Origin of the sequence: Bacillus zhangzhouensis, assembly GCF_000715205.1 — a bacterium.
Taxonomy (GTDB): Bacteria; Bacillota; Bacilli; order Bacillales; family Bacillaceae; genus Bacillus; species Bacillus zhangzhouensis.
This window is the reverse complement of the sequence record NZ_JOTP01000001.1, coordinates 288,358-370,918: the sequence shown is the minus strand read 5'-3', so window position 1 is coordinate 370,918 and position 82,561 is coordinate 288,358. Positions and strand designations below refer to the sequence as shown.

Genomic DNA, 82,561 nt, shown 5'->3' with positions numbered 1-82,561 from the left:
TCTTGTTTAGTTTTCAAAGATCATGTTTGTTATCGCTCAGAGGCGACTTTATTAATATAACATTCTATCAAGATAAAGTCAACAACTTTTTTCTTCATGTTATTTATCAACCGCGCTGTTTTCAGCGGCGAATACAAATATAACACCTTTTGAAAGAAGAAACAAGTATTTTTCCTAAATAATTTATTTTTCCTTATCTCTTCCTATATATTGCTACAAAAAGTGCTTGTCGCAGTAATTCTCTATTGTTGATCCTGAAGGTCTCTAGTATATTTATAATAGATTGAAACTAAATAACCGCAGGGGGAGCTTTGTGCTGAGAGTGAACGATTCGTTGTTCTGACCCTTTGAACCTGTCAGTTAATACTGAAGTAGGAATGTGGAATCACTTGATTACATGTGGTGTATTCAAACCGATATGTTTTTCTATGAATAACATACTCATCCTTACACGGTCTCTCCTTGCTCAATTCATGAAAAAGGAGATTTTTTTATGCAGCAATCAAATCAATTAGTACGCCTTATGGAAATCGCGATTATGACTTCGCTTGCTCTTGTATTAGATTACTTATCAGGTCTCTTTTTAAGGATGCCGAACGGCGGGTCTATCGCGCTGATCATGATTCCCGTCATTCTCATGTCTATTAGATGGGGGTTGTCTACTGGGTTTATTATCGGTGTGTTGATTGCCGGCCTGCAGCTGATGAATAGCCCTATTATTGCTACACCTGTACAAGGATTTCTTGATTATTTCGTGGCATCTGTTGTCATTTGTCTAAGCGGGCTATTTTCAGGATTGATCAAAAAAGCAATTCAAGATAAAAAAAGAAAGAAACAATTCTTCTATATTATCCTATCCGTATTTATCGCCAGTTTCTTTAGACTGCTAACGTTCTTTATTTCTGGCGTTGTATTCTTTTCGCAATATGCACCGAAAGGAACACCAGGATGGGTCTACTCTTTAATTTATAACAGCACGTATATGGTTCCATCTTTTATTATTTGTAGTATCGTTCTTTGTTTATTAATACCGAGTGCATCTCGTTTGGTTTTTCCTCATCAAAAATAACCTGCTGATTTCAGCTGGTTATTTTTTTATGCATAATTTGCTGCTCTATGGAATCTATTAATAGTAGAAGATTTCAGGCTGGAGGTACGTTAATGAATCCTTACTCCATTATGCTGTGCTGCTATATTCTCAGTCTTACTTACTTTTTGGCAGGTTTCTATGAAGCATTAAAAATAGCAGGCGTGAAAGGGAAAGTAGAAGCTACTCCTTTTATTTCTTATATTTTGCTTGCGACACTCTTCACCTTTTTCTCTCATTATTATTGGAAGCTGGCAATTTAATTCGTTGTACATGTTCATTTAATACAGGCAGCTCCCATCCATATCCTATTTCATCATGGTTCTCGCCAGCCAGCTCGAACTGGCTGGTGACGACAAAACTAGGCTGAAGCTTTTGATAAAATTGCTTCGCCGAATTCTGTTCAAATACCCATAGCATCATATTCTTATAACCCTTCTCTATTAAATAGTCCACTCCTTTTGCAATCAAAGCGATACCCGCTCCTGACTTTTGCTTCTGCTGTAATAAATAAATGGCATAAAGCTCACCATCATATGTTGAATAGCGCTCGTCACGTTGTTTTCCGAAGGAAGCAAAACCAAATACCCCATCAGCATCTTCTACGACAAACGTGCCTTCAAGCGATCTGGTTCTCCAGCTCTGTTCCCGCTCCTCTACATTTAAACCATCCAGATACTCTTTTGAGATAATGCCGTGATAAGTCGTTTGCCAGCTCTTCACATGAATCTCGGCGATTTTAGGAATATCTTTATGTACAGCATGTCTTACCTTCATCTGTGCCACCCCTTTTAGCGATTTCTCACCCTATCTTCATTATGATAAATTTCTATTTCTTAAAATTCAATCGAAAAGGATATCCGTTGACATTTTGTCAACACACCTTTATATTGAGGACGACTTCTTCTATAGAAAAGTTGATACATATTGAAAAGGATGGGGTAGAAGATGGATCTTAAGACAAATGATCTTGGACAGCTCTTAAAAGAACAACTACAACTACGTTCTCTCTCATTAAGAGAACTCAGCACCCACATAGAAATTGATAAAGCGACACTGTCTAGAATAATGAACGGAAAAAGAAAACCGACTTTGAATCATTTACAGCGACTTTCAAATTATCTAAACATCTCTTTAGATCACCTATTATCCGCTGCTGGGTTTCCAGTCAAAAATGAAAGAGTTCACAGTAATACGTTCATTCAAGCGGTGGAAGAAATTGAAAAAACACTAAAAGTTCACGACATCTATGACGGTACATTTAATGAAGAGAAATTGAAACAGAAGTTAAGTGAATACGAGACCTACAGCCAAACAGACGAGGGAAAAGAAACAATCTCGGCAAAGTTTGATAAAAAGATGGACACGATACGCGGCGTCGGACCATTTCTTCATCATTTGAAGAACATGTACAACTTATTCATAGCAGGCCGGGGTACTCCTCGTGAGTTGGTGCTGATGGGGGGCGCACTACTTTATTTCATTGTGCCTGTTGATTTGATACCAGATTATATTTTTCCGATTGGCTATATTGATGACGCTACAGCGGTACAAGTCGTATTAAACCAGCTGATCAATAGGTCATAGCAGGGCACGAAGCTATGAGAAAACAGTACAGCATTGACTTCGCACTTTTACTCACTATCATTTGTTTATTTGTGATCAGCCTGCTAGCTGTATATAGCGGATCGGGACAGTATGAAACGCAAGATATGTTTTATTTCGTCAAAAGACAAATTTTCTGGTATATCGTCGGTTTTGGTCTCATGGCAGCAGTTGCTTACTTTGATTATGAGTTGCTTGAGCGTTTATCCTTTCGGTTATTTGCAGGTGGTATTTTCCTCATTATTCTCGTGCATTTTTTTGGAACGAATCAAAATGGCTCTCAAAGATGGATCAGCTTCGGTTCAATCAAAGTTCAGCCATCAGAGTTCATGAAAATTTTTGTGATTCTCCTGCTAGCGGCTATCTTGAACCAATACAAACATCAGCGATTTACGTTTAAAGAAAGCATCCTTCCTACAAGTAAAGTCATATGCTGGACCGTTGTCCCTTTTTTCCTCATCTTAATTCAGCCAGATTTAGGGACTGCGCTCGTGATATTGTCTATCGCCTTTACACTGATGCTTGTGTCGGGGATTTCAAGCAAGATGATCGCCGCATTACTGGCTTCTTGTCTCGCTCTTCTTGCCTTTTTAACCTACTTGCACAATGAACATTTTGAGCACTTTACAAAAATCATTAAGCCTCATCAGCTTGATCGTATTTATGGCTGGCTCTCTCCTGATGAATTTGATTCAACATATGGATATCAGCTGAAACAAGCAATGCTTGGCATTGGGTCAGGTCAATTGTCAGGAAGCGGTTATACACAGGGGAGTCAAGTACAAGGGGGAAATATCCCTGAAGCCCATACAGATTTTATATTTGCAGTCATTGGTGAGGAGTTTGGTTTTATCGGCGCCTCTCTATTGATATGTTTGTACTTAATGATGGTCTACCGAATTATTCATGTGGCCATGCATGCCAATACACTTTATGGATTGTACATATGTGCGGGAGTTGTTGGGCTGATCGTCTTTCAGGTCTTCCAAAACGTAGGGATGACAGTAGGTTTAATGCCTGTGACTGGCCTTGCACTTCCATTTATCAGCTATGGGGGAAGTGCGCTTTTGACCAACATGATCGCCATTGGACTTGTGTTTAGTGTCAACCTTAGATCCTCATCCTACATGTTTGGGCGCAACTGGAATTGAAGGTGATGCCATTGATTATTTCCCACCTCAAAAAAATCGACCACATTCTTGCTGGCACGTTTGTGTGCCTTTCTTTATTTGGTTTACTCATGGTTTACAGCGCGAGTTACCCTTTAGGAGAAATGAAGTATGAGCAAGGTCATTATTTCTTGATAAAACAATGGAAATGGCTCTTCATTGGATTAATCTTTTTCTTCGTTGCCGCTCTTTTTCCTTATCAGGCTTATCGTAAATGGATTCGGTGGCTTGTCATGCTGTCATTTTTATTACTGATCCTAGTCCTACTTCCGGGGATCGGTGCTGTTAAAAACAATTCACAGAGGTGGATTCATATTGGCTCTTTCATGATTCAACCCTCTGAAGCTGTGAAACTAGTGATGGTCATCTATTTTGCCTATGTCTATGCAAAAAAACAAGCTTACATCACATCCTTTAAAAAAGGAGTGCTACCTCCGCTCGTTCTTTTAGGTCTTGCTTTTTTATTGATCTTAAAGCAGCCTGATTTAGGCACGGCTGTCTCTATCTTATTGAGCTGCGGCATCATCTTATTATGCGCTGGACTTAAAACGCGTCATCTCATTTTGCTAGGGTCGACTGCCGCATCAGGTATCACTTTTTTTGCTGTGACAGCTCCTTATCGTTTGAAGCGGCTGACCTCATTTCGTGATCCTTTTCAGTATGAAGATGGAGATGGCTATCAGCTGATTCATTCATACCTCGCGATAGATTCAGGTGGACTGACTGGAAATGGCTTAGGCGGGAGCATTCAGAAGCTAGGTTTTCTTCCTGAAGCCCATACAGATTTTATCATGGCCGTCATTAGCGAAGAACTGGGACTATTGGGGATATCGTTTGTGATTGGTGCATATCTTCTCATCATGTATCGCGCCTTGCGAATCGTTCGGGCTTTACAGGATCCGTTTGGAAAGCTGTTAACGATCGGTCTCACTTTTCAAATCATGATTCAAGCGGTCTTTAATCTAGGGGCTGTCTTTGGACTTCTCCCGATTACAGGCATTCCCCTTCCTTTCATTAGCTACGGCGGGTCCTCCTTAGTGTTCATGATGATATCAGCAGGCATCCTTGTACATCTGTCTTCATATGTAAAGAGAAATCAATATCAGTTTCATGCCAAATAGACACCTTCTGCCGGAAGGTGTCTTAGCGTGAAGACAAACCCTCGCATTCGGTGTCAGTTCTGCGTGCTGGTGCTCACGAATGTTTGTCAACAATCTGAGACACCTTCTGCTGGAAGGTGTCTATTGATTTTATTCTTCTATTTGACGATCAGCTATTTCTTTTTTTCTAGGCTGTTTGATTTCATTCGTTAGTTCTTGAATGCTTTGCTTCACATTCCCTTTGCCCGAAAAGTTCTCAATAATTTCTTTGACATCAATTCCAGAGGATGCTTTCAGGCTTTCTTGAAGGCTGGACATCAGGTTTGTGGCATAGCCTGTGATTTTATTAGCACCGCTGCCTTCCCCGTTACCGCCTGTATCAACAACTGTAATTTTATCAATGTTTGAAAGTGGTGCAGATACTTGCTTCGCATATTCAGGAAGCATTTTCACGATCATATCAAGGATCGCTGCCTGACCATACTGTTCGAATGCTTCAGCAATTTTTTCTTTCGCTTCTGCTTCAGCAAGTCCTTTCAGTCTAATGACTTCTGCTTCTGTTTCCCCTTTCGCACGATCAGCTTCCGCTTTTGCCAGCCCGTCAATTCGGACTTTCTCAGCTTCTGCTTTCGCCATTGCTTCGATGCTGTATTTCTTCGCATCTGCTTCAGCGAGACGCTTCGCTTTTTCCGCCGCAGCCGATTGCTCAACAGCATAACGGTCCGCATCTGCTTTCTTTTTCACTTCAGAATCGTATTGACGTTCACGACGCTGAATCTCTTTTTCTTCTAATTCAATTTGTTTCTGGCGTTCGATGATTTTGACTTGCATTTCTTGTTCAGTCACGTGCTGACGGTTGCGAGCTGTCTCTAGATCATACGCTTGGTCAGCGCTTGCTTTCGCTGTATCCTGTTCACGTCTAAATTCTGCTCTTTTCAGCTCATTGATTTTTTCTGCTTCAGCGATTTCGGTGGCACGCTCAAGCTCAGATTTCTTCGCATCTTTATCTGCCTCGGCACGTTTGATACGTGTTTCTTTATCCGCTTCAGCTGTTGCAATATCTGCATCACGTTTCACTTGGGCAATTCTTGGCTTACCTAGAGATTCTAAATAGCCATTTTTATCACGTACATCTTTGATCGTAAACGATACAATGACTAGACCCATTTTCGCTAAATCTTGAGAAGCGACACGTTGAACTTCTTGAGAAAATTTCTCTCTGTTTTTATAAATCTCTTCAACTGTCATTGATCCTAAGATCGAACGAAGGTGACCTTCTAGTACTTCTCTTGCTTCGTTTTCGCGGTCTTCTTTTGTTTTACCTAAAAACTGTTCTGCCGCAGTGGCGATTTCTTCAATCGATCCGCCAATTTTAATGATGGCCGTTCCATCCGCCATGACAGGTACACCTTGCTCGGTATAAACCTCTGGCGTTGAGACATCTAGCTTGCTAGATAGTAAGCTGAGCGGTTCTGCTTGTTGAAAGACAGGGAGTACGAAGGTACCTCCGCCTCTGACAATCTTAATCTTGTTTCCACCTTCATCCACGTGGACATTTTTACTTCCTAGATAACTTCCTGTGACAATTAACGCTTCATCTGGACCTGCTGTCCGGTATTTTGAAACAAATACGCCAATAAGTGCAATAAGTATCACAAGGACAATTCCAATGATAATCAAAATCGTTGTTCCTGGCATAGCATTCCCTCCTAGATTTCTTCATTTGGTATGACAGATAAAACACCTTTGTTCACTTCGACAACAAGCACGCGGGTTCCATATGGAATCTCCTCTTGGTCGAAACTGACGGCTGGCTTTGAGATTTTCCCGCTATTACTAATTAACAGCACTTCTCCAAACCCGTCTTTTGGAACAGATACAATGATCTCCCCAGTTCTTCCTTTTAAATCGGCCTCCGTATATGAGAGAGATTCTTCAGCAGAGGAAAGCGGGACTAAGATAAATACATTCAAACAGGTCACAAGAACCACTGCGAGAATAGCAGATAATACTGCTCCAAGCCCACTTCCTACGATTGCAGTTTTTTCAGAGATAAACCCTCCAGCCGAGAAAAAGGTAAGAAATGCGAGGATCAATGTCGGTTGAAGAAATGGAACAGGAATCGCTTCAAACAATCCCTCAAATACATCGCCGAAAAAGACGAAAACAAGTGTTAGGATTCCTGATATCATCAATATGTATAAATACAGCGTCTGAAGAGGCAGCCCGAACACATCCATCTTCCTCACCCTTTCTTCATGAAATGAACAGCCTTTGTTTCATTTAGACCATACTCACCTCCAATGTATTCCTTCTAACAGGTAATACGAACCACTTTTGTAAAGGTTTCATATTTCATCACAATTCTTCAAAGGAATTCTCCGATAGCTCAAGAATGATTGTCATGTACTAGTATGATAAAATTTGATCTTGAGGTGATGAAAATGAGTTTATTACATGATGCAAGACAAGAATTGTGGCAGGAGCTGCAAGGGTTGAACGAAGAACAATTAAACAAAAAATTATCTGATGATACTTGGAGTATTCAAGAAGTTGCAGATCATTTAAAGAAAATGGATTTAGTTGCAGCAAAACATCTAGCTGCCGAGGGAAAAAAAGCACCGATCAAAGAATATGAGCCAAAACCAGTCGAAATGGCAGAGGATCGTTCAAAAAAAGCCACTGCGCCGAGTATTGTCGCACCTGAGCGTAAGCATGTGACGCCTACACATTTAAAAGATGAGCTTGATACAGCACGTGAGCAGCTCAATCAAATTTTATCAACGTTTACTGAGGATGATTTTAAACGTGTGATTGCACATCCTGTGTTTGAAGAGTTATCACTGAAGCAATATCTTGATTTTATCGGCGCGCACGAAAAACGCCATATTCATCAAATAAACGAGATTAAAGAACAATTATAAGACATAAAAAAGACTCCCTTTTGGGAGCCTTTTTTAATTGTTACACCGTTTTAGGTGTTAAATCAAAGCAACGAGCATAAATCCAGTTGTATGCTTTTTCGTTTAGATCTCTTGGATTTCCAACTGTTTGCGGATCTTTCATCGCTTCTTTAGATAAACGGTCAATCATATCTTTTGATACACCTTGTTCTTCTAATGAAGGAACTTCTAGGTCTTCTACTAAATCATACATCCAGTTCACAGCTGCTTTTGCTGCTTCCTCTGTTGACATTCTGCTTGTATCGATACCGAACGCTTGCGCAATTCGAGCGAATTTTTCTGGATATCCTTTCCAGTTATACTCCATCACTGGTCCCATCATCGCTGCTACACACTGACCATGAGCTACAGGGATAATGCCTCCGAGTGTTTGACTCATCGCATGTGCTGCACCAGCTGATTCGCTTCCATAGGAAAGTCCTGCAAGCATCGCGGATTGTGCCATGCCATATCTTGCTTCTAAGTCCTCGCCATCAGCAAAGGCACGGCGAATATAATGAGCAGCATATTCAATTGCCATGAGCGCCACCGCATCCGTAATGGGCTGAGCAAATTTCATCGTATAGCATTCGATGGCGTGCGCAAGTGCATCAATTCCTGTCATTGCCGTCACATGAGGCGGCATAGATACATGAAGCTCTGGGTCAATCACTGTTAGGTGAGCTGCAATAAGTGGTCCACCTGTGTTGAATTTGAACTCCCTTTTTTCATCTGTAATAACTGCCCACTGCGTGACCTCTGAACCTGTACCAGCCGTTGTCGGAATGGTCGTTAACGGAGGGATTCTATTTTCGAGCGGTTTTTTCCCCTCTGCCGCTTCGTAATCAAGAACTGAGCCTTCATGAGTGGCCTCTACTCCGATGGCCTTCGCTGTATCCATTGAGCTTCCGCCGCCTACTGCAACTAATCCATTACAGCCTTCTTTTTCATATAATGCTGACCCTTCATTCACTAGACGCACTGGCGGATTTGGCTCTACTTTTTTAAAGAGGACAACATCAATTTGCGCTTCTTTTAATGAAGCAATCACTGGATCTACAACGCCCGCTTGATAAATACCAGGGTCTGTTACGAGCAATACCTTCGAGACGCCGTATGCTTTCACTTCTTCCCCAACATGTTTCACTGCCCCAATGCCATGCTTGATGACAGTCGGAATTTCAAACGTATGGAATTTTTGCATGCTTTCAATTTTCATATTTAAAGTCATATAGAATCTCCTCCAGATAAGTGATATTTATTTAAACCAATGAACCGCTTCTGGTTTTGTATTTCGATATAAATGTTTTAGTTCCGTATATTCTTCAAGGCCCGTACGTCCTAATTCACGTCCAAGGCCTGATTGCTTATACCCGCCCCATGGTGCTTGAGCAAAATAAGGATGGAAGTCATTGATCCAAACAGTGCCTAATCTTAGCTGACGAGCGACTCTTTCAGCTTTTGCGATATCTGAAGACCATACCGCTCCTGCTAAACCATAAATCGTATCATTTGCCAGCTCGATAACTTCTTCCTCTGAACGGAAGGATTCGACAGTGAGTACTGGTCCAAAGACTTCCTCCTGCACAATTCGCATATCAGATGTACAGCCAGAGAAAATCGTTGGCAAGTAGAAGAACCCATGTTGAAGCTCCTCTGCTTCAGGACGTTTTCCGCCTGTTTCTAATTTTGCGCCTTCTTCTAGACCGATGCTGACGTATTTTTCTACTTTTTCTCGATGCTCAGCTGAGATAAGCGGACCGCTCTGCGTTCCTTCATCAAAGCCGTTGCCTAGCTTGATTTTTTTCGTACGCTTCACCAGTTCTTCTAAAAATTCATCATGAATGGACTCTTCCACTAACAAGCGTGAACCTGCGGAACACACTTGCCCTGCATGGAAAAATACAGCATTCATTGCCTGGTCAACCGCTACGTCTAAATCAGCATCTTGAAACACAATATTCGGATTTTTCCCGCCGAGCTCAAGGGCAATTTTCTTCACATTCCCACTGGCTCCCTGCATGATTTTCTTGCCTGTTTCAATACCGCCTGTAAACGAAATTAAATCGACTTGATCATTGACAGCAAGTTCATCTCCAACAGTTGCACCAGGTCCAAGCACTAGGTTTGCAACACCAGCTGGTACGCCAGCTTCTTCCATGACCTTGAATACTTTAATCGTGGTTAATGGTGTAATTTCACTTGGCTTTAAGACGATCGTATTCCCCGCCGCAAGCGCAGGAGCGATTTTCCAGCTTGCTTGAAGCAATGGATAGTTCCAAGGCGTGATTTGTCCGCATACACCGACAGGCTCTCTGACTAGTTCACTTTTTGAGTTCGGAATTGGCGATGCGATGATTTCCCCGCCATCTTTATCAGCCAGTCCTGCGTAATATTGGAACACATTCGCAATATCATCCATATCCGCCTTGCTTTCTTCTAATGTTTTACCAGTATCAAGTGATTCTAATTTGGCTAATTCATCAAGGTCTCGTCTAATCAATTCAGCAATCTTAAATACAATATTTCCTCTTTCAAGTCCAGGCAGGTTTGCCCAATCCCCTTGATCGAAGGCTTTTCTCGCTGCTTTGATGGCTAGCTGCGTGTCATTTCTTGATCCTTCACTGACTGTCGCGATCACTTCTTGATTAAATGGATTGATGATATCTCTTGTGTCGCCACTCTTAGCGCCAACCCATTGTCCATCTATAAATAGTGTTTGACTCATAGAAGGAACCTCCTCTAATTCTCTTTGGTAAGTTTGTTAAATAAAAATTTAACGTTTTGAACATAATTAACTTAACATGTTCAAATTTTTCTGTCAAAGGGAGATAGGCTCTATTTATTTTGACATTTTGCATTCTTTCGTTAACATATAGTCCATAAAGATTTTTTTGAACGTATTGAATTCTCTTAATAGAAAGCAGGGACAAGATGAAAAAGCAGGAACAGACACAAGCAGAAGAGCGCATTTTAGCTGCTAAAGATCTAGTCATTGATTCCATCGCTGAAACAATGGATCTCTATGGCATTACAAGAAGTGCGGGTATCCTATATGGGACCATGTATCTAAATGAGGAAATGACGCTTGATGAAATGCGTGAAGAGCTGCAAATGAGCAAGCCGAGTATGAGTACAGGTGTGAAAAAACTTCAAGACATGAATATTGTTAAAAAGACCTTTCACCGCGGCCGAAGAAAACACAGCTTTGTTGCTGAGAAAGATTTTTTAAAGTTTTTCATGAACTTTTTCCCACAAAAATGGGAACGAGAGGTCGAGGTCAATTTAGCGGCGATTGAAGAAGCGCAAGAGCGTCTTCAAGATGTGGCTCGTGATGATCAGGTGGATGAACATGTGAGAGGTGAGGCGCAGCAGCTGCTTGAACAGCTTGAAAGCTCAAAAGCCTATTATGACTGGCTCAGACGATTAGCCCACTCTGTTCATTCCGGGGAAATCTTTGACTATATACCGATTGATCAGAAAGAAAAATAGACGACGTGTTTTCGTTTTACAGCTTGAATTTCACAGGAGGATTGATTATAATAAGTTATGTCGTCATACTTCGGGGCATTAGCTCAGCTGGGAGAGCGCTACGCTGGCAGCGTAGAGGTCAGCGGTTCGATCCCGCTATGCTCCATACATGATAAGCATTGATACAGAGCCATTCTTGAGATTATCGAGAGTGGTTTTTGTATTTGTATTTCCAAAAACAAAAAAGTAACATTCCCTCATAAAAAATAGACAGGGCAACATCTCCCTGTCTGATTTAAGCTTTGTCACCATTAATATATTTCACTAACATAGCTGCTGCGTACATAAAAAAAGCAGCGATTAAACCATTCACGATACTCCCAAAAACAATAAGCAACATCTGTCTCAAATAATCTGCCCATGTCTTATCTGGAAATACAGAAATGTTCCAGATACTAACGAGCATATAAAACCCAGTCACAATGATAAACGTCCAAACAACTAACTTTGATTTAAGCATATATTGACAATCCCCCGACATTCAATGACCCAAAAATGAAATACTCTTTGCTGTCGTTATAGAAAGTTTCCCTACTCTCAGCACTCTTTTCATGGCGTCTTAACAGATGTCCAAACCAGCGTCATGCATTGCGAGAAAATCACTCAAAGCCAATTGAATATTCTAATCTAGCGCTCTAGCGGATATTAAAAGATACTAAACTATATATCGGCCCTCGCAGCGTAAAAGTCAGCATTCAATCCGGCTATGCTCCATACTAATAACCATTCTTGAAAGGTCAAGGATGTTTTTTATGTATATAATTGTTAAGATTCCGTTCGTTCTTTATTGTTTCTTAGTCTCAATATCTTCATGATGCGGTATGTGATCACAGATAGATAAGCAACAATAAGAATGATCGTATATGACACTGGAAAATCACTCGTCATTCCGTGATAAATGAAATAAGTTAAGAGTATTGACAAAAATATCACTTGAAATAGTTCTTTTTTCATTTTTCCTCTCCTCATCATGGTTTCTATAATTTTTTACATTCTATCATAAATGTTGTCATTTTTTGTTAGCTATCAACAAGTAAAAAATTTCTCCACTTGTCGATAGCTTATTATTGATTATCATTTTTTCTGCAATAGTTCCATTTTGTTCTTCGTCTTTGGTCCATAAACCCCATCTGCAACTAAGCCATTCATGAGTTGGAATCGCTTGACCGAATCTGCTGTTTTTGGTCCATAATAACCGTCAATTCCGTTGTTTTTTGCTCCTTTGTCTGGATAAAAATACAGGGATGATAATACTTTTTGCACCGCTGTCACTTGAGGTCCTTTTGTTAAGGGGGTGGTTACTTTTAAAATACCAGATGGTAAGTTGTATGACTTTTTAGATGTACTTGTTTTGGATTTTATCGTACCCTTTGCTAATAATTTATGAACTGGCTTTGTCTTAATTGGCTTTGCAGAAACTTTATTTGATAAAAATGACACCAAGACAGGACGCTTACCCGCTTGAAGCTGCAATAAAGTCAAACTGCCCATCATTTCAAGGTGTGGGTAATCTTTAAAGCTCTTCCAGTCTCCCCCCCATGAAAACCCTAGTGCTTTCCCTATCTGGGCTACCCTACGCCATTTTTCGTTAACTGTCCAAAGCGCTTTTTTCCCATCCGCACTTAATAGAACGTAATCAATCGCTAAACCATAGTTGTGATTTGATTGACCGCCCTTGGCGTTTGTAACAATATTCCCCGAAGAAGTACGCCCTTTAGCATAAAGCTTGTTTTGTTCTGCAAACGAACGATAACCAGATGTGATCTGAACAAAGATGCCTTCTTTGTATGCCTGTTTGATCATCTCAATTGCACTTTCTTTAACAACACTGTTAATGTCAGAACCCATATTTCTAATGGAACGGTCTATAAGAGTTTGCAATTCAATTTGTTCTGCCATCTCCATCCTCCTTTTAAGTTTATTGAGCATAAAAAAGTCCCTGTTAAGGGACCTAGAAATTTGCACTTTTTTCTTCCGATTTTGGTGTAAATAATGATGTTAGTTTTTTAATAGTATTGAACGGAGATGTGATGAACCAACTGACTGCCGCAAAAAAATTTGAGCCTAAAATGCTAACAATTACAAATGTAAATGCGAAATACAAAATAAGTTGAGTATCTCCGCTCCATTCATTCATAAATTCAGTTCTCCTTATTAAGAACACAAAAACAGGATGAAACAAGAAAATTCCTAGTGAATAATCACCCCACTTTGTCAGAATGCTCTTCTTGCTATTTACTGAGATAAGGATCAGTAAACATATCCAAGCTGACAAGAGGTAATGAAGAAGTATTTTAAGCATATAGCTTTCATCATTTGCTAAAAATCTCTTTATTCCGAAGCTACCACGGAAAAGCCATTCTAAGTTTGGTGTGTATTCAATAAAAAGTATCGTTAGCGTCCCAGTGACAATTAATAAAACCTTTGCTAGTGAAGGTTTTATTAATTTATAAACAGCATGCAAGTTTTCTTTTGTCATAAAAAACCCAGCAAAGAAGAATGGTGCAAATGAAATTGTTCTTTGATAACTAAGAGTGTAAGAAGTGAAATTTGGATAAAAATCTTTAACTATATCTGCAACCACACCCGTGTACTGTCGTGAAATAAAACTGACAATGAATATAATAAAAAAGATACTTAATTTCCCTATTAAACTTAATCTTAGTTTCGATAAACCCCAAGCTAGTAAATACCAAAAAATCATACTCACGATGTACCACAAGTGAAATTGTGGCTTGCCGTAATGGAATGATAAGGTTTTATACTCTCCTATAAAATAGAGAAACCAATCAAAAAACGTCTGAAATATAATGTACAAAAGAAAAAGGTTTATTATTTTACTTAATTTAAATCTTTTAGCTAGGTAGCCACTGATGAAAATAAAAAGCGGCATATGAAAAGCGTAAATAAACACAAAAAGCTGATAATAATTCTGTTTATTGAGTTCTATTAAGTGTCCAAAAACTACTAAAAAAATCAACAAACCCTTTATATTACTTAACTTTAAATCCTTTTCTAACAACTGACTTCCCTCCAACTCCAATTTTAGGATATATGAAGAAGGAAGCCAGCGCAACTATACTTTTATTTTGTTAATCCTCTTTGTTTCAAGGCATCTTTTTGAAGGTGCCCTTTGTAAGTCACATAATTATTTTTAAACCAAGCCATTACGGCAGTGACCATAGTGAAAATCGTGGAGCCTGCCACATACAGTGCCTCTCCTACGCTTTGCACTTGTTCCTCACTAATCGGCAGCACTGTTTGTCCAAACATGACGAGCGTTTGATTGATGAGTGCAATAAAAAGAAGCACTGTGCGAATCACAGTGCCTTTGTCGAATGATTTCATGTGTTTTCCCCCTATTTTAAATTCCGTTCAATTTTATCGAGTTTGTCGATGACGACGTCATACTTCTCACTAAACTTTGCTAACACTTCATTTTGCGCCTCGATTTGCTCATTGAGCTTATTTTCTCGTTCCTTTGTTGTATTGAGAACATAAAACAAAATCCAGCAAAAGAGAACGGCAAATGGACCTTGTGTCATTAAGTTTTGAACGACATCCACTTCCATTGGAATCACCTTCTTTCCCAGATAGATAGCCACATTTCTCAGTTGATCTATTTAATGTCTGTATTTTAACTTATTTATTACCATCTCAATTGAGATAAGGTAACATAAGCTGTTCCAATAGTAATTGTTCTGCCAGTACTTTTGGGTGTAATATAAAATGTTAACTTATCTCCTGCTTTAAATTTTTGTTGAAGGAACATCACATAGACACTTGATGAAATAACTGGATTCCAATTTCCAAAGCGTTGATATTCTGATCCATTCACGTAGCATGAGATAATACTATCTGATCCAACCGGAATATTCGTACTAGTTAAATAAAGTCTTATTAAATACAACCCGCTATTTTTCAAAGTGATTTCAGACCGAGCACGATCATATTCTCCTAAATCATCTGACCTTGTATCACCAAAAAGCAGTTTTGTTGGAATATTTTCCAAGGCTACAACTGAAGAATTATTCTGATCATATGAATCAACAAAAGAAGTATTTGACATATCCTCCACAGTTAATATACGTTTCCATCCCCTGAAAACCCCATCTGTATGAGTAGTTCCGTACCAATGGCTATTATCGTAGCTTCGACTCACATGAAATGTTTTTCGGTTATTTCCTGTTTCTATAATATCCACATTAAACCACGAAGCATCGGTCGTTGATGGCATATTAACTGCATTCGTTCCAGAGACATAATAAAAACCAGAGGGCAAAGTGAGTACATCTGTACCAGTAGGAATAAGCATTCTATTTCCATTCGCTTTCAATAATGGGTGCTCGTTTAACCTCTTCCATCCGCTCCATTCTTGCTGAGTACCGGTAACATCTGTCGTTGATCGATTGATGTACACATCGCCTGTATTATTTACCCCCATTATCCATCCATATGTGTTTTCACTAAACACTGATAAGGCCCTCATAGAACTTCTTGTCGGCAGGTCAGGGTGTGCTTCATGAATATACCAAGAGTGCACGCCCGGTAATTTAATGAGTTTATCTAAAATACTAGGATCGTTTGCATTAATTCTTTCGTAAGCTTTTCCATCATCAGCAGTAATTTTAGATAGTTGTCCTGCGTCCCATTTGTTTTTTTCGTTTTGAGTAGGCATTTGCAGCCAATTGATCGCAATGTCATTCACATGATAGTAAAAACAAAATGCATTACCTGATGTGTCAATTGCGATTCCTACGCCGATATTATTTTGACCTACTAGCTGAAAGCCCCTTAATGCTGCATTGCCTATAGCAGGAGAATCGACTACTCCAGAACCTCCCGGGGCATAGAACGAGCAGGCACCTAAAGATTTAATCACTTGATAAATACTGCCGCCAACTGGGATATTGACCAACTGGGACCCGTTATCATTTGTCATTTTATATAACTGAGATTGATTCCATTTCTGCTTTTCTTTTTCAGATGCATGAGATGTTGTATCATTTTTGTGTTGATTGATTTGATCTAATAGTCCAACATCATTCTCAAGAATAACCTTAATCATGTCATTAAACAGATCTGCGTGGGCTTTGTCACTGACTTTAAAAGAACGAGGTGTCTTTATCTCCATGATCATTCTCCTTTTATATTTCAGTTCTAAATATTAGTTTTATTAGCTTCACCTTGCGCTGAACTTAAAACCGAATGTAATAAACTCAGTGGGATTGGCGTTATTTGAAGATGATTGTACACATACATTTCCCTCTTTATCTATTAACGTACGGTGGAATTGAGGAACACCTGAAGTTCCTATACTTGAAGCGACTCCTACAAAATAGATCGCCTGCTTCGGACAATATTCTTTAGGCAAAATAAACACGGGCTTATTTCCTAAAATCCCACCTTTTACAGCACCTACTATCTCGACTTCCCCTAAGAGATTCTTGCGATATTTTACTGGCATATTAATAGGGTCATATTCCATCCAATCGTTTTTAATCTCTTTAGGTATTTCCCAAGAGCCATCTAATAGATCTGATAGCGTGATTTGCTTCTCCCATGGTGTCCATGATTCTGCATTGTGTTTAAGAACTCTAAAGTATGTGTTCTTCCCATAAACAGATTCGTAGGCTATTTGTATTAATGTACTGCCATAACTCATGACCAATAAAAACACTCGATTAAAGGATGATGGACCATTTATCCCAGAGTTATATATGAGATACATTCCTGTCTGAGTAAGGGTATTATAGTCTGTCTCGCTAGCAAATCCATGATAAAAGGGCTTTCCATTATCTTGTGTGATTTTTGCTAATTGACCGTTATCCCACCTGTTCCTATCGCTTTCTGTAGGCAGCATTGTCCATGTAATCGATGTGTGTCCGGCATGATAGTAGAAAAAATATGCACTACCTGAACTATCAATCGCAAAACCGGACCCACTATTCTCCTCCCCTACCGTCTGCATACCTCTTATTGAGACTTTCGGTGGGGCAGGAGCATCCTCCACACCCGCAGCTGCATAAAATGTACACGTTCCTTTATCTTTTATCGCATCAAATATTCTTCCGCCGGCTGGCACATTGATGAGCTGGCTTCCACTATCAGCTGTGATCTTATAACTCTGGGAATCATTCCATTTCTTCTTTTCTGTTTCAGATGCATGTGCTCTCGCATCATTTGTATGTTTTAAGAGCTGTTCTAATAATCCAGTATCATTTTCAAGTAGTACTTTGACCATGTCATTGAACAAATCGGCATGCGCTTTATCATTCACCTCAAAAGGTATTGGTTCTTTTATTTCCATTATTGTTTTCACTCCCTTGCTTTGATGCTTGGTTCAATTTCTTGCAGCTGCTCTAAAGTGAGCATCCTTTGCTCATATCCTTCATTTAGATCTTCCATTGAACAATCACCTAGTTCAACTGCTTGTTTGACCAATCCAGGTGTCACCCATTGAAAATATAATGCTATTACCCAATAATTCATGTTTCACTCTCTCCTTTAAATAAAAGGATCTCATTTTTTAGCGCCTCTAGTTCGTTTGTTAAAAGGTCACATTGCTGTTCAAGCTGTTTTCTCATCAGCTTTTCTTTGGCTACTTCTTGTGCTAGATAATCTAGTGGAAGGGGTGGTTGATACCTTGGGTTGATTTGAGATTTTTCCCACCATTGTTTCAATTCTTCTGCCGTTGGCTTTGGCACATCTAGATGCCACTCGTCTATATACGAACCAGCACCGTCATTTCTTAATTCAAAATCCTTTTGCGGGTCCGCATCGGGGTATTTATATTTAATGGCTTCATATAAAATCATTAGAATCCTCCTACACTCTCGGAAAGTTTCGTCCGCCTAATTCCGTAATATCGAAATAGTTGTACCAGCCTGAATTATCAGATATATAACGATCGGAATTTCCCGCATAGCCTATATACATGTAAATTTCAACGTAATCTCCTTTATTCGCTGGCACATTCGCAGCCCCATATAAACCTATATCAAGTTTTGCAGTTTCAGAGGGTGTGGCAGGGAGATGTCTATAATGAGATATATTTTTATAATTTTTACCATTTAAAAAGATAGACAGCTCAAAATTTGCATACATTTGAACCGTCTCAATATAGACTCCAGCGTTTACTAGGTACATTCCGTTTTCCGGACAAATAAAACGACTATTTTTTATATCAAAATTATTGTGACTATCTTTTATTTTTCGATTAAAAAGGATTTTTTGTCGCTCAGCATTATTAAGCAACTGCTTACCAGTTGTACCAATGTTCGTATGAAGAAAGCCAGAGATTTTTTGCCATTCGGTCCAGCCAGACCCGGTCCACCAATGCCGGCACCAAGTGCCTGTGCTATCAAAATAACTGCCGGCTTCGTTTCCAGTCCCATAGTAGTATTGAACAAATCGAAAGTTACTATATTTTTCATTTTTCACAAATCCGTATCTCGTCGGATATCCCGTGTCATTGGCTTGGCCAATATCCATAAACGTAATGCCTATTGGATATTCCTCGCCGCTGACTGATGCATCTTGAATGGCTTGATCTCCTGTTAACTTGAATAAGCTTTCATTCGTAATTCCTGCTATTTGTCTACTAAGCGCATTGTCATTCTCAACAAGTGTGTCGACCATCCGATTAAACAAATTAGCATGAGCTTTATCAGATGTGACAAATGGTGAAGGTGCTTTGATGTCCACTTCTTTTCCCTCCATTAATAAATATCATCAATCTCAAAAACGAATTCGATGTCGCCGTCTTTTTGTTTGTCTGTCATGGTGCGGATGGCGGTGAATTTGCCGGCTTCGTCGACAAGAGCTAATTCATTGATGACTTCTCCTGCAAGTTCTCCTTCGGCGATCGTGCAGGTGTAGCGGATTTTTGCTGGTTCCATGAAGGCAAACGAATCAATATTTTTTTGGACTAGTTCTTTTTTGAGTTTTTGTTCAGTGCCGTCAAGAGAGATCGGTTTTCCATCCTTAGTTCCCCCATTTCCAAATGCCATTTTAACGACTTTTGTGAGTTTTGTTCCTTCTGCTCTTGCCTTTGCCATTTGTTGACGTGCATATAATGTGGTTACGGTTAATTGATCAGCCATTGTGATCCTCCTTATAGCTCTATTTTTTTAGAAGTTGCTGCTAGCATTTTTGATCCATCAAGCGGAACGGATCCATCGAGAATCCAGTAATGATCCTTGATCAGTAAGCTTGCGCCCTGTTCATTTTGAACATGAACTGGCAGGCGGAACGTCATTTTCTTCTTGGAGTGATGCGGCAGCTGGTTCTTTGTGCGTAAAATTAGTGCCGCTGCTTGCTTCGTTTCATGTGCTGCTCCAGTCATGACATAATTCAAACGATATGTTGTTTCTGACTTATGTTGAAGCGGCAATCTCATCTGCAACGAATGCCGAAAACGAGCAGGCACATCCGTTGCACCTCGTGTTCCGCTGAGATAGAACGTACCATTTAATACAAATTCACCATTGAGTAAAATCGGAATATGATCGAAAAAACCCACTCTGCTTCGCAGTGTGAGCCGCTGGTAATGATCATTTTTTTCATGTACATCAGTATGATGAAAAGCCGTGAACGTATAAGCCAAGTGAGCAGGCTTTAACGTTTCAAGAATTTCTACAATATATCTCGTGTTTTGCAGGTCATCTAGGTTCACACGTAAGGCGAAATGATAACGATTGGCTGTGAGACGGATGATAGCACTTGGGTTCTTGAGAAATCGATTCACTGATTTCTCTAATGAAAGATACGTGATCGGCGGAATATTTGACATCATATTGAGTAAGCGTGCCCTGCGCAGTTCAATTGAATCATCTGATTCCCGCTGCACCTTCAGCATTCTTTCCCATCTATTCAATCCCCATGTCGCTGTTAAAGGAAAGAACTGATCCGTTAAGTCGAAAATGGATTCGTCCAATTGCTCAAATTCAGGTGCTTCTGTCTTGAGTAAATGATCCACTTCATAAATGTCTGTAAAATATGGCGGCAAGTAATTTTTCATTTCATCCTGTTTGCTCAATAACCTTCACCTGCCTAAGACGCGGAATCTCAATGTCCTGTAATACTAAGTTTTTCGATTCACCGTTCAGTAAGACGTTTGCATAATCTGACACGCTTTCTGAATGGTACAAAATATCGTTTAATGCAGACATTCGAATCGTACTCTTTTCAAATGCGATGGATTTTAATAGCGCTTTGACCTTTTCTTCTATTTCTTTTTGCGCTCCTTCAAGAGTCCAGTCCATTTGAAGTTCAACAGCCACTTCTATGTCAATATCCAGCCACTTAGCGCTTTCAACGGTTGCTTTGGAACCTATAGGCGCCTGTCCTTCCCCTTCGCCTGGCACAGGATCGATATATTCCTGTACCCTTTTGACAAGAAGGTCTGATGCTACATCTAGATTGCCGTCTGTGATAACAATTTTGACCGTTCCTTCTCCGTTCCAAAGCGGGAACACTTTCGCTCTGCCAACACCGGTCACTTCCTCAGCCCACTTTTTATAATGCGCTCTGTTGGCACTGACAGCCTCTCGTCTTGCGCGTATTAAGTATCGCTCATATAAAGAAGCGTCATCTTCTTCCTCTTGCCCTGGTATCACCAGTTCTTTCATGGTCATCGATTCAAGTCCTGGGATCGTATCAAGGGATAGCAGCGGCTGACCTGTTAATTGGCCATTTCCGTCTGTACCAGGTGTCTCACATTCCAGCGTGCCATCCTTTGAATATTGGAAATAAACGTCTTCAATAAAAAAACGTGAGCCATCTGGGATGTTGATGTTCTCCGGCTGAATGGATGCTGACCAAACCGCTCTGGTGGCTGGCTTTCTTTCAATACCGACTTCAGCAGCCCGTCGATCTAAAAATTCCCCCTGTGCTGTATCTGCAAAAACAAGCTCGAATACTTGATCAAGCCAAATATAGGACTGTGCCAGTTCAGCGGCAGCAGGTGCCAAGGCATTCCAAATGACGCTGTTTTCTCTTTTATCTATGTCATCTGGCAGCCTGTCCAGCATTCTTTCCATCAATGCTTCATACGTTTGCTCCTCAAACATCACCCTCCATCACCTCCTCTATTTCTAATGTGCCTTCATCTGTGACAATGGCTAGATTGACTTGAAACGAGTCATTTTGCTTCGTGACCTCTATCTCTTCAATATGATCAATCCGCTCATCAACGATCAGTGCTTCTTCTAGCAACCTTGGAATCTCCATTTCTTTGTATTCATCCGTTGCTTCTGTGTCCGTTAAAAGCTCCTGGATTTCAGTGCCAATGTCGTGACTGTAGATAGGATGTGCATAACGCTCTGTCCGCAATGTCATATAAATGAATTGCCGGATCGCGTCTATGCCTGAAATGGTTTCGTTTGTCAGCCTGCCATGTTCAAAATCTATGCGATACGTCGTTGAGGGTTCCACCTCTTCGTCTTCTTCTGTTTCCTCGATTTCTTCCTCTGGTGAAAGTGCCACGTTCATCACCTCCCTTATAATTTGTCGATGATGTAGAAGGACTGTCCCCCTGCCATTGCGAGCACCATAATACTGTCTCCCGCCTTTAGTTCATCATCCTCACCCTTATTTAAGCGTTTCGGCCAAATAAGTAGTTCTTGGGGAATGATCAGCTTACTATTTTCATTTAATCGGATATTGAGTGGGGAAACCGCCGTGACTTCTCCAATGACAAGATCAATTGGAGAGGCTGCGTCTACTGCATTAACAGCCAATTGTTTAATCGCTTCACTTAATCTCACGCTTGATCACCCTTTGGCATGGAATTTTTCTCGACGACGTCAATGGTCATGGTGTGTTTCACTCCATTGAATTCATGTTTGTCTTGATCGATCCAGTAGGTTTTTTTTACGTTGATTTCAGGGATTTTCAAATAGATTGGGAGACCGCTTTGCAGTTCGGGAATTCCTAGCGCTTGTATGCTTTTCACTTCTTGTTTGACACCTTTTTTCTCTGCTAGCCGTACTTTGGCTCTTTTTTGAAGCTGCGGCTGGTTGATTTGACCTGTTACCGTCTCAACATGCTGTAAAATGCCGTATTTACTCTGACCTGCTTTATCCTGTTCGATCACCACAAGATCTGATTTGCTGCCTTTTTTCTTATTCTTCCCCTGTTCATCTACAGACGTGCGCATCTTCACACGTGTTGCTGTCTCTTCAATGGAGGTGCTGTACTGATAACCGATGAGATTGACGCCTGATTCAATGACCCATACGTCCTCTGGATCTGGCCAAGCTCTCAGCCCCATCTTGCCTTTAGCAGAATAAATTTGATAGTTTCTGCCGGTTTGCCGCTTTGTTTCTTTTAATGCTTTCAGAATGATGTCATACAAACTCGTATCATTTTTAAAAACAAGAGACTTCACGACATGTCCTGTATTTGCGATGGAGGTCATTGGAATTTGAAAGTCAGTCCCAATCCGCCTCAAGATTTGATCTGCTCTTTGATTAGAAAAAACATAAACATCTTGGTTTTTCACCAAATATTGAAGCATATCGTATGCGGTAAGGGTCAACTTCCCTTCAACCGGCGTCCGGGAAAAAACGATGCCTCTGAACAGCTCTTTTCCTTTCCATTTAAAAAGAACCGTGTCTCCTTCTGAGACACGGTAATACGTTTGACTGCCTTGCTTTGTGATAATATTTGCCTGAATAGAGCGAGGGGCTTGATACCTTTGCCCCTGAAGTGTCACACTCTCTGTGACAAGCTCATACATGGTGCCGCTTCTGATGGCAAAAAGCTCAATCAATGCCAGCCCCCCTATTGTGGTATTTTTAATTTTTGCCCAGGGAAAATCCAATACCCCGGCTGCTTAATATTGCGTTTACTTCGTTTAATCATCGCTGCTTTATTGGCATTCCAAATACGCCGCCATTTCGTACTGTCACCATAAAATCGGCCTGAAATGGCCCACAAAGTATCACCTTTTTTGACGGTGTACAATTTTGGTGGTGTTTTTGATGGCCTTTTCTTTTTGGTTTGTTTTGCTTTTTTCTTTCGTTTGATTTTCCTAGGCGACGCAGTTTTATATTCCTTTAACTCGATCGTAAATTCACGATCTCCAATATCATATGACCCTTCCTTGTGGGTGAAGCTTTCAATGCTGCACGTCATATTGATCTTTGTTCCTGTAACAATCAATCGCACAGACTTTTTCGAACGCATCATTCGTTCAATTTTCGCTATCGCATTCTCTGGTGATGGAATGCTTTTATATTCAGCAATCGGCGAATATTTCTTAGGAAATAATGATGTGAATGATACTTGTTTAGCCGATGGTACATCAATAAAGGTCAGTTCTCCAAAAGAGGTGACCTTCACCGTTTCATTTTGTACGTTATTAGTGATTTCAAGTTCAGATGGAAGGACAGGGAATCGCAACTTGTCCTTCCCTTGGGAAACCCATAATTGATACACTGATTTACCCATCGATCACGACTCCCTTCGTTCCTGTATGAAGCTCTACTTCCAGTTCGTCTACGAGCATTTGTCTCATTTTTTCGACAAGCGATTGTTGGTCTTGTCCATTATGGAAATGCTGATCTCCATTGAATTGAATCATGATTTGTTTAGTACCTGACGATGTTGGATGACCAGCTGACTGAGCTGAGGTCACTTGCTGCATCTGTGATTCTGGTAAAGGAGCAGATGCATTTGATGGATCATATACTTGCATCCCAAGTGCCTTGGCTGCCTGCGTCAATAAATACCTGCCGCGAATGCCTCTTTCTTCAGGAATAATCCATTCGCGTTTGTTTCCTTCACCGACTCTAGCTACCTGCTCCTGAGTAATCAGTCCGCCATTTGCGTAGCCTTTATAAGGACCGCCTCTTCTCATACTCCGTAATCCCGGCGTGTTGAAGACTGTTCCATATCTGCCCTTAATGTAGTTAATGGCGGCTACGGCATTATGAATCGGGTTCCAAATATCATTCATGCCCTTGCCTTTATTGGAGTTAAACGTCGGTCCAATGGTTTGCATTAAGCCTTTAGAAGGCGTTCCCTTTTTAGCGTTGGAATCCCATAAGTTGATTGCTCTCGGATTTCCATTCGATTCATGCTGTGCGATGGTCATAAGACCTGGAAGCCAGTTCATAGATGTGCCAGTTGCCATTAGAGCTGCCATGAGCCATTGCTGAACACTAAGACCTGAAGCCCCCATACCGCTGAAGGCTCCGATTAATGAACCAGCCTGATTTTCAGCAAATTTTTTGACATCAACTGAGTCGAGTCCTTTGACGACACCGATCGATGCAAATTTCCCCAAGCTCATCATGACGCGTGAAGGAGAATGAATGTCTAATTCTTCTCTAAACGCCTGCTCTACTTTCTTCGCCATTTCTTTGGCGGCTTGTGTGACTTCACTTGCTTTTGAACGCATGCCGCTGTTAAAGGCGTCGATCATTCCTGAGCCCCAGCCTGCTGATTCTTGTTTGGCTTGCAGGAAAGGTTGTTTGATATGTTGATCTACGTATTGGTTTGTGCCAGTTGATGTAGCATTTTGACCTGTTGCAAAACCACTAACCGTTCCAGTACCCCAAGTTGGTGATGCTATCATCACTTGTTGGTATGGTGCTGTTACACGACTTTGCAAAAAGCTGTCTGTTCCTGTTGGTGTCATTTGCTGGCCAGTCGCAAATGCAGAAACCGTTTGTTGTCCGTACTTTCCTGAATCTGATGTCAATTGATTAAATGGCTGCTGAATATTTTTTTGCTTCCATTGATCAAGAGAGACCACTTTTTGATTTAACCCTTGTTCAAAATCGTTATTAAATTGCTCGCCTATGCCGGAGGCTTGAATGTTCCCATCCATTGAGACCGATCCGCCTATTGAACCGACAGAAGATGATGAAGCTACAGCTGTAGGAGCTGGAGAGCTTGACACTTGATTTCCTGCCACTCCGCTTGGCACAACAGACATTCCAAGTTGAGAAGCAGCTTGTGCAAGCAGCATCTTTCCTCGTCCTCGGTTATTTTGAGTTGGAATGACAAATTCTTTCCCCGCTTCTCCTATCCATGAAAGTGTTGGCTTTGTGATATAACCACCGGTGGCGTTATTTGCTGCTTTTTCTTTCTTCTTAAGTCCTGTTTTTTCTTCGCCTTTTTTAATAAAGATATTAAGAAAATTCCCACCAATTTTTTTAGCTGTATCAAATACATTTCCTACAACGCCAAAGATACCTTCCCATGTTTCTCTTAAAGTTTTAGCATGATCTTTCAAAGGATTAAATACTTTCTCTTCGAACCATGCACTCACTTTTTTCCAGATACCCTTGATCGTTTCCCATGCTTCTTTAAATTTTTCCCACACGAATTCAATTGCTGGCTTGGCATATTTTTGATAGGGTTGCCATACATTTTCATCAAACCAAGTTGAAACTTTCTCCCAGGTAGTTTTAATCCAGTTCCATGTATTTTGAAACAAATTCCACACAAATGTAATGGCTGGCAGGGCATATGTCTTAAACGGCGTCCAAACGTATTCATTAAACCACTCAGAGAATGCCCCCCATTTTTCTTGAATCCAGTTCCATGTATTTTGAAACAGATTCCATATAAACATAATTGCAGGTATTGCATATGTTTTAAAAGGCGTCCAAACGTATTCATTAAACCATTCAGAGAATACACTCCATGTCTCCTGAATCCAGTTCCACGTTTCAACAAGTTTATTCCATACCCACCCAATTGCTTCTATCGCATATTGACCGAATGGGTCCCAAACATTTGTTAAAAACCATTCAGAGAATACACCCCATGTTTCCTGAATCCAATTCCATGTGTCAACAAGTTTATTCCATACCCAACCAATTGCTTCTACCGCATATTGGCCAAATGGTTCCCAAACATAATCCATGAACCATTTAGATGCTACTGCCCAAATATTTTTGATAATTGTCCAAGCAACATCAAATACACCAACTACAAAATTGATAATCGGGACTGAAAAATTATAAATAGGCAGCCAAACTTTTTCCATGAACCAAGAAGAAAGCTGTCCCCATTTTTCAGTGATCCAATTCCATGTCTCACCGAAGAACGATGTAATAGGAATTAAAACATTATTATTGATCCAGCTCGAAACTTTGTTCCAGATATCTTTAATCCACTTAACTGCATTTTCAGCACCTTTGACAATGTCATCCCATTTTTTCTTCATGGTTCCATCATCAAACATTTTACCGATCCATTTTCCTAAGCTTTCACCTAAAATACTACCTAAGATTCCGCCGATTGCTGTTCCAATACCTGGTGCAATCATTGTTCCTATCGCGGCACCACCCATACCACCAGCAACGCCCCCGCCGAATCCTCCTACTTTTTCGCCTACATTTTCTTTTGTTGTTCCAATTAATTCTGTAGCACTAAGCAAGGGCCCAAGTATGGGTACTTTTTTTAATAATTTACCTGCTCCTTTACCTAAATTTTCAAATGTATCTCCTAAGCCTTTTAGCTTATCGGTATCTTTGAATATCCCAGCGAGTCCGGCGATAGCCATAACACCTGGAATTTTTTTGGTTAGACCACCTAATTTAGTTGGAGGCTTTCTATTCTTTTCCACCCTCGAAGTTCCTGTTGGATTATTCGGTTGGTTTTTGGGTCCATTTCTATTTTCTGTTCGGGCAGTTCCCGTTGGATTTAAACCTTTTGCACAGCAAGAACAGCAGCTTACTCTAAATAAACCTTTTTCATTTTGCGTTTGGTCTAAGTTTTGGTTACCCGGCTGCCCTGATGAAGCATTATTATTAGATCCCCCCGAGTCATTTGTTTGATTTTTCGGACCAAGGATCCAATCTAATCCTTTGTTCACCCATTTATCTAGATACTCCTCAGGGTTGATTTTAATCTTCTCACTAATTCGTCCGATTACTTCTTGCTTGTATTCGTCGATTTTTGTTTCAATCCAAGGTAGCGCCTTATTGTCCCAAAAGTTTCTAGGACTTAATTTTTCCTTCAATTTATCTGAAACATCACCTGCATATTTTTCAATCTCTTTTAATGCCTTGTTTCCCAAATTCCCCAGCCAGCTCTGCTTGTTTTCATTCTTTTTCGTAGCAGCTGTTGCATTAGGTTTCTTTTTTATTTTCTTTTCTTTCACAACCGACTCTGCTTGATCTCGTTTTTTCAACTTACTTTTTGCATTGTCTTGAACAGATACTCTGATTTCGTGTTTAGACATCGTCAAGCTTTTGAGTGTCTTTTTGATTCGTTGAATTGCAGCGGTGGCTTGGTCAACCATGTTTAATCTCATATAGTAGGTTCTGTTCATGAGCTGAAGGATTGTTTTTTTGATTGATGACATTTTCCCTGACAATTGATCGTTTAGTTTAAACGTCAGCATAATGGGACTTGTCCCCACTTGTTTCAAACGATCTATGCTGGATTTAATGACATCCAGCCCCTTGGCTTGAATGGATATGACCAGATGATTTGGGAGCATATTTAACTGATTGTTTAATGCTTTTAGATCACGATAGATTCCTTGATCCAGTCTCATGGAAATCACTGACATTTTCCGAAGCGATAAACTGAAGTTTCTTAATTTCTTGTCATCTATATCCAGGTTTATTTTCACAGGTTTTCTAAATGGTTTGAGCTGCTTCTCAAACGTTTGAAATCGTTTTTGAATGCGCATAAGTTTCTTCGATACTTTGTCTTCTAATTCAAACCGTGCTGTGAGTTTCGCCAATTATTTCCCTCCTTTCTTTGCTTCTTTTTCTAGCATGTCTAGCTTGTAGCTGATGAGTCCGAATAGGAACGCTTTGAATTGTCTTGGTGCTTCGTATAAATCAAGAAGTTCAGATGGGGAATAGTGAAGCTCGTGCATGGCGTAATATAAAAATACGGCTTCTTTATCCCCATCTTTTATTAGTTTTTTGCTGCGTCTTCTAAATCTTCAATTTCGTCTTCAAACCCGTTGATTTCAATGGCTTTGTTTAACCAGTTTGCGTATTCACCGCCGACAGATAAAACACGTTTTGCGACTTCAACTGGATCTTGTGTGCTGTAGGCTTCTCTTAATTCCTTTGAGCGGAAATCTGGGTAAATCGTCGATTCAATCGCAATACGTGCGTAGAAGCGCTGACTGTCTAAGTCCTTCACACGTCCTCTGCCTTTGACATTTTTGAAGGTTGTGTTTTCTTTTTCAAGTTCATCAATCCGTTCAGTTGTAATGGCTTTAAAGACAAAAGGAATGACATTCCCTTTTTTATCAACAAAACGCTTGGAAATCGGTACTTTGACTTCTTCTGCTTCTACTGTTTGTCCTGGCATAAAAAATGAAAGATCAAATGTTTGTTTTTCGCTCATGTTTAAAAACTCCCTTTGGTTTGTTTTTTTGAATGCAAAAAAGCACATCCATTTTTTGAATGTACTTTCCAATTTTTTCATGTATAATCTAAATTGTACAATTGAACGGCTTGCTCAAGGGCGTCTGGCTCATCCCCGATAGGAAGGGGGTGATGCTCATGTCAACATTTCAAGCACTGATGTTAAAGCTTGCATTCGGGTCATTTATCATTGCCCTGTTGACGTATATAGACAAAAAATAGACTCCCCCCTTGAGCTTTGGTAGGTAAAAGGGAAAGTCTATCCTGAACATCCTATTCGATTAGTCAGCCCCTTGAAGGGCCTCATTGTACATTGCCGGGATGCGCCAACATCCTGGCTTCTTTTTATTATATGCAAATCACTCTGCATGTAAACATCATCTTCTGTTTTTGGAATGCTTTGAGCATTCTAACTGCATTATAACACATTCCTTTTTCAATCTGCCAATGTTACTTAGCGAATTCACATAACCTATTAGAAAGAATTCTTTAGCTTTTCAGGCAGGTCAAAGTCCTCGAATGTGAAAGGAACTTCTTCTTCAAGTGCCTCTGAATCGACATCCAGTCCAGCAATTTTAGCTGAGTCAAAGTTGACATCAAATAATGTCACACGCTCTGTGCCTCGGCCAGATGATTTATCTTCAAGCACAGCTTGAAGAGTGAAATAAGGATCTTCCCCTTTTTTCACATAGTTGAGCATTAGTTGAACGAAACGTGAAGTGACTTTATAGAACGTCGCAGTTCCTGTTCCGTTTGCACCGGTTGTTTTATGACCAGTCATTCGGCGGCCCATGACGTTGACTTCCGATTTGTTTTTCTCCACGTTTGCTTCGAAGGTTTTGATAAATGCTAGCTCTTCACCTTCTAAGAAAAGACGACCTTCTTTACCTGAAATTGTATTTTGCGCTTTAAAAGCCATCTTACTTCACCTCCACATTGAAATAGAATTTTTCTGCTGCATCTACTGGTTGAACCGCTAAATCAATCATAAATCCATCACGATCTTCATTGAGACCAATCACGATATCTGTTTCTGAGTTAAAGCCTGTAATGCCGCTGCCATCTTGAAGCTGTGTGAGATACTGCGTAATGAGTGTTTTCACAAGCTGCACACCATCATCTGATGCTGGAATGTCGTTGCCATTGGCTTTACGTAATTTAATCAAATTTTTCAATTCAAACGTTAAATCATTGTTGATCGCATCAAGCACACGAATGATTTTGTTTTTCGCCATTTGCTGGTTCTTTTCAACTGTAAAACTTGTCAAAGAGTTAATATCTTTTTCAACACTCACAGTACGATCTCTCGCATCAAAGGTGAAAAGGAACTCCCCTTGTGATAATCGGTATTCGACTTGATCATTGTCAAGACGTTCTAATGTATCGACTGCTCCTTCGTATTCAACAAAGGTCAGTGACTGATTAAAGTTCGCTCCTGCACTTGCACCTGCGACCCATGCTGTTGTTTGAGCAGGCGTCAGTTCTGTTCCGTCTTCTAGAACAACACCGCTTGTGACATTGATGATCCCCTCTTGGTCAGCTGCATAATTGGCGACAACCCCTTGCACTTTACGTCCTTGCTTATCACGTAACCGCTCAATAAATGAGGAGAAGGTTGCTTTTAATTGCTCGCTATTATCGACAGGAAGAGCAATGACATCAAAGTATTCTGTTTCGGCTGCTTCTAGGAAAGCTGTGTAATCTGCGACACTTGCCACACCATTTTTCCCACCGCTTAGTGCCACACCAGCTGTGATGACCGCTTCACCTTCACCAGAAAATTGAACATATTTGTTTTTCACAAGATCTTTGACATCAGTGACAATCTGCTTATCGACAATATCTGTTCCAAGATAGGTGATAACGTCGCGCTTTGTGCTATCAAGTACATTTTCTGCGACTTGTACAGTGATCTCGTTTCCTTTTTGGCCACCATAGTTCGCTGTGACGACAAAGTTTTCTGCGATTTCGGCTTTGGCTGGTTCTCCTTCATTTAAGCGGTAAAGCAAGACCGTTTGTGCTTTTTTCTTTGCTTCACGGAAAAGAAGGAGTGACTTATCATCAATGTTAAGTCCAACCTTTTTATTTAAATCTTCCATATTGGAAATGGAAATAAAGGTTTTTGGTTCTCCCCAGCTCATCACAAGAGGAAGTGCCACCGTACCTCGATCGCCTAAAGTAATTCGCTGCTCTGCTGTTGTTTTAAAATTAAAGTAAATACCAGGACGCTTTTTCTCTGTACCTGGTGTAAAAGTGCCTCCGTTCATCCTTTAAACCTCCTTGGACAAAAAAGCATCAATATGCTTCTTTGCTTCTGTTTTTGTAATTGGTTGATGTTTGATATAAAAAAGAGCACCTTCAAGGATTTCTGGTTTTACCCCAAAAAGATCCTTACTGTGCTCTTTTAAGGCTTCAAATGAAAAGCCAAATTCTTTTTCTTCGCCAGCTGTTTGATCGAGCTGTGCTTTTTTAGTCTTGCTCACGTTTGATCACCCCATCTGAAAAGTTGATATTTTCAAGGCTTGGCTGTTTGTCTCGGTTGTACCAATAGCTGCTATCCCACGTCAGGACAATCGCTGCTACGCCTTGATCTATGATTCTTGTTTCCACTCTTTTTATGCGGACATAATCATCAAGCACCTCTCCATCTTCGCTCATCATCTGAATGATTTGACGATCAGCAAGCAATGCATCGACGACTGTTTCTGCCGCATCATGCGCTTTTTCTGTATCGATATGAAACACTTTCACTTGCAGCGAATAAGATTTCATAAAGGTAGAGACCGTATCTGGACCGCTGATGACTGTCACTGGCGGCACGTACACAGACGGAACTTGAAAGCGCTCTGGCAGAAGGCGATCATACATTGTGACAGGAAAGTGTGTGTAGATATAATGCATGATTGCCCCGACTTCTTGATTCATTCAATCACCTCCCAAAATGTCGATCGATCCAGCTTTGAAGCTTCCGATCTAGCGAATGTTCAAACATTTGCTCATAGAGCATGACAGCATGGTCCCAGTAGCCATTTCCGTCAATCCATTGAGATGCAAGCATCATCCCTGTACTTGCATTCGGATCATATTCAAAGCGGCCACCAGCCCATCTGCCAGGCACCCATCTTCGCTCTCCATTTGAAGAAGTGGCATGTCCGTCATTGACGTATGAGGCATAATCAAGCTGCGTCCCCACTTCAAGCGTGAGACCGCCTCGTGAGATGAGAAAATGATTCTCCTTATCACCTTGCCTAAAGGAGCTTAGAAGCCGGCCTGTATCGACCGCATTCTCCTTGATTAATTCATCCTGAATGATGTCTAAAAGCTGCAAGCCCATCTCCTGCAACCAATCTTGATATTCTGCCTTTAAGCCGCCATCACATGCCGTATGTAGCTGTGAAAGCAGCCGATCAAGTCCATCAATTTTCATAGATTTTCCTTCCTGACTGCCATCACTTCAATGTGATGATTTTTCACTATTTTGGGCTGCTGTAATTTAAGCGAGACCCCATTCCACACCATCTTGTCATGCAAGCGAATATCACTTGCTAAAGGAAAATGGACAAGATAGGATTGATAAATCACTGTCTTCGGTTCTTCTTGCACGAGTGACTGACTTTTTTCTATGACATAGCAAGAGACATCTCTCAAACTCGGAGTATCAGAATAGGAAAGTGTTATTTGCAAATCCCCAGCTGGAATCCCAAATTTACCCCGGGCCGCCTCCTCGCGTTCAAGGTGATAAAGATCACAGCGATCCGTTAATAGAGATTGATAACTCATAATGATCTCACCTTTAATTTTGCACTGCCGCCAGTGAGCGATGGTTCAATGTAATCGACAAGCAAGGCATATACATGAGGTCTGCCTTTGACTTGATCAGCTGCCTTCGCATATGAATAATCGCCCATTTTTTCTGACGTAAAGCCTTTCACCATAGATTCATCATCATTCAGCATGGCAAAATACTGGGCCATTTTTAATAATGCGATTCTTGCTTTTTCAGGGAGGGGCTGATATTTTTCACTTGTGAAATCGTGACCTACGATCTGAAATACTGCAGCTTCTGCTTCGATGATATCTGCTGTCAGTCTCTCTACAGATCGATTTTTCACACGATCAAATACAGAATAGGCTTGTACTTCTTCAGCAGAAATAATCATGGCCTGCCGTCACCTACTCTTTCACTTTCATCACTTTTGCTACAGCATCCTCTTCCTCAAATTTACTGTCTAGCTTCGCTGTCAGGACAATAATAAACTTACGGCTGCGAATATCTTTTTCTACTTCAATACGAATATTGCGAGAAAAACCTACGATAATGTTTTTAGGGTGTGTCAGTAAAATATCTGATACGTCTGTTCCCTCTTCGTCATATGGCTGCATATTGGCAAGACCTTTGACAGGAACACCAAATGCGGAGGAAAGTCCGCCTTGAATTGCTGCATCTCCCAAGCCTGTCTGACGGTTTGCTACTTGATCCTTCCACTCGACCTCTAAACTTGGAGATGTATAGAAACGAAAATCCTGAGGAACACGTAAATATTTTGATGGCATCGCTTTATAGGCTTGTTTGAACATTTGACGGCTAATTTCTACTCCATTTGCATCCACAATATGAGATACTGCCTGTTTTCTTACGCCATCCATTTGAGCTAAAAACGGATCTGATGATGTTGTATCACCATTGACGATGAGCTCTTCAATATCTACCGCCGCTCGTTCCGCCAGCATTTGCATAATCGTCTGCTGAATCCCGTCTTTTTCAATATTGTTTTCAATGCTGTCGTAGGTCATGTGAATCTCTGCAATGACCTCTTTTGCATTGAGCTGGACAGTGCTTGTCGCTGGGACAACACGGTCTTTTGCATCAAGCGCTTTTCCTTCTTCTGCTGGACGCAAAATACGCTGGCCAAAGCCGATTTTTTCGATTTTTTGTGAATCACTTTCCATCGGAATGATGCGTGCATCATTTAAAACGGTTGGTGTGTTTTGCATCATTCTAATGAATGTATTGGATTGGGTTGCGTTCATGAGACCGCCGGTTTTTAAGCTAGCAAGTGTCATTTCGGCCTTTCGAATCAACTCTTGATTTCTCACACTGTTTCCTCCTTATTTTGGCTTATAGTAAGCCATCCCAAATGGGCTTTGTACTGTCGTTTTGTGTATCGTGGATTGTTTGTTTTGAAATGCCCCGCGCTTTTTCAAGCATGTGAATCCGCTCTGAAATAGGCAAAAGCTGCTGCTGAAGCACTTGCTGCATCGCTAACTTTTCTCTGCTGGCTGATTTCTCTAATGAAGAAAGCTGATGACGAATCGGTGCAACCACTTGCTCGAGCACTTTTTGGACAGGTTCTTCCCCTGCTTGATCTGTATCCTGATGTTCAGCCTGCTGTAAGACGTTCTCAATTGCCATTTTTGCTTTTTCGAGCTCTCGTACTTGGTCCGTCGTCAAAGCGGCATCTTGCTTTTGAACGGATGCTGGTCTTTCGCCAACCGTTTGAAGCACATCATCTGTCTTCAAAACGTCCTGCACAATTGGAATCAATTGTTCAAGCGCAGCTCTTACGCTAGACTCATCACCATCACTCGACTGTAAGGTTTCCAGCAGATGGTCTAAAGCGCTCCAAAATTGTTGTGACATGTTTGCACCTTCCTCTTTCAAAAAGAAATTTTTCAGCAAAGAAAAAAGCCCCCTCTCATTCGTGCCCTGGGACAGGAGCTGATCTTGTTCTTCTATTGCCACGATGTCCGCCGTCCCAGCCATTGAGTAGCCTGTAATGTGGCCTTGCTGAATTTGATCCCAAATATCTTGTGAAGCTTTTGTCACAAGCACCCAAGACCCTTTTCGAATCAATTCCCCGCCTACTTCAAAATCCGCCGGGGCAATGTATGATTCAACGACTTCGCCAACACCATCTTGAAAATCATGCTGTTTGTCAATGTGACGGGCATCCTTCATAAATCCATGAGCCGCTCGTTCAATTTCCTTTGCTGACATAAAGTCTTGGTGTGCATCTGGTGTATTCGGTTCATACACGACCCCATACACTAGGCGATGAGCATCTTCTGCCTTCGTGAGCACACTGACTTCCTTTTGAAAGTCAGGCTGCCTCTTCTTTGCTTTCATTAAAAAGAATTTCTTTTGGTTTGCTGCCCTGTCCACATAGGAAACATGCGTAATTTTTGCGTTTTTTAATTCTCTTGGCATATGTTCACCCCCTTTCAAAAAAGCTCACGTCCTTCTGTTTATTTCTCCAGCTGGTTCGGCTCTGATTGAGGCTGTTCTTCAGTTGTTTTTATGCGGCTTTCTAAGGGCCGGTGATAGAGCTCCTCTGGCCATTCCTCTAACGTTTTCCCAAGAATGCGTCCCGCCAGATCTCGCAAATCATTTGGTGACACTGCCCCAGCCTGAATAAATGGCGTCAGAACCTTGGCGATCTCTAATGGATCTCTAAAATCAGGTCCATTTAATAGAAAGCGGACATGCCATATATCAAGGTCCGGCAGGAAAAGGGTATTGAGTTTCCCTGTAATGAGATGCCGCTCAGGCTGAAATACCTGCTCCTCTGTTGTTTTACGCGCAGTATCTGCTGTGGCTTTGTTATAGTCTTGAGACTCACCTGTGTAAATAGGCGGCAGGCGAAAAGCGGAGCGGATTTTATTCCTAGTTTTTTCATCGTATTCTAAAAAGAGCGCATCTTCTTGCAATATCTCTGCCAGGGATTTAAAGTTCACTTTGACATTTGATACATCTTCTTCACCTGTTAACCCTTTTTCCGTTGGAAGACCTTCTACTTCAAGCAATAAAAATTTATGCGCATGATCAGATCCTTCAATATCGTCCATATAATCTTGAAGCTGCTGATAGGACGACTCTGACAGCATTCCATTTTCAACAATAATGGCACCAGGTACATGCCGTCCTTGCTTAAAATAAAGATAGTTCAGTTCTTCTGCTTTGCGCGCTCCGTACATATTCACGATATTGCCAATCCATCGGGGAATCCCATACGTTCCACTGCCGATTTTAAAATGGATCACTTCTGTTGCTTGAAGCGGCTCTGGCGTGGTGTCATCGTATTTGCCTGTTTCATAATTTAATATGCGCGGATCACCATACTCCTTGAAAAAGACTTTCTTTTCATTGATCACCTGTACATATTTACGAAATCGTTTCTTTCGATTCATCGTCTTCAATTCGCCGTTTTCTGTGTATCGGAATTCGACATCGACTGGCTCACTCAGCTTGCAAATGCGGATATGGAGTGTATCTAAATACTCGATTCCTGCCGGCTTCCCTTGTCCATCTCGAAGCACCTCTAAAAAACCATTGCCCGTTTTCTCTCGGTCTTCGAGGACATAGCCAAGAATCACATCGGCCGACTCATCATAGTTCAAGTATTTCGTAAACTCTTCAAGTCTTGTCCATTCCTTCTCTGCGGTCTTCTTTTTTGCCGGTTTCACACCTTCTGCATTAAAGTCAAAGGCATATTCCACCCCAAAACCAAAGCCTAAAATGTTTGTTTTATAAGCATCAATACATTGCTGAAGAATGGTCGAGTATTCTGCCATGCTTTTTAATTCATTGATATTGTAGGGCGGGGGTACAATGTCATCTTTTTCGTAGGAAAATTCATCTGCATACATTTGTTTTGTGTGATCAGACATGTTTGCCTTCATAATCGTGGCTTTCAATTGTTTCATTGTATGGACCTCCTCTCTCTGTTTGGACGGACACGCTCCAAAGCGGTCTGTTTCAAATCCGTCACTTCATAATCATCCAGCGCATACCAGATGGCTGATAATGTGTGCGGGTCGATTTGAAATTCATCTTCTTCTAGGCGTCCGTCCTTATCTGCCTTGTAGGTCAGTGATTGAAGTTCATAGATTGTATACGGGCAAGCATCGGAACAAATGATTTTCTTAAACCGTTTGATCTTTTTTGTATATTGCAAGCGTGAGCCTTGAAACTTATGTGCAGCCACCATTTGAAATCCACGCTGCCGAAAATAGTGAATGGTTTTAGGCTCTGCTGCGTCTGCTTTAATAAGTTCCTTTGATTCTACAAACTCTCTCAGATCAACGGCTGTTTCATCATCTGTTTTTCCGCGGTCGTAATATTCCCAATAAATATATAAGTACTTTTTTTCATGATCGACGGCTAATCGAATGAGCGCATTGTACGATTCAACAAAACCAAAATCCATGCCTGCTCGTTTCAGCGGTCTTTCAATCTGCTGAATCGCTTCTACTACGTCAGAATGGCTTCTGACCTCAAATTGAGGAAAAACCTTTGTACCATTGATCCCAAAAAACCCCTTCCTCGCAATTCGATAAAGGTCCGGGTCGTATTCTTTCAGCTCATCCAGCTGCTTCACATAGCTTTTAGGCAAAAATAGGTTATCTTCTGCCGTCGAGTGATGATAGTACGTATCCTTGATGACAACGGTTCGCTTTTTGTATAATGTCTCGTCATCAAGAACAAATCGCTTCAGCTGTTCATCTCGAAAGAAATGTCTGTACGTCCAATTATCCTGACCAACAGGATTGGTCGATAACATCATATAAAGAGGTAATACTGGATGCCTCAGCCTTCCCAGCAGCTCTTTGAAGCCTTCATAAGAGACCTCTGAACACTCCTCAATCCAAATGATCGAGATATTGTTGATCGACTTCAATTTCTCAGGCTTGTCGAGCCCTTTAAATAAGATGCTGCTGCCGTTTCGAAATGTCAGTGCAAGTGGCGAACTGCGGCACTTCACCACATGATCAATGCCAAGGTCGCTGACGATCTCTTGTAATAGAGAAAATGTCGACTCCCTGTGCGTATCATACACCTCTCGGATGACAAGGGCTGTCCGCTTTTCCTCAAGTAGCTTTAAGATCAGTTTTAAAGCAATGTGGTAGCTTTTGGAGGAGCCATAGCCGCCTACTAAAAATTGAAACTTTTGATTCCAATCGAATAGAAAATGTTCAAAGTGAGGATTGACTTCTTTTTCAATCAATGACGTCATGAGTTATCCTCTTTTCGCTTGATCATGATGTGAAGATCTTCCTCTTTTTCTTCACGCACGGCTTTTTTTGTTTTTTCGATCGTCAGTTCAATTTGCTTCAGCCTCAATCTTCTTTCATCCTTCGCGTGAGCGAGCTCTTCGAACTGTTTAATGAGACGTCTGAGTTCACCCATTGCACGAGATTGGGCATTTAAAAACGTGGCCTGTCGATCCCATGAAAATTGAAATGAGAATTCTTCAGCCGTGATATCTCGTTCTGGCTGAATACCTTCTATCGTTTCTTCCTCTAATGAAGAAGGCATGTATGCCGCCTTTTTCAGCTCTTTGATCATGTCAGCTTGATCTTCAACATACATGATTCGCTGCGCGCGAATAATGGCTGCGTATTGAATTTGAATTTGGTCCCAGATGATATCAAGTGATGTGCGCCCACCCATTTTCTCCATGATTTCAATCGTTTCATCCGAAAGAAATTGATTGAAGATCGAGTGCGCCTGCTTTGACGAACCTTTTTGCCTTTGCCATCCGTATCGTCTTTTCCATGATTTCACGGTATGGATCGAGACATTGTAATGATCAGCAATTTGCTGGTACGTCATCCCTTTCATATAATCTTGCTTGGCTTCTATCCGTTTATCTTTCATTTACATTCACCTGCCGCCTCCTTTTAATTCGAACGATTTCCTGCGAAGGAATCATTTGTGTAGGGCTAGCAAACATCCGTTTGGTCTTTCTAACTATAGGTGGCAACTGTAAGACAAGTGTTGCTCCATTTATTTTGTAAAAGAAAAAACGCCTATTCAGCTGCTTCGAATAGGCGTTCTTGTACTTTCTTGGACATCTTTGTCCGAGCTCTCTCCATATGTTTTTGGACAGTTCCTTTTTTCACATCTAGCATGATCGCAATCTCGCTAAATGATAATCCTTGTGTGGTGTGCATAAAGAAGACGTCCTTCTCTCGATCTGTTAAAACGGCTAAAGCTTCATCAATTCGTTTCTTATCCCTCTCACTGACTTCTCTTTCTTTTTCTTGAATGAGGGTATATTCATGTGATAAAGCCTCTAGTACTTCTGGATTGGCAAGAATGGTGCGCTGATAAACAGAACGTCTGTCTAATCCTCTGCGCGCGCCTGGCTCTCTTCCGATTTGAAGCCATTCCACCACGTATTCTAGATCGCTGACCATACTGGCAATCATTTTTTTATCATGCTTGTCTTGAACTGACAGCTGTTTGTCTTCTTTTTCTCTATATGGTTCATATCTTTTTCTAGCATCCTTTAACGCTCGTTTGTATTCGATCAGTAAATCTTGCATATTTGCTCTCTCCCTTTTTTTTATGAAAATAAAAAACGGACACCAATCAGTCCCCTTTTAGCAGGGTCGTGATCAGTGTCCGCAGGCTTTCCGTCTTGGACGTATTATGTTTTTTGATTTGTTTAATAAGCTAGCTGATTTTAAAACCAATTTCGTGATCTACTCTTGCAAAATGCCCTTTTGCCGTTTGAATAATGGTTTTTCCATGCTCAGGTACATCCATCATATAGGCCGTTCCTACATTTCCATCTAACACAATGACTTGAATCTTTCCTTTCTCCATTTCACCAACAAATGTCTGATTTTCTTGAATCAATAGTTGTTTTGGTTCGTTCATATGCTTGTCTCCTTTTTAGTGATGACCTCATGCCGTCATCTACAGTATTTAAAATGATTTCAACTCTTGGGCGCATACTATAAAACTGAGAAACTCTTAAATCCACAATCTGTAGAGGGACTTCGTCGGCAATGGAGCGAAGTGCTTCTTGAATATGTTGTAGACTTGGCTGAAAGATGCTGACGTGCACCGGGCGTATTAAACCTTTTTCTGCGTATGAACGATTGGTTTGGCAATCAGCTATGTCAAGCGGCATGTGGTGAAATAAACGTATCTCCAGTGAAAGTGCGCCTTTTATTTTTTGCGGGCATTGTGCTTTTGCCGCAGCTCGGATTCTTTTCATGAACGTCTCTTTTGTTAACAAGTGCTCTGTCTCAATGATAAAATGAATGACCATGTTACGCTCTTCCGTCATCCTTCGCCCACTGGCGGATGTCTTGTTCATTTTTACTCGCTTTGAGCAAGCATTTCATGAATGTCATGATTTGCTTCAATCGATTCATGTCGCTCTGACCCCCTCCTTATTTGCATCAGTGGCTTTGTCTGCCATAAGGGTCATGTATGTCTGCTTCTCTTCTGCCGTGGAGAAAACAAAGATTGGTTCCTTATGATGAAAGGTGATCCAGCCGCCAGCTTGTACTAAACAAAGCTGCGCTTCTTTGCGGGCATCAAACGTCAACTGATGTCTGATCATCGTCATGTCCCTCCTGACTTTCTTCTCCCTCTGCTTGATAGCCACATCGTTTCATCTCATATGACCAGTAACTTTTTGGGTATCCAAAGTCATTCATCTGAGTCACCATCGGATGCTCAATATTCATTCTGTTCGTCTCCCCTTTTCTAAACACGATCTCTCTAGAAAGTTACTCTTTTTGTGTAACTTTTGAGCAAAAAAAAGCTCTTGGACACCGATATTTAACAGATCTGCAATATGCTTTGCCATTTCTAAGCTAGGCTTCGTTCGGCCCATTTCTATATTCGCATAGCCACTCGTGTACTTATATCCAAGTTTTTTCGCCATATAAGTTTGTGTTTTTCCTTGTAATATTCGTTCTTCTCGTAATTTTTCAAGTTTCATCTTTCCACCTCTTACTCATTATGTGTAAGTTATATTCATTATGATAATATACACGAAACGAGTAAGTCAATCATATTTTTATTCTTTTTGTGTATTTTTTTATCTTTTCCGTGTAATTCATGATAAAATTTACACATAATATGAAAAAAGGTGTTTCCAATGGATAATTTGACTGGAAAGATTTTAACTGAATTAAGAGAGAAGCATGGATGGAGTAAGTCAACCGTTGCTAAAAAGCTCGGATTGAAGGCGATGTCTACCTATGCAAACTGGGAATATGGATTGAGAAAACCCGACGGTGAAATGATTGTGAAAATCGCCGAGCTATACGGAGTCTCAACGGATTATCTCCTCACAGGTAAAGACAAAAGCGGAACTGATGACGACCTTGCAGACGATCCTGATTTGCAAATTGCGTTTAAAGCTGCCTCCGATTTTTCCGAAGAAGCACGAAGACAAACCATCGATTTTATTAACTACATTAGAGAAAAAGAGAAGCTAAAAGGCCGTCAGCCAAAACAGCGAGACGACGATTGATGATCTCTTTTCATAAAGCTTTACGTTGCTGGGTATGCGCCCAGCTTTTTTTATGCCTCTTTTTCCCCTAAAAAAGAAAATGACATATGAATAAAACATCATGCATTTTTTTGTTTCCTTGTCTTTCTTCACATAATATGTGACAATTTTCACCATAAATACTCTTTTTTCCACATATTTTAATTGACATATATTTCTATTATTATTAATATATGTATATACCAAAAAAAGGAGTGTTACCGATGAAAAAATTAATGAAAGCTTGTACATTATCTTTAGCTACTTTAGGTGCTCTTACGTTCTTCCAAACTGAAGGTGCTCATGCAGCTGCACAGCCAAAAGAACCAGTCATAGCAAAAGCTCCTATTATGAATAAAGTGATTACTGTGAACCGTACGCTTACTGTAGGTTCTTCGATTGCTGTCTCTCTTCCAGCAAGCCAAATTTCTGTGTCAGGCGCAACGTATGCGATTCAATTAGATCAAACTGCTCCGAATTTCACTTGGATTCGTGCCGTACAACGCGGTTCTGTGACAGTTTCCTACTATAATTCCCAAGGTGAGCTTGTGATTAACTATATTACTGTTCGATAAGCAATTTATCTTTACATACCAAAAGGCGATGACTTCCTGTACATCGCCTTTTGGTGTTTTTGAATGTAGATTCTCTTATGTCATTTATCCACAGCTTGCCAATGCCTATTCAATATGTTAACTTTTAATAAAAATAAGTTTACATATTGAGAGGGGCTTATGATGGGAAAACAAACGTCTTTGTCTTGGGAAGCAATAGCGGAGCAGGCGATGAAAAATGAACCGATCACCATGCAAGAGGGTCTAAACATACTTGAAGCAGATGATGGAGAATTGTTATCTATTATGCATGCAGCCTATCAAGTGCGATTTCATTTTTTTCAAAAAAAGGTGAAGTTGAATATGATTTTTAATGCAAAAAGCGGATATTGTCCTGAAAACTGTGGTTATTGTTCACAGTCGATCATTTCAACAGCACCGGTTGAAAGATATACAATGCTTGATCAGAAAACGATTGTGGCTGGCGCGCGTGAGGCGCTCAAGAGAAAAGCGGGGACTTATTGTATTGTGGCAAGCGGGAGAGCACCTTCTCACCGGGAATTAGATGAGGTGACTGCAGCAGTAAAGGAGATCACTGAGACCATGCCTTTGAAGGTGTGTGCCTGTCTTGGATTATTAAATGAAGACAAAGCGAAGCGGCTGAAGGAAGCGGGTGTTCATCGGTATAATCACAATATCAATACACATCATGATCATCACACTCGAATTACGACGACTCATACATATGATGACCGCGTGTCGACCATTGAGCAGGTCAAACAGTCAGGTATGTCACCTTGTTCAGGTGTCATTATTGGAATGGGCGAAACCAATCAGCAAATTGTTGAAATGGCTTTTGCGCTCAGAGCACTTGATGCAGATTCAATCCCCGTCAACTTTCTTCATGCCATCAAGGGAACGCCACTTGAACATCAAGAACGGACACACCCGATCAAAGCGTTGAAGGTTTTGGCACTGATGAGATTCATCAATCCAACAAAGGAAATTCGAGTATCTGGAGGCAGGGAGTTTAATTTGCGGACGCTCCAGCCGCTCGCACTTTATGCGGCGAATTCCATTTTTGTAGGCGATTATTTAACAACAAAAGGCCAGCAAGTCCAAACCGATCATCACATCATTGAGGATTTAGGTTTTGAGATAGAAGAATGTGCATTATAAAAAAAGTCTGCCGATGGATCGGCAGACTTTTGACGATGAGATTAGAATCTTTTATGGAAATTGACAGTACCGCTCCCTTCTTCACGGTCAAAGCTGCCAACAAAGGTCCAGTTAATATAGCCGCCGTCACCATTGTTGACGAACGTGCCATCTTCAAATACCCAAATACCAAACGTAATACCGTCATATTCAACACTATCATAGTAGACAACATTATTCAGTCCGCTAAAGTCATGGTCTTGGCTTAAGTTTTGAACAACCACATTATAGTTTTGACCTGCTTCATAGAATGCACTGTAAGCTGCATTTTTTACAAACCCATCACGATTTTGCGATGATTTTACTGCTTGTTCAATTTTATCAGCAATGGCTACTGGATCAATAGAGACACTTCCATCAACACCTGTTGTCGCAGCTGCTTCAGCTTTTTGACCAAAAGTCGTAAGAGATAGAGGGACAGCAACCATTGAAGTGGCAATCACAGAACTGACAAAAAATTTGCTTGTTTTTTTCATTATTTCTAACTCCTCCTTTAATTGGTATGTTTATGTACTACCCCTTCATTTGTCTATTAAACACTAATTTAAGAAAAAACTTCATTTTCTACCAATTAAGAGGGGGTTTTTACTGTTTAAAAGGGGTGGAATAACAAAAAACTACTCTTTTAAAAGAGTAGTTTACATCATTACATAAACAGGATAAATAAAATCAGACCTAGGATAATTCGGTATATCGCAAAAGGCACCAGTTTGATTTTATTGATCAGTTTTAGGAAGAATCGAACAACAAAGAGAGCCACAATAAACGCACTCACAAAGCCGACGATAAAGAATGGAAGCATATCTGTTGTTAAATATTCCGCGTTCTTCACAAGTGTTAATAAACTTGCCCCCGCCATAATCGGCATCGCCATGATAAACGTAAAGTCAGCCGCAGCTCGGTGATTCAAGCCAAGAATAACACCACCTGCGATGGTAGAACCTGAACGCGAGAAGCCAGGCCATAATGCTAAACATTGAAACAGCCCGATATAAAGTGCCTGTCTGTACGTCATGTTATCCACAGAGCTTGTTTCTGTTTTACGTTTATTGATCCAGTCAGCGACAAGCATCAGCACTGCCCCTAAAATCAAACCGACAGCGACCGTTCTGACGTCAAACAAGTATTTATCAATATAATCTTCAAATAAGAATCCTAAAATGACGGCTGGGACGAGTCCAACAGCAATTTGAGCAATGGTCAGCTTATGTCCGCTGCGCTTTTGTTCTTCTGTGATATTTTTCTTTAAGCCTAACAAGTTCAAAATACGATCTTTGAACACGATCATTACAGCTAAAATAGAGCCTAACTGAATCACGACTTTAAATGTGTTTGCCGCCTCTGGCGTAATGATGTCCTTTGACTTTAACCAAAGATCATCGACAATGATCATGTGTCCTGTCGAAGAGACAGGTGCATACTCTGTTAATCCTTCGACAATTCCTAAAACCAGTGCCACGAATAAATCCCATACATTCATGATTTTCTTTCCTTTCAATTCTGATCTTTTGAACAGGCCAAACATCTATGTCCACATAAAGACAAGCTTTCTATTTCGAAAGCTCGTCTTTATGATACTATATTTTTTTCAAAAAAGATTATGACATCAAACCTTTTCTTCTTTATACAGATTGGATCGCATTTTGAACCAATCAAATAAGTGGGTCGTGATAACTTTCAGAACGGCGTACGTCGGAATAGCGACAATGATGCCGATCACGCTGAACAGTTTACCGGCTGTTAAAAGAACAAAAATGATGGTAACCGGATGGATATGAAGGTTTTTCCCCATAACCTGCGGAGAAATGAATTTCCCTTCAATCAGCTGGACAACCGTCCAAACAATGATCAATTTCAACAGCATAATTGGTGACGTGACAAGGGCAATCACAATCGCTGGTGTAATGGCAATCGTTGGGCCCAAATAAGGAACGACACTTGTACATGAGGCAATGAGGGCCAGCAGTAAGGCATAGTCTAACCCGATGATCATGTATCCAATTAAGAGAAGAATACCGATACAGAAGCTGACAATGATCTGTCCGAGAATATATGAGCTAAGGCGATGATTCATTTCATGCAGCACGATATGTGTATGCTCTCTTAGATTATTCGGAATAAATTTAAGGAAATAATCAGGCAATTTTTTGCCGTCTTTTAATAGGTAAAATAGAATGAATGGGACTGTGACAATCGAGATGATGATTTCAGTCAGCGCACCTAAAAATGTCCCTACACCAGTGAAGGTGCTTTCCAAAAGACTTGTCGCTTGGCTTGACGCTTTACTGGCTAATTCAGACACATTAAAGTTCATCGTCTTTTGCACTTGATTAATGAAGTTACTGCCTGTTAATTGTCTAATTTGATCTTCTACCGTATCGACGTATTTCGGAAGGTTATGAAACAGACTCATGGTTTGTGCTTGTAAAAAAGGAATAATGGACACAATGGTCACTGTAATCACGCCAATAATGACAAGATATAAAAGCAAAATCGAATAGATCCGCTTGACTTTAAACCTTTCTAACAAGTTGACAACCGGATTTAATAAATAATACACAACCCCCGTTAAAATAATCGGTAAGGCAATGGTTTTGACGAGTACAATGAGCGGTGTGAAAATAAAAGATGTTTTCATGAAAACAAGGATATTTAATCCTATTAATAGCAGGATGAGTAAAAAGAGAACAAACTTGTTATCAAGAAAAAATTTTCTAAATCGACTGCTCCACATTTGCATAGAATTCATATTGTTCCTCCAAACACGGGCTATTTATTAGTAAATTGTACACTACTTGATCATGATATGGTCATCATTATTTTAGCTTTTTTTCCAATTTCGCAATGGACATAGCCCATAAAATCAGAATCGGTTGTCCAATGAGCCTCATCCATAGCACGGCTCGTTCTGTGCTCTCTTGACCTGGAAATGGAATCCCCTCTCGCGCCGCAAAGAGGTTTGCTGGGAAAATAAGCACCAGATAGACAGCGATCCCTTTTGCTGCTGCGATCCTGACACTTGGCAGAAGCAGTAGAACTGCCAGCAGCCATTCCAAGCATGCAGTAGCATAGACCATCACATAAGGAAATGGCCAGCCAGTCATCATGCGAGCAAAGCCGCCCGGCTCTATCACATGAAAAACACCAGCTGCTATGAATAAAAGCGCAAAGACGTATGTACTTCCTATATGCAGGATGCGCTTCATGTTCGTTTCCTCCTCTCCCTTCTTTCTGAGTATTACCCGAATGAAGGAAGAAACTACCCACTTTTCGTACATTTATATCCTTTATGTAAGACGCATTAGCCTAGATAAAGGTTTCATCCGCTTTTCAATAAAAAGAATATTCTTTCATACAAACGCTTTCAAAGCATGTATAATCAGAGAAAAGCAGGAGGAGGGAATGACATGATTCGATTTGCTGTCATCGGAACGAACTGGATTACAGATCGGTTCTTACAGGCCGGTGAAGGAATTGCGGATTTTACATGCACGGCCGTCTATTCACGGTCCGCTGAAAAAGGACAGGCATTTGCCGAAAAATACGGTATTGATACGGTCTTTACCAACTTACAGCAGATGGCGGCAAGTGATACATTTGATGCTGTATATATTGCAAGCCCAAACGCCCTTCACAAAGAGCAAGCCATGTTGATGATGGAGCATCAAAAGCATGTTTTATGCGAAAAGCCATTAGCCTCCCATCGAAAAGAAGCTGAACAGATGATTGCCATAGCGAAAAAACATCAAGTTTGTTTAATGGAAGCAATGAAAACAACATTTCTACCAAACTTTCTTCAAATCAAACAACACCTTAATCAACTAGGTCCTATTCGGCAAGTGATCGCCCATTACTGCAAATATTCCTCAAGATACGACGCCTACCGAGACGGTGAGATTCCAAACGCCTTTAAGCCGGAATTATCTAATGGCTCTTTAATGGATATCGGTGTGTATCTCGTCTTTCCAGCCATTTATTTATTTGGCCTGCCCAATCAAATCACAGCGAGAGGTTATAAGCTTTCTTCTGGCGTGGATGGGAGCGGCTCATTACTTTTACAGTATGACGGGCATCAAGCACTTCTTTTTCATTCGAAAATCTCAACGTCCCATTTATCTGCTGAAATTCAAGGAGAAGATGCCACGATGGTCATTGATCAATTCCACCGTCCTTCTCGTATCACGATCCATGATCGTCATGGACATCAAACCGACATCTCTCTCAAAGATGGTCAGCCAGCCATGTATTATGAAATTAATCATTTTATTGAGTGTATTCAGCAAGAAAAGGGACAGTCTCCGGTCAATACATTTGCCTTATCTGTTCAAACCATGTCAGTCATGGACGAGGCGAGAAGGCAAATGGGCATTACGTATCCTGCCGACAGGCACACTTAATGGGGCATGAGATGATGAACAAAGGGCGAAAATGAAAATCATTTTCGCCCTTTGTCTTCTTTTCAGTGTGAATCAAATGATTTTGCTGCTAATACATCCGCAAATGCTTTCACATATGGCGGAAGGTCCGGTGGACGTCTGCTTGAAACGAGATGACCATCTGTGACAACTGCTTCATCAAACCAATTCGCTCCAGCATTCGTCATATCATCTTTAATACCAGGTGTGCTCGTTACTTTTTTGCCTTGCAGGATGCCTGCTGAAATGAGCACCCAGCCGGCATGACAAATTTGTCCGATTGGTTTACCTTTTGCATCAAACGTACGGACGATGTCTAATACTTCTGGATATCGGCGCAGTTTATCAGGCGCCCATCCACCTGGGACGAGCACAGCATCATAATCGTCAGCTTGAATGGAATAAAAATCTGCATCGGATACGGCAGGCACACCATACTTGCCGATGTACTCATGATCTGCTTTTTCTCCTACGAGATGGACAGTTGCGCCCTCCTCTCTTAAACGTAGAACCGGATACCATAGCTCTAAATCTTCAAAATCATCACTGACAAACGCAATGACCTTCTTATCTGATAAACGCATAACATCTCTCCTTTTCTTTCGACTTCCTCTATTGTACGAGATCGTCTCTTAAAAAGAAAAGCGGTTCCCCTTGAGGAGAACCACTTTCAATTATTCATTGATCTTGAATTTTTTAATTAAATCACGCAGTTCTTCCGCCATTTGGGAAAGAGTCGTAGAAGAAGAACTAATCTCTTCCATAGAAGCAAGCTGCTCTTCAGCAGATGCCGCGATATCTTGGATGCTTGCTGAACTCTCTCTCGATACATCTGCAATGTCATTGACTGCTCGAGAAATTTGCTCAGATCCTTTTGAAAGTTCGCGTACCGTTGTATTCATTTCATTAATTCTTGTTGCGATTTCCGCTGTTTGCTGGTTAATTTGTGAGAAGCTTTCTTTTGTTTGATCTGTAATAGAAAGACCATTTTTCACTTCTTCATTCACCGATTTGAACATATTTTGAGATGTTTGAATTTCAGATACAATTTCTTTCACGAGCTTTTCAATCTCTTTTGCTGAATCTGATGATTGAACCGCTAGTTTACGTACTTCTTCTGCCACAACAGAGAAGCCTCTGCCTGACTCGCCTGCACGTGCTGCTTCAATAGCTGCATTAAGTGCGAGTAAATTCGTTTGATCTGCAATGCCGTTAATCACACCTAGGATATTTGTGATATCTTTTGATTTATGCTCTAGGCCGTTGATCACACCTTCAGCCTCTTTCACTGAATGATCGATTGTTTTCATTTGACCAACTGTTTGCTCAACTAGCTGTCCGCCTGTTTCTGCTACTGTCTTTGATTGGACAGATGAGGCTGTGATCACATCAGAGGTTTGAGCAACCTCATTTAGACCTTCGTTCATTTGTTTCAAATGGTTTGCACTTTGCTCGACCATTTCACTTTGATTTTCGTTACCGTTCGAGAATGTTTCAATCGAAGATGTAATATGCTCTGTTGCTTTGGTTGTTTGACCTGCACTTGCCGTCAGTTCCTCAGAAGATGATGCCACGTTTTCAACAGATGTTTGTACGGCTTGAATGACATCTCTTAGTGACTCACTCATTTCATTAAAGCTTGTGCCAAGCTGTCCAATTTCATCTTGTGACCTGACTTCAATTTTTTCTGTCAAATCTCCCTCGCTGATCTTCTTCGAAGATGAGACTAGCGTGGAAAGTGGTTTTGTAATTGAACGGATGATAAAGAAGATGAGAATACCGCCAATGATGAGGGCTCCCGCTAAAATAATAGTGGCCATGTTAAAGACTGGCTGCGCAGCTTCTTTTACTTCACTTACAAACATTGTACCGACAATCTTCCAGCCTGTCGCTTTGTTTGTGGTAAACTCCATTTGCTTTTCTTTTCCTTCAAACATATAACTCATAGATCCTTTATCTTGTGAATAGAGTTTTTCTAACCACTCACCAGATAATTTTGACCCAGCTTTTTTCGTTGGATGGGCAACAAAGGTACGATCAGGGCTTCCGATAAAGGCATAGCCTTGTTTACCAATGTTAATACTATTGGACTCTTTCACTAGATTCGCAATGTCTAGGTTCATCGCGATGACACCTGATCCGTCATCTAGTTTTTTAGAAATAGTCACAACAAAAGTACCGGTTGATGCGGTTGGGTACGGAGCTGAAACAGACAACTCACCATTTTTCGCCCAGCCATCTTTATACCAATCTCGCTCAGTTGCGACATAGTCAGCAGGCATTTTTTTATTAGGATATCTTGAAAACACTTTGCCATCACTTGAAGCGACAAGAATACCTTCTGTGTCATCATTCATGCTCATGAACTGCTCAAAGCGTTCTTGAATATCAATTGTTCCTTTTTGCTTGAGTTTTTTCTCTGTGATCCATTGACTAAAGAAATCGGCTGCGTCTGTTTTCACTTTCACAACCTTCGTAATATTTTTATCTAGCTGCTCTACATTTTCCTTTGAGCTTTGCAAGATTTGATCATTTAAGGAGGTGCTTGCAGTATGATATGAAGAGTATGCCAATACAATGATTGGGCATAAGAGAATAAATAAGAAAGAGAATACGAGCTTTTTTGATATAGATGGCTTTCTGAAATACTGTATGAATTTCATAAAAAAGAAAACTCCTTTTAGTAAGATAGTATATATATCGGAAGTACTACTAGGTTATTTACTTTTTTAACTTATTAAAGTCTAAATAAGTCCAAAATAACCAAATTATGTGCAAGGAATAGAAAAACACCTGACGCCAAAACGTCAGGTGTTTCACTATATCTCTTACATTTTAAATTGTTTAATGAGCTCTCTTAGTTCTTCTGCCATCTGTGATAAAGTGGCGGAGGATGAGCTGATTTCTTCCATTGATGCTAGCTGTTCTTCTGCAGAAGCCGCAATATCTTGGAAGCCTGCGGAGCTTTCTCTTGAAAGCTCTTTGATTTGATTGACCGCATGTGAAATATCGTTCGAGCCATGCGAAAGCTCTTTGGCTGATCCGTTCATTTGTTTCATTTGTTCGGTCATTTCAGATGTTTTATGGGTAATTTTCTCAAAACTCACTTTCGTTTCATCTGTAATGTTTAATCCAGATTGAACTTCTCCCGCTACTTGTTTAAACATTTTCTGTGATTTTTCAATTTCCTCTACAATCTCGTTCGTCAGGCTTTCAATTTCTTTTGAAGAGCTTCCTGATTGCTCTGCCAGCTTGCGAACTTCTTCTGCGACAACAGAGAAGCCTCTTCCTGCCTCACCTGCTCGTGCAGCTTCTATCGCTGCATTTAAGGCAAGAAGGTTCGTCTGGTCTGCGATGCCGTTGATGACACCTAGAATGTTTGTAATGTCCTTTGATTTCTGCTCTAAGCCTGCAATGACAAGCTCTGCTTCTTTCACTGCCTGCTCAATCGTCTGCATTTGACTTGCTGTTTTTTGAACAAGTGCTCCACCAGCCTGAGCGGTTTTGCTCGATTCAATCGACGAATCCATCATATGAGAGGTGGTGTCGACCATATGCGATAAGCTGCGATCCATTTCGTTGAGCTGGACTGAACTTTTTTCGATCATATCATTTTGATGTTCAGTGCTGTTTGAGAATTGTTCAATAGATGATGTAATATGCTCAGTCGCTTGAGCTGTCTGTCCCGCACTGGCCGTCAATTCTTCAGATGAGGCAGCCACATTTTCAATTGAATTCTGGACGGCTTGAATGACTTGTTTCAGCTTTGCTGACATATCATTAAAGCTCTGCGCAAGCTTGCCGATTTCATCGTGAGTACGCACCTCAATATGCTGGGTAAGATCTCCTTGACTGATTTTCTCAGCCGATTCAGAGAGCTCTATTAGTGGTTTTCGAATCGATTTAATAATAAAATAAATCGCGATTCCGCCTACGACAATTGCAGCTGCAAGTATGATCATTGTTAAGTCGAGCACTGGCTGTGCGGCTTCCTTCACTTCGTTGACATACATCGTCCCGGCAACCTTCCAGCCTGTCGCTTCATTTGTGTCAAAAAACATTTGCTTCGGCTGTCCGTTGTATTCATATTCAAAACTGCCTTCTTTTTTGTCATACAACTTTACGGTGAAATCACCTGTCAATTTTGTCCCAGCCTTGTCCGTTTTATGGGCAATATAACGCTTATCTGACGTGGAGACAAAGGCATAGCCTTCTTGGCCAATTTTGATGCTGTTTGTATCTTTCACGATAGTGTTCAATCGCATATTGACCCCGATCACACCAGAACCATCTGCCAATTGCTCTGATATTGTGATGAGCAGGTCATCTGATGACTTATCGACAAAAGGATCTGAAATGATGAGTTTCTCATCTTCCATCGATTGTTGAAACCATGGTTCATTTTTTGCGCTCTTTGCACTGCCTCTATGGATCTCGGAATACTCCGTTAGTTTACCATTTTGATCTGCAATAAATACTTCCACCACATCTTCATCGGTTTCCGATAGTTGCTCTAATTTCACCTTGAGTAAATCTTTGTTTTTAGAGGCCAATTCATTCTTTTTCACCGATTTGGATAAGTATGACACAATGTCCATTTTAGGCTGTACATCTTTATTAATGAGTTCGTTTAATTGTTTGACACCATTTGCAGCACTAGACATAATCTCATCATTGAGAGAATCGGATGCCACTTCATAAGAAAATGCCGCCAATACGAGAATTGGCACTAGGAGAATCGCTAAGAATGCAGTAATTAATTTCTTCGACATCGTCAAGTGCTTAAAAAAGTTGATTTTTTTCATTACTCTACTCCTTTTGGTTTATGATTTGTGGTCTTTCTCCTCTATTCTTAGGTAATATGAATTATTTTTCAAGGTTTAATGTTCAATTTTCAACCAAAATAAGCATAATTACCTATTTCTTTTGATTTATTCGATTAAAAAAAGAGCCTCCTAGCTGGAGGCTCTCAGATTGTTGACAAAGGACTGAAATGATCTTAATTTTAGCCCTTTGTCTTCTTTTCAGCGTGTCTATTCAACCTTAAATTTGCTAATCAAATCACGCAATTCTTCTGCCATAGAAGAGAGTGTAGCAGAGGACGAGCTGATTTCTTCCATTGATGCCAGTTGCTCTTCTGCTGAGGCGGCAATGTCTTGAATATTTGCGGAGCTTTCACGTGATACGTCTGCGATCTCACGGACAGCCTCTGAAACATGTGATGAGCCTTTTGAAAGCTGAACAACGGTCTGATTCATCGTTTGGAGCTTGTCTGAAATTTCTTTTGTCATTTCGAAAATATTGTGGAAGCTTACTTTCGTTTGTTCAGTGAAGCTTAAGCCCGATTGAACTTCTCGATTCACCGCAGTGAATACTTCCTGTGATACATCGATGTCTTGAACGATTTCATTGATCAAATACTCTATTTCTTTCGCTGAATTGGCAGATTGAACAGCAAGTTTCCTTACTTCTTCTGCTACTACGGAGAAGCCCCTGCCGGATTCCCCAGCTCTTGCTGCCTCGATCGCTGCATTTAGTGCAAGTAAATTTGTTTGATCGGCGATACCATTGATGACACCGAGAATTTGTGTAATGTCTTTTGATTTACTTTCAAGTGCGCCAATCACATTCTCTGCTTTTTTCACTGACTGATCAATGACATTCATTTGAGAAGCGGTTTTTTCAACAAGCTGTCCGCCTTCCCCTGCGATATCTGTTGATTTGATCGATGACGCGGTAATCGATTCAGCAGATTCATTCATGTGCTGGAGGCCTCGGTTCATTTCCTCTAACTCGCCTGAGCTCAATTCCACTTTATCATTTTGACTTTCATTTCCGCTGGAGAATTGTTCAATGGCTAATGTAATATGCTCTGTTGCTTTACTTGTTTGTCCTGCGCTGGCGGTCAGTTCTTCTGATGAAGAAGCGACATTTTCGACTGAGGTTTGAACGGCACCAATGAGGGATCTTAATGAGTCAATCATCGTATTAAAGCCTTTACCAACTTGCCCAATTTCATCATCTGATTGGATCTGAAGCTTATCACGCAAATCTCCATTGCTGACTTTTTTCGAGAAGCGGACAAGGTTGGATAATCTCTTTGATATAGAGCGGACGATAAAGAAGATGAGGGTTCCTGCTACGATAAGTGTCACACTGAACACGATAATGGCTGTTTGGAAAACTGGCTTTGCCGCATCTTCTACTTCTGATACAAGCATTGTTCCACCGATTTTCCAGCCGGTTAATTCATTGGTCACATACGCCACCTTTTTATCTGTTCCTTTGAGTGTGTAGCTGCCGCTTCCTTCTTTGTTTTTAAAAATAATATTCGCTAGGTTTTCATTGACTTGGCTTCCTGGCTTTTGGGTTGGATCTGCTAGGACAGTTTTATCCTTTTCCATGATGAAGGCATAGCCTTTTTGCCCAATTTTGATTTCTTTTAATTTTTGAAGCAGGCTATCAATTTCCATGTCAACCCCGATGACACCTGAACCATCTTTCGTTTTTTGAGCAATGGTGATGACCATTTTGCCTGTGGATGCTGCAACGTATGGTTTTGTAATGACTTGTTTGCCGCTTTCTGCATTGAGCGCCTCTTGATACCATGGACGCTCTCTTGGATCGTAGCCATCAGGCATCTTTTGAACTGGGTATTGCATGAACAACCCTTTTTCAGAGCCTACATAAATAGCAGCAACATCTTTTTCATTAATTTTTCCATATTGCTGCAATTCTTTAATGGTCGCATTTCTATTTTTTTCTTGAAGATTAGAAGCTTTGAGAGAGTCTGTAAACAGTGTCACAGCATCTGCTTTGTTTCCAATATTCTCATTGATTAAGGTATCAAATGCGTTGACCTGACTCATGGCACTGCCCATAATCTGTTTGTCTAACTCTGTCTTTGATGTGAAAAACGCACTAATTGTCAGTGCCACGGTTGGTAAGATCAGGACTACCAAAAAGGCAATGATTAATTTTTTTGAAATGGATGGTTTTTTGAACCATTGGATCATTTTTCCCATTTTATCTTTCCCCCTTTACTTCTCTAAAGTTATTATCGGATAAAAGGTATATTTTTAGAGACTGGAAATGACGTTTAAAAATAAAAAAAATACCCAGATAATTCTGGATATTTTTTCTTCGTTCTTTAATTAATTTTAAATTGGCTTGTTAGCTCTTTTAGTTCCTCTGCCATATTGGCAAGTGTCACAGAAGAAGATGTGATTTCTTCCATAGATGCCAGTTGTTCTTCAGCTGAAGCAGCAATGTCTTGAATGTTCGCTGCGCTTTCTCTTGAGACTTGACGCATTTCCTGCATGGCTTGTGAAACAAGCTTTGAACCACTTGATAGGTCAATTGCCGTATCGTTTAATTGGGTAAGCTTTCTCGACATTCCTTCTGCCGCCTCATAAATGTTCTGGAAGCTTTCTTTTGCCTCTTCTGTCATGCCGAGTCCTGCATTTACTTCTCGATTGACCGCTTTGAACATATCTTGAGATTTAGCAATTTCTAACACAATTTCTTGGATCAGCTTCTCAATTTCTTTCGCTGAATCTGCGGATTGGACAGCTAGTTTTCTCACTTCCTCTGCAACGACGGAGAAGCCGCGCCCTGATTCACCTGCTCTTGCTGCTTCGATTGCTGCATTAAGGGCAAGTAAATTCGTTTGATCCGCAATGCCGTTAATCACATTTAATATACTCGTAATATCTTTAGACTTGTATTCTAATTCTTTCATGACTTGTTCTGCTTCTTGCACAGACGTATCAATATGTTTCATTTGTTTGGCTGTGCTTTCAACAATGCGGCCGCCTTGACCAGCAGCCTCCGTCGATTGAAGTGAGACAGTCGCCACTTCTGATGAAGTATGTGACATGCCTTGTAATCCTTCATTCATCGCCACAAGCTGATTCGTACTAGATTCGACTTTCTCGTTTTGTGCTTCATTTCCATTTGAAAATTGTTCAATCGACATCGTAATATGCTCTGTTGCTTGACTCGTTTGGCTGGCACTTGCGGTCAGCTCCTCTGAAGCCGAAGCCACATTGTCGACAGATTGTTGTACAGCTCGAATGACTTCACGAAGGGATTCACTCATCTTGCTAAAGCTTCTTGTCAGATCCCCTATTTCATCCTTCGATTTGGTTTCAAGGGTTTCGGTTAAATCGCCTTCACTCACTTTGTTTGAGAAATCAACAAGCTTTCTAAGCCCCATTGTGATGGAGCGAACGATGAAGAAGATTGCGATGCCGCCAAGGATAAATGAAGATATTAAAAGAATAATGGCAGAATTCCAAACTGGCTGAGCTGCTTCTTCTGTTTCTGATACAAACATCGTTCCAGCAATTTTCCAACCTGTTAAATCATTCGTGACAAAAACGAGACGCTTTTGCTCTCCTTTATTCTCATAAGTTGCATTTCCTTCTTTGCCGCTGTAAAGGATAGATGAAATATTTTCTGTGACATTAGAGCCTGATTTTTCTTCTGGATGCGCCACAATTTGTTTATTTTTATTTGCAATAATTGGATAACCTTCTCGTCCAATTTTAATTCCCTTTATTTTATCAACAATGTCCTGAACATCGATATCGATCCCAATGGCTCCCGATCCGTCCTTCAGGCGCTGGGCGATCGTGACAACCATGCGATTTGTTGTAGCAGAGATGTATGGATTGGTGACAACAGGGTCACCTTTTTCATCCTGCATTGCTTGTTGGTACCAATCGCGTTTCGTTGGATCATAGCCTTTTGGCATGTCTACTTTAGGAAACTGAATGAAATCACTCTTTTTACTTGCTGCATAAAAACCAACTACATCATCTTCATTGATTTTGCTGTATATCTCAAAATGCTCATAAAGTTCATGCTGGTTTTTCTTTTTAAAATCGTCTGCATTGGACGTTTCGGTAAAGAGTTTCACCGCGTTTTCTTTGTTCAAAAGCTTTTGCTCGATCATGTCATTCAACTCATTGACTCTTGCATTCGCTCCGTACATGATTTCATGATCTAATTCTTGTTTGGCAATCTGATATGAAATCGCACTTAGTGTAATGATTGGTAAGACGAGAACAAGTGTGAATGAAATGATCAGTCTCTTTGAAATCGATGGTTTTTTCAACCATTTTATTGCACTTTTCATGTTTTTCCTCCTTTTAAAGGTTATGTTTTATATCGGACATCTTTATATTATTTTCATGTTTTTCAAATAAAAAGGATGCATTTTTGTTTATTTTCACAAATTGATTCCTTGCCCAAGCATCGCGCATACGCTAATACAAAAGGGGGCGCTTTTCATATGATTATCCTTTCAGGACAGCCAGTGACAAATGAGCAGCTGGCATCATTCCAGCTAGAGGGACAAAAACGAATCATTTTGATGCAGTTACAAGCATCAAATGATACGTTCCGCTATAGGCAAGCATCTGATTTGTTATTTGAGGTGACCTTAAGATCGAACATTATGAATGCCGCAAGAGATTTGAATAAAAGTGGTGCCTCATTTGCCATCTTTCAAAGGTCTCGTGCAAATGACGCATTTTGGCGTGTATCAGAGGCAGGAGCACTAGAATTACGCTATCAAGTTGAACCATCTAAAGGGATCAAAGACATTTTTGAAAATGGCTCAAAATATGCATTCGAATGTGCAACGGCAATTGTCATTGTGTTTTATATGGGGGTCCTGCAAACGGTAGGAGACGAGAAGTTCAATCGAAGGCTTCGAAGTTTAACGCTGTATGACTGGCATTATGATACATTGTCGATTTATACAGAGCGCGGAAATGATTTTATTTACGGAGATTGTTTATATTTCGAGAATCCGGAGTTTAGCTATCAGCAGTCACAATGGCGTGGAGAAAATGTCATTTACTTAGGAGAAGATCAATATTACGGTCATGGGCTTGGGATTTTAACAGCAGCAGAAATTATTGACAAATTAAATAACAGAAGGCGGCCAGGTGCTGTTCAATCCGCTTATTTATTGCCGCAGACCACCCGGATGGATGTCATTTATCTCAGGCAAATGTTCGGCAGCTAAAAAAGGCCTCTTGTCTATTGGTTATGACAAGGGGCCTTTGTATGCCTTGCGTTTGCGATAATCTTGGAGCGTGCCAAGCATTTTGTTCGCAAGGATCTCCATTTCTTCTAGATCGTTTCTAGTGACCGGGGGATCGTGCCGGCTCCATTTCACGTAACGAACAAAATAGTAATGACGAATGGGGGTAAGGACGGCAGAAGAGTGCGGAAAAGCATCAAACACGAATTCGATTTGTCCTTTTTTTCGGTATGAATGGGTTAAGATGTCCATCCTGTCATACCCCCTCATGAATTGATGTCTGCGTGAGTTCGTTCATGATGTCTTCGACGGTTAAAATGGATTGAATGCGGCCAACGCCCTGTCCTGCCCAAAGAGCCATTTGTTCAGAATTTCCCTCAGCAGCTGCCGTTTTTCGCATAGGTGTTGTCCATACATGCTGTACTGGATAGGGAAGAACCTTATCTTCATGCGGCTTTTCTTCCTCCATCCACTGATTCACAATGCCTCTTGCTCTTTTCCCAGAAAAAAGCCTTGTGACCTTTGTGTCACTGCCTTCTGCCTGTAAAATGGCGTTTTTGTACACTTCCGCTGCAGCGCTTTCTTGACTGGCTAAAAATCGTGTACCGATTTGGACAGCATCCGCTCCAAGCTCCATGGCTGCTTTCACACCTGCTCGATCCATGATGCCCCCTGCGGCGATCAAAGGCACATGACATGTCTGTTTGACGTCAGACATTAAACTGATCAATCCCTGCAAGGCATCTCCTTTTGAAGGTAAAAAGGTGCCGCGGTGTCCCCCTGCTTCACTTCCCTGTAGGACAATGGCATCCATTCCTTTTTCCTCTAAAAGCAATGCTTCCTCTTTTGTTGTGGCTGTTCCTATTAAAAAGATCCTCTTTTGTTTTAAGCGATGAATCGTTTGCTCATTCGGACAGGCGAATGTAAATGAAACGATAGGCACATCTTCTTCTTGAAGAATGTTGATTTTCTGTTCAAAATCATCCCATAATTCCTCTTCGCTAGGCATCATATGTGCTTTTGGTAATACAGGCAGCCGTTTTTCCCAAAATGCCACATCCTCTTTTTTTACATCTGGAATTGGCTCTGGTACAAAGACATTGACCTGAAATGGACGAGATGTGAGCTCTTTGACCTGCCTGATCTGCTTTCTCATGTTTTCAGGCTGCACATAACCACTTGCTAAGCTACCAAGTCCCCCATACTGCGAAACAGCTGCTGCGAGCTGCGGCGTCACGGCTCCCCCTGCCATTGGGGCTTGGATGATCCCATGTTTGATTTGTAGTAGCGTTGTGAATTCACCCATCTTTCTCTCACACCTCACTTGTTTGATGACACCTGAACATAAAAATGACGATGTCTTGGCCCGTCAAACTCACAGAAATATATTCCCTGCCATGTTCCAAGCACAAGATCACCGTGATCGATGGGAACATGCTGAGATGCGCCCGTATAACTAGCCTTCATGTGTGCTGCTGTATTTCCTTCCATGTGCCGGTCCTTTGGATGTTCCCACGGAAAGACTTCGTCAAGCCGGCGCAGCATATCTCGTTTGACATCTGGGTCCGCATTTTCATTAATGGTGATCCCTGCTGTCGTATGTGGACAATAGACAATGACGGTTCCGTTTTGGATACCTGTTTCCCTGACATATTGATGGACTTCGTGCGTGACGTCTATCATCTCATCGCGTCTGTCTGTTTGTACATTGATTTTTTTCATATGAGCTGCTCCTTTTTGTTATTTCTATAAAACCATACCCTTTTTATGTGAAACAAATCACTGACAATTGGCAGAAATCAATCTTCCCACCTAAAGTTTACCAAGCAAAAAAACCTCGTCAAGAGCTCCGAGGTTTTTTAAGAAAAGTGAATCTTTTTTATTTCAATGGTACGAATATGATGGTCTTCTGCATCTAAGATTTTAAATTCACAGCCTTCTGCTTCAATCGTATCTCCAATATCAATATCGAATTTATGCGTCATCATCCAGCCAGCAATTGTATCGACATCATCATTCTCAATAGCTAAATCCAATAAATCGTTTACTTCATCAATCAAGGCTTTCCCGTCCATCACATAGTGGAAGTCCCCTTTTTTCACAATATGTGGGGTCTCATCCTGATCATATTCGTCCCGAATCTCTCCCACAATTTCCTCTAGTATGTCTTCTACTGTAACAAGCCCGGCTGTTCCGCCGTATTCGTCTACAAGCACCGACATATGAATCCGTTCCTTTTGCATCAAAATAAGCAATTCCTGAACAGGGGTGCTTTCAATCACCCGAATCACCGGACGCATTAAGTCTTCAATGGAAACCTCTTGGTTCAGGAAGCTTGCTTTAAAGACATCTTTGCTATTGATGACACCAATCACGTGATCTTTGTCTTCTTTGATGACAGGATAGCGTGTGTACCTTTCATTCAGCATATAATGCGTGACGTCCTCAAGCGTCTGTTCAATCTCAATGGCTGATATTTCTGTACGAGGGATCATGATCTCTCTCGCCACTCGGTTATCAAATTCAAATATTTTATTCACATATTTGTATTCAGATTGGTTGATTTCTCCCTTCTGGTAGCTTTCAGACAAAATGAGACGCAATTCTTCTTCACTGATCGCCACCTCATGTTCTTTGACAGAATGAAAACCAAATAATTTCACAATGCCTCGCGCAGCACCATTTAACGCCTTAATAAACGGGTACATGACTTTATAGAAAAAAATCAGTGGTTTTGCCGTCACAAGACTGACAGCCTCTGCCTTCTGAATGGCAATTGTTTTCGGCGCCAGTTCTCCAACGACGACATGTAAAAACGTAATGATCACAAATGCAATGATAAACGATAAGATGTCTGTCAATGCTGAATGAAGCCCCATTTTATCAAAAAGCGGATGCAGAAAATGCTCCACCGTCGGCTCACCTAACCACCCTAAACCTAAAGCAGTGATGGTGATACCAAGTTGACAGGCGGATAAATATTCATCGAGATTGGATGTCAGCTTTTGAACATGGATGGCTCTTTTATCACCACTTTCAATCAGCTGGTTGATTTTGGAGTCTCTAATTTTCACAATCGCAAATTCAGTGACAACAAAGAATGCTGTCGCAGCAATGAGTAATATGACTAAAAATACGTTTAAAATATACAAAAAAACCCTTACCTAACATTGGTAAGGGCTCACCTCCTCTGGCGTCAATTAATCATTACGGCCATTTAGGAAGATCATTACAAAACGAAGCAATTCAAACAGGGAGACAAGTGCCGCTGCTACATACGTAAGTGCTGCAGCATTTAACACCTTGTTCACGCCTCTTTCTTCACTGCTTCTAATGATTCCTTCTGAAACAATGATATCTTTTGCACGAGAACTTGCATTAAACTCGACAGGCAATGTCACAAGCTGAAAAAATACAGCAGCTGAGAACAAAATGATCCCAAGCCCGATTAAGTTAAGGCTGCCAAGCAATAATCCTCCAAGGAAAAGAAGCGGGGCAACACCAGATGCAAAGTTCACGACAGGGAAGATCTTATGTCTCAAAACAAGCGCACCATAGGATTCCTGATGCTGCAAGGCATGTCCAACCTCGTGCGATGCGACTGAAATGGCCGAAATAGAATGGCCATAATACACTGGTTCAGATAAACGAACCACACGCTGCGTCGGGTCGTAATGATCAGTCAAAGTTCCTCTTACCGGTTCAACAGGTACGTCGTATAACCCGTTGCGATCTAAAATATATCGAGCGGTTTCAGCACCTGTTTTCATACTAGCTGCTTCGACCTTTGAATACTTTTCAAAATTATTCTTCACTTTAAATTGTGCCCAAAATGACAATCCCAATGCGGCAAATGTTAAAAAATAAAAAAACAGCATGCTCATCAGCTTCCTTTTATTTTATATATTTATTTGCAATTTTAAATACTTTTATGTAATGTGTACAGCAAAAAGCACTAGGTCTTTTTAAGGGGGATGACTGCTCCAATGAAAAAGAAAAACATTCCTAAGCATGCTGTATAAAAGGTCACTGTCCCATATAGGTCTTGAAAAAAGAGCAGCCACGAGAAATCACTCGTGAAATGATTCATAGCGTTTAAATCAAACACTAATAAGATCACAGCAGATGACAAAAAGTGTGCGCCAATAAAAAGAAGTACGGTCTTTTGAACGAACGACATTCGAATTCCCTCCTTCTCCTCTCTTATTTTACGATATGGGATCTGTTTCAATACATGCCGAAGATGAAAAAATGTTTCCTCAATCGGGCATACTGACATTAGCAGTCTCCTGAAAGGAAGAGTCCAATGAAATCAAACCGTTTATTTATCGCTTGGCTAAGGTGGCCTCTTTATTTTCGCATTGCCATCATTATTTGTTTCATACTTCTTTTTTTTGGTCAATTAATTGTCTTCCTTGAACCAAAGCAGTACCATACGATCTTTGATGGGATCTGGTGGGCACTCATTACAATCTCTACTGTTGGATACGGTGATTTTGTGCCACAAACCATGCCTGGACAAGTGGCTGGTATGGCTCTGATTTTTATCGGCGCAAGCTTTATCACTGCTTACTTCGCCACGCTCGCCGCAGCTGTGTTTAGCAAGCAGCACCATTATGTAGAGGGGAAAGTTGCTTTTAAAGGGAAAGGACACCTGATTATCGTCGGCTGGAATGAGAAAACGAGCAAACTGCTTCAATCCTTCCAAACGATTGATCCGGCCATGCCCATTGTGCTCATTGATGACTCCTTGAAGGAAGGACCTCTTTTAGAAAATGTTCATTTTATTAAAGGGCATGGAACGGAAGATGTCACACTTCGCAAAGCCAATATTACAGGCGCTGATACACTCATGATTACCGCGGATCAGCATGAAAATGAAGTGACAGCCGATATGCAGAGTGTCTTAACCTTGCTCGCCGCAAAAGGATTAAATCCTTCGTTATACTGCTTAATTGAGATCTTAACAGATCGTTACGTAAAAAATGCCGAGCGTGCTGGAGCCAATCAAGTCATCCATACATCTGATGCTGTCAATCATTTAATGGTCGAACATTTTCTTTTAAAGGAACAGCTCATGACATTAAAGAAAAAACGACATATGACACTGCATAAACATGTCACCATCATTCCCGTACCAGCTTCATTAGCGGGAGAAACGTTCTTAACGGCGCTCCATCACTTTCTAGAGCATCATGTGATCATTGTAGGTGTACAAAAAAAAGAAGGACCCATGATGAATCCTCCTTTTGGATATGAGCTTCATCCAGAGGATGAGCTAATCAGCCTTTAAAGCAGTGCATCTTCTAATTCCTTGACGAGTGAAAAGCCAACTTCGGTATAAGCTTTAGACACATCTCCATCTTTCTCTTTTGGTTCTTGGAATTGGTTAAAGGATGCTCCCGCATTTCCAACCATCGCATGATCATCTAATTTGTCTTGATACACATGCTTTAAGAGAAATGGATGTCCCATTTTCACTACAACGCCTGGCTGATCCAGTTGACCTTTCTCGGCTGTAAAAGGAACTCTGAGAAAGGTATAGCCATCACGGTTATCAATTTTATAATCAAAATACCCGTGATCATAATCCCAATTGCCATTAATGACATAGCCTAGCGGCTTCATGGTTTCTTCCAAATGATAAAGAGAAAAGCTTTCATCTGTCAGCCTGGATGGTACATGAATCATACGAAACCCTCCTTTTTGTTTAGGGTTCGTTAAAGAGAGGAATTCATGCATCCTCCTCTCGTCATTTGCACATTATTTGTAAAAGTGGCATCAAACAAGCTTTGGCTGGATGATGTACTAGTCTCATTCGCACTGCCAGCACCTGATGTGTCCTTCACAGCACTCATCGAACAGATTCGTCCGACATTGCCAAAGTTGACAATCGCCTGCCCGGAAATGTCGTGAATATAAATATGATTGGTTCTCATCGCTTCTTCACCCTCCTCTATTGATTATTCTATGTACGAAGCATAGGGAGGCTTGCACTGAAACCATGAGAAAACAAAAAAAGGCACACCTTATCCAAAGGTGTGCTCAGCGTGTAGACAAACCCTCGCATTCGGTGTCAGTCCTGCGCGCCGGTGCTCACGAATGTCAAATTCGCTCCGCTCCAGTGCTCGTCCTTCCTAGACTTCAAAGGTTTTCAATCACGCTGAAAAGAAGACAAAGGGCACACCTTATCCAAAGGTGTGCTTTTTTGCTCTTATGATTGTTTTAAACGGCTTTCAAGCTCTGCCTTTTTCTCTTCGAAGCCCGGTTTTCCTAATAAAGCAAACATATTCACTTTATACGCTTCTACTCCAGGCTGATCAAATGGATTGACGCCTAGTAAATAACCAGACATCGCACATGCTTTCTCGAAGAAGTAAACAAGATATCCGAATGTATAAGCATCCATCTCAGGAATGGTGACGATTAGATTCGGTACTTTTCCATCTGTATGGGCAAGCATCGTCCCTTCAAATGCTTTTTTATTCACGAAATCAACCGTTTTTCCTGCTAGATAATTCAAGCCATCAAGGTCTTGTTCTTCAGCTTCAATGACAAGCTCATGTCGCGGCTTGTCTACATTCACGATCGTTTCAAACAAGTCTCTTCTTCCCTCTTGAACATATTGACCAAGTGAATGAAGATCCGTTGAGAAGTTAGCTGATGAAGGATAGATTCCTTTTTCATCTTTCCCTTCACTTTCACCGAATAATTGTTTCCACCATTCTGCGAAATATTGAAGGCCTGGCTCATAGTTAATCAGCATTTCAATCGTTCTGCCTTTATTGTAAAGGACATTACGGACTACAGCATATTGATAAGCCGCATTCTCTGAAAGCTCAGATGAAGCGAAGTCTTCGCTTGCTTTTGCAGCACCTTCCATCATCTGATCAATGTCTGCACCGCTCACAGCGATTGGCAATAGACCGACTGCCGTTAAAACGGAATAACGTCCACCTACATCATCAGGGATGATAAATGATTCATAGCCTTCTTCGTTTGCTAATGTTTTGAGTGCACCGCGCGCCTTGTCAGTTGTCGCATAAATACGTTTTTTTGCTTCTTCAGCACCATATTTCTCAATGAGGAGCTTTTTAAAGATGCGGAACGCAATGGCTGGCTCTGTTGTTGTTCCAGATTTTGAAATCACGTTAATAGAGAAATCTGCATCTTCCAGCAGGTCCATCACATCTGTTAAATAAGAAGAACTGATATTGTTTCCAATGAAAATGATTTGCGGTGTCTTACGTTTGCCTTTTGGCAAAGTGTTATAGAAAGAGTGGTTCAAAAATTCAATCGCTGCACGTGCGCCAAGATAAGAGCCGCCGATTCCTACAACGAGTAAAACATCAGAATCAGACTTAATCTTTTCTGCACTTTTTTTAATGCGGGCAAATTCTTCGCGATCGTACTGCTTAGGCAAGTCAACCCAGCCTAAATAATCACTGCCTGCACCCGTTTGCTCATGAATATTATGATGGGCCACCTTCACAAAATCTTTTAAATATGTAAGCTCATGTTCTTGAAAGAAAGGTAACGCTTTCGAGTAGTCAAATTGAATATGTGTCATCGCTTGTAAGCCCTCCATTACGTTAGTTCTATCCCTTCCACTTTAGCGGAACTAGCTATTGAAATCAAGTGATCGTCACTGGCGCAGCAAAAAGCCGCTTCTCTTCATGAGAAGCGGCATTCCGATTTATAAAGAGGCTTTCAAAATAGATAGAATGTCATCACGGTTTAGTTTCATAAAGTTTCCAAAACCACCGTATTCCATTTCTTTCGCCGCAATGTCGGCAATTTTGTCTAGTTGATCTTCACCAATATCATAATCTGCTAAACGGCTTGGTGCACCGAGGCTTGTCCAGAAGGCTGACAGCTTATCGATTCCTTCTAATGCGATGTCACGATCTGTTTTTCCTTCTGTTTCGATGTCAAACATGCTCAGCATGAGATGTTTGAAACGTTCCACATTATGATCAAGTGTATGGCGCATCCAATTCGGGAAGAGGATTGCAAGTCCACCTGCATGCGGAATGTCATAGACAGCCGATACAGCATGCTCAATCGTATGAGACGCCCAGTCTCCAAAGTAGCCCATTTGCAGCGTCCCATTTAACGCAATGGTTCCTGCATAAAGAATCGTTTCACGATGCTCATAGCTTTGTAAGTCTTCAAGCAGTTTTGGTGCTGTTTCGATCACCGTTTGAAGAACAGCAAAACACATCCGATCCTGTAAAGGCGTGTTTTTTACATTATGGAAGTATTGCTCGAAGACATGGCTCATCATATCGACCATTCCATAAACAGTCTGGTTTTCTGGCACAGAATACGTATGCTCAGGGTCTAGAATAGAAAAGGCAGGGTGAGTTACTGAACTGCCCCACACATATTTTTCATTCGTTTCCCAGTTTGTAATCACAGAGTCTGGGTTCATTTCTGAACCTGTCGCCGCAAGCGTCAGCACGGTGCCAAACGGCAATGCTTTTTGAGCGGTTGTTTTCTTTGAGATAATATCCCAAACATCACCTTCATACTCTGCTCCAGCTGCAATCGCTTTTGTACAGTCGATGACACTTCCGCCGCCAACTGCTAATAAGAAATCGATTTTTTCCTTTTGGCAGATGTCTACTCCCTTTTTCACCGTTGTGAGGCGAGGGTTCGGTTCAACGCCAGACAGCTCAAATATTTCAGCTTCTGCTTCATTTAACGCGCTAATGACATTGTCATAAAGACCATTTTTCTTAATACTTCCTCCACCATATACAAGTAACACTCGTTTCCCATAACGAGCGAGTTCGCTTTTGAGTCCTTCTAGTTGTCCTTTTCCAAACATTAATTTCGTTGGATTATAGTAAATAAAGTTCTCCATCTGTTGAAACATCTCCTTACAACGAATATATCCAAAAACATGAAAGACTACTGTAACATAAGTACGCGTTGAACTCAAAAAAAAAAGATAACTGCTCGAAAGCAGCTATCTTTTGTTGTTCGATTATAAAGAAGCGTTCAAAATGGCTAGGACATCTTCTTTGTTTAGCTTTTTAAATTGACCAAATTCACCGCGTGCCATTGCACGGTCTGCAATTAAATCCATTTTCTCATCGTTGATATCATAATCAGCTAAACGACTTGGTGCACCTAGGCTTGTCCAGAAAGCAGACAGTTTTTCGATCCCTTCTAAGCCTACTTCTTCGTCTGTTTTGCCCGCAGGGTCTACATCGAATACACGCACCGCTAATTGTTTAAAGCGGGCTGGGTTTTCTTGAATGACATGCTTCATCCAGTTCGGGAACAAGATCGCAAGTCCGCCTGCATGAGGAATATCATAGACAGCAGATACCGCATGCTCAATATTATGAGATGCCCAGTCACCACGTGCGCCCATTGAAAGCATTCCATTGAGTGCAATTGTACCAGTGAATAAGATGGTTTCACGCAGCTCATAGTTCTCTAGATCGTTGATCAGCTTCGGTGCCGTTTCAATGACGGTACGTAGAAGTCCTTCACACATACGATCTTGATAAGGTGTATTTTCCGTGTGATGGAAATATTGTTCAAACACGTGTGACATCATGTCGACCATTCCATAAATCGTATGATTTTTCGGTACAGTGAATGTGTTTACTGGATCAAGAATAGAGAATTTAGGGAAGACTGCTGGACTCCCCCAGCCATACTTCTCATTTGTTTCCCAGTTTGTGATGACGGATCCAGAGTTCATTTCAGAGCCTGTTGCGGCAAGTGTTAATACAGTACCGAACGGGATCGCTTCCATTGGGACATGCTTACGTGTAACGATATCCCAAGCATCTCCATCATATTTTGCACCAGCTGCGATTGCTTTCGTTGCATCAATGACACTACCGCCACCGACTGCCAAAATAAAATCAACTTGGTTCTCTTTGCAAAGCTCAACCCCTTTTCTTACCGTTGTTAAGCGCGGGTTCGGCTCAACACCAGCAAGTTCAGTGATTGCAGCTCCTGATTCTTTTAAGATGCTGACAACTTGATCATAAAGGCCGTTTCGTTTAATACTGCCTCCACCATATACGAGCAATACGTTTTTTCCGTAGTGTTTGAGTTCATCTGAAAGGGCTGATACTTCTCCCTTTCCAAAAATTAATTTCGTTGGGTTCCAATAAGTAAATCGATCCATGTGATCTCCTCCTCGCGCTACATTATGCGCCTCATTCATTCCAAAAGTAAAGTAATTTGCTTTAATCCATTTTCTTACGCATAGTTTGGCTGAAAATCTGCAAAATATAAATGTATTGATGCTGTAGCGAAAGGAGGAATCACGATGAGTGCTATTCAACGTATTGCCCTCGTGCTCACGATTATTGGTGCTATTAACTGGGGACTAATCGGCTTTTTTCAATTTGACTTAGTAGCAGCGATCTTTGGCGGACAAGGCTCTGCATTATCACGTATTATTTATGGTCTTGTTGGAATTGCAGGTCTTGTTAATCTTGGTCTATTGTTCAAGCCAAGCGAAGAAGCTGTTCGCCGCGACGAGCCGAATCCAGAGGTTCGCTAAAAAGACATAAAAAAGGCCGCCTACACGAGGCAGCCTAAGGCACCGTTTGAAGCGGTGCTTTTTTTATTTCTTGATTAAGTCTTTACGATTAGACTGCTCAATCCACTCTTCAAGTTTATCTTTAAGCGTATTGAAACCTTGTGGTGTAGCAGCTTCTTCTTTCACTTGCTGTGGTCTTTGTTTCTTTGGTTTGCTTTCTTTTCTTTCAGGTGCTTCTTGTGTAGCACGGATAGAAAGGCTGATTTTACCAGCTTTTTCATCAACAGAAAGAACTTTCACTTGAACTTCGTCACCAATTGAAAGATGCTCGTTGATGTCTTTTACGAAACCATGTGTTACTTCAGAAATATGCACAAGTCCTTGAGTTTCTTCATCTAATGCAACAAACGCACCATACGCTTGTAATCCTGTTACTTTACCAGTGTAAACACTGCCTACTTCAAACTTTGTCGCCATGATAACAACTCCTAAATAAATGTTTTAATATTCGTTTATACGCAATTAAAAACTATATCATAGAACGGTCAGTTACGCAAAATTTTTTTTAAAAGGGTTTAGATCATATCAAAAGGGGGAATACCTGAAAACAAGAATGCTTTCTAGTATTCCCCCCTAATTTGTGAGGCATGAGTCCATATGGATTGATGCCTTTTTTTATTTTAAGATGGCCGGTGCTTCTTTTTTCACTTGTCTATCCTGCAAGAAGCGCTGGATTCTTGACAGTGATTCCTGAAGATGATCGAGTGACGAAGCATATGAACAGCGAATATGACCTTCACCGCTTGGACCGAATACACTTCCCGGAACAACGGCTACTTTCTCGCTTAGCAGCAGCTCCTCAGCAAATTGTTCTGAAGACATGCCGGTGCCTTTGATGGATGGGAAGGCGTAAAAGGCTCCATTTGGCTGGTGACATGTCAGTCCAAGTTCATTGAGAGAGCCGACAAACAAATTGCGGCGTCTTCTGTAGCTTTTCTTCATTTTCTCTACATCTTCAAGTCCATTTTTCAGTGCTTCTTCTGCCGCATATTGTGCCATAGACGGAGCACACATCATAGAATATTGGTGTATTTTCAGCATGGCCTCGCGCAGTATAGGTGGTGCTGCCACATATCCTAAGCGCCAGCCTGTCATGGCAAACCCTTTTGAAAAGCCTGAAATCAAGATCGTTCTTTCCTTCATATCTTGAATCGCCGCAACGCTTGTAAAAGCTTCATCGTACGTCAGCTCTGCATAAATTTCATCGGTGATGATTAAAAGGTCATGCTCTTTTGCAAATTGGGCAATATCTTCGAGCTCTTCCTTTGAGTAAACAGATCCTGTTGGATTTGATGGAGAGCACAGTAAGATGGCTTTTGTCTTAGGCGTCAGCTTCGTGCGAAGATCCGCAGAATCAGCTTTGAAATCTTTTTCAGCCGATGTACTTAAATAGACAGGTACTCCGCCTGCAAGTGTCGTCAGTGCCCCATACGCTACAAAACAAGGCTCTGGAATGATCACTTCATCGCCACCGTTTAAAATTGCGCGAAAGGCTAAATCAAGGGCCTGACTTCCGCCTACCGTAATAATGAGTTCTTCTTCAGGACTGTAATCGATGTGAAATCGCTTATATAAATAGTGGCTCAGTTCTTTTCGCAAAGACAACAGACCTGCATTCGCCGTATAAGAGGTAAGTCCTTGTTCTAATGACATAATGCTTGCTTCTCTGACATTCCAAGCTGTCACGAAATCTGGTTCGCCGACACCAAGGGAAATGACCCCTTCCATTGTGGCTGCGAGATCAAAAAATTTCCGAATACCTGACGGCTGAATGCTTTGTACCGTTTCAGATAAATAAGACTTTTTCATTTAAGGAGACACCACGATTCTTTTGTCATCGTCTCCTGTTTCAAACACTTTCCCATCATGTTTATATCTTTTCAAAATGAAGTGGGTAGTTGTTGAAACAACGGAATCAAGTGTCGATAATTTTTCAGATACAAAGCGGGCAATATCAGACATGGATCTTCCGCGGATCACAACAGAAAGATCGTATACACCTGACATTAAATATACGGACTCAACTTCTTGAAACCTGTAAATGCGTTCAGCAATTTCATCAAATCCGACGCCTCTTTTCGGTGTCACTTTCACATCAATCATGGCTGTGACGCCTTCGTGACCATCCACTTTACGCCAGTCAATCATGGTCGAATAATCAATAATGACTTTTTGATCTTCAAGTTTTTGAATAATGGCTTCGGCTTCTTCTGTTGTCACACCTGCCATTTTCGCAATTGTATTTAAATCGGCGCGGCTGTTTTCATCTAAAATCTCTAATATTTCAGTTTCTTTTTCTGTTAGTTTCATTTGAATTCACACCTCTGCATGTAAAAGCTAGTTTTAAAAAATCTTCTGAACATTATAGCACGTTTTTCCCATTATGCTAAGCAGGGAAAAGATTCTAATCGTAGCTTAAAACCCACTTTTTAGGGTACAATACAGTCACCTAACAGAGAGTGAGTATCGGAGTGATGAGTGTGGACATTGTTCAGCCAGCTTATATGAAAAGTAAATTCGGTTTAGATATCTATTACGAGCACTATCCAAATGTGGGAAAGAAGACATTGATCTTGATTCACGGTCTCTTCTCTTCTACTTTCAGCTATCGTAAGCTCATCCCGCTTCTGAAACAAGACTTCAATTTAATTGCGATCGATCTGCCTCCATTTGGGCAGTCTGAGAAGTCGAATACCTTTATTTACAGCTATCGCAATATGGGCAAGATCATTATTGAACTAGCCGGTTACTTGCAGATTCAGCATGCAATTCTAGTGGGTCATTCAATGGGCGGACAAATTGCCTTATACGCTGCTTCCGAACGCCCAGACCTATTTGAAAAGGCGGTTCTTTTATGCAGCTCAGGGTATTTGAATAAGTCCAGAAGATCGCTTGTTTATAGCACGTATATTCCTTATTTTTATCTATTTCTAAAAAGAAAACTTTTAAAGCAAGGCATTATGAATAATTTAACCGCTGTTGTGCATGATCATTCGATTATTGATCAAGAGATGGTGGACGGATATTTAAAGCCTTTTTCTGATGATAAAATCTTTAGAGGTCTTTTACGTTTGGTGCGGCACCGAGAAGGTGATTTGACGTCAGATGTCCTAAAGAAAATGGAGACACCCGTGCTGCTCATTTGGGGCAAGGAAGATCGGATCGTTCCCATTCAAGTAGGCGAAAGACTGCACAAAGATCTGCCGCATTCGACCTTACATGCATTAAAAAAAACCGGGCACCTCATTCCTGAGGAAAATCCGGTCTTTGTGTCTGATCAAATCGGCAATTTCAGCCTGTCTTAGCGTGAGCAGGAGCTGCTGTCTCTTATGACAAAAAGCTGATTCGCTATATCTTGACAGTTCTCTATCGGAAGAAGCTGCTCAAATGAGTGATGGTAAATGGCTTGAATCTCTTTTGCTAAAGATAACGGGTCCTCTGCGTCGTATAACGCACTGATGACGTCAGCAGGCTCCGTTTCATAAAAGTCCTCTCCATAATGAAAAGGGTCCCATGCCTTAATGAATTGAATCATCTCTTCTACAGCTTGACTATCTTTCATGGGTATCACCGCTTATAATAAATTTTGTGATGTTTATTTTAGCACAACCAACAATGGTTGAAAAACGGCTAGAGGTGGGTTTCATGAATTTCGACGAACAGATCATACGTAAAGGTTCAAAATCAGTGAAATGGGATCAAGCAGAGTCTTTGTTCCTCACAACAGATGCACTGCCGATGTGGGTGGCAGATATGGATTTTAAAGCGCCCCAAGTCGTCCTTGATGCATTAAAAGAACGATTAGATCACGGCGTATTTGGCTATGCATTTCAGGATCAGGATACGCAGCAGGCAGTGGCTGACTGGCTCAAAAGAAGACATGGATGGACGATTCAGACAGATGCTGTCACCTTCACACCAGGTATCGTGACGGCACTTAGTTTTGCTGTCCAAGCCTTTACAGCACCGAATGATGAAGTGATCATTCAGTCACCAGTGTATACGCCTTTTTATCAAATGATTGAAAGGAATGGGCGTACGGTCTCAACCAATCCTTTAAAAATAGAAAACAACCGGTACATGATGGATTTTGATGATTTAGAGGAAAAACTGAGCAGACCACAAGCGAAGCTGATGTTCCTTTGTCATCCGCATAATCCTTCTGGGAGAGCGTGGTCAAAAGACGAATTAAAACGAGTAGGAGACTTATGTGTGCAGCATGGTGTAACAGTCGTTTCAGATGAGATTCATTCTGATCTGATGCTTTCCGGGAAGCGGCATGTGCCTTTTGCTAGTCTTTCTGACGACATAGAACATATCACAGTGACCTGTATTGCGCCGAGTAAAACATTTAATTTAGCTGGGCTCCAGGCATCTGCCATTATCATTTCCGATGAAGAAAAAAGAACCCTTTTCACTCATGAATTGCAAAGAAACGGGCTGTCCAAACTGAATGCATTTGCCATTCCTGCGATGGAAGCGGCCTATCGCCTGGGGGATGAGTGGCTCGATTCACTTGTTCTTTATCTCGAAAACAATATGAAGATTGCCATGGACTATATTGACGAACATCTTCCGAATATGCGTTATATGAAACCAGATGCTTCTTATTTATTGTGGCTGGACATTCGTGATTATCGATTGACTCAAGCGGAATTGAAACGGAATTTGCTCAAAAAGGGGAAAGTCATTCTAGAGCTTGGACACGTGTATGGGCTTGAAGGAGACGGCTTTATTCGGATGAATCTCGGCTGTCCTCTTTCAACGGTGAAAGAAGGTCTGAAACGCCTTCATCAAGCGTTCACTCTATGAACGAAATAAGACCAATTATACAAAAGAACATCCTAGCGGGTGTTCTTTTTAAAGAAAAAAACCCTCCTTTTATCATATCTACTTTGTACATGAAATGATATAATGAGAGGAATTACTATTATTTACGAGGAGAGCATTTAAATGGAAATGTTCAAGGATTTTCTGCTCCATGTATCTTTTATTCTATTTCCAATCTTTTTATATCATGCGCTATGGCTAAGCCGGACCCCTGCTCATTTCCCAAAAAGGAATAAACTGCTCATCACAATATTTGCATCCATCTCTTCAGCTCTATGTATTATATATCCAGTTGGTTCGATTTTAGATTTGCAGACGGGGCTTCAATCCATTCCCCTTGTACTTGCCATTTTATACGGAGGGTACACTGCTGGAATCGTCGCTATCTTGTTTAGCTCCATTGTCAAATTCGTGATGTATGGCTCTTTTTTATGGGTTGGACTCATCGTTGTACCGATTTACTTTTTCATCCCTTTCCTGTTCTACCGGAAATGGCGTCAATATCCGAAGCTGAAAAAGCTGATTTCCGGAGTACTCATTGGTTTATCCAAAGGAATGTTTATTTACATTGGATTGTTTGCGGTCAGCTTAATGGAATATAGCCCAGCCTTTATTATGCAGCAAAAGTTCCTTGAGTTATTTTTCTCAACCCTTTACTACATATTCTTTCTTGTACTAAGTATCTATTCCATTGAATTCGTCAAAGAAAATGCGCAAATGAGAACACAGCTCGTCCAGTCAGAAAAGCTGACCATTGTGAGTGAGCTCGCTGCAAGTGTCGCCCATGAAGTACGCAATCCGCTTACAGTTGTGAGAGGGTTTATTCAATTACTCTTTTCTAGTGACAATGCAAAGGAGCCGTCGACCAATAAGGATTATAAAAATCTCGTCCTGTCCGAGTTAGACCGCGCGCAGGACATTATCACAAGTTATCTTGATATTGCAAAACAAAACTATTATCAAATTGAATCTCTCAATCTGTCTAAATTACTTGAGGAATGTGCATCGCTGATGACATCCTATGCGAATTTCAAATCGGTCACGATTCATCAATCCATTGAACCAGACTTATACATTCAAGGTGATGAAACGAAGATCAAGCAAGTCATGATTAATCTAATCAAAAATGCGATTGAAGCCGCCCCCGATCACGAAGGGAAAGTTGAACTTTTTGCTTCAAAAGAAAATCATAAAATATGCCTTTATTTCATTGATAACGGTGTAGGCATGACAGAAAGCCAAATGAAAAAGCTTGGCGAACCATATTACACCTTGAAAAATAAAGGGACTGGACTTGGGCTGACAGTGACTTTTTCTATCATAGAAAATCACCATGGAACCATTCGTTTCAAAAGCTCGCTACAGTCTGGTACAACAGTCACCGTGAAGTTTCCTGAAGACACAAGAAGAAAATGATCAATCCATTTTTTTTGTCCTTTTTTCATCTATCTGCTCCTGCTTCTTAGACGCACGAACGATTAGACGAAAGCAAATAAATGCAGCAATAAAGAAAAGCACGGTGGTGATTGCCGCTGGGATGTACTCCCTTTTATCTTCAGGAAAATACAGTAGAAAAAGTGCGATGAACGACATCATTCGCCATTCCCCCTTTTGCTCGTTTACTTCACTATATTGGCTAAAAGAAATGAAATACCTTCCCGCGAGAAGGAAATGGAGGAATTTCACATGACAGACATTCAAATTGGACAAGTTGTGAAAGGTTTTTACAAAACAGGTGTTTACGTTGGGGAAGTGACCGCAGTTAAGCCATCGACCTATCTCGTTCAAGTAAAAGCGGTTCTGACACATCCCACTCAAGGCGACCTGCATCATCCTAAAGAAGCAGACGTGCCCTTTTTTCAGGAGAGGCGAGCTTTGGCCTATAGAGAACAGACGAATATCCCTCATCATATGGTGAAGCCTTACGATGGCGACATACCTGATTATCAATTGTCACTGAAAGAAGCCGTAGACAAATTGAAAAAAACGCTTAGTGCGGATGATTCCAAATGGGCTGAAAAATCAAGAGCATGCCTATCTTCTCTTGAAAAAGATTATTTTCCAGAAGACGCCCGCTAATCAGTCGAATCAAAAAAGTGAGAGAAGTCGATGAGTTCACCAATTTTGGTTGTTTGCGGATTTTCCACATAGGCTCTGTCTTTTTCAAAAAGGGTTAACAGCTGATAAGTGGTCATGGCATCATCGAGTGCTTTATGATGCTTACCAGCTCCTTCACTGCCGTACTCCTTTGCCGCTTTTCGCAGCCCTGTAAGTGTTCTATCACCAAAAAACGTTTTATATTCAAAAGCCAGGTCCCGCATCTTTCCTTTAAAAGGAAAGGTAATGTGATTGAGCATACAGTTTTGCTTCAGTACCTTCATGTCCATATTTCCCCATGTGATAATTTCACAGTCTTCGCCCCCATCAAGTGACACGAGCTTCTCAATAAACACCTCAAATGAAATCCCGCTCTCTACATCCTGCTGCGTAATTCCGAGAAAGGTTTTACAGCGCTTTGTCAGCTTCGGAAACTTTTTCGGTTTGACGTAGCTTGAGAACGTGTCTATGATCGTTTCATTTGTTGCTTTCACTACCCCAGCCTCAATAATTTCAGGGTAAAAATTTTGTGGATGATATTTTCCATCAGGCATCGTAAATTCAAAATCGACCACAAGCAGCGTCTTCTGTTCCACCAGTCTCACCCCACTTTCTCGTCTGTTTTTCATCCTGATATCATTATATTAAGACGGACCTTGAAATCACTTCATTTTCTTGAAAATAATGCAGATTCACTATGCCCAACCTATTCATCAGATGAAAGATCGCTTATTTTCCTTTATAATTATTAAGGAACACGAAATAAATAAAGAAGGTGGTCTCTATCACAAACAGGAAAAAAAACTTGTACATCATGTGGTTTGTGAACTTTTTTGTCTCTGCCAGCATTACAATGATCGTCCCTTTTTTATCACTTTACATAGAATCTCTTGATAGCAGCTATTCGAATGAATTTGTCCAAAGATGGAGCGGCTATGTCTTTGGGGTCACGTTTTTAACGGCCTTTCTGATTTCTCCAATTTGGGGACGAATTGGTGACAGGCACGGTTATAAAAAGATTTTGCTGATTAACGGCATTGGGATTGCAACAAGTATTCTGTTAATGGGGCTTGTTCAAACCGTTTATCAGCTATTCGCACTACGGCTCTTCATGGGGCTTGTAACAGGATTTATCTCTACTTCAATGGCGCTGATCTCTGCTCAGACTGAAAAGGCAACGGCCGGTAAAACACTAGGAACCATGCAAATGAGTAATGTCGCCGGAGGATTGTTCGGTCCTTTAATGGGCGGCTTCATGGCAGACAGCGTTGGCTTCATTTATACGTTTTTCTTAACAGCCGCTGTCATTTATGTGTCGGCTATTGTCATTATCTTCGGTGTGAAGGAACATCCGATCCGCTCAAAAGAAGCAAAGCGCGTCACTTACTCACGAAAAGATGTCCTCGTTCATATTTTCAAACAGCCTTTGCTTGTCGTCACGATGCTTTTAACGTTCATTACACAAGTAGGGAACTTTAGCATTCAGCCACTTTTAGCTTTATACATTCATGATTTGCATGGCCCGGTCAATCTCGCCTTTTATGCGGGACTGGCGTTTTCTGCAACAGGACTTGGAAATTTGCTATTTACGAGAAAATGGGGAGATCTTGGAGATCGAATCGGACATGATAAGGTGCTGCTTGCCCTGCTCATCCTCTCTTCTATTTTATTCATCCCGCAAGCAATGGCAGATTCCTACGTGATGTTAGTCATTTTCCGTTTTCTGTACGGAATGGCACTAGGCGGGATTATTCCGTGTACGACGGCATATATTCGAATTAAAGCACCTGCCTCCATGCAAGGGGAAGTGCTCGGATACAATGTCAGCTTCCGTTTTCTCGGGAATGTCGTCGGTCCAGTCATTGGCGGCATTGTAGCAAGTCATTACGGGATTCCAGCTGTCTTTTATGTGACCGCCGGCATTTTTCTTTTTGGCGCGTTATTTTTATGGGCGGTTCGCTCACAATCAAAGACAAAAGAAAGGAGTGTCTGATCCAGCATCAGATACTCTTTTTTCCTGTCTAGATGCCTTCTCCACTAGACTTCACGCCCATTCTTTTCTAAAAATAACCTTCTCGTATTCGCAAAAGAATGGTACGATATGGCTAGAAATCTGAAGAAAGTGAGTGACCTCATGTTTCGTGCAATCATTGGTTGGTTATTACTTGCTGCCCTCATCCCATTATTTGTTCTGACTTTTTATCTATCAAAGGAAGAAGCTGCAAGTGTAAAGCCTGTTAACGAAGTGCTTGATCAAAAAATCAAGCTGGAAAAGATAGATTTTTCCCAAAACAGTTATATGTATGATCGGGATGGTTCTCTTATCTCCGAGATCGTATCGAACGATGAGAACAGAGTTTTCGTGAAATACGATAAAATTCCTGATCCTGTGAAGGAGCTGTTCCTTCGCTCAGAGGACCGCAACTTCTATGACCATAAAGGCATTGACTTTATGGGTGTTGTCCGTGCCCTTGCTGCAAATGTCAAAAACCATGGCATTAGCCAAGGAGCCAGTACCATCACACAGCAGTTATCCCGTAACTTATATTTAAGCCATGAACGTTCGTTCAGCCGAAAGTTTACAGAGCTGCTCTATTCCTATGAACTAGAGCGGAAATTCACGAAAGATGAAATTCTCGAAAGCTATTTAAATACGATTTATTTCAGTAACGGTGTTTATGGTGTTGGTTCTGCGGCTAATTACTATTTTGATAAGCCGCTTAGTTCTTTGACGCTTGCACAGATGGCCTTTATCTCTGCTATTCCAAACAACCCGACGCTGTATGACCCATTGAAACAATTCAAACACACCAAGAAACGCCAAGAACGGCTGCTTGGTATTTTGAAGAAAGACGGCGTCATCACCAAGAAACAATACAAAAAAGCCGTCAAAGAAAAAATCATCCTGTCTTTAAGCGAAAAGAAAAATCTTTACCCTGACTATGTGACATATGCCAATGAGGAATTTACCGATCTTGTGTCTGATCAGGAAGGCTTTACAAAACGATTGAAGAAAGCAAAAACTGCAGGAGCGAAAACAGCCATTCAAAAGGAATTATCTGAAAAGGTCAGTGCCCTGCTCCAAGATGGCGTGAAGATTTATACAGCACTTGATCCTTCCTTACAGCAAAGAGCGGTTTATCAACTCAATGCTCAATTGCCCTATCAAGGTGTGGAAGGCGGATCAGCAGTCATTAACCATGAAACCCATCAAATTGTCGCACTTGCTGGCGGGAAAAACTATAAAAAGTTTGATTTCAACTACGCCTATCAAGCGCAAAGACAGCCTGGTTCCGCGATTAAGCCGCTTTTAGACTATGGTCCTTATATTGATCAAACCGGTGCAACGGCTTCAAGCACCATCAGTGCCGGCAAGTTTTGCAGCAGCGGTTACTGTCCGCAGAACTATAATGATAAAACGTATGGAACAGTCACACTTGAAACAGCCTTTAAGAATTCTTATAACACCCCTGCGATCCGAATGCTGGATACAGTCGGTGTCAAAAAAGGCTTCAGCTATTTAGAGAAGTTCTCATTCGAACATATTGTAGCGGATGATTATCGCCTTCCTTCTGCACTTGGAGGATTTACGAAAGGCTTCTCACCGCTAGAAATAACAGATGCGTATACCGTCTTTGGTAATCAAGGTTCCTACACGCAAAGTCATTCAATCACAAAGGTGACAGACTTAAACGGCAAAACCCTTTACAAATGGAAAGAATCGCCGAAGCAAGTGTACTCTCAGCGTACAAATGAAACGATGCGCAAGCTGCTTGCCTCCGTTGTGAAAAGTGGAACAGGGAAAAAAGCGAATTTCAATTCCCCTTACATTGGTGGTAAAACGGGGACATCCAATGACTACAAAGACATTTGGTTTGTTGGACTGACAGATCAATACACAATGGGTGTATGGGTCGGAAGAGATAGAGGGACGGTTGAATCTATTTATAACTCAAGCCCGCACTTACGTATTTGGAAAAATACGATGCAATACGCCAGATAAACAGGAGGTTTGATTGCGATGCATTCAACACATCCACCCCATTTAATTTTATTTGACGGTGTCTGCAACGTGTGCAGCGGTGCTGTTCAGTTTGTGATTAAGCGCGATCCGAATGAGCGGATGATGTTTGCTTCTTTACAATCAGATACAGGGCAGCGAATTTTACAAGAACATGGTTTGCCTTTAGATGAGTTCAATTCATTTATTTATATTGAAGAAGGCACCCTTTATATGAAGTCGACAGGCATTTTAAAAGCTGCACGGCATTTAAAAGGCATATACAGATGGAGCTATTTGCTCCTCGCCATACCGCGTCCAATCCGTGATTGGTTTTATCAGCTGATCGCGAAAAATCGCTACAAATGGTTTGGTCAAAAAACATCCTGTATGATGCCTACACCCAATATCAAAAAACGGTTTCTACCATAAAAAAAAAGCATCCTCCATCATCGGAGGATGCTTTCTTTCGTCTGTTTAAGCAGGCAGACTCGCCATCACACTGTTATAAAGCTTAATAAATAAGTACAAAATGCCGATCAAAAACGTGGCCCAAAATAGCAAAATAAACATCATAAATCCAATTAAATTCAGCATAGAAAGCGATTGATAAATGCGGACGACAACCCAGATAAAATAGACAAGACTTGCTAAAACAAAAAGTCCCACAAGCAAAATAAGCTGCTGTGTCAACAGAAATGCAAGTAAGCTGGCAAACAAATAAACAACGGATGCAATCCGAATTTTCTTTAAGTTCTCCCCTTCAGGGTCCTTTGCGAAAAAGAGTAAAGCCAACTCTAAAACCGTATCTGCAATCAGTTTTAAAGCAGATAAGATCATAAAATAAACAAGTGCACATGCGGCAAAGAGAGCAAGACGAATGCCCTGTTCTGAAAAGAACTCAAGCATTCCTTTTAAAATACCTGCCTGAGTCAAGAAATCAGTGATGATGCCTACTGTGAAAATCGAAAAAGCAGAGCTGAATAGTAAAATAGAAATCAGCGGAAAATATCCAGTCAAATATGTATTTTTCATAAATAGTTCCTTTCTCATAAGCTCACATTTATTATGGCTCACTTAAAACGGATTGACAAGATGCTTTCAACGTAAACTGGGAACAAAATCAAATTTGTGATTTTGCACGTACATTCCTTCACAAACTTACATTTTCCCGTTAAAGTATTACTATTACGAAAAAATCGTGCGTTAGGGGTATACTCGTGAAAAAAACTTTAAGACTGCAAACACGGCTGACGATCTTTGTCTGTATCGTTGTCCTGATCTCCCTTTGTATCACATTCTTTACGATATGGTCGGAAACAGCCAAGAACATTCATCAGCAGGAACGTGACATTGCCCTCTCCACTGCCAAAATGGTCGCAGAGGCACCGATCACGGCGAAATCATTAGAAAAGCATTCATACTCAGCACTGCGTAAATATACAACAAGTGTTCAGCAAATCACCAAAACTGAATTTGTTGTCGTCATGGATATGAACGGCATCCGCAAAACACATCCGAATCCGCAGAAGATCGGAAAGCCGTTTGCTGGCGGTGATGAAAAAGCAGCATTACAGGGAAAAGAACATATTAGTACAGCTTCTGGAACACTAGGCAGGTCCATGCGTGCTTTTGTTCCTGTTTATGATCAAGATGGAAAGCAGCTCGGGGCTGTGGCAGTAGGGATTACGTTAAAGGAAATTGACTTGATTATTCACCAAAGCCTACTCCCACTCTACTTCGTCACATCGCTTAGCCTTCTATCTGGCATTATCGGTGCACTCATTGTTGCACGAAAAGTGAAGAAGATTATGTTTGGACTGGAGCCAGATGAAATCGCCACATTATTAAAAGAACGAAGCGCCATGCTAGACTCAACAAAAGAAGGCATTCTTGCCGTTGATCAGCACGGTAAGATTAAGCTCGCCAATCTAGAAGCCAAACGTCTTTTTCATAATATGGGCATTCAAGTTGATCCTAGAGAACAAGATGTTCAGACTCTCCTCCCTTCAAGCGGCTTAAAGCAAGTGATTGAAACACGCAAGCCTCTGCTTGATCGTGACGTGAGAATGAATGGACTGGAACTTGTCTTTAACGAGGTGCCGATTACGGTAAAAGGTGAGATTGTTGGAGCGATTGCTACCTTCCGTGACAAAACAGAAGTCAAACACCTCGCTGAGCAGCTAAGCGGCGTCAAGATGTATGCCAATGCCCTTCGTGCCCAGTCACACGAATTCATGAACAAGCTTCATGTGATTTTAGGATTGGTCCAGCTCAAAAATTACGATGACCTTGGCACCTATATCAAAGACATTGCGATTTATCAGCAAACAGAAACAAATGAAATCATCAACCATGTGAAAAACTCTGTCTTAGCAGGATTTTTACTTGGAAAACAAAGCTACATCAGGGAACAAGGCGCTACCTTAGAAGTTATTTGCAGCACACAAGTCCCAAACGCAGAGGACCCAGCAGTGACGCATGATCTCATTACCGTTATTGGCAACTTGTTAAATAACGCACTCGATGCTGTTTCTCATACAGATATCAAAAACATCTCGATCTCATTCCGATACGTCCAGGAGCAGCTTCATATTGAAATTACGGACACAGGTGTCGGTCTGACAAAAGAAGAACAGAACATCATGTTTGATCAAGGCTTTTCAACAAAAGGAGAAGACAGAGGGTTCGGGCTCTACTTCGTTGACCAAAGCATCAAAAAATTGAACGGACATATGATTGTTACGAGTGAAAAAGGAGAAGGAACGACCTTTAGTCTCCGCATTCCGTATAAACAAAAGGAGGATTCACATGATTAATGTGTTAATAGTAGAAGATGACCCAATGGTTGGGGAGCTAAACAAACGCTACCTGACCCAGATAAATGGCTTTGAGTTAAAGGGGATCGCCACCTCCTTTCAGAAGGCACTAGACTTATTAAAAACAGAAGTCATTCATCTTGTACTGCTCGATATTTATATGCCTGGACAAAATGGACTGGCACTATTATCAGAAATTCGTCAGCAAAATCATTCCGTTGATGTCATTGTCATTTCTGCTGCCAATGAAGTCGACGTTGTGCAGCAAACGATGCGAAACGGAGCCGTTGATTATTTAATCAAGCCCTTTGAGTTCGAACGATTCCAATCGGCTTTGGCAGAGTATAAAAGAAAACACGCCTTGTACCAATCGATGAACAGCATCTCGCAAAATGATTTAGATGCCAAGCTCTTTCATAAAAAAGCAGAGGCGGAAAAAGTCCTTCTGCCAAAAGGCCTGACCAAAAGCACCCTAAAACTCATTTGGACAAGCATTCAATCATTTGATCAGCAAGCTTTCACGACCGAAGACCTAGCTAATCATACAGAAATCTCCCAAGTCTCAATTAGAAAATACTTGAAATTTCTTGAGGACATCGAAGTAGTTGATGTGGAAATGGCGTATGGGACAATTGGACGTCCTGTTTTCCAATATAAACTCAATACAAGCAATATGAATTTGATTCAGCAATATCTATAATTTGACACATCTGACCTTCACAAAGGCCAGATGTTTTTTTTATGGCATACGATGTAACAAACCCCTTGATATCAGTGGTTCCACTGTAATAGAGCACATTGCAAAAGCGGCATTATATCATATTTCAGCCTATAAAAAGACATCGAATTTAACCTTTTAACATTTTTTTAAAAATAAAACAAATTTCTATTTATTTATTCTTTGG

At 40.9% G+C, this 82,561-nt stretch carries 95 protein-coding genes, 1 tRNA gene, 3 pseudogenes and 1 riboswitch; of the genes and pseudogenes, 25 read left to right on the top strand and 74 right to left on the bottom strand.

The window, feature by feature from the left end:
- The first annotated feature begins 292 nt into the window (after positions 1-292).
- Positions 293-395, top strand: a riboswitch (TPP riboswitch).
- A 98-nt stretch (positions 396-493) separates the two neighbouring features.
- Entirely contained in the window at positions 494-1,069 is a 576-nt protein-coding gene (gene thiT, locus BA70_RS01920; RefSeq protein ID WP_034317402.1) for an energy-coupled thiamine transporter ThiT, read from the top strand.
- 92 nt (positions 1,070-1,161) lie between these two features.
- Entirely contained in the window at positions 1,162-1,350 is a 189-nt protein-coding gene (locus BA70_RS19255) for a hypothetical protein (protein WP_078061623.1), read from the top strand.
- On the opposite strand, the gene BA70_RS01915 is transcribed toward BA70_RS19255, so the two are convergent.
- The gene (locus tag BA70_RS01915; RefSeq protein ID WP_034317399.1) at positions 1,310-1,864 is read right to left on the bottom strand and encodes a GNAT family N-acetyltransferase; all 555 of its coding nucleotides are present in this window, start codon (positions 1,862-1,864) and stop codon (positions 1,310-1,312) included. The two genes, BA70_RS19255 and BA70_RS01915, sit on opposite strands and share 41 nt — an antisense overlap.
- Before the next feature lie 171 nt (positions 1,865-2,035).
- On the opposite strand from BA70_RS01915, the gene BA70_RS01910 reads away from it, so the two are divergent.
- Genes BA70_RS01910 through ftsW form a run of 3 tightly spaced genes read left to right on the top strand, consistent with a single transcriptional unit; the run spans position 2,036 to position 4,982 of the window.
- On the top strand, positions 2,036-2,674 hold the full coding sequence (locus BA70_RS01910) for a DUF1232 domain-containing protein (RefSeq protein WP_034317396.1): 639 nt from the start codon (positions 2,036-2,038) through the stop codon (positions 2,672-2,674).
- Positions 2,675-2,688: 14 nt separating this feature from the next.
- Positions 2,689-3,843, top strand: coding sequence for a rod shape-determining protein RodA (gene rodA / locus BA70_RS01905; protein WP_034317394.1), 1,155 nt, complete (start codon positions 2,689-2,691; stop codon positions 3,841-3,843).
- 5 nt (positions 3,844-3,848) lie between these two features.
- Positions 3,849-4,982, top strand: a complete 1,134-nt coding sequence (gene ftsW / locus BA70_RS01900; protein WP_420834665.1) for a putative lipid II flippase FtsW — start codon at positions 3,849-3,851, stop codon at positions 4,980-4,982.
- 129 nt (positions 4,983-5,111) lie between these two features.
- Here ftsW and BA70_RS01895 read toward each other — a convergent pair whose 3' ends face one another.
- Entirely contained in the window at positions 5,112-6,659 is a 1,548-nt protein-coding gene (locus BA70_RS01895; RefSeq protein ID WP_034317389.1) for a flotillin family protein, read from the bottom strand.
- An 11-nt stretch (positions 6,660-6,670) separates the two neighbouring features.
- A complete protein-coding gene (locus BA70_RS01890; RefSeq protein ID WP_034317386.1) occupies positions 6,671-7,201 on the bottom strand; it encodes an NfeD family membrane protein in 531 nt (176 codons plus the stop codon).
- A gap of 204 nt (positions 7,202-7,405) precedes the next feature.
- Between BA70_RS01890 and BA70_RS01885 the strand changes: the two genes are divergently transcribed.
- Entirely contained in the window at positions 7,406-7,885 is a 480-nt protein-coding gene (locus BA70_RS01885; RefSeq protein WP_034317384.1) for a DinB family protein, read from the top strand.
- Positions 7,886-7,925: 40 nt separating this feature from the next.
- Here BA70_RS01885 and BA70_RS01880 read toward each other — a convergent pair whose 3' ends face one another.
- Positions 7,926-9,134 (bottom strand): iron-containing alcohol dehydrogenase, encoded by a 1,209-nt coding sequence (locus tag BA70_RS01880; RefSeq protein ID WP_034317381.1) that lies wholly within the window; start codon positions 9,132-9,134, stop codon positions 7,926-7,928.
- A gap of 27 nt (positions 9,135-9,161) precedes the next feature.
- Positions 9,162-10,631: a betaine-aldehyde dehydrogenase gene (betB, locus tag BA70_RS01875; RefSeq protein WP_034317380.1), complete on the bottom strand. Its 1,470-nt coding sequence runs from the start codon at positions 10,629-10,631 to the stop codon at positions 9,162-9,164.
- A gap of 206 nt (positions 10,632-10,837) precedes the next feature.
- Here betB and cudC point away from each other — a divergent pair, with 206 nt between their 5' ends.
- Entirely contained in the window at positions 10,838-11,395 is a 558-nt protein-coding gene (gene cudC, locus BA70_RS01870; RefSeq protein WP_034317379.1) for a choline uptake/conversion transcriptional regulator CudC, read from the top strand.
- A 72-nt stretch (positions 11,396-11,467) separates the two neighbouring features.
- A tRNA-Ala gene (locus BA70_RS01865) sits at positions 11,468-11,540 on the top strand.
- A gap of 129 nt (positions 11,541-11,669) precedes the next feature.
- On the opposite strand, the gene BA70_RS01860 is transcribed toward BA70_RS01865, so the two are convergent.
- The 21 genes from BA70_RS01860 to BA70_RS01765 form a co-directional block, all read right to left on the bottom strand.
- Positions 11,670-11,894, bottom strand: coding sequence for a hypothetical protein (locus tag BA70_RS01860; protein ID WP_034317378.1), 225 nt, complete (start codon positions 11,892-11,894; stop codon positions 11,670-11,672).
- A gap of 305 nt (positions 11,895-12,199) precedes the next feature.
- Positions 12,200-12,388, bottom strand: coding sequence for a hypothetical protein (locus tag BA70_RS01855; protein WP_034317377.1), 189 nt, complete (start codon positions 12,386-12,388; stop codon positions 12,200-12,202).
- A 120-nt stretch (positions 12,389-12,508) separates the two neighbouring features.
- A complete protein-coding gene (locus tag BA70_RS01850) occupies positions 12,509-13,333 on the bottom strand; it encodes a M15 family metallopeptidase (RefSeq protein ID WP_034317375.1) in 825 nt (274 codons plus the stop codon).
- 52 nt (positions 13,334-13,385) lie between these two features.
- On the bottom strand, positions 13,386-14,456 hold the full coding sequence (locus BA70_RS01845) for an acyltransferase family protein (RefSeq protein WP_034317373.1): 1,071 nt from the start codon (positions 14,454-14,456) through the stop codon (positions 13,386-13,388).
- 62 nt (positions 14,457-14,518) lie between these two features.
- Positions 14,519-14,782, bottom strand: coding sequence for a phage holin (locus BA70_RS01840; protein ID WP_034317371.1), 264 nt, complete (start codon positions 14,780-14,782; stop codon positions 14,519-14,521).
- Between the two features lie 11 nt (positions 14,783-14,793).
- Positions 14,794-15,006: a BhlA/UviB family holin-like peptide gene (locus tag BA70_RS01835; protein WP_034317366.1), complete on the bottom strand. Its 213-nt coding sequence runs from the start codon at positions 15,004-15,006 to the stop codon at positions 14,794-14,796.
- A 77-nt stretch (positions 15,007-15,083) separates the two neighbouring features.
- The gene (locus BA70_RS01830) at positions 15,084-16,568 is read right to left on the bottom strand and encodes a hypothetical protein (protein ID WP_239646607.1); all 1,485 of its coding nucleotides are present in this window, start codon (positions 16,566-16,568) and stop codon (positions 15,084-15,086) included.
- Between the two features lie 48 nt (positions 16,569-16,616).
- A complete protein-coding gene (locus tag BA70_RS01825; protein WP_034317363.1) occupies positions 16,617-17,744 on the bottom strand; it encodes a pyocin knob domain-containing protein in 1,128 nt (375 codons plus the stop codon).
- A gap of 8 nt (positions 17,745-17,752) precedes the next feature.
- Positions 17,753-17,926 (bottom strand): phage portal protein, encoded by a 174-nt coding sequence (locus BA70_RS01820; protein ID WP_034317361.1) that lies wholly within the window; start codon positions 17,924-17,926, stop codon positions 17,753-17,755.
- Positions 17,923-18,252, bottom strand: coding sequence for an XkdW family protein (locus BA70_RS01815; RefSeq protein ID WP_034317359.1), 330 nt, complete (start codon positions 18,250-18,252; stop codon positions 17,923-17,925). Before BA70_RS01815 ends, BA70_RS01820 begins: the two co-directional genes overlap by 4 nt.
- Positions 18,253-18,262: 10 nt before the next feature.
- Complete coding sequence (locus tag BA70_RS01810; RefSeq protein ID WP_034317357.1) at positions 18,263-19,141, bottom strand: hypothetical protein; 879 nt, start codon at positions 19,139-19,141, stop codon at positions 18,263-18,265.
- A gap of 14 nt (positions 19,142-19,155) precedes the next feature.
- The gene (locus BA70_RS01805; protein ID WP_034317356.1) at positions 19,156-19,539 is read right to left on the bottom strand and encodes a phage tail-collar fiber domain-containing protein; all 384 of its coding nucleotides are present in this window, start codon (positions 19,537-19,539) and stop codon (positions 19,156-19,158) included.
- 11 nt (positions 19,540-19,550) lie between these two features.
- The gene (locus BA70_RS01800; protein WP_034317354.1) at positions 19,551-20,474 is read right to left on the bottom strand and encodes a YmfQ family protein; all 924 of its coding nucleotides are present in this window, start codon (positions 20,472-20,474) and stop codon (positions 19,551-19,553) included.
- Positions 20,458-21,507 (bottom strand): baseplate J/gp47 family protein, encoded by a 1,050-nt coding sequence (locus tag BA70_RS01795; RefSeq protein ID WP_034317351.1) that lies wholly within the window; start codon positions 21,505-21,507, stop codon positions 20,458-20,460. The genes BA70_RS01800 and BA70_RS01795 overlap by 17 nt, the downstream gene beginning before the upstream one ends.
- Entirely contained in the window at positions 21,500-21,922 is a 423-nt protein-coding gene (locus BA70_RS01790) for a DUF2634 domain-containing protein (RefSeq protein ID WP_034317349.1), read from the bottom strand. The genes BA70_RS01795 and BA70_RS01790 overlap by 8 nt, the downstream gene beginning before the upstream one ends.
- Before the next feature lie 14 nt (positions 21,923-21,936).
- Positions 21,937-22,203, bottom strand: a complete 267-nt coding sequence (locus tag BA70_RS01785) for a DUF2577 family protein (RefSeq protein ID WP_034317347.1) — start codon at positions 22,201-22,203, stop codon at positions 21,937-21,939.
- Positions 22,200-23,210 (bottom strand): XkdQ/YqbQ family protein, encoded by a 1,011-nt coding sequence (locus BA70_RS01780; protein WP_034317344.1) that lies wholly within the window; start codon positions 23,208-23,210, stop codon positions 22,200-22,202. Before BA70_RS01780 ends, BA70_RS01785 begins: the two co-directional genes overlap by 4 nt.
- An 11-nt stretch (positions 23,211-23,221) precedes the next feature.
- Positions 23,222-23,890 carry a LysM peptidoglycan-binding domain-containing protein gene (locus BA70_RS01775; RefSeq protein ID WP_034317341.1) on the bottom strand — a complete coding sequence of 223 codons (669 nt, stop codon included), beginning with the start codon at positions 23,888-23,890 and terminating at the stop codon, positions 23,222-23,224.
- Entirely contained in the window at positions 23,883-28,151 is a 4,269-nt protein-coding gene (locus BA70_RS01770; RefSeq protein ID WP_239646606.1) for a transglycosylase SLT domain-containing protein, read from the bottom strand. Before BA70_RS01770 ends, BA70_RS01775 begins: the two co-directional genes overlap by 8 nt.
- Positions 28,152-28,289 carry a hypothetical protein gene (locus BA70_RS19900; RefSeq protein ID WP_008344097.1) on the bottom strand — a complete coding sequence of 46 codons (138 nt, stop codon included), beginning with the start codon at positions 28,287-28,289 and terminating at the stop codon, positions 28,152-28,154. It abuts the gene before it with no gap.
- A gap of 41 nt (positions 28,290-28,330) precedes the next feature.
- Positions 28,331-28,771, bottom strand: coding sequence for a phage tail assembly chaperone (locus tag BA70_RS01765; protein ID WP_008344099.1), 441 nt, complete (start codon positions 28,769-28,771; stop codon positions 28,331-28,333).
- A 152-nt stretch (positions 28,772-28,923) separates the two neighbouring features.
- On the opposite strand from BA70_RS01765, the gene BA70_RS19895 reads away from it, so the two are divergent.
- Positions 28,924-29,013 (top strand): putative holin-like toxin, encoded by a 90-nt coding sequence (locus tag BA70_RS19895; RefSeq protein ID WP_149865335.1) that lies wholly within the window; start codon positions 28,924-28,926, stop codon positions 29,011-29,013.
- A gap of 253 nt (positions 29,014-29,266) precedes the next feature.
- Here the strand turns inward: BA70_RS19895 and BA70_RS01760 are convergent, their stop codons facing one another.
- The 18 genes from BA70_RS01760 to BA70_RS01680 all read right to left on the bottom strand — a co-directional run bounded on the left by BA70_RS01760 (position 29,267) and on the right by BA70_RS01680 (position 40,535).
- A complete protein-coding gene (locus BA70_RS01760) occupies positions 29,267-29,710 on the bottom strand; it encodes a phage tail tube protein (RefSeq protein ID WP_034317337.1) in 444 nt (147 codons plus the stop codon).
- Position 29,711: 1 nt separating this feature from the next.
- Positions 29,712-31,058 carry a phage tail sheath family protein gene (locus BA70_RS01755; protein WP_034317335.1) on the bottom strand — a complete coding sequence of 449 codons (1,347 nt, stop codon included), beginning with the start codon at positions 31,056-31,058 and terminating at the stop codon, positions 29,712-29,714.
- 3 nt (positions 31,059-31,061) lie between these two features.
- Entirely contained in the window at positions 31,062-31,274 is a 213-nt protein-coding gene (locus BA70_RS01750; RefSeq protein ID WP_034317333.1) for a YqzN/YkzM domain-containing protein, read from the bottom strand.
- Positions 31,261-31,716 (bottom strand): phage tail terminator family protein, encoded by a 456-nt coding sequence (locus BA70_RS01745; RefSeq protein ID WP_034317330.1) that lies wholly within the window; start codon positions 31,714-31,716, stop codon positions 31,261-31,263. Before BA70_RS01745 ends, BA70_RS01750 begins: the two co-directional genes overlap by 14 nt.
- A gap of 4 nt (positions 31,717-31,720) precedes the next feature.
- Entirely contained in the window at positions 31,721-32,218 is a 498-nt protein-coding gene (locus BA70_RS01740) for an HK97 gp10 family phage protein (protein ID WP_034317327.1), read from the bottom strand.
- A complete protein-coding gene (locus BA70_RS01735; RefSeq protein WP_034317325.1) occupies positions 32,215-32,571 on the bottom strand; it encodes a YqbH/XkdH family protein in 357 nt (118 codons plus the stop codon). The genes BA70_RS01740 and BA70_RS01735 overlap by 4 nt, the downstream gene beginning before the upstream one ends.
- Positions 32,568-32,951 (bottom strand): protein YqbG, encoded by a 384-nt coding sequence (gene yqbG, locus BA70_RS01730; protein WP_034317322.1) that lies wholly within the window; start codon positions 32,949-32,951, stop codon positions 32,568-32,570. Before yqbG ends, BA70_RS01735 begins: the two co-directional genes overlap by 4 nt.
- Before the next feature lie 13 nt (positions 32,952-32,964).
- Positions 32,965-33,888 carry a phage major capsid protein gene (locus BA70_RS01725; RefSeq protein ID WP_034317319.1) on the bottom strand — a complete coding sequence of 308 codons (924 nt, stop codon included), beginning with the start codon at positions 33,886-33,888 and terminating at the stop codon, positions 32,965-32,967.
- Positions 33,889-33,910: 22 nt separating this feature from the next.
- Complete coding sequence (locus tag BA70_RS01720) at positions 33,911-34,999, bottom strand: XkdF-like putative serine protease domain-containing protein (protein WP_034317316.1); 1,089 nt, start codon at positions 34,997-34,999, stop codon at positions 33,911-33,913.
- A gap of 38 nt (positions 35,000-35,037) precedes the next feature.
- Positions 35,038-36,495, bottom strand: a complete 1,458-nt coding sequence (locus BA70_RS01715; RefSeq protein WP_034317313.1) for a phage portal protein — start codon at positions 36,493-36,495, stop codon at positions 35,038-35,040.
- Positions 36,492-37,805, bottom strand: coding sequence for a PBSX family phage terminase large subunit (locus tag BA70_RS01710; RefSeq protein WP_034317310.1), 1,314 nt, complete (start codon positions 37,803-37,805; stop codon positions 36,492-36,494). The genes BA70_RS01715 and BA70_RS01710 overlap by 4 nt, the downstream gene beginning before the upstream one ends.
- Positions 37,802-38,449, bottom strand: a complete 648-nt coding sequence (gene terS / locus BA70_RS01705) for a phage terminase small subunit (RefSeq protein ID WP_034317307.1) — start codon at positions 38,447-38,449, stop codon at positions 37,802-37,804. Before terS ends, BA70_RS01710 begins: the two co-directional genes overlap by 4 nt.
- A gap of 152 nt (positions 38,450-38,601) precedes the next feature.
- On the bottom strand, positions 38,602-39,120 hold the full coding sequence (locus tag BA70_RS01700) for a sigma-70 family RNA polymerase sigma factor (protein ID WP_034317306.1): 519 nt from the start codon (positions 39,118-39,120) through the stop codon (positions 38,602-38,604).
- 130 nt (positions 39,121-39,250) lie between these two features.
- Positions 39,251-39,403: an XtrA/YqaO family protein gene (locus tag BA70_RS01695; RefSeq protein ID WP_373465696.1), complete on the bottom strand. Its 153-nt coding sequence runs from the start codon at positions 39,401-39,403 to the stop codon at positions 39,251-39,253.
- A gap of 1 nt (position 39,404) precedes the next feature.
- Complete coding sequence (locus BA70_RS01690) at positions 39,405-39,872, bottom strand: holliday junction resolvase (protein WP_223251646.1); 468 nt, start codon at positions 39,870-39,872, stop codon at positions 39,405-39,407.
- 84 nt (positions 39,873-39,956) lie between these two features.
- A complete protein-coding gene (locus tag BA70_RS01685; protein ID WP_239646605.1) occupies positions 39,957-40,151 on the bottom strand; it encodes a hypothetical protein in 195 nt (64 codons plus the stop codon).
- Positions 40,126-40,278: a hypothetical protein gene (locus BA70_RS20250; RefSeq protein ID WP_167331418.1), complete on the bottom strand. Its 153-nt coding sequence runs from the start codon at positions 40,276-40,278 to the stop codon at positions 40,126-40,128. Before BA70_RS20250 ends, BA70_RS01685 begins: the two co-directional genes overlap by 26 nt.
- Complete coding sequence (locus tag BA70_RS01680) at positions 40,275-40,535, bottom strand: helix-turn-helix transcriptional regulator (RefSeq protein WP_034317302.1); 261 nt, start codon at positions 40,533-40,535, stop codon at positions 40,275-40,277. The genes BA70_RS20250 and BA70_RS01680 overlap by 4 nt, the downstream gene beginning before the upstream one ends.
- Positions 40,536-40,694: 159 nt before the next feature.
- Here BA70_RS01680 and BA70_RS01675 point away from each other — a divergent pair, with 159 nt between their 5' ends.
- The 3 genes from BA70_RS01675 (at position 40,695) to bioB (ending at position 42,823) form a co-directional block, all read left to right on the top strand.
- Positions 40,695-41,072, top strand: coding sequence for a helix-turn-helix domain-containing protein (locus tag BA70_RS01675; protein WP_034317299.1), 378 nt, complete (start codon positions 40,695-40,697; stop codon positions 41,070-41,072).
- A 242-nt stretch (positions 41,073-41,314) separates the two neighbouring features.
- On the top strand, positions 41,315-41,665 hold the full coding sequence (locus BA70_RS01670) for a hypothetical protein (RefSeq protein WP_034317296.1): 351 nt from the start codon (positions 41,315-41,317) through the stop codon (positions 41,663-41,665).
- Between the two features lie 162 nt (positions 41,666-41,827).
- Positions 41,828-42,823: a biotin synthase BioB gene (gene bioB / locus BA70_RS01665; RefSeq protein WP_034317293.1), complete on the top strand. Its 996-nt coding sequence runs from the start codon at positions 41,828-41,830 to the stop codon at positions 42,821-42,823.
- A gap of 41 nt (positions 42,824-42,864) precedes the next feature.
- On the opposite strand, the gene BA70_RS01660 is transcribed toward bioB, so the two are convergent.
- From BA70_RS01660 to BA70_RS01645, 4 genes are all read right to left on the bottom strand, one after another.
- Positions 42,865-43,338: a hypothetical protein gene (locus BA70_RS01660; protein ID WP_034317290.1), complete on the bottom strand. Its 474-nt coding sequence runs from the start codon at positions 43,336-43,338 to the stop codon at positions 42,865-42,867.
- Positions 43,339-43,508: 170 nt separating this feature from the next.
- Positions 43,509-44,342, bottom strand: a complete 834-nt coding sequence (locus BA70_RS01655; protein ID WP_034317471.1) for an undecaprenyl-diphosphate phosphatase — start codon at positions 44,340-44,342, stop codon at positions 43,509-43,511.
- Positions 44,343-44,468: 126 nt separating this feature from the next.
- Positions 44,469-45,611: an AI-2E family transporter gene (locus tag BA70_RS01650; RefSeq protein WP_034317287.1), complete on the bottom strand. Its 1,143-nt coding sequence runs from the start codon at positions 45,609-45,611 to the stop codon at positions 44,469-44,471.
- A gap of 67 nt (positions 45,612-45,678) precedes the next feature.
- Complete coding sequence (locus BA70_RS01645; RefSeq protein ID WP_034317285.1) at positions 45,679-46,068, bottom strand: DoxX family protein; 390 nt, start codon at positions 46,066-46,068, stop codon at positions 45,679-45,681.
- 201 nt (positions 46,069-46,269) lie between these two features.
- Between BA70_RS01645 and BA70_RS01635 the strand changes: the two genes are divergently transcribed.
- Entirely contained in the window at positions 46,270-47,259 is a 990-nt protein-coding gene (locus BA70_RS01635; RefSeq protein WP_034317280.1) for a Gfo/Idh/MocA family protein, read from the top strand.
- Positions 47,260-47,321: 62 nt separating this feature from the next.
- Here BA70_RS01635 and BA70_RS01630 read toward each other — a convergent pair whose 3' ends face one another.
- The 8 genes and pseudogenes from BA70_RS01630 to BA70_RS20910 form a co-directional block, all read right to left on the bottom strand.
- Positions 47,322-47,861, bottom strand: a complete 540-nt coding sequence (locus BA70_RS01630) for a type 1 glutamine amidotransferase domain-containing protein (RefSeq protein ID WP_034317277.1) — start codon at positions 47,859-47,861, stop codon at positions 47,322-47,324.
- 90 nt (positions 47,862-47,951) lie between these two features.
- Positions 47,952-49,940, bottom strand: coding sequence for a methyl-accepting chemotaxis protein (gene tlpB, locus BA70_RS21070; protein WP_034317274.1), 1,989 nt, complete (start codon positions 49,938-49,940; stop codon positions 47,952-47,954).
- Positions 49,941-50,105: 165 nt separating this feature from the next.
- Positions 50,106-51,053, bottom strand: coding sequence for a methyl-accepting chemotaxis protein (locus BA70_RS20935; RefSeq protein ID WP_420834667.1), 948 nt, complete (start codon positions 51,051-51,053; stop codon positions 50,106-50,108).
- A pseudogene (locus tag BA70_RS20930) lies at positions 51,045-51,875 on the bottom strand (HAMP domain-containing protein); the annotation flags it as partial. The gene BA70_RS20935 and the pseudogene BA70_RS20930, both read right to left, overlap by 9 nt.
- 435 nt (positions 51,876-52,310) lie before the next feature.
- Entirely contained in the window at positions 52,311-53,261 is a 951-nt protein-coding gene (locus BA70_RS20925) for a methyl-accepting chemotaxis protein (RefSeq protein WP_373465699.1), read from the bottom strand.
- Positions 53,256-54,146, bottom strand: a pseudogene (locus tag BA70_RS20920) (HAMP domain-containing protein); the annotation flags it as partial. The gene BA70_RS20925 and the pseudogene BA70_RS20920, both read right to left, overlap by 6 nt.
- Before the next feature lie 281 nt (positions 54,147-54,427).
- Entirely contained in the window at positions 54,428-55,255 is an 828-nt protein-coding gene (locus BA70_RS20915) for a methyl-accepting chemotaxis protein (protein ID WP_420834666.1), read from the bottom strand.
- Between the two features lie 114 nt (positions 55,256-55,369).
- Positions 55,370-56,236, bottom strand: a pseudogene (locus BA70_RS20910) (cache domain-containing protein); the annotation flags it as partial.
- A gap of 339 nt (positions 56,237-56,575) precedes the next feature.
- Here BA70_RS20910 and BA70_RS01605 point away from each other — a divergent pair.
- Positions 56,576-57,316: a protein-glutamine gamma-glutamyltransferase gene (locus tag BA70_RS01605; protein WP_034317262.1), complete on the top strand. Its 741-nt coding sequence runs from the start codon at positions 56,576-56,578 to the stop codon at positions 57,314-57,316.
- 21 nt (positions 57,317-57,337) lie between these two features.
- Here BA70_RS01605 and BA70_RS01600 read toward each other — a convergent pair whose 3' ends face one another.
- From BA70_RS01600 to BA70_RS01575, 6 genes are all read right to left on the bottom strand, one after another.
- Positions 57,338-57,586, bottom strand: a complete 249-nt coding sequence (locus BA70_RS01600; protein ID WP_034317259.1) for a hypothetical protein — start codon at positions 57,584-57,586, stop codon at positions 57,338-57,340.
- 4 nt (positions 57,587-57,590) lie between these two features.
- Positions 57,591-58,640, bottom strand: a complete 1,050-nt coding sequence (locus BA70_RS01595) for an NAD(P)H-dependent flavin oxidoreductase (protein WP_034317256.1) — start codon at positions 58,638-58,640, stop codon at positions 57,591-57,593.
- A 14-nt stretch (positions 58,641-58,654) separates the two neighbouring features.
- On the bottom strand, positions 58,655-59,056 hold the full coding sequence (locus BA70_RS01590) for a secondary thiamine-phosphate synthase enzyme YjbQ (protein ID WP_034317253.1): 402 nt from the start codon (positions 59,054-59,056) through the stop codon (positions 58,655-58,657).
- Positions 59,057-59,193: 137 nt separating this feature from the next.
- On the bottom strand, positions 59,194-60,486 hold the full coding sequence (locus BA70_RS01585) for a hemolysin family protein (RefSeq protein WP_034317250.1): 1,293 nt from the start codon (positions 60,484-60,486) through the stop codon (positions 59,194-59,196).
- 48 nt (positions 60,487-60,534) lie between these two features.
- The gene (locus BA70_RS01580) at positions 60,535-61,209 is read right to left on the bottom strand and encodes a zinc metallopeptidase (protein WP_034317468.1); all 675 of its coding nucleotides are present in this window, start codon (positions 61,207-61,209) and stop codon (positions 60,535-60,537) included.
- An 80-nt stretch (positions 61,210-61,289) separates the two neighbouring features.
- Positions 61,290-61,514: a YuzI family membrane protein gene (locus tag BA70_RS01575; protein WP_034317465.1), complete on the bottom strand. Its 225-nt coding sequence runs from the start codon at positions 61,512-61,514 to the stop codon at positions 61,290-61,292.
- Positions 61,515-61,640: 126 nt separating this feature from the next.
- Here BA70_RS01575 and BA70_RS01570 point away from each other — a divergent pair, with 126 nt between their 5' ends.
- A complete protein-coding gene (locus tag BA70_RS01570; protein WP_034317247.1) occupies positions 61,641-62,627 on the top strand; it encodes a potassium channel family protein in 987 nt (328 codons plus the stop codon).
- Here the strand turns inward: BA70_RS01570 and BA70_RS01565 are convergent.
- The 5 genes from BA70_RS01565 to BA70_RS01545 form a co-directional block, all read right to left on the bottom strand.
- Positions 62,624-63,025 carry a YugN-like family protein gene (locus BA70_RS01565; protein ID WP_034317245.1) on the bottom strand — a complete coding sequence of 134 codons (402 nt, stop codon included), beginning with the start codon at positions 63,023-63,025 and terminating at the stop codon, positions 62,624-62,626. The two genes, BA70_RS01570 and BA70_RS01565, sit on opposite strands and share 4 nt — an antisense overlap.
- Positions 63,026-63,054: 29 nt before the next feature.
- Positions 63,055-63,273 (bottom strand): hypothetical protein, encoded by a 219-nt coding sequence (locus BA70_RS01560; RefSeq protein ID WP_034317243.1) that lies wholly within the window; start codon positions 63,271-63,273, stop codon positions 63,055-63,057.
- Between the two features lie 275 nt (positions 63,274-63,548).
- A complete protein-coding gene (locus BA70_RS01555; RefSeq protein ID WP_034317240.1) occupies positions 63,549-64,904 on the bottom strand; it encodes a glucose-6-phosphate isomerase in 1,356 nt (451 codons plus the stop codon).
- 126 nt (positions 64,905-65,030) lie between these two features.
- A complete protein-coding gene (locus BA70_RS01550; RefSeq protein ID WP_034317237.1) occupies positions 65,031-66,203 on the bottom strand; it encodes an iron-containing alcohol dehydrogenase in 1,173 nt (390 codons plus the stop codon).
- 123 nt (positions 66,204-66,326) lie between these two features.
- Positions 66,327-67,490, bottom strand: a complete 1,164-nt coding sequence (locus BA70_RS01545) for an iron-containing alcohol dehydrogenase (RefSeq protein ID WP_034317234.1) — start codon at positions 67,488-67,490, stop codon at positions 66,327-66,329.
- A gap of 144 nt (positions 67,491-67,634) precedes the next feature.
- Here BA70_RS01545 and BA70_RS01540 point away from each other — a divergent pair, with 144 nt between their 5' ends.
- Positions 67,635-67,871 carry a DUF378 domain-containing protein gene (locus BA70_RS01540; RefSeq protein ID WP_003212952.1) on the top strand — a complete coding sequence of 79 codons (237 nt, stop codon included), beginning with the start codon at positions 67,635-67,637 and terminating at the stop codon, positions 67,869-67,871.
- 63 nt (positions 67,872-67,934) lie between these two features.
- Here BA70_RS01540 and yugI read toward each other — a convergent pair whose 3' ends face one another.
- The 3 genes from yugI to BA70_RS01525 all read right to left on the bottom strand — a co-directional run bounded on the left by yugI (position 67,935) and on the right by BA70_RS01525 (position 70,220).
- Positions 67,935-68,327: a S1 domain-containing post-transcriptional regulator GSP13 gene (yugI, locus tag BA70_RS01535; protein ID WP_003213420.1), complete on the bottom strand. Its 393-nt coding sequence runs from the start codon at positions 68,325-68,327 to the stop codon at positions 67,935-67,937.
- Between the two features lie 198 nt (positions 68,328-68,525).
- Positions 68,526-69,719: an aminotransferase gene (locus BA70_RS01530; RefSeq protein WP_034317231.1), complete on the bottom strand. Its 1,194-nt coding sequence runs from the start codon at positions 69,717-69,719 to the stop codon at positions 68,526-68,528.
- On the bottom strand, positions 69,720-70,220 hold the full coding sequence (locus BA70_RS01525; protein ID WP_003213765.1) for an Lrp/AsnC family transcriptional regulator: 501 nt from the start codon (positions 70,218-70,220) through the stop codon (positions 69,720-69,722).
- Between the two features lie 170 nt (positions 70,221-70,390).
- Between BA70_RS01525 and BA70_RS01520 the strand changes: the two genes are divergently transcribed.
- Positions 70,391-71,215: an alpha/beta fold hydrolase gene (locus BA70_RS01520; RefSeq protein ID WP_034317228.1), complete on the top strand. Its 825-nt coding sequence runs from the start codon at positions 70,391-70,393 to the stop codon at positions 71,213-71,215.
- On the opposite strand, the gene BA70_RS01515 is transcribed toward BA70_RS01520, so the two are convergent.
- Positions 71,212-71,472: a DUF1871 family protein gene (locus tag BA70_RS01515; RefSeq protein ID WP_034317226.1), complete on the bottom strand. Its 261-nt coding sequence runs from the start codon at positions 71,470-71,472 to the stop codon at positions 71,212-71,214. The two genes, BA70_RS01520 and BA70_RS01515, sit on opposite strands and share 4 nt — an antisense overlap.
- Positions 71,473-71,555: 83 nt before the next feature.
- Here BA70_RS01515 and BA70_RS01510 point away from each other — a divergent pair, with 83 nt between their 5' ends.
- Both BA70_RS01510 and BA70_RS01505 read left to right on the top strand, forming a co-directional pair.
- Positions 71,556-72,722, top strand: a complete 1,167-nt coding sequence (locus BA70_RS01510) for a MalY/PatB family protein (RefSeq protein WP_034317223.1) — start codon at positions 71,556-71,558, stop codon at positions 72,720-72,722.
- A 141-nt stretch (positions 72,723-72,863) separates the two neighbouring features.
- Positions 72,864-74,156 (top strand): ATP-binding protein, encoded by a 1,293-nt coding sequence (locus BA70_RS01505; RefSeq protein ID WP_034317220.1) that lies wholly within the window; start codon positions 72,864-72,866, stop codon positions 74,154-74,156.
- On the opposite strand, the gene BA70_RS01500 is transcribed toward BA70_RS01505, so the two are convergent.
- A complete protein-coding gene (locus BA70_RS01500; protein ID WP_034317217.1) occupies positions 74,157-74,336 on the bottom strand; it encodes a hypothetical protein in 180 nt (59 codons plus the stop codon).
- A gap of 90 nt (positions 74,337-74,426) precedes the next feature.
- Between BA70_RS01500 and kapB the strand changes: the two genes are divergently transcribed.
- Entirely contained in the window at positions 74,427-74,819 is a 393-nt protein-coding gene (gene kapB / locus BA70_RS01495; protein WP_034317215.1) for a kinase-associated lipoprotein KapB, read from the top strand.
- Here kapB and kapD read toward each other — a convergent pair.
- Positions 74,816-75,433 carry a 3'-5' exonuclease KapD gene (gene kapD, locus BA70_RS01490; protein WP_034317212.1) on the bottom strand — a complete coding sequence of 206 codons (618 nt, stop codon included), beginning with the start codon at positions 75,431-75,433 and terminating at the stop codon, positions 74,816-74,818. The genes kapB and kapD overlap by 4 nt on opposite strands.
- 218 nt (positions 75,434-75,651) lie before the next feature.
- Here kapD and BA70_RS01485 point away from each other — a divergent pair, with 218 nt between their 5' ends.
- From BA70_RS01485 to BA70_RS01475, 3 genes are all read left to right on the top strand, one after another.
- The gene (locus BA70_RS01485; RefSeq protein WP_275574574.1) at positions 75,652-76,830 is read left to right on the top strand and encodes an MFS transporter; all 1,179 of its coding nucleotides are present in this window, start codon (positions 75,652-75,654) and stop codon (positions 76,828-76,830) included.
- Between the two features lie 108 nt (positions 76,831-76,938).
- Positions 76,939-78,840, top strand: a complete 1,902-nt coding sequence (locus tag BA70_RS01480) for a transglycosylase domain-containing protein (protein WP_051691100.1) — start codon at positions 76,939-76,941, stop codon at positions 78,838-78,840.
- An 18-nt stretch (positions 78,841-78,858) separates the two neighbouring features.
- Positions 78,859-79,269, top strand: coding sequence for a thiol-disulfide oxidoreductase DCC family protein (locus tag BA70_RS01475; protein ID WP_034317207.1), 411 nt, complete (start codon positions 78,859-78,861; stop codon positions 79,267-79,269).
- 45 nt (positions 79,270-79,314) lie between these two features.
- Here the strand turns inward: BA70_RS01475 and BA70_RS01470 are convergent, their stop codons facing one another.
- Positions 79,315-79,872, bottom strand: a complete 558-nt coding sequence (locus BA70_RS01470; RefSeq protein WP_034317205.1) for a YufK family protein — start codon at positions 79,870-79,872, stop codon at positions 79,315-79,317.
- A 185-nt stretch (positions 79,873-80,057) separates the two neighbouring features.
- Between BA70_RS01470 and malK the strand changes: the two genes are divergently transcribed.
- Together malK and BA70_RS01460 are read left to right on the top strand one after the other, a co-directional pair.
- The gene (gene malK / locus BA70_RS01465; protein ID WP_034317203.1) at positions 80,058-81,656 is read left to right on the top strand and encodes a malate sensor histidine kinase MalK; all 1,599 of its coding nucleotides are present in this window, start codon (positions 80,058-80,060) and stop codon (positions 81,654-81,656) included.
- Positions 81,649-82,356 carry a response regulator gene (locus BA70_RS01460; protein ID WP_034317201.1) on the top strand — a complete coding sequence of 236 codons (708 nt, stop codon included), beginning with the start codon at positions 81,649-81,651 and terminating at the stop codon, positions 82,354-82,356. Before malK ends, BA70_RS01460 begins: the two co-directional genes overlap by 8 nt.
- The last annotated feature ends 205 nt before the right edge of the window (positions 82,357-82,561 follow it).

Coding starts and splice junctions, on each gene's coding strand:
- thiT (WP_034317402.1), top strand. CDS start 494: ATGCAGCAATCAAATCAATTAGTACGCCTTATGGAAATCGCGATTATG.
- BA70_RS19255 (WP_078061623.1), top strand. CDS start 1,162: ATGAATCCTTACTCCATTATGCTGTGCTGCTATATTCTCAGTCTTACT.
- BA70_RS01915 (WP_034317399.1), bottom strand. CDS start 1,864: ATGAAGGTAAGACATGCTGTACATAAAGATATTCCTAAAATCGCCGAG.
- BA70_RS01910 (WP_034317396.1), top strand. CDS start 2,036: ATGGATCTTAAGACAAATGATCTTGGACAGCTCTTAAAAGAACAACTA.
- rodA (WP_034317394.1), top strand. CDS start 2,689: ATGAGAAAACAGTACAGCATTGACTTCGCACTTTTACTCACTATCATT.
- ftsW (WP_420834665.1), top strand. CDS start 3,849: ATGCCATTGATTATTTCCCACCTCAAAAAAATCGACCACATTCTTGCT.
- BA70_RS01895 (WP_034317389.1), bottom strand. CDS start 6,659: ATGCCAGGAACAACGATTTTGATTATCATTGGAATTGTCCTTGTGATA.
- BA70_RS01890 (WP_034317386.1), bottom strand. CDS start 7,201: ATGGATGTGTTCGGGCTGCCTCTTCAGACGCTGTATTTATACATATTG.
- BA70_RS01885 (WP_034317384.1), top strand. CDS start 7,406: ATGAGTTTATTACATGATGCAAGACAAGAATTGTGGCAGGAGCTGCAA.
- BA70_RS01880 (WP_034317381.1), bottom strand. CDS start 9,134: ATGACTTTAAATATGAAAATTGAAAGCATGCAAAAATTCCATACGTTT.
- betB (WP_034317380.1), bottom strand. CDS start 10,631: ATGAGTCAAACACTATTTATAGATGGACAATGGGTTGGCGCTAAGAGT.
- cudC (WP_034317379.1), top strand. CDS start 10,838: ATGAAAAAGCAGGAACAGACACAAGCAGAAGAGCGCATTTTAGCTGCT.
- BA70_RS01860 (WP_034317378.1), bottom strand. CDS start 11,894: ATGCTTAAATCAAAGTTAGTTGTTTGGACGTTTATCATTGTGACTGGG.
- BA70_RS01855 (WP_034317377.1), bottom strand. CDS start 12,388: ATGAAAAAAGAACTATTTCAAGTGATATTTTTGTCAATACTCTTAACT.
- BA70_RS01850 (WP_034317375.1), bottom strand. CDS start 13,333: ATGGCAGAACAAATTGAATTGCAAACTCTTATAGACCGTTCCATTAGA.
- BA70_RS01840 (WP_034317371.1), bottom strand. CDS start 14,782: ATGAAATCATTCGACAAAGGCACTGTGATTCGCACAGTGCTTCTTTTT.
- BA70_RS01835 (WP_034317366.1), bottom strand. CDS start 15,006: ATGGAAGTGGATGTCGTTCAAAACTTAATGACACAAGGTCCATTTGCC.
- BA70_RS01830 (WP_239646607.1), bottom strand. CDS start 16,568: ATGGAGATAAAGACACCTCGTTCTTTTAAAGTCAGTGACAAAGCCCAC.
- BA70_RS01825 (WP_034317363.1), bottom strand. CDS start 17,744: ATGGAAATAAAAGAACCAATACCTTTTGAGGTGAATGATAAAGCGCAT.
- BA70_RS01820 (WP_034317361.1), bottom strand. CDS start 17,926: ATGAATTATTGGGTAATAGCATTATATTTTCAATGGGTGACACCTGGA.
- BA70_RS01815 (WP_034317359.1), bottom strand. CDS start 18,252: ATGATTTTATATGAAGCCATTAAATATAAATACCCCGATGCGGACCCG.
- BA70_RS01805 (WP_034317356.1), bottom strand. CDS start 19,539: ATGGCTGATCAATTAACCGTAACCACATTATATGCACGTCAACAAATG.
- BA70_RS01795 (WP_034317351.1), bottom strand. CDS start 21,507: ATGTTTGAGGAGCAAACGTATGAAGCATTGATGGAAAGAATGCTGGAC.
- BA70_RS01775 (WP_034317341.1), bottom strand. CDS start 23,890: ATGGGTAAATCAGTGTATCAATTATGGGTTTCCCAAGGGAAGGACAAG.
- BA70_RS19900 (WP_008344097.1), bottom strand. CDS start 28,289: ATGCACGAGCTTCACTATTCCCCATCTGAACTTCTTGATTTATACGAA.
- BA70_RS01765 (WP_008344099.1), bottom strand. CDS start 28,771: ATGAGCGAAAAACAAACATTTGATCTTTCATTTTTTATGCCAGGACAA.
- BA70_RS19895 (WP_149865335.1), top strand. CDS start 28,924: ATGCTCATGTCAACATTTCAAGCACTGATGTTAAAGCTTGCATTCGGG.
- BA70_RS01760 (WP_034317337.1), bottom strand. CDS start 29,710: ATGGCTTTTAAAGCGCAAAATACAATTTCAGGTAAAGAAGGTCGTCTT.
- BA70_RS01755 (WP_034317335.1), bottom strand. CDS start 31,058: ATGAACGGAGGCACTTTTACACCAGGTACAGAGAAAAAGCGTCCTGGT.
- BA70_RS01745 (WP_034317330.1), bottom strand. CDS start 31,716: ATGAATCAAGAAGTCGGGGCAATCATGCATTATATCTACACACACTTT.
- BA70_RS01740 (WP_034317327.1), bottom strand. CDS start 32,218: ATGAAAATTGATGGACTTGATCGGCTGCTTTCACAGCTACATACGGCA.
- BA70_RS01735 (WP_034317325.1), bottom strand. CDS start 32,571: ATGAGTTATCAATCTCTATTAACGGATCGCTGTGATCTTTATCACCTT.
- yqbG (WP_034317322.1), bottom strand. CDS start 32,951: ATGATTATTTCTGCTGAAGAAGTACAAGCCTATTCTGTATTTGATCGT.
- BA70_RS01720 (WP_034317316.1), bottom strand. CDS start 34,999: ATGCCAAGAGAATTAAAAAACGCAAAAATTACGCATGTTTCCTATGTG.
- BA70_RS01715 (WP_034317313.1), bottom strand. CDS start 36,495: ATGAAACAATTGAAAGCCACGATTATGAAGGCAAACATGTCTGATCAC.
- BA70_RS01710 (WP_034317310.1), bottom strand. CDS start 37,805: ATGACGTCATTGATTGAAAAAGAAGTCAATCCTCACTTTGAACATTTT.
- terS (WP_034317307.1), bottom strand. CDS start 38,449: ATGAAAGATAAACGGATAGAAGCCAAGCAAGATTATATGAAAGGGATG.
- BA70_RS01700 (WP_034317306.1), bottom strand. CDS start 39,120: ATGCAAGATTTACTGATCGAATACAAACGAGCGTTAAAGGATGCTAGA.
- BA70_RS01695 (WP_373465696.1), bottom strand. CDS start 39,403: ATGGAGAAAGGAAAGATTCAAGTCATTGTGTTAGATGGAAATGTAGGA.
- BA70_RS01690 (WP_223251646.1), bottom strand. CDS start 39,872: ATGACGGAAGAGCGTAACATGGTCATTCATTTTATCATTGAGACAGAG.
- BA70_RS01685 (WP_239646605.1), bottom strand. CDS start 40,151: ATGATCAGACATCAGTTGACGTTTGATGCCCGCAAAGAAGCGCAGCTT.
- BA70_RS20250 (WP_167331418.1), bottom strand. CDS start 40,278: ATGAATATTGAGCATCCGATGGTGACTCAGATGAATGACTTTGGATAC.
- BA70_RS01680 (WP_034317302.1), bottom strand. CDS start 40,535: ATGAAACTTGAAAAATTACGAGAAGAACGAATATTACAAGGAAAAACA.
- BA70_RS01675 (WP_034317299.1), top strand. CDS start 40,695: ATGGATAATTTGACTGGAAAGATTTTAACTGAATTAAGAGAGAAGCAT.
- BA70_RS01670 (WP_034317296.1), top strand. CDS start 41,315: ATGAAAAAATTAATGAAAGCTTGTACATTATCTTTAGCTACTTTAGGT.
- bioB (WP_034317293.1), top strand. CDS start 41,828: ATGGGAAAACAAACGTCTTTGTCTTGGGAAGCAATAGCGGAGCAGGCG.
- BA70_RS01660 (WP_034317290.1), bottom strand. CDS start 43,338: ATGAAAAAAACAAGCAAATTTTTTGTCAGTTCTGTGATTGCCACTTCA.
- BA70_RS01655 (WP_034317471.1), bottom strand. CDS start 44,342: ATGAATGTATGGGATTTATTCGTGGCACTGGTTTTAGGAATTGTCGAA.
- BA70_RS01650 (WP_034317287.1), bottom strand. CDS start 45,611: ATGAATTCTATGCAAATGTGGAGCAGTCGATTTAGAAAATTTTTTCTT.
- BA70_RS01645 (WP_034317285.1), bottom strand. CDS start 46,068: ATGAAGCGCATCCTGCATATAGGAAGTACATACGTCTTTGCGCTTTTA.
- BA70_RS01635 (WP_034317280.1), top strand. CDS start 46,270: ATGATTCGATTTGCTGTCATCGGAACGAACTGGATTACAGATCGGTTC.
- BA70_RS01630 (WP_034317277.1), bottom strand. CDS start 47,861: ATGCGTTTATCAGATAAGAAGGTCATTGCGTTTGTCAGTGATGATTTT.
- tlpB (WP_034317274.1), bottom strand. CDS start 49,940: ATGAAATTCATACAGTATTTCAGAAAGCCATCTATATCAAAAAAGCTC.
- BA70_RS20935 (WP_420834667.1), bottom strand. CDS start 51,053: ATGTCAGCAAAGCTGAAACAAGTCATTCAAGCCGTCCAGAATTCAATT.
- BA70_RS20925 (WP_373465699.1), bottom strand. CDS start 53,261: ATGATTGACTCATTAAGATCCCTCATTGGTGCCGTTCAAACCTCAGTC.
- BA70_RS20915 (WP_420834666.1), bottom strand. CDS start 55,255: ATGTCGATTGAACAATTTTCAAATGGAAATGAAGCACAAAACGAGAAA.
- BA70_RS01605 (WP_034317262.1), top strand. CDS start 56,576: ATGATTATCCTTTCAGGACAGCCAGTGACAAATGAGCAGCTGGCATCA.
- BA70_RS01600 (WP_034317259.1), bottom strand. CDS start 57,586: ATGGACATCTTAACCCATTCATACCGAAAAAAAGGACAAATCGAATTC.
- BA70_RS01595 (WP_034317256.1), bottom strand. CDS start 58,640: ATGGGTGAATTCACAACGCTACTACAAATCAAACATGGGATCATCCAA.
- BA70_RS01590 (WP_034317253.1), bottom strand. CDS start 59,056: ATGAAAAAAATCAATGTACAAACAGACAGACGCGATGAGATGATAGAC.
- BA70_RS01575 (WP_034317465.1), bottom strand. CDS start 61,514: ATGTCGTTCGTTCAAAAGACCGTACTTCTTTTTATTGGCGCACACTTT.
- BA70_RS01570 (WP_034317247.1), top strand. CDS start 61,641: ATGAAATCAAACCGTTTATTTATCGCTTGGCTAAGGTGGCCTCTTTAT.
- BA70_RS01565 (WP_034317245.1), bottom strand. CDS start 63,025: ATGATTCATGTACCATCCAGGCTGACAGATGAAAGCTTTTCTCTTTAT.
- BA70_RS01560 (WP_034317243.1), bottom strand. CDS start 63,273: ATGAGAACCAATCATATTTATATTCACGACATTTCCGGGCAGGCGATT.
- BA70_RS01555 (WP_034317240.1), bottom strand. CDS start 64,904: ATGACACATATTCAATTTGACTACTCGAAAGCGTTACCTTTCTTTCAA.
- BA70_RS01550 (WP_034317237.1), bottom strand. CDS start 66,203: ATGGAGAACTTTATTTACTATAATCCAACGAAATTAATGTTTGGAAAA.
- BA70_RS01545 (WP_034317234.1), bottom strand. CDS start 67,490: ATGGATCGATTTACTTATTGGAACCCAACGAAATTAATTTTTGGAAAG.
- BA70_RS01540 (WP_003212952.1), top strand. CDS start 67,635: ATGAGTGCTATTCAACGTATTGCCCTCGTGCTCACGATTATTGGTGCT.
- yugI (WP_003213420.1), bottom strand. CDS start 68,327: ATGGCGACAAAGTTTGAAGTAGGCAGTGTTTACACTGGTAAAGTAACA.
- BA70_RS01530 (WP_034317231.1), bottom strand. CDS start 69,719: ATGAAAAAGTCTTATTTATCTGAAACGGTACAAAGCATTCAGCCGTCA.
- BA70_RS01525 (WP_003213765.1), bottom strand. CDS start 70,220: ATGAAACTAACAGAAAAAGAAACTGAAATATTAGAGATTTTAGATGAA.
- BA70_RS01515 (WP_034317226.1), bottom strand. CDS start 71,472: ATGAAAGATAGTCAAGCTGTAGAAGAGATGATTCAATTCATTAAGGCA.
- BA70_RS01510 (WP_034317223.1), top strand. CDS start 71,556: ATGAATTTCGACGAACAGATCATACGTAAAGGTTCAAAATCAGTGAAA.
- BA70_RS01505 (WP_034317220.1), top strand. CDS start 72,864: ATGGAAATGTTCAAGGATTTTCTGCTCCATGTATCTTTTATTCTATTT.
- BA70_RS01500 (WP_034317217.1), bottom strand. CDS start 74,336: ATGATGTCGTTCATCGCACTTTTTCTACTGTATTTTCCTGAAGATAAA.
- kapB (WP_034317215.1), top strand. CDS start 74,427: ATGACAGACATTCAAATTGGACAAGTTGTGAAAGGTTTTTACAAAACA.
- BA70_RS01485 (WP_275574574.1), top strand. CDS start 75,652: ATGTGGTTTGTGAACTTTTTTGTCTCTGCCAGCATTACAATGATCGTC.
- BA70_RS01480 (WP_051691100.1), top strand. CDS start 76,939: ATGGCTAGAAATCTGAAGAAAGTGAGTGACCTCATGTTTCGTGCAATC.
- BA70_RS01475 (WP_034317207.1), top strand. CDS start 78,859: ATGCATTCAACACATCCACCCCATTTAATTTTATTTGACGGTGTCTGC.
- BA70_RS01470 (WP_034317205.1), bottom strand. CDS start 79,872: ATGAAAAATACATATTTGACTGGATATTTTCCGCTGATTTCTATTTTA.
- BA70_RS01460 (WP_034317201.1), top strand. CDS start 81,649: ATGATTAATGTGTTAATAGTAGAAGATGACCCAATGGTTGGGGAGCTA.